Source organism: Variovorax sp. dw_308 (assembly GCF_019207085.1).
Lineage (GTDB): Bacteria > Pseudomonadota > Gammaproteobacteria > Burkholderiales > Burkholderiaceae_C > Variovorax.
This window is the reverse complement of the sequence record NZ_JAATOM010000003.1, coordinates 1-112,258: the sequence shown is the minus strand read 5'-3', so window position 1 is coordinate 112,258 and position 112,258 is coordinate 1. Positions and strand designations below refer to the sequence as shown.

The 112,258-nt window shown below is 66.7% G+C and carries 102 protein-coding genes, 1 tRNA gene and 2 pseudogenes (1 of these 105 cut by a window edge); 52 read left to right on the top strand and 53 right to left on the bottom strand.

All coding sequences use genetic code 11. From position 1 onward, the window contains the following. The 6 genes from pheT to HCU76_RS06880 all read left to right on the top strand — a co-directional run. Window positions 1-278: the end of a phenylalanine--tRNA ligase subunit beta gene (gene pheT / locus HCU76_RS06905; RefSeq protein ID WP_218508871.1), read on the top strand. It extends 2,164 nt beyond the left edge of the window; only the last 278 of its 2,442 coding nucleotides appear in the window; the start codon falls outside the window, past its left edge; its stop codon occupies window positions 276-278. 5 nt (window positions 279-283) lie between these two features. Beyond that, window positions 284-646, top strand: a complete 363-nt coding sequence (locus HCU76_RS06900; RefSeq protein ID WP_371319774.1) for an integration host factor subunit alpha — start codon at window positions 284-286, stop codon at window positions 644-646. 64 nt (window positions 647-710) lie between these two features. Beyond that, window positions 711-1,172 carry a MerR family transcriptional regulator gene (locus HCU76_RS06895; protein ID WP_218508870.1) on the top strand — a complete coding sequence of 154 codons (462 nt, stop codon included), beginning with the start codon at window positions 711-713 and terminating at the stop codon, window positions 1,170-1,172. A gap of 26 nt (window positions 1,173-1,198) precedes the next feature. Next, window positions 1,199-1,275 (top strand) — tRNA-Pro (locus tag HCU76_RS06890). A gap of 145 nt (window positions 1,276-1,420) precedes the next feature. After that, window positions 1,421-2,737: a flavin-dependent oxidoreductase gene (locus HCU76_RS06885; protein ID WP_218508869.1), complete on the top strand. Its 1,317-nt coding sequence runs from the start codon at window positions 1,421-1,423 to the stop codon at window positions 2,735-2,737. A gap of 126 nt (window positions 2,738-2,863) precedes the next feature. Then, a complete protein-coding gene (locus HCU76_RS06880; RefSeq protein ID WP_218508868.1) occupies window positions 2,864-3,442 on the top strand; it encodes an HD domain-containing protein in 579 nt (192 codons plus the stop codon). Window positions 3,443-3,517: 75 nt separating this feature from the next. On the opposite strand, the gene HCU76_RS06875 is transcribed toward HCU76_RS06880, so the two are convergent. Then, a complete protein-coding gene (locus HCU76_RS06875) occupies window positions 3,518-5,077 on the bottom strand; it encodes an arylsulfatase (RefSeq protein ID WP_218508867.1) in 1,560 nt (519 codons plus the stop codon). A 142-nt stretch (window positions 5,078-5,219) separates the two neighbouring features. Further along, on the bottom strand, window positions 5,220-5,987 hold the full coding sequence (locus HCU76_RS06870) for an SDR family oxidoreductase (RefSeq protein ID WP_213957699.1): 768 nt from the start codon (window positions 5,985-5,987) through the stop codon (window positions 5,220-5,222). A gap of 212 nt (window positions 5,988-6,199) precedes the next feature. On the opposite strand from HCU76_RS06870, the gene HCU76_RS06865 reads away from it, so the two are divergent. Then, the gene (locus HCU76_RS06865) at window positions 6,200-9,586 is read left to right on the top strand and encodes an AAA family ATPase (RefSeq protein ID WP_218508866.1); all 3,387 of its coding nucleotides are present in this window, start codon (window positions 6,200-6,202) and stop codon (window positions 9,584-9,586) included. Window positions 9,587-9,675: 89 nt separating this feature from the next. Here the strand turns inward: HCU76_RS06865 and HCU76_RS06860 are convergent, their stop codons facing one another. The 4 genes from HCU76_RS06860 to HCU76_RS06845 all read right to left on the bottom strand — a co-directional run bounded on the left by HCU76_RS06860 (window position 9,676) and on the right by HCU76_RS06845 (window position 13,777). Next, window positions 9,676-11,151: a hypothetical protein gene (locus HCU76_RS06860; RefSeq protein WP_218508865.1), complete on the bottom strand. Its 1,476-nt coding sequence runs from the start codon at window positions 11,149-11,151 to the stop codon at window positions 9,676-9,678. Then, window positions 11,148-11,786, bottom strand: a complete 639-nt coding sequence (locus tag HCU76_RS06855) for a hypothetical protein (RefSeq protein ID WP_213957702.1) — start codon at window positions 11,784-11,786, stop codon at window positions 11,148-11,150. The genes HCU76_RS06860 and HCU76_RS06855 overlap by 4 nt, the downstream gene beginning before the upstream one ends. Then, window positions 11,783-12,862 carry a catalase gene (locus HCU76_RS06850; RefSeq protein WP_218508864.1) on the bottom strand — a complete coding sequence of 360 codons (1,080 nt, stop codon included), beginning with the start codon at window positions 12,860-12,862 and terminating at the stop codon, window positions 11,783-11,785. Before HCU76_RS06850 ends, HCU76_RS06855 begins: the two co-directional genes overlap by 4 nt. A gap of 105 nt (window positions 12,863-12,967) precedes the next feature. Continuing rightward, window positions 12,968-13,777: a hypothetical protein gene (locus tag HCU76_RS06845; protein WP_218508863.1), complete on the bottom strand. Its 810-nt coding sequence runs from the start codon at window positions 13,775-13,777 to the stop codon at window positions 12,968-12,970. A 249-nt stretch (window positions 13,778-14,026) separates the two neighbouring features. On the opposite strand from HCU76_RS06845, the gene HCU76_RS06840 reads away from it, so the two are divergent. From HCU76_RS06840 to cutA, 8 genes and pseudogenes are all read left to right on the top strand, one after another. Next, the gene (locus HCU76_RS06840) at window positions 14,027-14,263 is read left to right on the top strand and encodes a DUF2789 domain-containing protein (protein ID WP_213957705.1); all 237 of its coding nucleotides are present in this window, start codon (window positions 14,027-14,029) and stop codon (window positions 14,261-14,263) included. After that, on the top strand, window positions 14,256-16,304 hold the full coding sequence (locus HCU76_RS06835) for an AsmA family protein (RefSeq protein WP_218508862.1): 2,049 nt from the start codon (window positions 14,256-14,258) through the stop codon (window positions 16,302-16,304). The genes HCU76_RS06840 and HCU76_RS06835 overlap by 8 nt, the downstream gene beginning before the upstream one ends. 89 nt (window positions 16,305-16,393) lie before the next feature. Continuing rightward, window positions 16,394-17,581: an acyl-CoA dehydrogenase family protein gene (locus HCU76_RS06830; protein ID WP_218508861.1), complete on the top strand. Its 1,188-nt coding sequence runs from the start codon at window positions 16,394-16,396 to the stop codon at window positions 17,579-17,581. A 4-nt stretch (window positions 17,582-17,585) separates the two neighbouring features. Next, window positions 17,586-18,737: an acyl-CoA dehydrogenase family protein gene (locus tag HCU76_RS06825; RefSeq protein WP_218508860.1), complete on the top strand. Its 1,152-nt coding sequence runs from the start codon at window positions 17,586-17,588 to the stop codon at window positions 18,735-18,737. Window positions 18,738-18,755: 18 nt separating this feature from the next. After that, complete coding sequence (locus tag HCU76_RS06820) at window positions 18,756-19,841, top strand: CaiB/BaiF CoA-transferase family protein (RefSeq protein WP_218508859.1); 1,086 nt, start codon at window positions 18,756-18,758, stop codon at window positions 19,839-19,841. Window positions 19,842-19,880: 39 nt separating this feature from the next. Continuing rightward, a complete protein-coding gene (locus HCU76_RS06815) occupies window positions 19,881-21,446 on the top strand; it encodes a long-chain-fatty-acid--CoA ligase (protein ID WP_218508858.1) in 1,566 nt (521 codons plus the stop codon). A 23-nt stretch (window positions 21,447-21,469) separates the two neighbouring features. Beyond that, the gene (locus tag HCU76_RS06810) at window positions 21,470-22,618 is read left to right on the top strand and encodes an acyl-CoA dehydrogenase family protein (protein WP_218508857.1); all 1,149 of its coding nucleotides are present in this window, start codon (window positions 21,470-21,472) and stop codon (window positions 22,616-22,618) included. 14 nt (window positions 22,619-22,632) lie between these two features. Next, window positions 22,633-22,809: pseudogene (gene cutA, locus HCU76_RS06805) on the top strand (divalent cation tolerance protein CutA); the annotation flags it as partial. A gap of 24 nt (window positions 22,810-22,833) precedes the next feature. Here cutA and HCU76_RS06800 read toward each other — a convergent pair. Further along, window positions 22,834-23,628: a fumarylacetoacetate hydrolase family protein gene (locus tag HCU76_RS06800; protein ID WP_218508855.1), complete on the bottom strand. Its 795-nt coding sequence runs from the start codon at window positions 23,626-23,628 to the stop codon at window positions 22,834-22,836. 366 nt (window positions 23,629-23,994) lie between these two features. Here HCU76_RS06800 and HCU76_RS06795 point away from each other — a divergent pair, with 366 nt between their 5' ends. Together HCU76_RS06795 and HCU76_RS06790 are read left to right on the top strand one after the other, a co-directional pair. Next, complete coding sequence (locus HCU76_RS06795) at window positions 23,995-25,068, top strand: GNAT family N-acetyltransferase (RefSeq protein WP_218508854.1); 1,074 nt, start codon at window positions 23,995-23,997, stop codon at window positions 25,066-25,068. Between the two features lie 200 nt (window positions 25,069-25,268). Continuing rightward, window positions 25,269-26,246 (top strand): nitronate monooxygenase family protein, encoded by a 978-nt coding sequence (locus HCU76_RS06790; protein WP_218508853.1) that lies wholly within the window; start codon window positions 25,269-25,271, stop codon window positions 26,244-26,246. Window positions 26,247-26,257: 11 nt separating this feature from the next. Here the strand turns inward: HCU76_RS06790 and HCU76_RS06785 are convergent, their stop codons facing one another. Together HCU76_RS06785 and HCU76_RS06780 are read right to left on the bottom strand one after the other, a co-directional pair. After that, window positions 26,258-28,930, bottom strand: coding sequence for a LuxR C-terminal-related transcriptional regulator (locus tag HCU76_RS06785; RefSeq protein WP_218508852.1), 2,673 nt, complete (start codon window positions 28,928-28,930; stop codon window positions 26,258-26,260). A gap of 28 nt (window positions 28,931-28,958) precedes the next feature. Further along, window positions 28,959-29,336 (bottom strand): nuclear transport factor 2 family protein, encoded by a 378-nt coding sequence (locus tag HCU76_RS06780; RefSeq protein ID WP_218508851.1) that lies wholly within the window; start codon window positions 29,334-29,336, stop codon window positions 28,959-28,961. A 240-nt stretch (window positions 29,337-29,576) separates the two neighbouring features. Between HCU76_RS06780 and HCU76_RS06775 the strand changes: the two genes are divergently transcribed. The 5 genes from HCU76_RS06775 (at window position 29,577) to HCU76_RS06755 (ending at window position 34,504) form a co-directional block, all read left to right on the top strand. After that, window positions 29,577-30,359: an SDR family NAD(P)-dependent oxidoreductase gene (locus HCU76_RS06775; RefSeq protein ID WP_218508850.1), complete on the top strand. Its 783-nt coding sequence runs from the start codon at window positions 29,577-29,579 to the stop codon at window positions 30,357-30,359. 164 nt (window positions 30,360-30,523) lie between these two features. After that, window positions 30,524-31,702 (top strand): acetyl-CoA C-acetyltransferase, encoded by a 1,179-nt coding sequence (locus HCU76_RS06770; protein ID WP_218508849.1) that lies wholly within the window; start codon window positions 30,524-30,526, stop codon window positions 31,700-31,702. A gap of 126 nt (window positions 31,703-31,828) precedes the next feature. Continuing rightward, window positions 31,829-32,842 (top strand): phosphotransferase family protein, encoded by a 1,014-nt coding sequence (locus HCU76_RS06765; RefSeq protein ID WP_218508848.1) that lies wholly within the window; start codon window positions 31,829-31,831, stop codon window positions 32,840-32,842. After that, the gene (locus HCU76_RS06760) at window positions 32,842-33,213 is read left to right on the top strand and encodes a DUF6285 domain-containing protein (protein WP_218508847.1); all 372 of its coding nucleotides are present in this window, start codon (window positions 32,842-32,844) and stop codon (window positions 33,211-33,213) included. Before HCU76_RS06765 ends, HCU76_RS06760 begins: the two co-directional genes overlap by 1 nt. Window positions 33,214-33,226: 13 nt before the next feature. Further along, the gene (locus tag HCU76_RS06755; protein ID WP_218508846.1) at window positions 33,227-34,504 is read left to right on the top strand and encodes an acyl-CoA dehydrogenase family protein; all 1,278 of its coding nucleotides are present in this window, start codon (window positions 33,227-33,229) and stop codon (window positions 34,502-34,504) included. 33 nt (window positions 34,505-34,537) lie between these two features. Here HCU76_RS06755 and HCU76_RS06750 read toward each other — a convergent pair whose 3' ends face one another. Beyond that, complete coding sequence (locus HCU76_RS06750) at window positions 34,538-35,359, bottom strand: alpha/beta fold hydrolase (RefSeq protein ID WP_213957723.1); 822 nt, start codon at window positions 35,357-35,359, stop codon at window positions 34,538-34,540. A 213-nt stretch (window positions 35,360-35,572) separates the two neighbouring features. Here HCU76_RS06750 and HCU76_RS06745 point away from each other — a divergent pair, with 213 nt between their 5' ends. The 3 genes from HCU76_RS06745 to HCU76_RS06735 all read left to right on the top strand — a co-directional run bounded on the left by HCU76_RS06745 (window position 35,573) and on the right by HCU76_RS06735 (window position 37,110). After that, a complete protein-coding gene (locus tag HCU76_RS06745; protein ID WP_213957724.1) occupies window positions 35,573-35,974 on the top strand; it encodes a PaaI family thioesterase in 402 nt (133 codons plus the stop codon). 102 nt (window positions 35,975-36,076) lie between these two features. Continuing rightward, window positions 36,077-36,550: a hypothetical protein gene (locus tag HCU76_RS06740; protein ID WP_218508845.1), complete on the top strand. Its 474-nt coding sequence runs from the start codon at window positions 36,077-36,079 to the stop codon at window positions 36,548-36,550. Between the two features lie 38 nt (window positions 36,551-36,588). Further along, window positions 36,589-37,110, top strand: coding sequence for an ankyrin repeat domain-containing protein (locus HCU76_RS06735; RefSeq protein WP_218508844.1), 522 nt, complete (start codon window positions 36,589-36,591; stop codon window positions 37,108-37,110). A gap of 13 nt (window positions 37,111-37,123) precedes the next feature. Here the strand turns inward: HCU76_RS06735 and HCU76_RS06730 are convergent, their stop codons facing one another. From HCU76_RS06730 to HCU76_RS06705, 6 genes are all read right to left on the bottom strand, one after another. Then, window positions 37,124-38,455 (bottom strand): TAXI family TRAP transporter solute-binding subunit, encoded by a 1,332-nt coding sequence (locus tag HCU76_RS06730; RefSeq protein ID WP_218508843.1) that lies wholly within the window; start codon window positions 38,453-38,455, stop codon window positions 37,124-37,126. 101 nt (window positions 38,456-38,556) lie between these two features. Further along, the gene (locus HCU76_RS06725) at window positions 38,557-39,120 is read right to left on the bottom strand and encodes a peptidoglycan DD-metalloendopeptidase family protein (RefSeq protein WP_213957728.1); all 564 of its coding nucleotides are present in this window, start codon (window positions 39,118-39,120) and stop codon (window positions 38,557-38,559) included. Between the two features lie 114 nt (window positions 39,121-39,234). Beyond that, the gene (locus tag HCU76_RS06720; protein ID WP_218508842.1) at window positions 39,235-40,977 is read right to left on the bottom strand and encodes an ABC transporter ATP-binding protein; all 1,743 of its coding nucleotides are present in this window, start codon (window positions 40,975-40,977) and stop codon (window positions 39,235-39,237) included. A 22-nt stretch (window positions 40,978-40,999) separates the two neighbouring features. Further along, window positions 41,000-41,479: a CreA family protein gene (locus HCU76_RS06715; RefSeq protein WP_213957730.1), complete on the bottom strand. Its 480-nt coding sequence runs from the start codon at window positions 41,477-41,479 to the stop codon at window positions 41,000-41,002. Window positions 41,480-41,511: 32 nt separating this feature from the next. Further along, entirely contained in the window at window positions 41,512-42,063 is a 552-nt protein-coding gene (locus tag HCU76_RS06710) for an NUDIX hydrolase (protein ID WP_218508841.1), read from the bottom strand. A gap of 7 nt (window positions 42,064-42,070) precedes the next feature. Beyond that, entirely contained in the window at window positions 42,071-42,772 is a 702-nt protein-coding gene (locus tag HCU76_RS06705) for a fumarylacetoacetate hydrolase family protein (RefSeq protein WP_218508840.1), read from the bottom strand. Window positions 42,773-42,876: 104 nt separating this feature from the next. Between HCU76_RS06705 and maiA the strand changes: the two genes are divergently transcribed. Together maiA and pgeF are read left to right on the top strand one after the other, a co-directional pair. After that, a complete protein-coding gene (maiA, locus tag HCU76_RS06700; protein WP_218509068.1) occupies window positions 42,877-43,518 on the top strand; it encodes a maleylacetoacetate isomerase in 642 nt (213 codons plus the stop codon). Continuing rightward, entirely contained in the window at window positions 43,505-44,251 is a 747-nt protein-coding gene (pgeF, locus tag HCU76_RS06695; RefSeq protein WP_218508839.1) for a peptidoglycan editing factor PgeF, read from the top strand. The genes maiA and pgeF overlap by 14 nt, the downstream gene beginning before the upstream one ends. Here the strand turns inward: pgeF and HCU76_RS06690 are convergent. Then, the gene (locus tag HCU76_RS06690) at window positions 44,183-44,551 is read right to left on the bottom strand and encodes a hypothetical protein (RefSeq protein ID WP_218508838.1); all 369 of its coding nucleotides are present in this window, start codon (window positions 44,549-44,551) and stop codon (window positions 44,183-44,185) included. The genes pgeF and HCU76_RS06690 overlap by 69 nt on opposite strands. 318 nt (window positions 44,552-44,869) lie before the next feature. On the opposite strand from HCU76_RS06690, the gene phaC reads away from it, so the two are divergent. The 4 genes from phaC (at window position 44,870) to HCU76_RS06670 (ending at window position 49,259) form a co-directional block, all read left to right on the top strand. Next, window positions 44,870-46,579 carry a class I poly(R)-hydroxyalkanoic acid synthase gene (gene phaC / locus HCU76_RS06685; protein ID WP_218508837.1) on the top strand — a complete coding sequence of 570 codons (1,710 nt, stop codon included), beginning with the start codon at window positions 44,870-44,872 and terminating at the stop codon, window positions 46,577-46,579. Between the two features lie 71 nt (window positions 46,580-46,650). Next, complete coding sequence (locus HCU76_RS06680; protein WP_213957736.1) at window positions 46,651-47,829, top strand: acetyl-CoA C-acetyltransferase; 1,179 nt, start codon at window positions 46,651-46,653, stop codon at window positions 47,827-47,829. 134 nt (window positions 47,830-47,963) lie between these two features. After that, window positions 47,964-48,578 (top strand): hypothetical protein, encoded by a 615-nt coding sequence (locus HCU76_RS06675; protein ID WP_218508836.1) that lies wholly within the window; start codon window positions 47,964-47,966, stop codon window positions 48,576-48,578. A 93-nt stretch (window positions 48,579-48,671) separates the two neighbouring features. Further along, window positions 48,672-49,259 carry a hypothetical protein gene (locus tag HCU76_RS06670; protein WP_218508835.1) on the top strand — a complete coding sequence of 196 codons (588 nt, stop codon included), beginning with the start codon at window positions 48,672-48,674 and terminating at the stop codon, window positions 49,257-49,259. A gap of 21 nt (window positions 49,260-49,280) precedes the next feature. Here HCU76_RS06670 and HCU76_RS06665 read toward each other — a convergent pair whose 3' ends face one another. Beyond that, on the bottom strand, window positions 49,281-50,531 hold the full coding sequence (locus HCU76_RS06665; RefSeq protein WP_218508834.1) for an MFS transporter: 1,251 nt from the start codon (window positions 50,529-50,531) through the stop codon (window positions 49,281-49,283). Window positions 50,532-50,538: 7 nt separating this feature from the next. Continuing rightward, entirely contained in the window at window positions 50,539-51,399 is an 861-nt protein-coding gene (locus HCU76_RS06660; protein WP_218508833.1) for an endonuclease/exonuclease/phosphatase family protein, read from the bottom strand. Window positions 51,400-51,635: 236 nt separating this feature from the next. On the opposite strand from HCU76_RS06660, the gene phbB reads away from it, so the two are divergent. The 3 genes from phbB (at window position 51,636) to ybaL (ending at window position 55,622) form a co-directional block, all read left to right on the top strand. After that, window positions 51,636-52,373 carry an acetoacetyl-CoA reductase gene (gene phbB, locus HCU76_RS06655; RefSeq protein ID WP_213957741.1) on the top strand — a complete coding sequence of 246 codons (738 nt, stop codon included), beginning with the start codon at window positions 51,636-51,638 and terminating at the stop codon, window positions 52,371-52,373. 138 nt (window positions 52,374-52,511) lie between these two features. Next, window positions 52,512-53,855: a dicarboxylate/amino acid:cation symporter gene (locus HCU76_RS06650; RefSeq protein WP_213957742.1), complete on the top strand. Its 1,344-nt coding sequence runs from the start codon at window positions 52,512-52,514 to the stop codon at window positions 53,853-53,855. A 75-nt stretch (window positions 53,856-53,930) separates the two neighbouring features. After that, window positions 53,931-55,622, top strand: coding sequence for a YbaL family putative K(+) efflux transporter (gene ybaL, locus HCU76_RS06645; protein ID WP_218508832.1), 1,692 nt, complete (start codon window positions 53,931-53,933; stop codon window positions 55,620-55,622). A gap of 6 nt (window positions 55,623-55,628) precedes the next feature. Here ybaL and HCU76_RS06640 read toward each other — a convergent pair whose 3' ends face one another. Further along, the gene (locus HCU76_RS06640; RefSeq protein ID WP_213957744.1) at window positions 55,629-56,033 is read right to left on the bottom strand and encodes a hypothetical protein; all 405 of its coding nucleotides are present in this window, start codon (window positions 56,031-56,033) and stop codon (window positions 55,629-55,631) included. A gap of 252 nt (window positions 56,034-56,285) precedes the next feature. Here HCU76_RS06640 and HCU76_RS06635 point away from each other — a divergent pair, with 252 nt between their 5' ends. The 3 genes from HCU76_RS06635 (at window position 56,286) to HCU76_RS06625 (ending at window position 58,417) form a co-directional block, all read left to right on the top strand. Then, window positions 56,286-56,513, top strand: coding sequence for a hypothetical protein (locus HCU76_RS06635; protein ID WP_213957745.1), 228 nt, complete (start codon window positions 56,286-56,288; stop codon window positions 56,511-56,513). Window positions 56,514-56,565: 52 nt separating this feature from the next. After that, window positions 56,566-57,126 carry a hypothetical protein gene (locus tag HCU76_RS06630; protein ID WP_218508831.1) on the top strand — a complete coding sequence of 187 codons (561 nt, stop codon included), beginning with the start codon at window positions 56,566-56,568 and terminating at the stop codon, window positions 57,124-57,126. Window positions 57,127-57,343: 217 nt separating this feature from the next. Further along, window positions 57,344-58,417, top strand: coding sequence for a glycosyltransferase family 2 protein (locus HCU76_RS06625; RefSeq protein ID WP_218508830.1), 1,074 nt, complete (start codon window positions 57,344-57,346; stop codon window positions 58,415-58,417). A 51-nt stretch (window positions 58,418-58,468) separates the two neighbouring features. Here HCU76_RS06625 and HCU76_RS06620 read toward each other — a convergent pair whose 3' ends face one another. Further along, window positions 58,469-59,038: a DUF2889 domain-containing protein gene (locus HCU76_RS06620; protein ID WP_218508829.1), complete on the bottom strand. Its 570-nt coding sequence runs from the start codon at window positions 59,036-59,038 to the stop codon at window positions 58,469-58,471. Window positions 59,039-59,214: 176 nt separating this feature from the next. Between HCU76_RS06620 and HCU76_RS06615 the strand changes: the two genes are divergently transcribed. The 3 genes from HCU76_RS06615 to HCU76_RS06605 all read left to right on the top strand — a co-directional run bounded on the left by HCU76_RS06615 (window position 59,215) and on the right by HCU76_RS06605 (window position 63,096). Next, the gene (locus tag HCU76_RS06615) at window positions 59,215-60,990 is read left to right on the top strand and encodes a long-chain-fatty-acid--CoA ligase (RefSeq protein WP_218508828.1); all 1,776 of its coding nucleotides are present in this window, start codon (window positions 59,215-59,217) and stop codon (window positions 60,988-60,990) included. Window positions 60,991-61,006: 16 nt separating this feature from the next. Then, a complete protein-coding gene (locus HCU76_RS06610) occupies window positions 61,007-62,560 on the top strand; it encodes a long-chain-fatty-acid--CoA ligase (RefSeq protein ID WP_218509067.1) in 1,554 nt (517 codons plus the stop codon). Window positions 62,561-62,670: 110 nt separating this feature from the next. Then, window positions 62,671-63,096 carry an RcnB family protein gene (locus tag HCU76_RS06605; RefSeq protein WP_213957750.1) on the top strand — a complete coding sequence of 142 codons (426 nt, stop codon included), beginning with the start codon at window positions 62,671-62,673 and terminating at the stop codon, window positions 63,094-63,096. A gap of 86 nt (window positions 63,097-63,182) precedes the next feature. Here the strand turns inward: HCU76_RS06605 and HCU76_RS06600 are convergent, their stop codons facing one another. The 10 genes from HCU76_RS06600 to HCU76_RS06555 form a co-directional block, all read right to left on the bottom strand. Next, window positions 63,183-63,977, bottom strand: a complete 795-nt coding sequence (locus tag HCU76_RS06600) for a crotonase/enoyl-CoA hydratase family protein (protein WP_218508827.1) — start codon at window positions 63,975-63,977, stop codon at window positions 63,183-63,185. Continuing rightward, complete coding sequence (locus HCU76_RS06595; RefSeq protein WP_218508826.1) at window positions 63,978-64,961, bottom strand: acyl-CoA dehydrogenase; 984 nt, start codon at window positions 64,959-64,961, stop codon at window positions 63,978-63,980. It lies immediately after the preceding gene. A gap of 14 nt (window positions 64,962-64,975) precedes the next feature. After that, window positions 64,976-66,136 carry an acyl-CoA dehydrogenase family protein gene (locus tag HCU76_RS06590; protein ID WP_218508825.1) on the bottom strand — a complete coding sequence of 387 codons (1,161 nt, stop codon included), beginning with the start codon at window positions 66,134-66,136 and terminating at the stop codon, window positions 64,976-64,978. A gap of 58 nt (window positions 66,137-66,194) precedes the next feature. Continuing rightward, window positions 66,195-67,145: an SDR family oxidoreductase gene (locus tag HCU76_RS06585; RefSeq protein ID WP_218508824.1), complete on the bottom strand. Its 951-nt coding sequence runs from the start codon at window positions 67,143-67,145 to the stop codon at window positions 66,195-66,197. 14 nt (window positions 67,146-67,159) lie between these two features. Then, window positions 67,160-68,152: a tripartite tricarboxylate transporter substrate binding protein gene (locus HCU76_RS06580; RefSeq protein ID WP_218508823.1), complete on the bottom strand. Its 993-nt coding sequence runs from the start codon at window positions 68,150-68,152 to the stop codon at window positions 67,160-67,162. 23 nt (window positions 68,153-68,175) lie between these two features. Next, entirely contained in the window at window positions 68,176-69,300 is a 1,125-nt protein-coding gene (locus tag HCU76_RS06575) for an acyl-CoA dehydrogenase family protein (protein WP_218508822.1), read from the bottom strand. Window positions 69,301-69,306: 6 nt separating this feature from the next. Beyond that, window positions 69,307-70,479, bottom strand: coding sequence for an acyl-CoA dehydrogenase family protein (locus HCU76_RS06570; protein WP_213957757.1), 1,173 nt, complete (start codon window positions 70,477-70,479; stop codon window positions 69,307-69,309). A gap of 16 nt (window positions 70,480-70,495) precedes the next feature. Next, window positions 70,496-71,683, bottom strand: a complete 1,188-nt coding sequence (locus HCU76_RS06565) for a lipid-transfer protein (protein ID WP_213957758.1) — start codon at window positions 71,681-71,683, stop codon at window positions 70,496-70,498. A 24-nt stretch (window positions 71,684-71,707) separates the two neighbouring features. Continuing rightward, window positions 71,708-72,847, bottom strand: a complete 1,140-nt coding sequence (locus HCU76_RS06560; protein WP_218508821.1) for an acyl-CoA dehydrogenase family protein — start codon at window positions 72,845-72,847, stop codon at window positions 71,708-71,710. Between the two features lie 84 nt (window positions 72,848-72,931). After that, on the bottom strand, window positions 72,932-73,960 hold the full coding sequence (locus tag HCU76_RS06555) for a LacI family DNA-binding transcriptional regulator (protein WP_218508820.1): 1,029 nt from the start codon (window positions 73,958-73,960) through the stop codon (window positions 72,932-72,934). Between the two features lie 149 nt (window positions 73,961-74,109). Here HCU76_RS06555 and HCU76_RS06550 point away from each other — a divergent pair, with 149 nt between their 5' ends. From HCU76_RS06550 to HCU76_RS06540, 3 genes are read left to right on the top strand one after another with little or no spacing between them, the layout of a single operon-like run. Next, complete coding sequence (locus HCU76_RS06550; RefSeq protein ID WP_218508819.1) at window positions 74,110-75,474, top strand: uracil-xanthine permease family protein; 1,365 nt, start codon at window positions 74,110-74,112, stop codon at window positions 75,472-75,474. Continuing rightward, window positions 75,471-76,901, top strand: coding sequence for an amidohydrolase family protein (locus HCU76_RS06545; protein WP_213957762.1), 1,431 nt, complete (start codon window positions 75,471-75,473; stop codon window positions 76,899-76,901). The genes HCU76_RS06550 and HCU76_RS06545 overlap by 4 nt, the downstream gene beginning before the upstream one ends. Next, the gene (locus HCU76_RS06540) at window positions 76,898-77,611 is read left to right on the top strand and encodes a TSUP family transporter (RefSeq protein WP_371319773.1); all 714 of its coding nucleotides are present in this window, start codon (window positions 76,898-76,900) and stop codon (window positions 77,609-77,611) included. The genes HCU76_RS06545 and HCU76_RS06540 overlap by 4 nt, the downstream gene beginning before the upstream one ends. 55 nt (window positions 77,612-77,666) lie before the next feature. On the opposite strand, the gene HCU76_RS06535 is transcribed toward HCU76_RS06540, so the two are convergent. Together HCU76_RS06535 and HCU76_RS06530 are read right to left on the bottom strand one after the other, a co-directional pair. Then, window positions 77,667-77,981 carry a type II toxin-antitoxin system RelE/ParE family toxin gene (locus HCU76_RS06535; RefSeq protein ID WP_213957763.1) on the bottom strand — a complete coding sequence of 105 codons (315 nt, stop codon included), beginning with the start codon at window positions 77,979-77,981 and terminating at the stop codon, window positions 77,667-77,669. Next, window positions 77,978-78,247: a type II toxin-antitoxin system ParD family antitoxin gene (locus HCU76_RS06530; protein ID WP_213957764.1), complete on the bottom strand. Its 270-nt coding sequence runs from the start codon at window positions 78,245-78,247 to the stop codon at window positions 77,978-77,980. The genes HCU76_RS06535 and HCU76_RS06530 overlap by 4 nt, the downstream gene beginning before the upstream one ends. Before the next feature lie 153 nt (window positions 78,248-78,400). On the opposite strand from HCU76_RS06530, the gene HCU76_RS06525 reads away from it, so the two are divergent. Continuing rightward, window positions 78,401-81,232, top strand: coding sequence for a LuxR C-terminal-related transcriptional regulator (locus HCU76_RS06525; protein ID WP_213957765.1), 2,832 nt, complete (start codon window positions 78,401-78,403; stop codon window positions 81,230-81,232). A 577-nt stretch (window positions 81,233-81,809) separates the two neighbouring features. On the opposite strand, the gene HCU76_RS06520 is transcribed toward HCU76_RS06525, so the two are convergent. After that, entirely contained in the window at window positions 81,810-82,676 is an 867-nt protein-coding gene (locus HCU76_RS06520) for a toll/interleukin-1 receptor domain-containing protein (RefSeq protein ID WP_213957766.1), read from the bottom strand. 778 nt (window positions 82,677-83,454) lie between these two features. On the opposite strand from HCU76_RS06520, the gene HCU76_RS06515 reads away from it, so the two are divergent. From HCU76_RS06515 to HCU76_RS06500, 4 genes are all read left to right on the top strand, one after another. Beyond that, window positions 83,455-84,201, top strand: coding sequence for an NADPH-dependent F420 reductase (locus HCU76_RS06515; protein WP_218508818.1), 747 nt, complete (start codon window positions 83,455-83,457; stop codon window positions 84,199-84,201). Beyond that, the gene (locus HCU76_RS06510) at window positions 84,198-85,541 is read left to right on the top strand and encodes an NTP/NDP exchange transporter (RefSeq protein ID WP_218508817.1); all 1,344 of its coding nucleotides are present in this window, start codon (window positions 84,198-84,200) and stop codon (window positions 85,539-85,541) included. Before HCU76_RS06515 ends, HCU76_RS06510 begins: the two co-directional genes overlap by 4 nt. 156 nt (window positions 85,542-85,697) lie before the next feature. After that, a complete protein-coding gene (locus tag HCU76_RS06505; RefSeq protein WP_218508816.1) occupies window positions 85,698-86,672 on the top strand; it encodes a tripartite tricarboxylate transporter substrate binding protein in 975 nt (324 codons plus the stop codon). Window positions 86,673-86,693: 21 nt separating this feature from the next. Next, a complete protein-coding gene (locus HCU76_RS06500) occupies window positions 86,694-88,265 on the top strand; it encodes an AMP-binding protein (RefSeq protein ID WP_218508815.1) in 1,572 nt (523 codons plus the stop codon). A gap of 109 nt (window positions 88,266-88,374) precedes the next feature. Here HCU76_RS06500 and HCU76_RS06495 read toward each other — a convergent pair whose 3' ends face one another. From HCU76_RS06495 to HCU76_RS06475, 5 genes are all read right to left on the bottom strand, one after another. Beyond that, on the bottom strand, window positions 88,375-88,995 hold the full coding sequence (locus HCU76_RS06495) for a M15 family metallopeptidase (protein WP_218508814.1): 621 nt from the start codon (window positions 88,993-88,995) through the stop codon (window positions 88,375-88,377). A gap of 102 nt (window positions 88,996-89,097) precedes the next feature. Continuing rightward, window positions 89,098-90,066, bottom strand: coding sequence for a tripartite tricarboxylate transporter substrate binding protein (locus HCU76_RS06490; RefSeq protein WP_218508813.1), 969 nt, complete (start codon window positions 90,064-90,066; stop codon window positions 89,098-89,100). A gap of 57 nt (window positions 90,067-90,123) precedes the next feature. Further along, window positions 90,124-90,504, bottom strand: coding sequence for a VOC family protein (locus HCU76_RS06485; protein ID WP_218508812.1), 381 nt, complete (start codon window positions 90,502-90,504; stop codon window positions 90,124-90,126). Further along, window positions 90,501-91,496: a hydroxymethylglutaryl-CoA lyase gene (locus HCU76_RS06480; protein ID WP_218508811.1), complete on the bottom strand. Its 996-nt coding sequence runs from the start codon at window positions 91,494-91,496 to the stop codon at window positions 90,501-90,503. The genes HCU76_RS06485 and HCU76_RS06480 overlap by 4 nt, the downstream gene beginning before the upstream one ends. 19 nt (window positions 91,497-91,515) lie before the next feature. Then, window positions 91,516-92,682: a CaiB/BaiF CoA-transferase family protein gene (locus HCU76_RS06475; RefSeq protein WP_218508810.1), complete on the bottom strand. Its 1,167-nt coding sequence runs from the start codon at window positions 92,680-92,682 to the stop codon at window positions 91,516-91,518. 117 nt (window positions 92,683-92,799) lie between these two features. On the opposite strand from HCU76_RS06475, the gene HCU76_RS06470 reads away from it, so the two are divergent. Continuing rightward, window positions 92,800-93,729, top strand: a complete 930-nt coding sequence (locus HCU76_RS06470) for a LysR family transcriptional regulator (RefSeq protein ID WP_218508809.1) — start codon at window positions 92,800-92,802, stop codon at window positions 93,727-93,729. Between the two features lie 18 nt (window positions 93,730-93,747). Here HCU76_RS06470 and HCU76_RS06465 read toward each other — a convergent pair whose 3' ends face one another. From HCU76_RS06465 to HCU76_RS06455, 3 genes are all read right to left on the bottom strand, one after another. Beyond that, on the bottom strand, window positions 93,748-94,152 hold the full coding sequence (locus tag HCU76_RS06465; RefSeq protein ID WP_256354065.1) for a type II toxin-antitoxin system VapC family toxin: 405 nt from the start codon (window positions 94,150-94,152) through the stop codon (window positions 93,748-93,750). A gap of 8 nt (window positions 94,153-94,160) precedes the next feature. Then, complete coding sequence (locus tag HCU76_RS06460; protein WP_218508807.1) at window positions 94,161-94,427, bottom strand: antitoxin; 267 nt, start codon at window positions 94,425-94,427, stop codon at window positions 94,161-94,163. 138 nt (window positions 94,428-94,565) lie between these two features. After that, entirely contained in the window at window positions 94,566-95,531 is a 966-nt protein-coding gene (locus HCU76_RS06455) for a transporter (RefSeq protein WP_371319772.1), read from the bottom strand. Window positions 95,532-95,759: 228 nt separating this feature from the next. Between HCU76_RS06455 and HCU76_RS06450 the strand changes: the two genes are divergently transcribed. Next, window positions 95,760-98,768: a PAS domain S-box protein gene (locus tag HCU76_RS06450; protein WP_256354064.1), complete on the top strand. Its 3,009-nt coding sequence runs from the start codon at window positions 95,760-95,762 to the stop codon at window positions 98,766-98,768. A gap of 295 nt (window positions 98,769-99,063) precedes the next feature. Here HCU76_RS06450 and HCU76_RS06445 read toward each other — a convergent pair whose 3' ends face one another. The 5 genes from HCU76_RS06445 to HCU76_RS06425 all read right to left on the bottom strand — a co-directional run bounded on the left by HCU76_RS06445 (window position 99,064) and on the right by HCU76_RS06425 (window position 104,507). Beyond that, complete coding sequence (locus tag HCU76_RS06445) at window positions 99,064-100,344, bottom strand: porin (protein ID WP_218508806.1); 1,281 nt, start codon at window positions 100,342-100,344, stop codon at window positions 99,064-99,066. A gap of 86 nt (window positions 100,345-100,430) precedes the next feature. After that, a complete protein-coding gene (gene dctA, locus HCU76_RS06440; RefSeq protein WP_218508805.1) occupies window positions 100,431-101,756 on the bottom strand; it encodes a C4-dicarboxylate transporter DctA in 1,326 nt (441 codons plus the stop codon). Window positions 101,757-101,786: 30 nt separating this feature from the next. Next, window positions 101,787-102,725, bottom strand: a complete 939-nt coding sequence (locus tag HCU76_RS06435; protein WP_218508804.1) for an amidohydrolase family protein — start codon at window positions 102,723-102,725, stop codon at window positions 101,787-101,789. 49 nt (window positions 102,726-102,774) lie between these two features. After that, window positions 102,775-103,458, bottom strand: a complete 684-nt coding sequence (gene ligK, locus HCU76_RS06430) for a 4-carboxy-4-hydroxy-2-oxoadipate aldolase/oxaloacetate decarboxylase (protein WP_371319784.1) — start codon at window positions 103,456-103,458, stop codon at window positions 102,775-102,777. Between the two features lie 17 nt (window positions 103,459-103,475). Beyond that, window positions 103,476-104,507: an amidohydrolase family protein gene (locus HCU76_RS06425; protein ID WP_218508802.1), complete on the bottom strand. Its 1,032-nt coding sequence runs from the start codon at window positions 104,505-104,507 to the stop codon at window positions 103,476-103,478. A gap of 175 nt (window positions 104,508-104,682) precedes the next feature. On the opposite strand from HCU76_RS06425, the gene HCU76_RS06420 reads away from it, so the two are divergent. Then, window positions 104,683-105,966 (top strand): LysR family transcriptional regulator, encoded by a 1,284-nt coding sequence (locus HCU76_RS06420; RefSeq protein ID WP_371319771.1) that lies wholly within the window; start codon window positions 104,683-104,685, stop codon window positions 105,964-105,966. A gap of 13 nt (window positions 105,967-105,979) precedes the next feature. Here HCU76_RS06420 and HCU76_RS06415 read toward each other — a convergent pair whose 3' ends face one another. The 6 genes and pseudogenes from HCU76_RS06415 to HCU76_RS06400 all read right to left on the bottom strand — a co-directional run bounded on the left by HCU76_RS06415 (window position 105,980) and on the right by HCU76_RS06400 (window position 110,866). Further along, complete coding sequence (locus tag HCU76_RS06415; protein WP_218508801.1) at window positions 105,980-106,672, bottom strand: substrate-binding domain-containing protein; 693 nt, start codon at window positions 106,670-106,672, stop codon at window positions 105,980-105,982. A 36-nt stretch (window positions 106,673-106,708) separates the two neighbouring features. Then, a complete protein-coding gene (locus tag HCU76_RS36545; RefSeq protein WP_256354104.1) occupies window positions 106,709-106,837 on the bottom strand; it encodes a hypothetical protein in 129 nt (42 codons plus the stop codon). A gap of 69 nt (window positions 106,838-106,906) precedes the next feature. Further along, window positions 106,907-107,123, bottom strand: a pseudogene (locus tag HCU76_RS36540) (IS630 family transposase); the annotation flags it as partial. 418 nt (window positions 107,124-107,541) lie between these two features. Further along, window positions 107,542-108,882, bottom strand: coding sequence for an MFS transporter (locus tag HCU76_RS06410; RefSeq protein ID WP_218508800.1), 1,341 nt, complete (start codon window positions 108,880-108,882; stop codon window positions 107,542-107,544). A 32-nt stretch (window positions 108,883-108,914) separates the two neighbouring features. Further along, window positions 108,915-110,024 carry a M14 family metallopeptidase gene (locus HCU76_RS06405; RefSeq protein WP_218508799.1) on the bottom strand — a complete coding sequence of 370 codons (1,110 nt, stop codon included), beginning with the start codon at window positions 110,022-110,024 and terminating at the stop codon, window positions 108,915-108,917. A gap of 41 nt (window positions 110,025-110,065) precedes the next feature. Next, entirely contained in the window at window positions 110,066-110,866 is an 801-nt protein-coding gene (locus HCU76_RS06400) for a gamma-glutamyl-gamma-aminobutyrate hydrolase family protein (RefSeq protein ID WP_218508798.1), read from the bottom strand. A 100-nt stretch (window positions 110,867-110,966) separates the two neighbouring features. Here HCU76_RS06400 and HCU76_RS06395 point away from each other — a divergent pair, with 100 nt between their 5' ends. Continuing rightward, on the top strand, window positions 110,967-111,932 hold the full coding sequence (locus HCU76_RS06395) for a LysR family transcriptional regulator (protein WP_213957785.1): 966 nt from the start codon (window positions 110,967-110,969) through the stop codon (window positions 111,930-111,932). Window positions 111,933-112,258: the final 326 nt, after the last annotated feature.

The window sequence follows — 112,258 nt, the reverse complement described above, 5'->3', positions numbered from 1 at the left end:
CCGTCACGCACGATGCGCTGATGCAGGCCATCGCATCCGCGTCTGGCGACGAGGGTCTTCTGCAGGGCGCCAATCTGTTCGACATCTACAGGCCACAGGTCGCGCGCGACGGCGCCGCGCCTGCTGCGGGCGGCCTGGCGCAAGGCGAGAAGAGCATGGCCGTGCGCCTGAGCTTCCAGAGCGATGCGGGCACGTTGACCGACGAGCAGATCGAACCGGCGGTTCGCGCCATCATCGATCAACTGGGCGTCAAGCTGGGCGCACGCCTGCGAGGATGATGGACATGGAATTCACGCTCGAGGCCCTCGAAACACCCGCGCTCACCAAGGCGCAGCTGGCCGACCTGCTGTTCGAACAGATCGGCCTGAACAAGCGCGAGTCGAAGGACATGGTCGAGGCTTTCTTCAGCCTGATCGCCGCGAGCCTGATCGAGGGGACCGATGTGAAAATCTCGGGCTTCGGCAACTTTCAGATCCGCACCAAGGCCCCGCGCCCGGGGCGCAATCCGCGCACCGGCGAAGCGATTCCGATCGGCGCGCGCCGCGTTGCCACGTTCCATGCGAGCGCCAAGCTCAAGGAACAGATTCACGGAAATATCACGGAAGAAGGGCCCCAGGAGGTCGAGTGGAGCGTCGGGACCGAATAGTTCTTGGCGCTGTTGAGGCCGGTGGAGTAATCTCTCAGGTTTCGCGCGCACGGCATTGATTTCAATGGAGAAAACCCTCCCCCCGATTCCCGTCAAACGCTACTTCACGATCGGTGAAGTGGGTGAGCTTTGCGGCGTCAAGCCGCATGTGCTGCGCTACTGGGAACAGGAATTCACCCAACTGCGCCCGATGAAGCGGCGCGGCAACCGCCGCTATTACCAGCACCACGAGGTGCTGATGATCCGCCGCATCCGCGACCTGCTGTATGACCAAGGCTTCACCATCAGCGGTGCGCGCAACAAGCTGCAGGAACTGGTGCAACACGAGCGTGACCGGCGCAGGTTGGGCGAGACGCCGCTCGCGGGCGTCGAGGCCATCGAGATCGATCGCGAGGAGTTCGACGCCGCCTTGCAAGACGAGCAGCAAGACGCCGGCGCATCCTCGCAACAGCCCGGGCAGACGCTGATCAGCCAGCTTCGCCGCGAACTCTTCGAAATCCGCGAGCTTCTGGGTGCGGTTCACTGAAATCCGCAGGTTATAATTGAGGGCTTCGGTGTGTGGCGCAGCCTGGTAGCGCACTTGCATGGGGTGCAAGGGGTCGAAGGTTCGAATCCTTTCACACCGACCATATGAACGTCCAAGGGCGTCCGGTTTCATCCACCGGACGCCCTTTTTCGTTGGGTGGCATTTGTAGGTGGGCCCGCCGACGGCCAAGGCTGGAGCGGGGTAAGCCGGGGCGCGAACCGTGCTGCGCGTCCCCGACAATCCGCGCCATGCCTGAATCATCCAATTCCCGCCCCGTCCTGATCGCAGGCGGTGGCATCGGGGGCATCGCCCTCGCGCTCACCCTTCATCAGATCGGCGTGCCGTGTGTCGTGCTCGAGGCCGTCGCCGCGCTGCAGCCGCTCGGCGTCGGCATCAACCTGCAACCCAATGCCGTGCGCGAGCTGTACGACCTTGGCATCGACGACACGCTGCTCGACACGATCGGCATCCAGGCGCGCGAATGGGCGCTCGTCGGGCGCAATGGCAATGACGTCTACGCAGAGCCGCGCGGCCTGCTCGCGGGATATCGCTGGCCTCAATACTCGGTGCATCGCGGGCAGTTGCAGATGCTGCTGTACAAGGTGGCGCTCGAGCGGCTCGGCCCCGACGCGATACGACTTGGCCACCGCGTCACCGGCTACCGCAACCATGCCGACGGCGTGACCGCCCTGGTCGAGACACGCGACGGGCAGCGCCTGGAGGTGGAGGGCCGGTTGCTCATTGCCGCGGATGGCCTGCACTCCGCGGTGCGTGCGCAGATGCATCCGGCGCAGCCGCCGATCCAGTGGGGCGGCGCCATCATGTGGCGCGGCACCGCGCCGGGTGTGCCGATCCGCACCGGCGCGTCCTTCGTGGGCGTCGGTTCGCTCAAGCACCGCGTGGTGCTCTATCCGATCTCGCCGCCCGATCCGGTCACCGGGCTCGCCACCATCAACTGGATCGCCGAGATCACCGTCGACAACGCCGGTGGCTGGACGCAGGGCGACTGGAACCGCCGCGCCGCGCTCGAGGATTTCATCCACCACTTCGAGGGCTGGAACTATGGCTGGCTCGACGTTCCCGCGATGCTGCGCGGCGCCAGGGAGTTCTTCGAGTACCCGATGATCGATCGCGATCCGGTGCCGACCTGGGTCGACGGCCGGGTGGCGCTGCTCGGCGACGCGGCGCACGTGATGTATCCGGTGGGTTCCAACGGTGCGAGCCAGGCCATCGTCGATGCGCGCGTGCTGGGCGCCGCCATGATCGACAAGGGGGTGACTGCCGCGGCGCTGCAGGCCTACGACGACAAGCTGTGTGCAGACATCTCCGCGCTGGTACTGCGCAATCGAGGCGCCGGGCCGTTTGGCATCCTCGGCCTGGTCGACGAACGCTGCGGTGGCGTGTTCGACAACATCGACGACGTGATTCCGGCCGCCGAGCGGGAGGCATTCATGTCGCGCTACAAGGCCGCGGCGGGCTTCGCGATCGATGCGCTGAACAGTGCGCCGCCGACGATTGCACCCGGCGCCCGGGCCTCTGGCTCGGTGCCGCAGGCATCTGCGTGACCGTCTCGCGGAAGGGGACCTTTTAAGATCGTGGTGCGCGCTGCCGCCGCGCCCGCCGCCAGCAAGGGCAGCGGTCATTCGAGCCGGCGCAGCCGCCAGCAAAAAACCAACCCGGAGACCTCACGCATGAACAACCGCGCCACATTCACCCGCATGGAAGACAGTACCGCTGCCGAATGGCGGGTCATCGGCGGCGAGTTCGCCGAATTCACCAAGACGCTGCCCGATCGCGTGATCACCCACCTGCGCCTGCTGGAGAACGACTACGGCGGCTTCCCCGTCGATCGCTACACGCACTGCCTGCAAACGGCCACCTTGTCCGCACGCGACGGACGCGACGAGGAGTACGTGGTGTGCGCCCTGCTGCACGATATCGGCGACACGCTCGGCACCTTCAACCACCCCGACATCGCCGCGGCCATCCTGAAGCCCTTCGTCTCGGAAGAGAACCTCTGGATGGTGCAGAACCACGCCATCTTCCAGGGCTACAACTTCTTCCACCACCTCGGGATGGACCGCAACATGCGTGAGCGGTTCAAGGACAACCCGCACTACACGCGCACCGCGGAGTTCGTCGATCTCTACGACAACCCCGCGTTCGACACCAACGCGAAGTTCATGCCATTGCAGGAATTCGAGCCAATGCTGCGCCGCGTGATGGCGCGACCGCGCCAGTCGCTCTACCTGGCCGCGCTCCAGAAGTAAGGGCCCGCCGCAGCGCGGGCAGGGCGCGGGCACCGGTGTTGCAGCGCCACCAGACGCCCGCGCGCGGCCGGCCGATCAGCCTCCGCCGGACGCCTCCTTCATCTTCTCGATCGCGTCGCCGATCGTGAAGGTGTTGGGCTTCTGGATCGGCGGGAAGTCCTTGAAGGTCGCAGCAAACTGGTCGGCGATGCCCCAGGCGCCGTACAGGATGTACGCGTGGTACAGGAACCATTCGTAGTACGAGTTCGAGGTGGAGTCCGCGCGTTCGAACGGGTCGGTTCGCAGGTTGAAGAGCTTGGGCAGGCGCAGCGTGACGAAGGGTTCGGCCCAGATGCCCATGGTGCCGCGCAGCCGCTGCTCCATGAAGACCACTTTCCAGTTGTCGTAGCGCACGCCGAGGATGTCGCCGTCGTCGCTGATGTAGACGAAGAGCTTGCGCGGGCTTTCCTTTTCCTCGCCGGTGATGTGCTTCAGCAGGCTGAAGCCGTCGATGTGGTTCTTGTAGGTTCGGCCGATCGCCTCCACGCCCTTCTTGCACTTCTCGACGATGTCGGGCTCGCCCGCCATTTCCAGGAAGGTCGGCAGCCAGTCGTGGTGCTGCACGATGCCGTTCGAGACGGTGCCGGCCGGGACCTTGCCGGGCCAGCGCACCACCATCGGGATGCGGAATGCGCCTTCCCAGTTGGTGTTCTTCTCGCTGCGGAACGGCGTCATTGCGCCGTCGGGCCAGCTGTTCATGTGCGGGCCGTTGTCGGTCGAGTACATGACGAAGGTGTCTTCGCTGATGCCCAGTTCGTCGAGATAGTCGAGCAGTTCGCCGACGTTCTTGTCGTGGTCGATCATCGTGTCGTGGTAGGGCGACTGCCAGCGCCCGGCCTGGCCGATGCTCTCGGGCTTGGTGTGCGTGAACAGATGCATGTGGGTGAAGTTGACCCACACGAAAAAGGGCTTGCCGGCATCGTTCTGCGCGCCGATGAACTTCTTGGCTTCGGCGGCGAAATCGTCGTCACAGGTCTCCATGCGCTTCACGGTCAGCGGGCCGGTGTCCTCGATCTTCTGCTTGCCGACGCGGCCCCAGCGCGGCTCCTCGGTCGCGTCGTCGACGTCCGTGGCGTACGAATGGATCACGCCGCGCGGGCCATTGTTCTTCCGGAAGTTGGGAAAGTCCTTCTCAGGGTAGTAGTCCGGCATCTCCGGCTCTTCCTCGGCATTCAGGTGATAGAGGTTGCCGTAGAACTCATCGAAGCCGTGGTTGGTGGGCAGGTGCTCATTGCGGTCGCCCAGGTGGTTCTTGCCGAACTGGCCGGTGGCGTAGCCCTGGTTCTTCAGCAGCGCCGCGATGGTGACGATCCTGGTGTTCATGCCGACCGGCGCGGCTGGCACGCCGACCTTCGACAGGCCGGTGCGCAGCACGCTCTGGCCGGTGATGAACGATGAGCGCCCGGCCGTGCACGACTGCTCGCCGTAGGAATCGGTGAACTTCATGCCTTCCCTGGCCAGGCGATCGATGTTGGGCGTCTGGTAGCCCATCAGGCCGTGGGTGTAGCAGCTGAGGTTGGCGATGCCGATGTCGTCGCCCCAGATCACGAGGATGTTGGGTTGCTTCGATTTGGCCGCACTTTTTGCCTTTGCCATGCGTTCTCCTTTCGGGTAGGGATGAAGCGCTCGCCGCCGCATGAGCCTGCAGGCGCCAGGTCGGGCATCATCCGACAGGGCCGGCGGCGCAGGCAATGTGCGTGCGGGCAATAGCCAATGCCCTTTGGTGCGAGGCCGGAAGTCAGATGGCGGTGAAGCCGCCGTCCACCGCTTGCGCTGTTCCGGTCACGAAGGACGCGGCGTCGGAGCACAGCCACAGCACCGCCGCGGCGACTTCCTCCGGTTCGCCGATGCGCCCGATCGGGTGCATGGCTGCGATGCGCGCCGGCAAGTCCGGATCCAGGTCGGCCCACCGTGCGGCCATCGGGGTGCGGATCACCCCCGGGCACACGGCGTTGATGCGGATGTTCTGCCTGGCGAATTCGGCCGCCGTGGACCGGGTGAGCCCCACCACCGCATGCTTGGAAGCGGCATAGGTGGCCAGCCGCGGCGCGCCCTTCAGGCCGGCGACCGAGGCGGTGTTGACGATGGCGCCGCCGCCCTGCGCCTCCATCTGCCTGAGCTCATGCTTGAGGCAAAGCCAGACGCCCTTGACGTTGACGCCCATGATGCGGTCGAACACCGCTTCGTCGCATTCCGTGATGCGCGAGGTTTCGATCTCGATGCCGGCATTGTTGAAGGCGCAGTCGAGCCGTCCGTAGGCCGCCACCGTGGCCGCGACCATCGCCGCCACCTCGGCTTCACGGCTGACGTCGACCTGCAGGAACATCGCCTCGCCGCCCTCGGCGCGCGCCAGCGATGCCGTCTCCTCGCTCGCGGCAGCGCCGATGTCGGTCAGCATCAGACGCGCGCCCGCCCTGGCGAAGGCCAGTGCGGTGGCGCGGCCGATGCCGCCGCCCGCGCCGGTGATGAGAACGGCCTTGCCGCGGAAGTCATGGGTTGTTGTCATGGTTGTTCGCGCCCATCGGATTGTTCGACGCATTGTGGGCCCATCGGGCGCGGTTCCTGCGTGGCTTTGCCGGGCGGTTGCGGCCGGGGCTGGCAGGGGTTTTCACTTGGGGACGGCGGGCGTTCGCGTTGTTCGCCGGATGAGGCACCGCTTACACTTTGTCCACATTCGATCGACCTTTCGGCCGGTCTCCACCGCAGCGCAAACTCTCCATGAGCAACGTCCGGGATTGGCTCGACAAGCATCGGCTGGCATCCATCGCCGAGACACTGGAACGCGAGCAGATCGACTGGGATGCGTTGCTGGTGCTTTCAGCGGCGGACCTGAAGGACCTGGGCCTGCCGATCGGACTGCGCGCCAAGCTGGCCGCGGCCCTGCGCACGATCCGGAGCGACGCGTCCGCCTCCGAGGCGCTGGCGGACGCGCCGCCCGAAGCCGCCGACGAAGGCGTGGCCGACGAGGGCGAGCGGCGCCAGTTGACTGCCATGTTCTGCGACATGGTCGGCTTCACCGAACTTGCCGGCCGCGTCGACCCGGAGGTGCTGCGGCGCATCGTCCATGCCTACGAGGATGCGTGCGCGGTGTGCATCGCCCGCTACGAGGGCTATGTGTTCCAGCTCCTGGGCGACGGCATCCTGGCCTTCTTCGGGTATCCGCTGGCGCATGAGGGCGAGGCGGAGCGCGCCATTCATGCCGGGCTGGAGATCATCGAGACGCTGTCGCGGCTGGAGATCCCCGACGCCGGGCGGCTTGCGGTTCGCATCGGCATCGCGACCGGTGTGGTCGTGGTGTCCGAGGCGGGGAAGAGTGCGGTCGGCGAGGCGGTGAACCTGGCGGCACGGCTGCAGGCTGCGGCCCAGCCCGGCAGCATCTTGGTGAGCCAGCGGGTGCACCGCCTGGCCGGGGGCGTGTTCTCCTATGAGGACCTGGGCGAGCGTGCGATGAAGGGTATTGCCCAGCCGGTCCGGGTCTACGGCGTGGTTGGCGTGAACGAAGCGGCAAGCCGCTTCCAGGCCGCCACCCAGGAGAGCGGGCTGACGCCGCTGATCGGCCGGGAGCAGGAGATCGGGCTGCTGCTGGAGCGCTGGGCGCTCGCGCGAGGAGGGCAGGGCCAAGTGGTGGTGCTGTCGGGCGAACCGGGCATCGGCAAGAGCCGCATCCTGGACACCTTCCGCGCGCGGGCCGAAAGCGAGGGCGCCAAGGCGCTGCAGTTCCAGTGCTCGCCCTATTACGTCAACAGTGCCTTCTGGCCCAGCACCCACAACTTCGAGCGGGGGCTGAAGTTCGCACGCAACGAGTCGCCCGCGTCCAGGCTCGACAAGCTGGAGAGCCTGATGGTCGGCGCCTATGGGCGGCCGCTGGCCGACGTCGGCTTCATCGCCTCGATGATGTCGATCCCCTGCGACGACCGTTATGGACCCCGGCCCATGACCTCCCAGAAGCGCAAGCAGGAGACGCTGCGCACGCTGGTGGACCTGACCGAGGCGGCCGCGCGCAAGCATCCGAGCGTGTTGCTGTTCGAGGACGTGCACTGGGCCGACCCGACCTCGCTGGAGGTGGTCGACCTGTTGATCGCCCGCCTGCCGTCGATCCCGTTGCTGGTTGTGCTGACCCATCGGCCGGAGTTCAAGTCGCGCTGGCCGGAGCAAGCACACGTGCGGGCGCTGAACCTGTCCCGCCTTACGCAGGCGCAAGGCGCGGCGATGGTGTCCGGGCTGGCGGGCGGCAAGGCGCTGCCGCCGCGGTTGCTGGAGCAGATCCTGGCCAGGACCGACGGCGTGCCGCTGTTCGTGGAGGAACTGACCAAGGCCGTCCTCGAATCCGGCGAGCTGACGGAGGAGGCGGATCACTACGAGTACCGGGGCGCCGGCAACGGCATGGCCATTCCGGCCACGCTGCGGGATTCACTGATGGCGCGGCTGGACCGCTTCAATCCGGTGAAGGTCATCGCGCAGATCGGCGCGGCCATCGGGCGCGTGTTCAGCTACGAGCTGATCGCGGCGGTGGCGCCGATGAACCGGGAGCAACTCGACGCGTCGCTCGCGCGTCTGACCGAGTCGGGCCTGGCCTGGTGCCAGGGTGCGCCGCCGGATGCGACCTACACCTTCAAGCATGCGCTGGTCCAGGACGTGGCCTACGACTCGCTGCTCAAGAGCCGCAGGCAGGAGCTGCATGCCAGCATTGCCCGCGCGATCCAGGAGCGCTTTGCCAACAGCAAGGTCACCGAGCCCGAAGTGTTGGCCCATCACCTCACCGCCGCAGGCCTGGCCACGGCCGCGATTCCGCTCTGGCAGAGCGCGGGCGAACTGGCGCTGAAGCGGATGGCGCTGATCGAGGCCATCTCGCATCTCAACCAGGGCCTGAAGCTGGTGTCCATGCTGCCGGGCTCGGTGGAGAACGTTCGGTGCGAACTCTCGCTGCGGCGCGCCCTTGGCGTTTCCTGGATGGCCGCCAAGGGCTGGGCCGCGCCCGAGGCCCGGGACAGCCTCCTGCCGGCGCTGAAGTTGGTGGACTCCGCCGCATCCGGGCGGGATGTGCTGGCGGTGTACTGGGGCTTGTTCGCGAACACGCTGAGCCAGGGGCGGGTCGCGGAATCCGTGGACTGGGCCGAGCAGCTTCTTGCCATGGGTCGCGAGACGGGCGACAGCGACATGCTGATCACGGCGCACCTGATGATGAGCGTGTCGACCTTCTGGCTCGGCGAACTGCTGACGAGCCGCGCGCACATCGAGGAACTGACGCGGATCTACGACCCGGTCAGGCACCGCCACATCGCCAACGAGATCAACCACGATCCGCTGACCGGCGCCGGCGTCTACCGGGCGCAGGTGAGCTGGATGCTGGGCTACCCGGACCGCGCCGTCGAGGAGTGCGATGCGAAGGATGCGCACGCACGCACGCGCGGCCATGTCTTCGACCGCGGCTTCGCCTTGTCTGCCGGCGCGGACGTGTTCGAGTACCGGGGTGAGCCCGAGGCGCAGCAGGCCCGCATCGAGGAGTCCGAGCGCCTGGGGCGGGAGAACAGCCTCACGGTGCTCTGGCAGTTGATGGCGCCGCTGCGGCGCGGCGCCTCGCTGGTTCGCGCGGGGAAGGCGGCCGAGGGCGTGCGCCTGTTGCAGGCCGGGCTGGCCATGCGCGAAGCCGGCGGCGGCTACGGTGGCAGCAACCCGTATCTCAAGTCGCTGCTCGCCGAAGGCATGGCGATGGAGGGCGATGTCACCGAGGCGTTGCGCATCGTCGAGAGCCAGATCGAGCAGGTGCAGCGGGCCGGTTGGGGCGAGCGCTGCCACTATGCCGAGATTCGCCGCCTGGAGGGGTGGCTGCACGAGCAGCGCGGCGACACGGAAGCCGCCGAGGCGAGCTATCGCCTGTCGCTGGACTGGGCCCGGACCCAGCAGGCGCGGTCATGGGAACTGCGCACCGCGACCAGCCTGGCAGAGATGCTGCACAAGCAGGGCCGGACCAGCGAGGCGCGGGAGCTGCTGGCGCCGGTCTACCAATGGTTCACTGAGGGCTTTGGCACGCGCGACCTCGTGCATGCGCGCGAGGTGCTGAAGGCGCTCGGCATCGACGCCAAAGAAGGCGTGAAGATTTCGTAGCGAGGGCGCCGAGTTCGGGTTGAGGAGCGAACTGCACTCCCGTGCAGTGAGCACCGCAGACCCGAGATCGGTGGCCGCAGTAGAAAGATTCATACCTTCTGCGCGCCGATCCACCGAAGGGCACTGATGCTGGGCAGGAAGGTGTAGGCGCCGCCGCGCGTGCGAACCAAACGTGGCACGCCGCGCAGGCGGATCGTGCCCTTGGCGGTCGGCACGTCGAACCAGCCCGCATCGCCTTCGTTGGCGCCCAGCATCGGATCGTTGGAGCCGGTGATGCGGGGGTCTTGCAGGCCGAGGTTGATCCAGTCGTACTGGATGGCCTCGAACTGTGCGGACAGGTCGGCGCAGATGAAGCTGCCAAGCAGGCCGCGCTCGACGCCGTCGTTGGCATCGGGATTCGCGGGGTCGTAGGGCGGGCCGTAGGGGATGCCGCGACGTATCAGGCGGCGGGTGTGATTGGCCACGCGCTGCACGATCCGGGCGTTGCGCGGATTGACCCGGCGCGTGTGCGAGCCGATCGGGCATCTCAGGCCGGCGGCGTCGTCGATGTAGTCGTAGTCTGTGTCGGAAACCGGCTGGCCTGGGGAGGGGGTGCGCGGCGACAGCGCTAGCGGCGTACCGTTGCGCCAGCGGCCCAGCATCTTGGCGGCGACCACCTCGCGCATGGCCGCCAGCCGCGCGGACGGTGAGCCGTCGCCGTCGTACCCGGCCGGCAGCAACTCGCCGGCCAGCGGACTGTCCAGCAACTGCCCGGCCGCGTCGTCGAGGTACTTCTCGAAGGCGACCACGTCCTGCTCCAGAACGCGGAAGGCGTTGAAGGCGCCATTGCGACCCAGCACGGGCGGATCGGGCAGGGTCCAGGTCAGTTGCTCGAGCGCGGTGGGGTAGCCCAGCAGCACGGTGCCGAGCGGCGCAGTGGGCTGGTCGTCGTACTTGCCGGGCGGGCTGATGTTGGCGAAGCGCGGCTGCGAGATGTTGTCGCGGTAGCCGAAGTGCACCTCGTCGCCGTTGAAGAAGGCGCCATCGTTGCGGCCGCAGACCTTGAAGGCGCGGCCTGCAAGGCCGGCCACCAGGGACTTCTCGAAGTCGTCGAGCAGCGCGGCCGTGTCGGCATGCAGGCTCACGATGAAGTGAACGGCGTCGGCAGACTGGAACCACGGTTGCCAGCAGGCCGGGGCGGAGTTGTCCCAGTCGCCGACCTTGGTGGCGCGCGCGGCCATGCCTTCGCGGTAGGCCTCGGGGAAGGTCGACGTCGTGGCATCGGGCAGGCCCAATGCCTGCAAGCCGGTGAAGGTAATGCCGAGGTTGAAGCACACGTCCGGCGGCTGCTTGCCCCAGTGCGCGGCGTCGGTGATCTCGGGCGCGAGCGCGCGGTCCGGCCCGACGATGGCGGCGATCCAGGCGCGGGCCTCGCGCGCGTCGATGACTTGTGCCGTCAGGTGCCGCACCCGCTTCTTGCGGTAGCCGCGCAGGATGTTGCCCTGAACGTCGGACAGGTCGACGCCGGGGTCGCGTGCCTCGCCCGCATCGCGGGTTGGGGCGTTGCTCGCCAGCACCGCGCTCACCAGCCCACTCCCAGCTTCTGCCGCACCTGCGCGACCGAATAGCCCGGGTAGGCGCGGTAGCTGCCGAGTTGCACGTTGGGGTTCTTGTCGAGCTGCAGCACGAGGTAGCGCGACAGGTCCTGCAGGTTGTCGAGCTTGGGAGCGACGACTTCGACGAGGCGCCCCGGATCGTCGGGCAACTGGAAGGCGTCGCGCTCGTGCACCCATTGGATGAAGGCATCGACGTGCTGCCAGCAGGGCAGCGGCGGCGGGTCCTCGATCAGCGAGACGACCCCGTCGAAGGCATTGCCCAGCGTCATGATGAAGTCCCGGATGTAGGCATGGAAGTCGCCGTCGTAGAAGGAGAACATGAGCAGGTTGTTGTCGACGATGGAGAAGCGCGCCATGTGCACGGTGCCCACGTTGTCCAGGCCGCTGTAGATCTCGTCGAGGCAGGAGCCCACCACCATGGCGGCCTGCGCGCGGCCGATGGCGGTCTTGTTCTTGAGCGGCATCACGAGGTTCATGGTGCGCATCACGTTGTCGGTCGCCTGCCGGCTGTCGCGCGGGCCGCCGGGCGCGACGGCGGTGGGCTGCAGCCAGGACCAGATGCGGATGAGGATGCGTTCGAGCAGCTGCTTGAAGAAGTCGATCATTCGGAAACCTCCGCATTGCGCGCTGTGGTGCGGACGCCGTTCGCGGCGGGGGCCGCATGCAAGGGGCAACCGATGCCGCCGCGCTCCTTGCAGCCGAGCTGGTAGATCTCGCCGCGGGCATGCAGGATCGGGTCGTCCGAGGCTTCGATGCCGGGCGGCAGGCGCATGGGATTGAAGCTGAGGCGGTCCACGTCCACGCCACGGTCCTGCGCGAATTGCTCGATGAACAGCGTGCCCATGCTGACGGTCTGGCGCGTGACCGGCCATGTCATGGAGGGGTCGTCCAGGGCATCACCCGGGTCGCCGATCGCCATCTTGAGCGTGAAGCGGGCGGGGGCCTTCGCGAGCCGCGCGCGCATCTCGGGGGTCAGGAAGTCGGTGGCCTTGCTCGCCTGCTGATCGGCCGGGACCGGGAAGACACCGTCGATCGGCTGCCATGAAAAGCGCACCGGTCGCCGCACGCCGTCGGGGCCGACGGCCATGAAGGTGTGGACCGCGTGGTAGGCCGTGCGGGCCCAACTCACCGGCACCTGCAGCAGGCCGCCCTCGATGGTGAAGGCGCGGGCGAAGTCATGCGAGCCGGCGTACTGCGCCAGGCCCGGGCCGCCGCTGATCGTGACGCCGGGCGGCATCGGCGGCAAGGGATTGCGCAGCATCAGCGGGTCCAGGATGGTCCGGCGGAACCACGATTCCTCCTGCACCGGCTTGGGCACGAAGGCCTTGGAGACGCCGAGGAACTCCTCCCGCGTGCGGGCGCCGAACACGTTCATCGTCATCGACAGCAGGTCGTGGTCGATGCTTTCGGTGACATGGAACTTGACCGCGAGGCCGCGCGTGTCGGGCCGCTCGTCGTGGCGCTGGGGGTCGGAGGAGCCGTTGGAAAAGCGGGCGGTGACCGGAACGGACTGGCCCTGGAAGTGCCCGGCGCTGCAGAAATCCCGGGCGACCTCGGAGGCCACGAAGTGCCCCATGACGCCCAGGCCATGGGTGTGCGCCCAACGGGTGTCCGCGAGATGCCCGGGTGCGTCCTCCTTGAACGCGTCCAACATTTGCGCCGCCGTGATGTCCTGCTGCATGCGTAGCCCTCCGGAGAGAGCCGCAGGCTATCAGGAATGACTAACTTTTGGTTGCAGTTTTCTCCGCGCTGTTCACAACTGTGATGACGATCGGCCTCCGAAGCTTCACCAGAACTTCTCGGGCGTGCCGGCCAGCACCTTGGTGCAACTTGCAACGGCCTTGGCGCGCTCGTCGCGCAGTCGTTGCCAGTGGTCGGCCTGCCATTGCGTCCAGGCGATCGGCTCCGATTGCCAGGCGCAGCCGGAGGGTGGACGCATGAAGCCCGGCCGGCCGAGTTCCGCGCCGAAGCGCAGCCGGAACATCTCGTCCGTGCCGGAGAGGTTTTCGTAGACCAGGTGCCATTGGCCGGGGTACAGGGGCGTGTCGGCCTCTTGCGGCATCCGGCTTGCCTCGGCGATTTCTTCCGGCGTGGAACCGTCCTGCAGCGCGGTGGCGCGCGCGGCCGCCACGCGGCGGCGGTAGATGTCGCTGGCGACATCGCCCAGGGCGTCCCTCAGGTCGCTCGTGGCCGGGTTGGCGAGGACGGGATCGCCCTTGAGATCCTGCAGGGTCTCGCCCGCGAGGTCGTCCTTGGAAAAGCCGCTTCCGGTGACGACGACCGATCGCGTGACCAATGAGAGCGCCACGTTCAGGGCGACCTGGCCCGCGACGTTGTTCATCGTGTGGTCACGGCGGACCACGCGAAGGTTTTCGTAGCCGGGCTTGAGGTAGCCCTTCTCGACGCGCAGGCGGACTTGTTGCGCCCCATTGGCTTCGCCCGGCGTGGGGGTCGCGGCAATGGGCGCGCCCGTGGCGGCAGGGTCGAGCGATGCGAGCCGGCTGGGCGATTCGGTTTCGGCATGGGCCGACAAGGCTGTGATGGCGAGCGCGATGGCGCAAATGCGCGAAACGGCGCGCGGCTTCTTCATGAGCATGGGGAGCTTCTCCTGGGGTTGGCAGGCCGGCGCGTGGGTTGCGGCATCGGTCCTGGACGGGTTCTGGGGATCGTAGAAGTCACTACCCACGGCAACCATCGGACGCTTCCGGGCTGGCGGATGAAATGGCTGGTGGCGATGGCGATGCTTCCCATGCGACGCTGGACGCCGCGTATTCGATCGGCATTGCCTGATGAGGCTTGCCAAAGCCTTTGTCATTTCCAGGTTCCGTGCTTACAGTGCGGGACCATGGACACGACACCTCACAGCCTCGAGACCCTCTTCGCGCAACTCGGCCTGCCCAGCGCCAGCACGGCGGACATCGAGCGATTTGTCGCCGAGCATCGGCCGCTTGCCGCGGAGCTTCGATTGGCCGACGCGCCGTTCTGGTCACCGAGCCAGGCGCAGTTCCTGCGCGAAGAGATCAACGAAGACGCCGAGTGGGCCGAAGTGGTCGACCAGTTGAACGCGATGCTTCGTGCCTAGCTCCACGGCTGCCGCACGGCCGCGTGGCCCGGTGCGGCGCTTCCTGCGCATTGCTGCCATCCTGCTGGTGGTTGCCGCGCTGCTCGTCGCCGGGGCGCTCGTCGCCTTGCGGCAAGCCTTCCCGCCGGCCCGGCTTGCGGCCATGCTCGCGGAGCACGTCAGTGCAGCCACCGGGCGCGCCCTGCGCATCGAAGGCGACCTGAAGTTCCGGCTGTGGCCGACGCTGGCCGTCGAGGCGCGCGACATCTCGCTGGCCAATGCGGAATGGGCCTCCTCGCCGCAGATGGCCCATGCCGGACTTGTCGCCTTCGAGCTGTCGCTGCAGGACTTGCTGCATCGCGAGTTGCGCATCCTGAGCGTGGAGGTGAAGGGGCTGGACCTCGAACTCGAATCCGACGGCGAGGGCCGCTTCAACTGGCAACTACCGCACGCGCCGGCAGCAGCGTCGCCGAAGGGTGGCTCGTCCTTGCTGGCGCTCGACCATGTCACCGTCACCGATGCGCGGCTGCGCTACCCCGGCGGCAAGGGCGGTGCCAAGCGCCAGCTCGACATCGATTCCTTCCGCCTGGCCGCGCAGGGTGATGGAAACGCGCTGGATGCAGCGATCACCAGCGGCAAGCAGGCCTGGAAGATCGAAGGCCGCACCGGGCTGCTCGACAACCTGCTCGACGGCGCGGACGATTGGCCGATCGCGTTGAAGTTCAGCACTGGGGGTGCGTCGCTTTCCGCCGAAGGCAAGCTGGGCCAGGGCGCCAGTGCGGACACGTTCAACGGCAAGCTGGCGTTGCGCGTCACCTCGGGCGCGGCGCTGCCGCATTTCGCGGCGGCCCTCGCGGCCCTGCCGATGCCCGTTGAGGCGAGCGCAACCGCGACCCTCGCACCCAGGCAATGGCAGGCCGAGGTGATGACCTTGTCCATCGCCGGGCAGCAATTCACAGGGAGCGTGAACGCGCAGGCCGAGCCCTTGCGCGTGCAGGCGACGCTTGCGGCAGCGACCATTGATCTTGCGCGGCTGCGTGCGAGCGCCGCGCCGACCCGTGCGCCTTCGACACCCGCGCAGCGACGCGAGCCCTTGTTCGGCGATGCGCCCTTGCCCTTCGACGACCTGCCGTCGATCGATGCGGAGATCGCCCTCAGGATCGAGAGGTTGGAAGTGCCCGGCATGCCGCCCCTCTCCGCGCTCGACGCGCGGCTGGTCAACAGCGCTGGCCTGCTCGACGTGAGCCGGCTGGATTTCACTTTCGCGGACGGGCCAGTCCGCACGCGCCTCAAGGTCTCGCAACGTGACGGCGCGGCGCCGCAGGTGGAGGCGCAGGTCGATGCCCGGTCGGTCTCCATCGACGCGCTCGGAGCCGTGGCCTCCAGCGGCGGCAAGCATTTCAAGGGAGGTCGGGCGAACCTCGATCTCAAGGTCTCGATGGCCGGCCAGACCCCGGCGAAGCTCGCCGCCTCCGCCACCGGCGACGCGCTGCTCACGTTCAGCGGCGTTGCGCTGGTCGGCACCTCGGGCGGCTCGCTCGACCAGAACATCGTCGCGCGCGTCCTCGAAGCGCTGCTGCCCAAATCGGTGCCGCACCGGGACCTGGTGCTCCAGTGCGTGGTGGCGCGGCTTCCGCTGCGCAACGGCGTGGCGAAGATCGATCGTTCGATGGCCATGGAGACTTCGCAGGTCGCGGTCTCGGCCAGCGGCCAGATCAACCTGGCGCGGCAGACCATCGGGCTGGCATTCCAGCCCCAGGCCAAGAAGGGGCTGGACCTGAAGGCGGCCAACATGGTCGAACTGCTGTTGCTCACCGGCCCGCTGCAGGCGCCGGAACTCAGCATCAACCCGCTGGGCGCGGCCAGGCAGGCGGCCGACCTGGGCATTGCCGCGGCGACGGGCGGCTGGTCCTTGCTGGCGCCGGCGCTGCGTACGTGGCGCGGCGCGTCGGTGTGTGACGCTGCGGCGTCGGGCGGTGGCGCGGGCAAGGGCGCCGGCAAGGCTTCCGGCAAGGAGCAGCAACGCCCGTTCCGTCCGGTGCGCAACCTGCTCGGACGTTGAGTACGCACGCAGGTTCGTCCGATCCGACGATGCCGCCGCGCGGCCCCAGCCGGCACACTCGTCCCTTCTGCCCGATGAGAGACAAGACGATGGCATGGAAACTCAGCCCTGCGGAGACAGCGTTCAGGGACGAGGTGCGCGATTTCCTCGCGCGTGAACTGACGCCCGAACTGCGCGTGGCCGGCCGGCGTTGCTCCGGCATCTTCAACGACTACGAAGACGGCATCCGCTGGCACCGCATCCTTGCGCGCCGTGGCTGGAGCACGCCGAAGTGGCCCGTTGAGCATGGCGGCACCGATTGGTCGCCGATGCAGCATTACATCTTTGCGAGCGAGCTGGCCGCGGCCGACGCGCCGCGCGTGGCGCCGATGGGCACCGGCATGGTCGCGCCGGTGATCATCGCCTTCGGCACCGAGGCGCAGAAGCGCGCCTGGCTGCCCGGCATCCGATCGGGCGACGACTACTGGTGCCAGGGCTATTCGGAGCCGCAGTCGGGCTCGGACCTGGCGTCGCTGCAATGCAAGGCGGTGCGCGACGGCGACCACTACGTGATCAACGGCACCAAGATCTGGACCACGCATGCGCAGTACGCCAACAAGATGTTCTGCCTGGTGCGCACCAGCGCCAGCGGCAAGGCGCAGCAGGGCATCAGCTTCCTGTGCTTCGACTTCAAGACGCCGGGCATCACGGTGCGGCCGATCATCAGCATCTCGGGCGACCACGAGTTGAACCAGGTGTTCTTCGATGACGTGCGTGTGCCCGCCGACAGCTTGCTCGGCGAGGAGAACCAGGGCTGGACGGTCGCCAAGTACCTGCTGCAGCACGAGCGCGGCGGCGCCTGGACGCCGATGCTGCGCGAGCGCCTGCGCCGGTTGCGCGCCGCCGCCGTTGCGGCCTTTGCGGGGCACGAGCAGGCCGCGTCCGACATGGCCCTGCGCCTGGCCGGGATCGAGTGCGCGATCGACGCGGTCGAGGCGACGGAACTGCTGCAACTCCGGGCGCAGGCGCGCGGCGAGCCGCCGGGCATCCGGCCATCGATGGGCAAGGTGCTCGGCTCCGAATTGCGCCAGCGCATCACCGAACTGGCGGTCGAGATCGCCGGCCCGCAGGCCGCCATCGACGTGCCGATGGCCGACTGCGAAGCGGGTGAACTGCCGCTGCCCGAAGAGGCTGTATTCGCCATGTCGGCCTACCTCAACGACCGCGCCGCTTCCATCTACGCGGGCACCAACGAAGTCCAGCGCAACATCATTGCCGCCCACCTCCTGGCCCACTGATCGCATGACCACGACCACCGACCAGGAAGACACGCTCGCGATGCTGCGCGACAGCCTCGTGCGCTATCTCGACGACCGTCACAGCCTCCCGCAGCGGCTGCAAGCACTGGCGCAGGCGCATACGGCGCCGCCTCCGTTCTGGCAAGGACTCGCGCATGAGCTTGGCCTGCTCGGCGTGGCGCTGCCGGAGGGGCACGGCGGACTCGGCGGCGGAATGTCTGCGCACGCCGCCATGATGGAAACGCTCGGAGGTGCATTGGCCGCCGAGCCCTATCTCTCGACCATCGTCATCGGCGCCGGCCTGCTGCAACGCAACGCGGGCGCCCGGGCCGATGCACTGCTGGCGCGCGCCGTTGCGGGCGAGGCTGTCATTGCCTTTGGCCACACCGAAGTGCAAGGCTGGCATGACCCTGCCGACGTGCGGACCACGCTGGTGCGCGAGGGCGATGGCTTCCGGCTCGATGGCCGCAAGTCGGTCGTGCATGCGGCGCCGTGGGCCAGCCACTTCATCGTCAGTGCGCGCAGCAGCGGCGGCGCGGGCGAGGCGGGTGGGCTTTCGCTGCTCCTGGTGCCGCGCGAGACCCCCGGCATCAGCATGCGCCCCTATGCCACGCGCGACGGTGACCGCGCCGCCGAGATCGCCTTCGACGGCGTTGCACTGCCGATGGACGCGCTCCTCGGCAGCGAAGGCGGCGCACTGCCGGAGATCGAGCAGGCGCTCGACGAGGCCACGCTGGCCGTCTGCGCCGAGGCCACCGGCGTCATGCGCCGCCTGATGCACGACACGCTCGACTACGTGCGCCAGCGCAAGCAGTTCGGCGTGCCCATCGCGAGCTTCCAGGTGCTGCAGCACCGGTTGGCCGACATGCACATGGCGCTGGAGCAGGCGGCGGCGCTAACGAACAGCGTGGCGGAGGCCCTGGGCAACGACGAACTCGACGTGAGCCAGCGTGCGCGCGCCGTGTCCTCGGCCAAGGTCGCGACAGCCAAGGCCTGCAAGGCGGTGGGGCAGGGCGCGGTGCAACTGCACGGCGGCATGGGCATGACGGAGGAGCTGGCCGTCGGCCACTACGTGCGCCGGGCCACGCTCATCGAAGGATTGTTCGGCCCCGCGTCATGGCACCTGCGGCGTGTCGCGAAGCTGAATTCAAACTGACAACCAAGGGAGACTGACATGGCAGGTCCACTGCAAGGCCTTCGGGTCATCGAGATGGCGGGCCTCGGCCCCGCGCCGTTCTGCGCGATGCTGCTGTCCGACATGGGCGCGGAGGTGATCCGGGTCGAACGGCCGGGCACGCCCGCGAGTCCGCACGACATCCTGGCGCGCGGCCGTAGCACGCTGCAGCTCGACCTGCGCGCGGCCGGCACGACGCAGACGATGCTCGATGCCATCGCGAGCGCGGATGTCTTGATCGAAGGCTTCAGGCCCGGCGTCATGGAGCGCCTGGGCCTCGGCCCCGACGCCTGCCATGCGCGCAACCCGCGCCTGGTCTACGGCCGCATGACCGGCTGGGGCCAGCACGGGCCGCTTTCGCATGCCGCGGGTCACGACATCAACTACATCGCGATCAGCGGTGCGCTGCATGCGATCGGCCGTCCGGGCGAGGCTCCGGTGCCGCCGCTCAACTACGTCGGCGACTTCGGCGGCGGCGCGATGCTGCTGGCAGTGGGCGTGCTGAGCGCGCTGCACGAGGCGCAGCGTTCGGGCAAGGGCCAGGTGGTGGACGCCGCAATGACCGACGGCGCGGCGCTGCTGTCGGCCATGCTGTACGGCTTCAAGTCCGAGGGCCGCTGGAACAACAACCGCGGCGAGAACTTCCTCGATGGCGGCGCGCACTTCTACGACACCTACGCCTGCGCCGACGGCAAGCATGTGTCCATCGGTTCCATCGAGCCCCAGTTCTACGCGCTGCTGCGCGACCGCTGCGGCCTCGCGGACGACCCCGCCTTCGACGCCCAGATGGACAGCGCGCGCTGGCCGCTGCTCAAGCTGCGGCTGGCCGACGTGTTCCGCACCCGCACGCGCGACGAATGGTGCGCACTGCTCGAAGGCACGGATGCCTGCTTCGCGCCGGTGCTCGACTGGGACGAGGCCCCTGCGCATCCGCACAACGTGGCACGCGGCACCTTCGTGAACGTCGGCGGCGTGGTGCAGCCCGCGCCCGCGCCGCGCTTCAGCCGCACTGCGCCCGACCAGCCAGATGGCCAGCCTCGCGAGGACGCCACCGCCGTGCTGCGCCGCTGGGGCGCGGCTGCGTAGCAAGCCGATCGAATCAAGCCACCGAAGGAGACGACCCGCATGTACATGAGCCTCACCTTGCCCCTGCACAAGGGCCGCCGCGAGAAGCCGCGCGACACCGCGGTGGTCTGCGGCAGCCGCCGCCTCGACTTCGGCGAGTTCACCGACCGCGTGGCGCGCCTGGGCACCGCGCTGCAGAAGCTCGGCATGGGCAGCGGCGACCGCGTCGGCATGATGAGCCTCAACTCGCACCGCTTCGTCGAGTACTTCTTCGGCACCTGGTGGGGCGGCGGCGTCATCAACCCGGTCAACATCCGCTGGAACCCGAAGGAGGTCGCCTATTCGCTGGACGACTGCGACACGCGCATCCTGCTGGTCGACGACCTGTTCGCGCCCATGGCGGCCGGACTGCTCAAGCTCTCGACCTCGTTGCACACGGTGATCCATTGCGGCGACGGCCCGGCGCCCGAGGGCATGCTGGGCTACGAGGCGCTGCTGGCCGCTGCCACGCCCATCGACGATGCGCCGCACGATGCCGAGGAACTCGCCGCCGTCATGTACACCGGCGGCACCACCGGCCGGCCCAAGGGCGTGATGCTCACGCACGGCAACATCTACACCAACGGCCTGAGTTCCATCGCCGCGGTGCCGCGCGATGCCCGCGGCGCCGCCACCGTGATCGGCGTGCCGATGTTCCATGTGGCCGGATGCGGCCTGTCGGTGCAGAGCATGCTGCGCCTGGTGCCGCAGCATGTGCTGCCGATGTTCGACGAGGTCGCGATCCTGCAGGCCATCCAGACCGCGCGCGCCACCGAGCTGTTCCTGGTGCCGACGATGATCAAGCGCGTGATCGAGCATCCGCGCTTTGCCGAGTTCGACTTGTCGAGCCTGAAGATGATGTTCTACGGCGCGGCGCCGATCGACGTCGCGCTCCTCGAACAGGCCATGCGCGCCCTGCCGCAGAGCTCCTTCGCCCAGGCCTACGGCATGACCGAGCTGTCGCCCACCGTGGCCATCCTGATGCCGCACAGCCACCTGCCCGGGCCGGACCGCAACCGCCTCCTGCGCTCGGCCGGCACGCCCGTGCCCGCGGCGGAGATCCGCATCGTCGACGACAACGACAACGAAGTGCCGCTGGGCCAGGTCGGCGAAATCTGCGCGCGCGGGCCGACCGTGATGAAGGGCTACTGGAACAAGCCGCAGGAGACCGAGGCCGCGCTGCGCGGCGGCTGGATGCACACCGGCGACGGCGGCTACATGGACGAACACGGCTTCCTGTTCGTGGTCGACCGCATGAAGGACATGATCGTGAGCGGCGGCGAGAACGTCTATTCGGCCGAGGTCGAGAACGCGATCGCGCAGATGCCGCAGGTGCTGATGTCCGCGGTGATCGGCGTGCCGGACGACAAGTGGGGCGAGCGCGTGCATGCGGTGATCGTCAGGCGCGAGGGCGCGGAGATCGACGCCGATGCCATCATTGCGCACTGCCGCGACCAGATCGCCAGCTACAAGTGCCCGCGCAGCGTGGAGTTCCGCGATGCGTTGCCGTTGTCTGCGGCGGGCAAGCTGCAGAAGTTCCAGTTGCGCGAACCGTTCTGGGCCGGACGCGAAAGACGCGTCGGCTGAAGAGCAATTACAGGAGACACCAAATGCCCATCGATTTCCACCGCTCCTGGAGCGATGAAGACCTGGAGCTCTACCGCGACAACGTGGTGCGCTTCATCGAGACCGAGATGCTCCCGCACGACGAGGAGGCGCGCAAGAACGGCCATGTGGGCCATGCCATCTGGCGCAAGGCCGGCGAACTCGGCCTGATCTGCGCCGACATCCCCGAGGAATACGGCGGCGGTGGCGGTGACTTCCGCCATGAGGCCGTGTTCTACGAGGAATCGGCGCGGCGCGGGCTCAATGGCATGTCCACGTCGGTCCATGCCATCGTCGCGCACTACTTCCTCAACCACGGCACCGACGCGCAGAAGCGCGAGTACCTGCCGCGCATGGCGCGCGGCGAGTTGGTCGGTGCCATCGCCATGACCGAGCCGGGCGCGGGCTCCGACCTGCAGGGCGTGCGCACTCGCGCCGAGCGGGACGGCGACGACTACGTCATCAACGGCTCCAAGACTTTCATCACCAACGGCTTCCTGGCCGGCGTGGTGCTGGTGGTCGTCAAGACCGATCCGAAGCAGGGCGCCAAGGGCACTTCGATCCTCATCGTCGAGACCGAAGGCTGCAAGGGCTTCCGCGTCGGCCGCGTGCTCGACAAGATCGGCATGAAGGCGCAGGACACCTCGGAGCTCTTCTTCGACGGCGTGCGCGTGCCGGCGGCCAACCTGCTCGGCGCGCAGGAAGGGCAGGGCTTCTTCCAGCTGATGTCCGACCTGCCCTATGAGCGCACCATCATCGGCGTGAGCGCGCTGGCCACGATGGAAGGCGCCTACGAGGCCACGCTCGGCTACGTGCGGGACCGCAAGGCGTTCGGCAAGCCGATTGCGGACTTCCAGAACACCAAGTTCAAGCTGGCGGAGATCGCCACGCAGATCAAGGTGGGCCGCGCCTTCATCGACCGCTGCGTGGAAGACCTGGTGGCCGGCAAGCTCGACACCGCCACCGCATCCATGGCCAAGCTCTGGGGCTCGGAGACGCAAGGCCGCGTGGTCGACGAATGCCTGCAACTGTTCGGCGGCTACGGCTTCATGAGCGAGTACATGGTGGCGCGCATGTACGCCGACGCGCGCGTGCAGCGCATCTATGGCGGCACGAACGAGATCATGAAAGAGGTGATCTCGCGGGCGCTGTAAGCACCTGGAGTGGCGCGGTGCAGAACGAGTCCCGCGTCCTCTTCAAGACTACGAGCGAGCGCTATGCCGCCGTCGAAGCCGCGATCAGGGCATTGCACGGCTACGAACTGCCAGCCATTCACGCGATCCCGTTCGAGCACGTTTACGTGCCTTACGGGGAATGGATCGCGGCCAATTCGACGGGCGAGTAGCGCGCACCTGACCCGGGAGTCGGATCACACGACCCGGACGTTGATGTCGTACAGCCCATCGATGTGCCCCGTCATCACATCGCCCTTCACCACCGGCCCGACGTTCTCCGGCGTCCCCGAATAGATGATGTCCCCCGGGAACAGTTCGCTCGACTCCGACAGCTTGGCGATCTGCTCCGCCACGTTCCAGATCATCTTCGACAGGTCGCTCGCCTGCTTCACCTGCCCGTTGACCTTGAGCCAGATCGCGCCCTTGTCGAAGTGCCCGGTGCGGCTTGCGGGATGCAGGTGGCTGACCACCGCCGAATGGTCGAAGGACTTGCCGATCTCCCAGGGCTTCTTCTCGTTGGCCATGGCGTTCTGCAGGTCGCGGCGGGTCATGTCGAGGCCGACGGCATAGGCATAGACGCAATCGAGCGCCTTCTCGGGCGGGATGTTTCGCCCGCCCTTGTTCAGCGCGGCGACGAGCTCGACCTCGTAGTGGTAGTTCTTCGTCAGCGGCGGATACGGATGGTCGATGGTCGCGCCCTGCGGCACGAGCTGCACCGCATCGTTCGGCTTCTGGAAGAAGAAGGGCGGCTCGCGGTTCGGATCGGAGCCGCGCTCGATTGCATGCGCGGCGTAGTTGCGGCCGATGCAGTACACGCGCCGGACCGGGAAGACCTGGTCGCTGCCGACCACCGGAATGGTCGCGCCGGCCACCGCGAACATCGGCTTGCCTGCAGCACCGCCGCCCGAGCCTGTGGCGCAGCCTGATAGCGCGCCGACTGCGGCGGCGGTGGTGACCTGCAGCATGGACCTGCGATTGCGGGCTGTCATTCGATATCTCCTTCTTGATCGGCAAGATGCGAGAGGCGCCACCTGAATGTCGTGACGTTTCGGCGCGCAGTATCGGCCGCGGGATGACTTCACGGGTCGAGGACAAACCCGGCGTGGCGCACGCACTCGCAAGCATGCAATGCGCCGCCTTTGATAGCATCCACCTCCCCTCGATCCACCGCACGGAGGTATCCCATGGCATACGCACATCACCCCAACCTCCGCGCTCATCCGGTGGATCGCGAGCATCTGAATTGACCACTGCGCCCTTGCGCCTGGCCTGACGCTCCCCTACCGCCTGAGTCGCCCTCCAAGTCGTCGCGGCATTGCCCGCGACGTTTTCGGCATCGAACACTCAAGGCACTCATGTCTTATTTTTCCGGCCATTCGGCCAAGGCAGAACTTCGTCCCTTCGAACCACGAGAGGCCAGCGCATCGCAGTGGCAGGCGCTGCATGCATTCCGTCGCCTGCGCAGCCAGGAGGACTTCCCCGGCGAGCCCGTGATGTCCGATGCGGATTTCGAATCCGAGCTTCGTGTCATCCGCCCGCTCGTGGAGACACGACGCGTGCTCGCCGTGCACGACGACGCGATCGCGGGAATCATGGTGCTGAACTATCGTCGCGCCGGTTCCCCCGGCAGCGAGGACCATGCCGGCTACGTGGACGTTGCCGGCGGGGTCGCGCAGGCGCTGCGCCGGCGCGGCGTGGGCCGGGCGCTGCTGGCGGGCCTGGTCGATTTCATGGAAGTCCATGGCAAGCACACGGCCACCGCCAAGGCCCACCTGCCTGATTCGCATGTGTGGATGGCAGGCATCGGCGCCATCTGCAAGTTGCGCATGTTCGAGAACCGCTCGCCCTTCGATCGGCTGGACTGGGAGATGCTGACGCGCTGGGCCCGGCCGGCCGGGCTTGCCGCTGCGGGCCTGCATTGGGAAGTGCACGGCGGACGCGTGCCGATGCAAACCCTGGCCCCGCTGATGGACCCCTTCACCGAGCTGATCAACGACCAGCCGCTCGGCAGGCTGGACATCCCCCGCATACGCTACGAGATGAAGGACTACGAAAGCTGGTACGCGGACCTCGACCGCCGCGGCGGCGACCACTTCCTCGTGCTGCTGCGCGATGGGGAGCAGAGGGTCGCCGCCATGTGCGACGCGACCTGGGACGCGCGCTTCCCGGATCGCCTGTACCAGCAGCTCACCGCGGTAGCGCGGCCATGGCGCGGCCACGGACTGGCCAAGGCCGTCAAGGCACGCATGCTGGAACTCGTGCGCGCGAGCGACCCGGGCGTGAGGACGGTGCTCACGCACAACGCCGTGGTCAACGCGGCCATGCTGTCGATCAACAACCGCCTCGGGTTCGCCGTGCACAAGGAGGACGTCACCTACCAGATCGACCTCGCCACGTTGCGGGCGCATCTGGCGCGGCGATTGGCGTGACGCCGATGCGGTATCGATCCTGCGAGGCGTAGCGCGACCTTCTGCCGCGCAGGGCCTCGGTTTCTCAATGTGCTGCCGTCGCGTCACATCGGAGACCCCGATTCCGGATTTCGCGGCGCTACGCTCGTGGGTCGCGCGTCCGTCGCGCCGCCCATCTCACACATCCACACATTCACACATCCCAGCGAGACACGACCTTCATGAAGACCCGCATCACTGAACTCTTCGGCATCGAGCATCCCATCATCCAGGGCGGCATGCACTACGTCGGCTTTGCCGAACTCGCGGCGGCCGTGTCCAACGCCGGCGGCCTCGGCATCATCACCGGCCTGACGCAGCGCACGCCGGAGTTGCTCGCGCAGGAAATCGCGCGCTGCCGCGAGATGACGGACAAGCCCTTCGGCGTGAATCTCACCTTCCTTCCGACCGTGACGTCGCCCGATTACCCCGGCTACATCCGCGCCATCATCGACGGCGGCATCAAGGCCGTCGAGACGGCTGGCAACAATCCACAGAAGTGGCTGCCTGCGCTGCACGAGGCGGGCATCAAGGTGATCCACAAGTGCACATCGGTGCGCCACTCGTTGAAGGCCGAGTCGATCGGCTGCGATGCCGTCAGCGTCGACGGCTTCGAATGCGGCGGCCATCCGGGCGAGGACGACGTGCCCAACTTCATCCTGTTGCCGCGCGCGGCCGAGGCATTGAAGATCCCGTTCGTCGCCTCGGGTGGCATGGCGGATGGCCGCTCGCTGGTCGCCGCGCTCGCGCTGGGCGCCGAGGGCATGAACATGGGCACGCGCTTCATCGCGACGCAGGAGGCGCCCGTGCACGAGAACGTCAAGCAGGCCATCGTGGCCGCAAGCGAACTCGACACCCGACTCGTGATGCGCTCGCTGCGCAACACCGAGCGCGTGCTCCGCAACGACGCGGTCGATCGCCTGATCGAGAAGGAAAAGACGCTGGGTGCCGCGCTGAAGTTCGAGGACATCATCGACGAGGTCGCCGGTGTCTATCCGAAGATCATGAAGGACGGCGCGATGGATGCCGGCGCATGGTCGTGCGGCATGGTGGCCGGCCTGATCAGCGATGTGCCGACCGTCAAGCAGTTGATCGACCGCATCATGCGCGAGGCCGAGGAGATCATCGGCGGGCGCCTGGCGCGCTTCGCCGCGGGCTGAGCGCGCCCTCGTTACCGGATCACGCCCACCTTCCGCGCAATCGCCACCGCCTGCGTCCGGCTCTTCGCGTCCAGCTTCATGTTGATGTTGCGCAGGTGCGTGCGCACGGTGCTGTCGGAGACGAAGAGCTTCTCCGCCATCGCGCCGTTCGAATAGCCTTCTGCCAGCAGTTGCAGCACGTGGATTTCCTTGCGGGTGAGCGGTTCGGCGAGTTCGGCGCCGGGCGCGGGCGCTTCGATGTCGGGCGGCGCCATCGGGCCCATGGCCTGAAGCAGGCGCTGGAGGTAGTCCGCGAGGATCGGATCGCCGTGCGCGGCCTGCGCCCGCGTTGCAGCGGCATGGCTCTGGATCAGCGCGCCGACGGCCGGACCTTCGTCCAGGATCAGGCGCATGAAGCCCTCCTGGCTCGCGGCCTGCAGCGCGGCGCCCATCTCGTCGACAGCCGCCGTCACGTCGCCTGCGCGATGCAAGGCCAGCGCCCGCAGAACACGCAGCTTGAGCGCGCGGCGATGGCGGCCGGATTCATTCGCCGAACGGATCTCCTCATCCAGCGTGGACAGCGCGGCACGCGCATCGCCGAACGCGATCTGCCAGCGCGCCTGCGCCAGCGCAAGGTAGTCGAGGTCGTGCGCCGGCAGGCGCTGGCGGCGTTCGCGTGCCCACAACGCGGGGTCGTCCGCGCGCGCGAGTTCGTCGCGCGCGGCCGGCCCGTTGCCCTGCAGCAGCAGGATGCGCGAACGCTCCAGCTTGGCCCCCGCCACCACGCGCGGCAACTGGCGCTCATGGCCGAGGTATTCGAGTTCGGTCAGCGCGAGGAAGGCCGCGTCGATGTCGCCCGCATGGAACGCGATGCGCGATCGCATGACATGGCTCAGGATCATATGGTCGGGCAGGCCCACGTCGCGCGCCAGCGGCAGGTAGGTGTTGAGCAGGTGATCGGCCTGCGTCAACTGGTTGGCCTCGTAGACCACGCCCGCATACAGCACGCCGGCCCAGGCATTGCCGTGGCTGTGGTTGTAGGTGACCGCATGCGTGGAATCGACCGCCATCCGGAAGCGCGCCGTGGCCTGCCGCAGCCGTCCGCCCTGCAGGTCGAGCAGGCCTTCCAGGGACTCGGAATACATGCGGTTGAAATGGCTGTGGCCCTGCCGGCTGCGCGCCGCGTCGAGCATGCGCTGTGACTCGTGCTGGTCGCCCATCACCGCCAGCACGTTGGCCATGGCGTTGAGCAGTGCGCTGTCGGCGAAGGGGATGCCGGTCGGCAGGCGGGCCAGGGCATCGCGGCCGGCTGCGTAGGCCTCGTCGTAGCGGTCCTGCATCGCCAGCAGCAGCGGATAGAGCGTGTGCGCGCCGGCGCGCACCTCGGCGATGGTGCTGTCGGTGCAGCCCGATTGCTCGAGCTTGCGCATCGCGTCCCACGGGCCGCGGGTGAAGCATGCGGCCCACAGCGCGATCAGTTGCAGCATCGGCTGCGCGCGCAACTGGCGCGCGGGAATGGCCGCGAACCAGCGCGACAGCATGCGCATGCGGCCCTGCTCCAGGAACTGCCCGGCCCAGGTCGCGAGCAGCGTCAGCGCATGCGGATGGTCGCCGCCTTCGATCGCATGGTCGATGGCCGGCACCGGACGGCCCTGCGATTCGTACCAGGCCGATGCGGCCAGGTGCAACCGTGCCATCTCGTCGGGCATCTCCGCCGCCAGCCGGGCACGCAGGAAGTCGCCGAACAGGCTGTGATAGCGCCAGGCGCGGCCCTCGCCCGTGACCGGCGTGATGAACAGGTTGGACGCGGCCAGGCGCTCCAGGAGGGCGGCGCTGTCGGCGCGCGGATTGAGCGCCTGGCAGACCGACGCGTCGAGCTGCCGCAGGATGCTGGTGCGCAGCAGGAAGTCGCGGATCTCCGGCGGCTGGTGCGCCAGCACGTCTTCCGCGAGGTAGTCGGCCACGGCGCGGTCCGAGCCCGAGAAGCGCTCGACGAAGCCGGTCTCCACCCCATGCCGCTCCAGCGCCATCGAAGCCAGCCAGATCGCCGCGACCCAGCCCTCGGTCTTGCGGTGCAGTTGCGAGAGCATGTCGGGCGGCAGTGCGTCGAGCGCGCGCTGGCCGAAGAAGGCGTTGGTTTCCTCGAGCGTGAAGCGCAGCCGGTCGGTGTCGATCTCCAGCAATTGGCCGCGTGCGCGCAGACGCCCGAGCCCCAGGTCGGGCAGGCCGCGCGAGCCGATGACCACGTGTCCGCGACGCGGCAGCTGCTCGATGAGTTCACGCACAAACCCCAGCACCGCGGGTTCCTGCACCACCTCGAAGTCATCGAGGAAGAGGGCGAAGGGCGCATCGATCGAAGCCAGCGCGGCCACCGCATCGAAGGGGCCGCTGTCGTCATCGGCTTCATCGGCGCCCAGGCGCTGCACGGCCTCGGCCAGGCACGCCAGGAAGCGCGAGACGTCGTTGTCGGCGCGGTCCAGTGTGAGCCAGGCGCACGCCAGGCCTTGTGCTTCCATGCGCGCCCGCATCTGCGCCATCGCCGTGGTCTTGCCGAAGCCGGCCGGCGCGCGCACCAGCACCAGCTTGACCGCGGACGCGGCGACCTCGTCGCTGATCGCGCGGCGCGCCACTTGTGTGACGGCGAACGCCGGCGGGTTCAGCTTTGTTTCGAGGATCCGGGGGGAAGTGGGGTGGGGAGGCAGCATGCGCGGGGTTGAATTTACCCGCAAGCGCCTACTGCTCGACCCACTGCGCGCGCCAGGCGGGAGCGTCGAAGGGATCGGCGAAGTACTGCGTCTCGTGCGACACCTTTCCGTCACGGAATTCCATGAGGCTCACGGTGTAAGCCCTTTTGCCCCCGTAGGTGATCACGTACTCGGTCACCCACAAATTGCCCTGTCCTACGATCCTGCGGACTTCGAATCCCGATGGTCTTCCAGGGTGATGGCTGCGAAGCGCTTGCAGGTTGTGTCGGCCACGGATGACCTCGCCGGATTGCGGGTACTCGCACACGGCATCGTCGTGATAGATCTCGTGCTCGGCAACCTGGTCGCCCGCAGCGGATGCAGCCCAATGTCGATCAATGGCTGCTTGAATGTCGTGCTCTTCCATCGTCGGCCTCCTTCTGGGTCCGTTCGCGCGCGTCAGCGACGCATGGTACGCATCTTGGCGCGTGAATCCGGCCGGCGCCGGAACGGGAACTGCCGATTGTCGCGAGCGGCCCGACGCTTCGCGCACCGGCTTCGCCTGACCGGATTCGTCGATTCGGACGATGCCGGTTCCCCCTCGTCTCACTAGACTGGGAGACCATGCCGGCGCACCCGGCCACGCAGAGACAACCAAGGACAACTGATGCAACTCGACTCCACCATTGCAGCCATCGTCACCGGCGGCGCTTCCGGCCTGGGCGCCACCACCGCGCGGCGCCTCGCCAAGCGCGGCGTGAAGGTTGCGCTGTTCGACTTCAACGAAGCCCAGGGCGAGGCCGTGGCCGCCGAGATCGGCGGCGTGTTCTGCAAGGTCGACGTGACTTCCGACGAGCAGGTCGACGCCGCCTTCGTCAAGGCGCGCGCGGCCCATGGCCAGGAGCGCGTGCTGGTCAACTGCGCCGGCACCGGCAACGCGGTGAAGACGGCGAGCCGCGACAAGACCACGGGCGAGATCAAGCACTTTCCGCTGGCCAACTTCGACCGCATCATCCAGATCAACCTGGTCGGCACGTTTCGCTGCATCGCCAAGTCGGCCGCCGGCATGCTCACGCTCGACATGCTGGAAGACGGCGAACGCGGCGCCATCGTCAACACCGCCTCGGTGGCGGCGCAGGACGGGCAGATGGGGCAGGCGGCCTACACCGCTTCGAAAGCAGGGATCGTGGGCATGACGCTGCCGATCGCGCGCGACCTGATGGGTGAAGGCATCCGGGTCAACACGATCCTGCCGGGCATCTTCGACACGCCGCTGCTGCAAGGCGCGCCGGACAACGTGAAGGCGGCGCTGGCCGCGTCGGTGCCGTTTCCGAAGCGGCTGGGCCGGCCGGAGGAATATGCGACGCTGGCGGAGTTCATGATCACCACCGGGTACATGAATGGCGAGAGCGTCCGGCTGGACGGCGCGATCCGTATGGCACCCCGCTAGAAAGCGGACAGCCGAACGCAGAGGACGCGAAGGTTACGCAAAGGACGCAAAAGGAAATCCAAGAAAAAGTTTGGGAAGTCCTTTTGCGACTTCTGCGAAACCTTTGCGACTTCTGCGTTCTGAATTTTGTCTTTTGACCCCTTGAATCAATCTGGAGAAACAACATGCCTGAAGCCTATATCGTCGAAGCCGTCCGCACCGCAGGCGGGCGCCGCAACGGCCGCCTGTCCGGCTGGCATCCGGTCGACCTGGCCGCACAGGTGATCGACGCGCTGGTCGCGCGCACGGGAGCCGACCCCGCGCTCGTGGAAGACGTCATCATGGGTTGCGTGATGCAGGGCGGCGAGCAGGCGGTGAACGTCGCGCGCAACGCCGTGCTGGCCTCGCGCCTGCCCGAGTCGGTGCCGGGCACCTCGGTCGATCGCCAATGCGGCTCGTCGCAGCAAGCGCTGCAATTCGCGGCGCAGGCCGTGATGTCGGGAACCCAGGACGTGGTGATCGCCGCCGGCGTGGAAAGCATGACGCGCGTGCCCATGGGCATGACCGTTGCGCTGGCAGCGAAGGCCGGGCTGGGCAACTATATGAGCCCCGCCATGAAGGCGCGCTATGGCAACGTCGAGTTCAGCCAGTTCACCGGCGCCGAGATGATCGCCAGGAACTACGGCCTGGAGAAGGAAGCGCTTGACCGCTATGCGCTGCAGAGCCATCAACGCGCCATTGCGGCGACCCGCGCGGGCGCCTTCGAGCGAGAGATCCTGCCTGTGTCCGTTCGCATGGCCGATGGCACCGAGCCCGGCGAGATGCACACGGCGGACGAAGGCATCCGCTATGAGGCGACGCTGGAGAGCATTGCCAGCGTCAAGCTTATCGCCGAAGGCGGCCGCTGCACGGCCGCGACGGCCAGCCAGATCTGCGATGGCGCCAGCGGCGTGATGGTGGTCAACGAACGCGGCCTCAAGGCGCTGGGCGTGAAGCCGCTGGCACGCATCCACCACCTGAGCGTGATGGGGCATGACCCGGTGATCATGCTGGAGGCGCCGATTCCCGCCACGCAGCGCGCGTTGCAGAAGGCCGGCCTGAAGATCGATGACATCGACCTGTTCGAGGTCAACGAAGCCTTTGCGCCGGTGCCGCTCGCATGGCTGCAGGTCACGGGCGCCGACCCGGAGCGGCTCAACGTGAACGGCGGCGCGATTGCGCTGGGGCACCCGCTCGGCGCGTCCGGCACCAAGCTCATGACGACGCTGGTGCATGCGCTCGGCCAGCGCGGCAAGCGCTACGGCTTGCAGACCATGTGCGAGGGCGGCGGCATGGCCAACGTCACCATCATCGAACGCCTCTGAAATCTGTCGAGAATCGACGCGATGCGGCGTTGCAAATGCTCGCCATACTGCCTGTATGGCTGTGCTTTGCGCCTTGCCTCGCGCCGATTTCGACAGATTTGACTTGCGCGTGGTTTGAAGAGGGAGATGCTTGTGCGCGATGAGTCGAAGCGGGTCGTGGATGGGCTGCAAGCGTTCGCGGCCACGCTGGTGCCTGGCGGCGCGGCGGTGCGTGACGTGCGCCGCTTGTCCGGCGGGGCAAGCCAACAGACCTGGGCTTTTGAAGTCGATGCGGGCGCGCAGACTTGGCCTCTCATCTTGCGCCGCGCAGCCGACGCCACGGGCGAACGCGCCATGGGGTCGGCGGGCCTCGCGGCCGAGGCGCAGCTCATCGAGGTCGCACGTGCTGGCGGCGTGCCGGTTCCCGGCGTGCGCCACGTCCTGCGCGCGTCCGATGGCCTGGGCGATGGCTTCATCATGGATCGCATCGAAGGCGAGACGCTGGGCCGTCGCATCGTGCGCGAGGCCCGCCTCACCGACGCGCGCCACGTGCTGGCTTACCAATGCGGCGCGGCGCTGGCGCGCATCCATCGACTGCCCGTCAATGGTCTCCCGCCGTTGCGACGCGCCGACGCATGCGCCGAACTGGACTTTCAGATCGAGATCCACCGAGGCCATGGCACGCCGCGCCCGGTGTTCGAGATCGCCTTCCAGTGGCTGCGCGCGCATGCACCGGCGGACATGGACATGCCGGCGCTCGTGCACGGCGACTACCGCAACGGCAACCTCATCGTCGGCGAAGAGGGACTGCGCGCCGTGCTCGATTGGGAACTGGCGCACCTCGGCGATCCGATGGAAGACCTGGGCTGGATGTGCGTGCGCTCCTGGCGCTTCGGCAACGGCCAGCTTCCGGTGGGCGGATTCGGCACGCGCGAGCAACTATTGGAAGGCTATGCCAGCGAAGGCGGCGTCGTCGATGTCGACCGCGTGCGCTGGTGGGAAGTCATGGGCTCGCTGAAGTGGGGCGTCATCTGCGGGACGATGCTGCAGGCCTGGCGCAGCGGACGCGAGCGCGACGTCGAGAAGGCCGTGATCGGCCGGCGCGCATCGGAGGCTGAATCGGACCTGCTGGCGCTGCTGGCGCCGGAAGGAGAAGCGTGATGCAAGACCCACCCGCCGCCGCCGAATTGATCGAGGCCGTCGCCGCCTTCCTGCGCGAGCAGGTAGTGACGTCCACAGGTGGCGCCGCCGTGCCCTTCCATGCGCGCGTGGCCGCCAACGCACTCGACATCGTGCAGCGCGAACTGAGTCTGGCGCCCGAGGCCAACGCACGCGAGAGGGTCCGCCTGCGCGCCTTGCTCGGCGCGGACATGCCCGCGGATTTGGCCGAGGCCAACCGCCTGCTCTGCGCGCGAATTGCATCGGGCGCCATGACCCTGGCCACGCCCGGCCTCGCCGAGCACCTGCGCCAGACCGCACGCGACAAGCTGGCCATCGACCAGCCCGGCTACGACAACAACGACAAACGCTGAGAAGAGACAAAAGATGGACTTCGACCTGCCCCCCGACCTCGTCGCGTACTTGGCCGAGCTCGACGACTTCATCGACCGCGAGATCGCACCGCTGCAGGCGCAGGACGACAACGAGCGCTTCTTCGACCATCGCCGCGAATGGGCCCGCACCGACTTTGACAACGGCGGCCTGCCGCGCCCCGAATGGGAGGCGCTGCTGGCCGAGGCACGCCGGCGCGCCGACCGGGCCGGCCACCTGCGCTTCGGCCTGCCGGCGGAATTCGGCGGGCGCAATGGCAGCAATCTGTGGATGGCCGTCATCCGCGAGCACTTTGCCGCGCGCGGGCTGGGCCTGCACAACGACCTGCAGAACGAGCATTCCATCGTCGCCAACAACCCCTTCGTGCTGGCCATCCGCGACCTCTGCTCGCCAGCGCATCGCGACGAACTGATCCCGGGCATGCTGGAGGAGCGCGTGCGCCTGACCTTCGGCCTGACCGAGCCGCAGCATGGATCGGATGCCACGCACATGGAGACGCGCGCCGTGCCCGAGGTGCGCAACGGCCAGCCCGGCTTTCGCATCGACGGCGAGAAGATGTGGACCACCGGCATGCACACCGCCACGCACTGCGTGCTGTTCGCGCGCACCAGCGGTCGCGACGGCGAGGCCCGCGGCATCAGCGCATTCCTGGTGCCGGCGCATGCCGAAGGCGTGAAGATCGAGGAGTACCTCTGGACCTTCAACATGCCGACCGATCATCCGCGCGTGAGCTTCACCAAGGTGTGGGTTCCGGATTCGGCGGTGCTCGGCAAGCTCGACGGCGGCCTGGCGCTGGCCCAGCATTTCGTGCACGAGAACCGCATCCGGCAGGCCGCATCGAGCCTTGGCGCGGCCGACTACTGCGTGCGCGAAAGCGTCAAGTACGCGCGCGAGCGCAAGCCCTTCGGCGAGCAACTGGCGCGCAACCAGGGCATCCAGTTCCCGCTGGTCGAACTGGCCACGCAGATCGAGATGCTGCGCCTCCTGATCCGCAAGACCGCCTGGCAGATGGACCAGATGCCCAAGCCCGAGGTGGAGAAACGGCTGTCCGACAAGGTCTCGATGTGCAACTACCAGGCCAACCGCCTGTGTTGCGAGGCGGCGGACCGGGCGATGCAGGTGCACGGCGGGCTCGGCTATTCCCGCCACAAGCCATTCGAGCACATCTACCGCCACCACCGTCGCTACCGCATCACCGAGGGGTCGGAAGAGATCCAGATGCGCAAGGTAGCCGGGCACCTGTTCGGCTACATGGGGGCCGGCAAGCATTGAACCCGGCCCCGATGCACCTCCGGGGAAGCAATCCTATGACTTGAAGAACGCCAGCAAGTCCGGATTGATGATCTCCGGATGCGTCGCGCACATCCCGTGCGGCAGGCCGGGGTAGATCTTCAGCGTGGCGTTCTTCAGCAGTTTGGCCGACAACAGCGCGGCATCCTCGTACGGCACGATCTGGTCGTCGTCGCCGTGCATGACCAGCATCGGCACGTCGATCTTCTTCAGGTCCTCGGTGAAGTCGGTCTCCGAGAAGGCCTTCACGCATTCGTAGTGGGCCAGGATCGATCCCATCATTCCCTGGAACCACCAATGGTCGCGGATGCCTTGGGAGATCTTCGCGCCGGGCCGGTTGTAGCCATAGAAGGGCAGCGTGAAGTCGCGATAGATCTCGGCGCGGTTGGCCGCGACGCCGGCACGGATGCCATCGAACACCTCGATCGGCAGGCCACCGGGGTTGGAGGCGGTCTTGAGCATGAGCGGCGGCACCGCGCCGATCAGCACGCCCTTGGCCACGCGCTTGGTGCCATGCCGGCCGAGGTAGCGCGCCACCTCGCCACCGCCCGTCGAATGGCCGACGTGGATCGCGTCCTTGAGGTTCAGTGCCTCCGTCAGTGCGGCCAGGTCGTCTGCATAGGTGTCCATCTCGTTGCCGCCCGATGTCTGGCTGGACCGCCCGTGGCCGCGCCGGTCGTGCGCGATCACGCGATAGCCTTGCTGGAGGAAATACAGCATCTGCCCGTCCCAGTCGTCTGCCGACAACGGCCAGCCATGCGAGAAGACGATGGGCTGCCCGGTGCCCCAATCCTTGTAGTAGATCTGGGTCCCGTCCTCGGTCGTGATCGTGCTCATCTGTGCGTCCTTGGGAAATGGTTGAGTTTTGGAAACTGGCATGTGCCGTTGCGGCACGCCGAGCTTGAAGCAAAACGCGTTCCCGTGCAGGTGTCACGGTTCCGGCGCAGTCGACCGCCGCCAATGCGATGTCTCCGCAGTCGCCATCGTGTCCGTCGCCGCCCGGCCTGCCGCGTAGCATGGCCGCTCTCAGTCGGCGCCAACCACCCCATCATGGACAAGCAAAAATTTCCCACCGGCCTGATGCACGCCATCGGCTTTACCGAACTCCTTCACAGCAATGCCGAAGTCGGCATGGCCCGCGTGCGCTTCAACGCCCGACCCGAGTTCGCCCACACCAACGGCACCGTGGTTCAGGGCGGCATCATCACCGCCTGGCTCGACTGCTCGATGGCCTTTGCGGTGATGTCGCGCGAACCCGATGCCGGGCTCGCAAGCCTGGAACTCAAGGTGACCTTCCTCGAACGCGTCGACGTGTCGACCTTCGAGGTCGAGGCGCGCGTCCTGCGCTGGGGCCGCAGCGTGGTGTTCCTCGAGGCCGACCTGTTCGCGCAAGACGGCCGGCTGTGCGCGCGGGCGTCTTCGACGGGGAAACTGGTGCGGGCCAAGGGTTGAGGCGTGTCGAGAACGTCGTCATTGCCCTGATAGCATTCCGTCGCGCCGACGAGCGCACCCCGCTTTCAAGGGCACGGGTCCATCACACAGGGAGAGTACTCAATGGTTTCGACAGTTCTGGTCAGTCCGCCAGATTTCGCGGATGCAGATATCGTCCTGGACGAGAGTGACACACGAGATGTCCTGGCCTTTTTCTGGCCGTCACGCGCTGATTCAATCGCCAGGCTCGCCGCCAACACTGAAGCCCGGCGCTTCGCTCAACGTATCCTGGTCGCGGCAATCGACGCCTCCTATGCCATGGGGTACATGGAGTCGTTGCTGCAAACCGTAGCCATGCCAAGCAAGGGCTTGGCCAAGACAGGTCGAAAACTCGCGCAGAGGTTCGCCAGGCAGTGGTTCAAGCACGCAACAAGGAAAGACCTGGAGCAGGTCAGGATCTACGAGTCCGTGTGTGTCGAAGTGGCCCGGCAATACCGTACCCAGTTTGAGTTGCTCGGCGATGGCCTGGTCAGCGGACGCAAGCTTCCCCCGTTCTACCTTGCGCGAGGAACGGTTGGCGTCATGGTGCGGGCTTGAGCCGTCGAATTGCCGTCCGATGGAGCATCGCCGTGGCGTTGCTCGCTGGCGGCGCAGCGTTGGGTCTGTTCGCTCATTCCGTTTTGAAGCGAGACGCCATGCAGTTGCAGATCTGCCTGGAGGTGGAGCGCCCAATCCTCGCGTGGCCCTGCAGGCAGGCGCTCTACCGCCTTCACCCGACGGTCGCCGAGGTCCGCAAAATGAACCATTCGGCCGGTGCCCAATTCGTGGCGTTCATGGAGGACAAGGCCGAGGCGCAACGCCTCTTGAGCCACTACCTGAAGGCCGGGCTGGACATCGATGCGCAAGACCATCGCGACTCGAATGCTGCTGGTGAAAGCCGAAGCAATCCGCATTGGACCGCCTTGCACCTTGCCGCCATCGCGCTGGATGAAGACGCCGTTCGCCTGCTGCTCGACAACAAGGCGAATCCGGCCGTGAAGGATGACGCTGGCCGGACGCCGCTGGATCTCGCAAGGGCGGCAGAAGCGAAGCAGCAGACCGACAAGCGAAAGACAGCGGTCCTCGAACTGCTGGAGTCGGCCGAGTCCAGGCGCTGATACGGGGCCGCCGCTACCCCGGCCCCTCCGATTGCCGCGCCAGTTGCGCCCGCACATAGTCCACATGCTGCCGCAGCGTGTAGACCTTGTCCGAGAAGTCCAGCGGAAACTTGGACTGGACGATTTCCTTCTCGATATGGTCCAGCTGCGCCCGCGCATTGCGTCGTTCCTGGTCATCGAGCTGGCGTGACGCCAGGTCCGCCTCCAGGAACTTCAGCTCGCCATAGCGCCGGTAGATCTTGCTCTGCCGCCGCCACGAGACCATCGCAGGCAGCACGCGCGCCAGGGGCACCAGGATCGCGGCCAGCGGAACGAGCAACAACAGCAGCCGCTGCACATAGTTCGCCGCCCAGAAGGGCAGGTAGCTCTGCAGGAACGGGCGGCCGTTCTTGAAGTAGCGCTCCGCCTCGATCGACAGCGGAAAGTCGGTGCCCTCGGGGCTCGGGAAATCGTTGGGCCGATTGATCAAGGTGGGCAGCTTGTGCACCTGCTGCGCGGCCTCCAGCAACAGGTAGCTGAGGGCCGGATGCAACTCGTCGCGCACGACCAGGTTGGCAGTCGTCGCCAGCAGGTCGACGTCGTGCGGCGGCAGGTTGCGCCCGGGGTCGACCGAGCCGCGCTTGAGCACGACCGGGCGAAAGTAAGGGAAGCGACGCGCCAGCCCCTGCACATGCTCCAGCGAAGCCAGATGCATCGAACTGTCGGCCAGCAGCTTTTGCACGGCGGGCGCCTGCGGGGCGGAGATGATGATGGCAGCGTCGATCTGGTGGCGTGCGAGCATGTCGACCACGGCCAGGCCGCCGTCCTGGATGAAGGTCGTGCCGTCGGCCGTGGGCTGCGTTCCATCGGCGACCACGCCGTAGACCGACAGCAATTGCAGCGCCACCTTGTTGTTGCCGCTGCCGGGTACGCCGATGGCCGTGCGCTTGCCGGCCAGCGCGCCCAGGCCCTTGGACAGGTCCAGCGAGTGCGTGAATATCCAGACCGGCTCGTAGGCCACGGTGGCCAGTGATCGCAACGGCGTGGCGCTGGGCAACGCGTCGTAGTCGAGCGCCAGCAGCCCGGTGCCGCCCTGCACGAAACCGACCTGCACCTCGCCGTCGTTCAGCCGCTGCAGGTTCTCGACACCACCGCTGGACGTGCGCAATTCGAGTGCGATCCCGTTGGCCCGCAGGATCTCCTTGTAGTGCTCGCCGAAGTGGTGATAGGCACCGTCGGACACACCCGTGCTCATGACGAGCGTGCGCGGCGGCGCGGGGCTCACGAAGCGCACCACCGCCCAGATCAGGGCTGTCAGCACCGCAACCAGCACACCCCAGAACAGCAGGCGGTGGCGAATCGACATGGCTCGCATTCGAGACTCCTTCGGCGCGTAGTCTCCGCGAAGGCGAATGCAGTGTCGAGGCCTGCGAGCGGCCGGGCGTCGCTGCGGCCTGCCGTCGGCAGCTATCGCAGCTTGCCGTCCAGGTACGGCTGCGGATTCACCGCCACGCCCTGCTTGCGGATCTCGAAGTGCAGCTTCACGCGGTCCGTGCCGCTCTTGCCCATCTCGGCGATCTGCTGGCCCTGCCGCACTACCTGGTTCTCCTTCACCAGGGCCTTGTCGATGTGCGCGTAGGCGGAGATGTAGGTCTCGTTGTGCTTGATGATGATCATCGTGCCGTAGCCGCGAAGTGCGTTGCTGACGATCACGATGCGGCCATCGGCCGTGGCCAGGACCGGGTCGCCGAGTGCGCCGGCAATGTCGATGCCCTTGTTCTGCTTGCCGTTGAACTTGGCAATCGTCTCGCCCGCAGCGGGGCGGACGAAGGCCGGCTTGGCCGCTGGCGCTGCGGGGGCTGGAGGCGGGGGCGCGGCGGGGCCGCTCGTCCCGGGCGCGGGAGGGCTGCCCTTGGCGGGCGGCGGCGGGGTGGAGGAACAAGCGGCGAGGGCGGTGATTGTGAGGACGAGGAGCCCGCGTCGAAGCGATGGGAAAAGCGATGAGAAGGTCAGGAGGGCTGGAAAAGACATGGCTTGTTTGTATGTTGTTCGTCGCGCGACGTTCCCTGGAAAGTGGCATTCGCGCTGCTGCGAGCAGCGAAATATAGTGGTTCGCGTCCACCCGCCCGGCGCGACTACCTCTTCTTACCTGTTCGATCCGTGCCGCAGTTGGGGCTGGCGCTGCAACACTTCGGCCCGCGGCCCGGCATCGGCGATGCGGCCGGCCTCCATCAGCACCACGGTGTCGAAGTGGTCCAGCACGCTGAGCCGGTGGATCGACGCGATGAGGCATGCGTCGGGGAAAGCCGCACCGATCCGCTCCAGCACACGGGCCTCGGTGGCGGCGTCGAGCGCACTGGTGGGTTCGTCGAGCAGCAGCAGCGAACTGCCTTCAGCCGCGAGCACGCCGCGCGCCAGGCACAGGCGCTGCCGCTGCCCGCCGGAGAGGTTGAAGCCGCGCTCGGTCAGCGGCGTGTCGAGCGAGCCCTTCATCGCGACCAGCACCTCGTCGAAGGCGCTGGCATGCAAGGCGGCCTGCAACGCGGCCTCTTCGCAGGGCTCGCCGAAGGTGAGGTTCTCGCGCACGCTGGCCTCGAACACCTCGATCTCCTGCGGGATCAGCGTGGCCAGGCGGCGCAGCGCGGCCCAGTCCTGCACGTGGCCGTCGAGCCGCAGGCTGCCGTGCTGCGGCACGTAGAGTCCGGCCAGCACGCGCAGCAGCGTGCTCTTGCCGCCGCCGCTCGGGCCGACCAGCGCGATGCGCTCGCCGCGGTGCAGGGCCAGCGCCATGTCGCGCAAGCCGCCGCCGCGCGCGGCATCGGCATAGCCCCAGGCCAGGTTGTGGATGGCGATGCGCTGCCATGCGGCGCCACGCTCGATGGGGGTGTCGCTGCGGCCATCCGACGGGTCGCCCGGCGCGGCCCAGAGCGGGTCGGCGCTCAGGTAGTCGGTGTGCATGCGCGCGAAGTTCTGGAAGTTGGCCGCCATCGAGCCCACCACGGCCGCGGCCTGCTGGGCGTACTGGTAGATCATGAACACATTGCCCAGCTGCACCGCCTCGCCCGGTGCGCGCTCGTGCCATACGTAGATCAGCACCAGCGCCCAGGTCAGGCCGAGCCCCAGCAGTTCCACCGCGGCCCACTTGCCTTCGTTGAGCATCGCCGCGCGCTTGAGCGGCACCGACACCGCCGCCATGCGACGACGCAGCAACACGCGCGAAGCTGCCTGCAGCCGTAGGCCGATCACCGTCGACGCATTGCCGATGAAGTCGAGCAGCGCAGCGACATAGCGACGGTCCGCATCGTTCTCGGTGCGGGCCAGCTTCATCAAGGCGCGGTCGAAGCGCAGGATCACCAGCCCGATGAGCACATAGCCCACCAGCGCCAGCATGCCGCTGGCGCGCGACAGCAGCATCAGCGCCACCAGCGGCCCGACAAAGGTCACCGCGCTCGCGAGGTAGACGAACTGGTTCTGCGCGAAGTCGGACAGCGCGCGGCCGGCCTGGTGCACGCGGTGCTGCAACTCGCCGGAGTGGTGCGCGTCGTGCCAGGTCAGCGGCGCGGCGGCGATGCGGGCATAGAGCGTGTCGGCCAGCGTCTCGCGCACGCGCACGGCCACGTCGCGCTCCAGCACCCGGCCCGGCCCGTGCAGGCCCCACGAGACGAGGTAGACAAACACCAGCAGCAGGATCCAGCGCGTGGCCGTGCCGATCTCGCCTTGCTGCAAGGCATTGATGGCCTTGCCCGCCAGCCAGGGCATGGCCAGCCGGATCAGTTGCGATCCGCCGAGCAGCGACAGCGCGCCCACCAGCCGCCCACGGACGCCGGCTGCAAAGCGCCACAGGGCGCCATAGAGGACACGCAGAGGGTGTTGGCCGGGCGCAGGCATGGAGTGCTGCGCCGGTCGCGCGTTATTTCACCGGGATCGCCGTGCCGCGATCGACGGCGACGGCAGTGATGGCGTTCTTCGGCGAACCATCGATCAACAGGTCGGAGTAGGTGAGGTAGACCAACGCATTGCGCTTGGCATCCACCATGCGCACCACGCGCAGCCGCTTGAACATGATGGACAAGCGCTCGCTGTAGACCTCCTCGCGCTTGGGCAGCGCCTCCTTGAAGCTGATCGGCCCGACCTGGCGACAGGCGATCGAGGCCTCCGCCTTGTCCTCGGCCAGGCCCAGCGCGCCTGACACGCCGCCGGTCTTGGCGCGTGAGACATAGCAGGTGACGCCGTTGACCTTCGGGTCGTCATAGGCCTCGACCACGATCTTGTGGTCGGGGCCGATGAGCTTGAAGGCCGTATCGACATCGCCCACGGTCTCGGCGTGCGCGCCCGCGGCCACGCCCAGCAGCGAAGCGAGCGCCAGCGAAATCAGGGAAAGGGTTTTCATGTGTGTGACAGGCTTCGAACTCAAACTCAAACTCAAACGATATCGACGGTGTGCACCCGGTCGAAGTTGCCCTTGCGGCGATCCTCGAAGAAATGCTGCAGCGCCTCGCGTACGGTGCGAAAGGCGATTTCGTCCCAGGGGATTTCTTCTTCGGTGAACAACCTGGCCTCGATGGTCTCGTGACCCGGATTGAACTTGTCGCTCAGCAGCCTGGCGCGATAGAACAGGTGCACCTGCCCCACGCGCACCACGCTCATCACGGCGAACAGGCCCTGCATCTCGTACTCCGCGCCGGCTTCCTCGTCCGTTTCGCGGGCCGCGCCCTGGGCGGTGGTTTCGTCGAGTTCCATGAACCCGGCCGGCAAGGTCCACTTGCCCCAGCGCGGCTCGATGTTGCGTTTGCACAGCAACACCCGGTCCCCCAGCACCGGGATCGTGCCCACCACGTTCAGCGGGTTCTCGTAGTGGACGGTATTGCAGGCGGGGCACACCGCGCGCGGCTTGGTGTCGCCGTCATCCGGCAGGCGGTAGACGACGGCGGTGCCGCAGTTCTTGCAGTGTTTGATGGGGATGCGCGGGAACATGGATCGGCTAGTCGATCTTGACGGTGAGGGATGGCAGGCCGCCGATAGACCCGACCAGCGTGTCCCCGCTCACCACCGCGGCCACGCCTTCCGGCGTGCCCGAGAAGATCAGGTCGCCGGGCGCCAGTTCCCAGGCGGCCGACAGTTGCTCGATGGTCTCGGCAATGTTCCAGATCAACTTGCTCACATTGCTGCGCTGCCGGTCCGCGCCATTCACCTGCAGCGAGATCTCGGCGTTCTGCACGTCGCCGGCATCGGCCACCGGCACGATCGGGCCGATCGGCGCGCTTTGCTCGAAGGCCTTGCCGATCTCCCAGGGGCGGCCCTGCTTCTTCATCTCGCCTTGCAGGTCGCGCCGCGTCATGTCCAGGCCCACCGCATAGCCGTAGATGTGCTTCATCGCGTCGGCGGCGGGGATGTTCTTGCCGCCCGTGCCGATGGCCACGACCAGTTCGATCTCATGGTGCAGGCTCTTGGTCAAGGTCGGGTAGGCCGCGCTGCCCGTCTGGCCGCCTTCCACCACGACGATCGCATCGGCCGGCTTCATGAAGAAGAACGGCGGCTCGCGGCCGGTGAAGCCCATTTCCTTTGCATGCTCTTCGTAGTTGCGGCCCACGCAATAGATACGGTGCACCGGAAAACGCGCACCGCTGCCGACCACCGGGATCGACACGACAGGCGCAGGGGGGAATACGTACTCGGAAGCCATGGAATTTCGTCCTTCAACGCTGCAGGTTCAACAGGAAGCGGCAGTGTGCCAGAGGGCGCGGCCACTCGCCTCCCGATGGCCTTGGGCGCTATGCTCGGCCGATGATGAAGCTCTACAACTACTTCCGTTCATCGGCGTCGTATCGCGTGCGCATCGCGCTCAACCTCAAGGGCCTGCCCTACGACTACATCCCCGTGCATATCGCGCGCGGCGACCATCTCACCGGCCCCTTCGCCGCCATCTCGGCCGACATGCTGGTGCCGATGCTGGAGGACGACGGCGAGCGCTTCTCGCAGTCGATGGCGATCATGGAATACCTCGACGAGACCCAGCCCGAGCCGCCGCTGCTGCCGCGCGACCCGGTCGGTCGTGCGCGGGTGAGGGCGCTTTCGGAGTCGATCGCCTGCGAGATCCATCCGGTCAACAACCTGCGCGTGCTCAAGTACCTGGTGCGCGAGCTCAAGCTGGACGACCTGGCCAAGAACGCCTGGTACCGGCATTGGGTCCGCGTCGGCCTGGAGGCCTTCGAGCGCCAACTGGCCCAGTCGCCGGCCGGCAGCAGCTATTGCTACGGCGACACGCCGACCATGGCCGACTGCTGCCTGGTGCCGCAGATCTTCAATGCGCAGCGCTTCGATTGCGACCTGAACGGCCTGCCGCGCACCATGGCCGCCTACGAGACCTGCATGCAACTCGACGCCTTCCGCCGCGCCCAGCCGTCGAGTTGCCCTGATGCCGAAGCTTGACCTGCTGGCGCCGCAGTGGCCCGCGCCTGCCGGCGTACGGGCCGCCTGCACGACACGGGTCGGCGGCGTATCGCAGGGGCGCTTCGAGAGCCTGAATTTGGGCGACCACGTGGGCGACGATGCCGTGGCGGTCGCGGAGAACCGGCGTCGGCTGCAGGGCGCGATTGGCGTTCGTCCGGTGTTCCTGCAGCAGGTGCATGGCGTGGCGGTGCGCCGGCTCGATGCAGCCGACGCCGACGGGGAGACCGCCGACGGCTGCGTCACTGCCGAGCCCGGGCTGGCTTGCACCGTCATGGTGGCCGACTGCCTGCCCGTGCTGTTCACCGACGCCGAAGGCCGCCAGGTCGCCGCCGCGCACGCGGGCTGGCGCGGCCTGGCCGCCGGCGTGCTGGAGGCGACGCTTGCGACTTACGGAAAAGGGGAGCAGGTCATGGCGTGGCTCGGCCCGTGCATCGGGCCGACGGCTTTCGAGGTCGGCCCCGAGGTCAAGGCCGTCTTCGAGGCGCATGACCCGGCCAGCACCGCATGCTTCAGGCCCGCGGGCAGCGAGGGCAAGTGGCTGGCCGACCTGTCGGGCCTCGCGCGCCAGCGGCTGCTGGCCGCGGGCGCGCTGTCCATTCATGGCAACGACGGCACCGACGCGTGGTGCACCGTCAGCCAGCCGCTACGGTTCTTTTCGCACCGGCGGGACGGCAGCAGCGGACGCTTCGCCGCCTGCATCTGGCGAAGCTGAACTTGCGCGCTCGCTGCCGCCGGGCGCTGGCTTCCCCACGGTAGCGCCCGCCGGTTCGCCTCCCTCCATCGCCGCCGCCGCATGGCGCGCGGCTTCCTGCTCTGCAAGCTCACGCGCCCTGATGGCCTTGCGCCGGCCCGGTGCGCCCAGCAGGTACACGACCAGTGCGACCGGCCCCAGGCCGTACAGCAGAAAAGTAACGATAGCGCCCAGCACCGTGCCATTGGTATTGGTCGCTTCCGCAACGGCCATCATCACGACGACGTAGAGCCAGCCGATGACGATCAGGTGCACGAACATGAGTGTCGGAAATCCAGGTTGGGGCCCACCGGCCCATCTTGTGAGGCGAGCAATGCGGCGCTTTTTGGGGGAGGCGCCCGCGGCGCCAGCGGGGCCGGGCCGCCGGGGGCACACCCTTCAGGTGGCGCGCTGCAAGCGCATTCGGAGGTGCGAGTCAATGTAGTCAAAATGGAGACAGCAGTCGGCGAAGGCATGTAGGATGACCGCGCTAAGACCCCGCGTTGTTCTGCGGCATCGAACCGGTCGAACCAGGGCCCGCCAACGATTGCAGGATACTCAAAAAACCGTCTGGGCCACCGCGCAGATCAAGGAGACTTCATGACACAAGAGGCCGCCACCGCAGACGCGTTCGCGTCGATGCAGAAGGCGCTGACACAGGGATGGAACAAGGCGCTGGAGTCCTTCCAGGCGACCGGCAGCGGCGGCATGTCGATGCCCGGCATGCCTGCGTTGCCCAAGTTCAATCTCTCGCCGGGCAAGCTGCAGGAATTGCAGCAGCAGTATGTGACGGAGGCCTCGGAGCTCTGGAGCAAGGGCCTCACCAGCCCGCCGAGCGGCGACCGGCGCTTTGCCGGCGAGGCCTGGGGCAGCAACCCGCTTTCCGGCTTCGCCGCCGCGGTGTACCTGCTCAACGCACGCACGCTGATGAGCATGGCCGAAGCCGTCGAAGGCGATGCCAAGACCCGCGCGCGCCTGCGCTTCGCGGTCGAGCAGTGGGCCGCCGCCTCCGCGCCGAGCAACTACATCGCGCTCAATGCCGAAGCCATCAAGCGTGCCATCGACACCAACGGCGAGAGCATTGGCAAGGGTCTGCAGAACCTGCTGGGCGACGTCAAGCGCGGGCATCTCAGCATGACCGACGAGAGCGCCTTTGAGGTCGGCCGCAACGTGGCCACCACCGAGGGCGCGGTGGTGTTCGAGAATGAGATGTTCCAGCTGCTCGAATACAAGCCGCTCAATGCCAAGGTCTACGAGAAGCCCTTCCTGCTGGTCCCGCCGTGCATCAACAAGTTCTACATCCTCGACCTGCAGCCGGAGAACTCGCTGATCCGCTATGCGAACGAGCAGGGCCACCGCGTGTTCGTGGTGAGCTGGCGCAACCCTGACGAGTCGTTGCGCACCGCCACCTGGGACAAGTACATCGAGGACGCCGTGATCAAGGCGATCCATCTCGCCCAGGAGATCGGCGGCAGCGAGAAGATCAACACGCTCGGCTTCTGCGTGGGCGGCACGCTCCTGAGCACCGCGCTGGCCGTGCTGGCCGCGCGCGGCGAGCAGCCCGCCGCCTCGGTCACGCTGCTGACCACGCTGCTCGACTTCACCGACACCGGCATCCTCGACATCTTCATCGACGAGCAGATGGTGCAGTACCGCGAGATGCAGATGGGCAGCGGCGGCCTGCTGGCCGGCGGCGATCTGGCCTCCACCTTCAGCTTCCTGCGGCCCAACGACCTGGTCTGGAACTACGTCGTGGGCAACTACCTGAAGGGCGAGACGCCGCCGCCGTTCGACCTGCTCTACTGGAACAGCGACGCGACCAACCTGCCCGGGCCGTTCTATGCCTGGTACCTGCGCAACACCTATCTTGAAAACAAGCTCAAGGTGCCGGGCGCGCTCACCGTGTGCGGCGAGAAGGTCGACCTGGGCGCCATCCAGGCGCCGGTCTACATCTACGGCTCGCGCGAAGACCACATCGTGCCCATCGGCGGCGCCTATGCCTCGACGCAGATCCTCAAGGGCAAGAAGCGCTTCGTCATGGGTGCGTCAGGCCATATCGCCGGCGTGATCAACCCGCCGGCCAAGAAGAAGCGCAGCCACTGGATCCGCGACGACGGCAAGCTGCCCGCCACGCAGCCCGAATGGCTGGAAGGCGCCACCGAGCATCCCGGCAGCTGGTGGACCGACTGGTCGGCCTGGCTCAAGGGCCATGCCGGCAAGCAGATTCCCGCGCCCAAGTCCTACGGCAAGGGCAAGACCTACCAGGCCACCGAGCCGGCGCCCGGGCGCTACGTCAAGGCCAAGGCGTGAGGCTTTGACGCGCCCAGCGTACAGCCCACCGTTCAACCGTCCAGTCAGTCATCATCATCGGAGTACATAGCATGGAAGACATCGTCATCGTTTCGGCCGCTCGCACCGCTGTCGGCAAGTTCGGCGGCTCGCTCGCGGGCATTGCGGCTACTGAGCTGGGCGCCATCGTCATCAAGGAAGTGCTGGCGCGCGCCAACCTCACGGCGGACCAGGTCGGCGAAGCCATCATGGGCCAGGTGCTCGCAGCAGGCGCCGGCCAGAACCCGGCGCGCCAGGCCTGGCTCAAGAGCGGTGGCGCCAAGGAAACGCCGGCGCTCACGATCAACGCCGTGTGCGGCTCCGGCCTCAAGGCCGTGATGCTGGCGGCGCAGGCCATCGGCGCGGGCGACAGCGAGATCGTCATCGCCGGCGGCCAGGAGAACATGAGCCTGGCGCCGCACGTGCTGCCGAACTCGCGCAACGGCCAGCGCATGGGCGACTGGAAGCTGGTCGACACCATGATCGTCGACGGCCTGTGGGACGTCTACAACCAGTACCACATGGGCATCACCGCCGAGAACGTGGCCAAGAAGTACAACATCGACCGCGCTTCGCAGGACGAACTGGCGCTGGGCAGCCAGACCAAGGCCGCTGCCGCGCAGGACGCCGGCAAGTTCAAGGAAGAAATCGTCGGCGTGAACATTCCGCAGAAGAAGGGCGATCCGGTCGTCTTCGACAAGGACGAGTTCATCAACCGCAAGACCAATGCCGAAGGGCTGGCCGGCTTGCGCCCCGCCTTCGACAAGGCCGGCGGCGTGACGGCCGGCAACGCCTCGGGTCTCAACGACGGTGCTGCCGCCGTGATGGTGATGACGGCCAAGAAGGCTGCCTCGCTCGGCCTGACGCCGCTGGGCCGCATTGCCAGCTATGCCACCGCGGGCCTCGACCCGGCCATCATGGGCATGGGCCCTGTGCCGGCGTCGACCAAGGCGTTGCAGCGCGCCGGCTGGAAGGCCGCCGACCTCGACGTGCTCGAAATCAACGAAGCCTTCGCTGCCCAGGCCTGCGCGGTGAACCGCGAAATGGGATGGGACGTGAGCAAGGTCAACGTGAACGGCGGCGCCATTGCCATCGGCCACCCGATCGGCGCGTCCGGCTGCCGCATCCTGGTCACCCTGCTGCATGAAATGAAGCGCCAGAACGCCAAGAAGGGCATTGCCTCGCTGTGCATCGGCGGCGGCATGGGCGTGGCGCTGACCATCGAGCGCTGATCTCCGGGAACCCCGCGCCGGCGGAATTGGCGGCGGTGTTTCCGGACGTTTCCGCAGGCCGGCTCAGCCCGGCCTGACTTCGCCAGCGCCACTGGATCCGGACAATCGGGCCTCTATCCAAAAGAGGTTCCTGAATGTCCACGTACGAACGCGCCCTGACCGCAGGGGAGCAACGCGAATTCAACCGATATGCCGCCGCCGGCAACCAGATGATCGGTGGCGAACGCGATGCTCCGCCCACGCGAATCGTCGCGGCCATCCACGCATCCGTCGATAGACACCAGCGCAAGCACGCCGGCCAGTGGGCGCCGCGCCGGGAAGGCGAGGAAAGGCGAAGCAACGCCGAGGCCGCCCGCGCGCTGGCCACCGTGTGGGGTGACCAGCTCGTCCGGGTTTTCGGATGGGAATGGGTCTGTGTGATGTTCGAGGGTGAGGAGCACTACGTCGTGGTGCAGCCCAGCCGCTCGCTTGCCATCTTCGCGACGGAATACATCGAGGCGTGCCTGGACCTGGAGACGATGGATTGCGCGATCAAGGCAGCCTTCGATCAACTGCGCTCCGACGTGATTCCCCCGCAAGCGGCATGGAGCTACACGAGCGCCATGCAACTGGTCAGCCTGGCTGCCAGCGAGCCCGCGCGGGCCGTGCCTGCCCACGCAAAGCGCTGGGCCGCCGACCGTCTTGGAACCATCATCCGCAAATCCGGCGCATTGGCGGATCCGTCCCGCGCGTCGACTCCGGTGGCTTGAAATCGGAAGTTTCCGATGCGTCAAGCAGCCGCAGCCTGCTGAGTAAAAACCCTTGGCTTGGGACAATTTGGGCATCAACCAACAAGGTTCCAAATGCCCACCTCTGAACGCTCTCTCACTCTCCAGGAACACGCGCTGTTCAAGAACTACGCTGCGACCGGATTCGACATGATCTCGGACGTCCCATGCAGCCGGATGGACGTCATCGTCGCCGGGATCGACGCATACATCCAGAAGAGGCAGGGTCCGCTGCTGTTCGCGTCGACGAAGGGTTTCGATGGCGACGACGCCGATGCGGGCCGCGCGCTCGGAACGGTGTGGGGCAACCAGGTGGTGCGCGAGTTCGGCTGGGAATGGATCTGCATGACGCTCGGTGAAGCAGAGCATTTCGTCGTCGCGTCACCCGACCGCGCACTGGTTGTCTTCGCACACGAATATGTCTGGAAGTGCCTGGAGTCGAACGACATCGAATGCAGCGTCGCCTTGTCGTTCGACCTGATGCGGGCCGGCGCGATCAAGGCCCCGCCGGCACTGACCTACACAAGCATGATGTCGAAGGTGAAGCGCGAGGAACCGCGCCAGCGCCAGCCCAATCGCCTGCTGGGATTCATCAAGAAGGCCGGTTCAAGGGCACCGCACAAGCAGTGGAACGAGTCTTGCCGCGACTGCGCGCACGTTTGACGCTGGCTGGCGCGTGAGGATTCAAGCGGTCCCAAGGGCAAGCGCGTGCATCCGCCGCACCCGCAGCAGCAGCGTCACCGCGATCGACATGTTCAGCAGGTTCCACGCGATGCCGTTGATGAACGCCGCGTGATAGCTCCCGGTCAGGTCGAACACCTCGCCTGACATCCAGCCACCCAGGGCCATGCCGAGCAGCGTGCACATGATGACCGTGCCCACGCGCGCGCCGGCCTCGGCCGGTGGAAAGTACTCGCGCACGATGATCGCGTAGGAGGGCACGATGCCGCCCTGGAACAGGCCGAACAGGGCCGACACCACGAACAGCGGCACCAGGCCATCGAAGGGCAGGAACAGGATCAGCGCGATGCACTGCAGCACCGAGCCGAGCAGCAAGGTGCGCAAGCCGCCGATGCGGTCGCAGACAAACCCTGAAACCAGCCGGCTGACGATGCCGAATGCCAGCATCACCGACAGCATCTGCGCGCCGCGTGCCGCGCCGTAGCCGAGGTCGCTGCAGTAGGCCACGATGTGCACTTGCGGCATCGCCATCGCCACGCAGCAGGCGGTACCGGCCAGGCAGAGCAGCCCTTGCGCCATGCCGAGGCTGAGGCCGAAAGGCTGCAGCGAAGGGCCAAGCTGCGCGCGACCGGGCGCCGTGCTTGCCGCGGGCGCCGGGCTCTCCAAGGGCGGCCGCGCCCGCATGAACAGCGCGAGCCCGGCCATGGCGAGCCCGCAGAACACGCCCATGCCGAAGTAGGTGGGGCGCCAGCCGACCGTCTCGATGAAGTGCTGCACGATGGGCGGCCAGATCGCGCCGGCGATGTAGTTGCCGCTGGCGCACACCGCCACGGCGGTGCCGCGCCGCTTCACGAACCAGAGCGACGTGTCGGCCACCAGCGGCGCGAATACCGCGGCGCTGCCCAGCAAGCCGACCAGCAACCCCTGCGCAATGGCAAAGGACACGATGCCATCGGCCATGCTGCAGGCGATGTAGCCCAGCCCGAGTGCCACCGCACCCAGCATCAAAGGCCACATCACGCCGAAGCGGTCGGCCAGTTTTCCCATCAGCACGCCGCCCACGCCGAAGCCGATCATCAGCAGCGTGTAGGGCAGCGATGCGTCCGCGCGCGCGACGCCGAAGTCGGCCTGCACGGCCGGCAGCACCACCGACACCACATACATGCCGCTGCTGCCCACGGTCATGAGCAGCATGGTGACGATCAGGCGCATGACCGCATAGCGTGAATCGGGCAGGTGTGGGCTGGCTTGCATGAGGACCTTATAGCTCGACCAGCACCGGCTGGTGGTCGGAGGCACGCGTCAGGATATCGACCTCCATGCGCCGCACGTGCGCCGAAAGGTCGTCGGTCACGAAGACGAAGTCGAAGGTCGCCGGGGTCGGGCCATAGCGCCGGTCGAACAGGCGGAAGGTCGGCGCGTGGGGTGCGGCGCCGTGCACCAGGGGCCAGGCGTCCTGCAGGCGTCCATGGGGATGGGGTTGGTGAAGGGCCTGGTACTCGGGTTCGGTGACCGGGTGCCCGGGCTGCGTGACCACGAGGTTGAAGTCGCCGCAGAGGATCGCGCGAGGCGTGTGCGCCTTGGCCTGGAACGGCGAAATCTCAAGCTCGGACTTCGGCGGCGCGGCGGCCTGGGCGCAGGCTTGCGCGTTCAGCTCGCGCACCGCGTCCACCTGCGCCATGCGCTGCGCCTGGCTGTAGTACTCGAGGTGCGTGGTCATCACGCGGACCGGACCCAGCACGGGGTCGCGCACGGTGACGACCGTGCACATCCGCGGCATGCTGCTCACGCTGGGGTCGGCCGGCCAGGGCAGGGGGTGGTGCTGGACGTTCTCCACCGGCAGGCGGGTGGCGACCAGGTTGCCGAAGCGCTGCCGCTTTCCGGCGGCATCGAACTCGTCGACCGCCGCGCCAAAGAAGAGCTGGAAGCAGGGCAACAGCGCAGCCAGCTCGGCGGGCTGGTCTCCGGGCGCGCCCGGCATGCCGTCGAAGCCTTGCGCGATCTCCTGCAGGCACAGCACGTCGAAGTCGGCCATCGCGCGGGCGCCTTCGACGATGCGCCGCGGACTCACGTCGCCGTCGAGGCCGCGGCACCATTGGGTGTTCCAGGTGATGAGTTTCATGGCGGGGTCCGTGTCCGCTTCGAGCGCTGGACAAAGGGCCTTTCCAGCGAGGGGAAGGCATGGAGCGTGGCGCAAAGGTCCTGGCAATGATGACCGACCTTCCCACAGCGCCCGGCAAGTATAGGAAGCGGTTGTGACATGTGGTTGCACACTGGTGTCGGTGTTTTCCTGAGCCGGTTAAGTCCTAAGTTCGTTAAAGTCCGAGGGCCTTAAATAGACATCACCAAGGAAGATTCATGAGCAAAAAAGTCGCATATGTCACTGGAGGAATGGGTGGCATCGGCACCGCTATTTGTCAGCGGCTCCACAAGGACGGGTTCACGGTCATCGCCGGCTGCGGTCCGACGCGAGACCACGCGAAATGGCTGGGTGAACAGAAGGCCGAGGGCTACGAGTTCTACGCCTCCGTGGGCAACGTCGGCGACTGGCAATCCACTGTCGACGCCTTCGCCAAAGCCAAGGGCGAGCACGGCAGCATCGACGTGCTGGTCAACAACGCCGGCATCACGCGCGATCGCATGTTCGTGAAGATGTCGCCCGAGGACTGGAGCGCCGTCATCGAGACCAACCTCAACAGCATGTTCAACGTGACCAAGCAGGTGGTTGGCGACATGGTCGAAAAGGGCTGGGGCCGCATCATCAACATCAGCTCGGTCAACGGCGCCAAGGGCCAGGCCGGGCAGACCAACTACTCGGCGGCCAAGGCCGGCATGCACGGCTTCTCGATGGCGCTGGCGCAGGAACTGGCTGGCAAGGGCGTGACGGTCAACACCGTGAGCCCTGGCTACATCGGCACCGACATGGTCAACGCCATCCGCCAGGAAGTGCTCGACAAGATCATCTCGACGATCCCGGTCAAGCGCCTGGGCAAGCCGAGCGAAATCGCCTCGATCATCGCGTGGCTGGCCACCGACGAAGGCGGCTACTCGACCGGCGCCGACTTCTCGATCAACGGCGGCCTGCACATGCACTGAGCGGCGTCAGCCAATAGTCAGTGAAACCCGCCTCGGCGGGTTTTTTTATTGCACGCGGGGTGCAACACGGCGCTACAGTGGAACGGTTGCACGCCGGCCCCATCGGCAGGCGCGACGTTCCCAGCAGGAGACAACGCGATGGCAGGCCCTTCCACGCCTACGAAAACAAAGCAGCCGCTCTACAAGTCGCTCTACCTGCAGGTCATCACGGCGGTGATCCTCGGGGTGCTGCTGGGCTACTTCTTCCCCGAGACCGGCGAGAAGATGAAGCCGCTGGGCGACGGCTTCATCAAGCTCATCAAGATGATCATCGCGCCGATCATCTTTTGCACGGTGGTGGTCGGCATCGCCGGCATGGAAGACATGAAGAAGGTCGGCAAGACCGGCGGGCTGGCGCTGCTGTACTTCGAGATCGTGAGTTCCATCGCGCTGGTGGTCGGGCTGTGCCTGGTCAACCTGCTGAAGCCCGGCGCGGGCATGAACATCGATGCCTCGACCATCGACACCAAGTCCATCGCCGCCTATACCGGCCCGGGCAAGATGGAGGGCACGGTCGACTTCCTGCTGCACGTCATTCCCAACACGATCGTGGATGCCTTCGCCAAGGGCGAGATCCTGCAGGTGCTCCTGATCGCGGTGCTGTTCGGCTTTGCGCTGCACCGCTTCGGTGGCCGCGGCACGTTGATATTCGACATCATCGAGAAGGGCTCGCATGTGCTCTTCACCATCGTCAACTACATCATGAAGGTGGCGCCGATCGGCGCGTTCGGCGCGATGGCGTTCACCATCGGCAAGTATGGCGTGGGCTCGCTGTTCTCGCTGGGCAAGCTGATGGGCGTGTTCTACCTGACCTGCCTGCTGTTCATCTTCGTGGTGCTGGGCGCCATCGCGCGCTTCCACGGCTTCAGCATCTGGAAGTTCATCAAGTACATCAAGGAGGAGCTGCTGATCGTGCTGGGTACCTCGTCGTCGGAGTCGGTGCTGCCGCGCATGATGGAGAAGATGGAAAACCTCGGCGCGAAGAAGACTTGCGTCGGGCTGGTGATCCCCACCGGTTATTCGTTCAACCTGGACGGCACCTCGATCTACCTCACCATGGCGGCGGTGTTCATCGCGCAGGCCACCAACACCGACATGACCTTCACGCAGGAGATCACGTTGCTGGCTGTGCTTCTGCTCACCTCCAAGGGCGCGGCGGGCGTCACCGGCAGCGGCTTCATCGTGCTGGCAGCCACCTTGTCGGCGGTCGGGCATGTGCCGGTGGCGGGGCTGGCGCTGATCCTCGGCATCGACCGCTTCATGTCGGAAGCGCGCGCGCTGACCAACCTGATCGGCAACGGCGTGGCCACGCTGGTCGTGGCCAAGTGGACCGATGAACTGGACATGGACCGGCTGCACGCCGCCCTCAACAACGAGAGCTGGGTCGAGGCCAACGAGCCCGAGATCCTGCTGGACGCCAAGAACGAAAAGATGGCGGCCTGAAGGGGAGGACAAGTCCTTCGGACGCTCCGGAGAATTATTCGGCGTTGACCTGCATCGATCTTGCAGAATGGGTCGATGCCCCACAGCGTTTCCCTGATCAATACCATCGCGGCCGGCCTCGGCCTGGCATTGGTCCTCGGTTTCATCGCGGTGCGCGTGCGCCTGCCGGCGCTGGTGGGCTACCTGCTCGCCGGCGTCATCATCGGCCCGTTCACGCCGGGCTTCGTGGCCGATGCGGGCATTGCCGCGCAACTGGCCGAGATCGGCGTCATGCTGCTGATGTTCGGCGTCGGCCTGCACTTCTCGCTCGACGACTTGCTGACGGTGCGCAAGATCGCCGTGCCCGGGGCACTGGTGCAGATTGCGGTGGCCACGCTGCTGGGCGCGGGCCTGGCCACCTGGTGGGGCTGGTCGGCCGGTGCGGCGCTGGTCTTCGGCCTGGCGCTGTCGGTGGCCAGTACCGTGGTCTTGCTGCGTGCGCTGGAGACGCTTGGCATCCTCGACACCTACACGGGCCGCATCGCGGTCGGCTGGCTGGTGGTGGAGGACCTGGCGATGGTGCTCGTGCTGGTGCTGCTGCCGCCGCTGGCGGGTGCGCTGGGTGGCGGCGGGGCGGTGGCGAGCACCGAGCCGGTGTGGCAGACGCTGGGCCTGACGCTGCTGCAGGTGGGCGGCTTCGTCGCGCTGATGCTGGTGGTCGGGCGGCGGCTGTTTCCCTGGGTGCTGTGGCAGGTCACGCGCACAGGGTCGCGCGAGCTGTTCACGCTGTGCGTGGTGGCGGCGGCGGTCAGCATCGCGTTTGCATCGGCGGCGCTGTTCGGCGTGTCGTTCGCGCTCGGCGCCTTCTTTGCCGGCATGGTGATGCGCGAGTCGGAGTTTGCCCATCGGGCGGCGCAGGAGTCGCTGCCCTTGCGCGATGCGTTCGCGGTGCTGTTCTTCGTGTCGGTCGGCATGCTGTTCGATCCGATGGTGCTGGTCGAGCGTCCGCTCCAGGTGCTGGCGGTGGTGGGCGTGATCGTGGTGGGCAAGTCGATGGCGGCCTGCCTGCTGGTGCTGTTGCTGCGGTACCCGCTGCACACGGCGTTGACGGTGAGCGCGAGCCTGGCCCAGATCGGCGAGTTCTCGTTCATCCTGGCCAGCTTGGGCATGTCGCTGGGCCTGCTGTCGGCCGAGGGGCAGAGCCTGATCCTCGCGGGGGCGCTGATTTCCATTGCGACCAATCCGTTGTGGTTCGGTGCCATCGCGCCCATGCAGAGGTGGCTGCGTGCGCGTTCATCGCTGGCGCGCGAACTCGATGCGCGCTCGGACCCGCTCGCCGAACTGCCGATGACGACGGATGCACGCTATCTTTCAAGGCAGGTCGTGCTGGTGGGCTATGGGCGCGTCGGTCGTCGCATCGCGGCGGCATTGACGGCGCATGACCTGCCCTTCGTCGTGGCCGAGCAGAACCGGGAACTGGTCGAGAAACTGCGCGAAGGCGGCATGGCCGCGGTGTGGGGCGACGCGGCCGACCCGGCCGTGCTGATCCAGGCGCATGTGGCGCGCGCCCGGGTGCTGGTCATCGCGACGCCCGACACGCTCCATGTGCGCCAGATGATCGAGGCGGCGCGAACGCTCAACCCCGGCATCCAGACCGTGGTGCGCAGCCACAACGAGGAAGAGGCGGCACTGCTGTCCCGCGAGGACAGCGCCATCGTCTTCCTCGGCGAGCATGAACTGGCGCAGGCCATGTCGCGCGAGGTCGTCCGGCGCGCAGCTCCGGCTTGAGAAGGCTCAAAGGTCCTCGATCACCAGCGTCCGATAGCGCTGGGCCATCGAGTACGGTACCGTCCGCACGATCTCCATCATCCGCTCCGCGGCCTTGGCGTCCGGCGTCTTGACCAGCAGGCCGGTGTGCCCGTCGAGCGCCAGCTTGGTGTAGGCGCGCACCGTGGCGCCGTCCGTGCCGGCGGAGGGAAGGGGGTTGTCGCCGTCGTGCACGGTCGGCGCGATCTGCGAAAGGATCTCCTCCGGAGGCACCAGGTACACGTCGTCGCCGCTCACGTCGTTGTCGATCAGGCGCTTTCCGACCCGCCGGGCGGTCTCCCCATCCGGGAACATGAGCATCGAATACCCGGTGGGATAGAACGCGCCGCCCACGGACGACAGCATGTGCGAGTTGACGACGAGATGTTTCATGGGGCTTCCTTGAGGCGAAGAACGACCACCCCAGCGTAGGCTTTCAGCCACGAAATGGTTGTAGGAAAAGAAACAAAAAGCACTCACTTTTCCCGTGGGTGCGGCCAATCGTGTGTAATAGCGATGCTGATCTACTTACTCTTTGTCACATTTCGAAGTAACCGTGAAATTGTGGTTAGGCGTGTTGCGGCGGTCCTGAATAGGATGGGACCGCGCTCTTAATCCACGGTACTGTCATTTTTCCATCCTCTGATGTCCCAACTCCGAAACATTGCGTTGACTGTGCATGAACTAGAAGAAGGCGAGTTCTATTGGGTGTTGATGGAAGGCGCCGACAGCGGGGAAAACGCTGCAGCGGACTCGCTGTCCTATTTGCCGCTGGAGGCGTCCGCCGATCCGCATGCAAGCTATTCCAACGCATTGGTGGCTGGCGTCGCGGCGATCCGCCGCATGTTTGGCAGCGATGGTCCGAGGGGATGAGCCCATCCCCGAATGGTGAGATGACTTCGCCGCAAGGTCCGGAGGTTTAGCAATGCAAAGAATCTGGTTGCCGGTGGCGATTGCGTTCAGTCTTCTGGGGGTGGCCTGGGTGTTCCGGCCCAACTCGGCGAGCGAATGGGCCGCCTGGGTGCAGGCCTTCGGTGTGCTGCTGGCCGTGGGCTGGAGCGTGCGGCTGCAAGGGCTGGCCGCGAGCCAGGGCGAACGGCAGGCGGCGCAGGTCGCGGCCGCCTTCGCGTCGAACATGCACTGGGCATTCCGCGAGCTCAGCGACGCCTGCGCCAAGCGCAGTTGGGCCGACTACAAGGTGCATCGACGCATCCTCGAGGAGATCCTGGCGCAGGGCCGTGAAGTGACCTTGCAACTGCTGGACGGCCGCTCGCTGGCGATGGTGACGAGCCTGCGCTCGATCGGCGTGGAGGCGCTCGAAGTCACCGAATCGCACGATGCAGATGGCCATTGGCCGCCGCTGCAGAGCTACTTCGAAAAACGTGTGCCGGGCATCGCGGCATGGCTTTCGGCGACGGGCAATCCGTCGGAAAGCAATGGGCCGACCGACTACGCGGGCTTGCGTACGTCGCTCGGAAACCTCTAGCGGAAACCGTTGGGTATCCGCGCCAGACGGCGTGGGCCGGGACGTGGCGCAGGGCCCGGCCTGGATGAGGTCAGGCGGCTGCCGTTTCCCTATGACTTTCGGTTTGTCAGACAGGCCCCCGAGGAGAGTCGAAATCCCGCGCCGCCGACGGGCAGTTTGGTTGCAATTGATTCACCTGCATGGCCAAATGTGATCTATTGTTTCCATTGAACCGGACATGCTGATATCCATCCTCGTCCCCACTTTTCGGCGACCGCATCACCTTGCCGAGGCATTGGAAAGCCTGGCGCAGCAGGACCGGTCGCTGATTGGCGAGATCATCGTGGGCGACGACAGTCCGGTGGAATTCCGCGCCGGGAACCGCGCCACGATTGCCGCGAGCGGGCTCGAACCGCTGGTGCGCCATGTCATCAACGACCCGCCGCTGGGCAACTATCCGAACCAGTGCGCGCTCGGGAGCGCGGCGCGCTTCGACCACATCCTCATCCTGCATGACGACGACCACCTCTGCCCTGGTGCGCTGGCCACGCTGGCCCAGGCCTGCGCGAAAGAGACGGACGAGCGCGTGAAGATCTGGTTCGGCCGCAACGAAATCATGGACGAGAAGGGTCGGGTCGATCCGGTGCGAACCGCAACCAACCACAGGGACTACGGCAAGGAGGGGCCGGGCGCGGTGAAAACCGTGCGCGAATGGAGCCTCCAGCACGCGATCCCGCCGAACAGTTTCCTGATGCCCCGGACCACCTATCTCGCGCACATGTTCGGCGCCCGTGACGGCAACATCGGCGACTGGGGCCTGTCCATCAGGCTCGCGAATTCCGGCGCCTACGGGCGTTTCATTGCCCAGGACCTGGCGCGCTACCGTGTCCATGCCGAGTCGCTGACCAACTCGGGGCGGGGCGTGGATGCGCATCTCATGTACGAACTCGCGCAGCAGTTGAAGGTCTCCTCGCCGGAGCAGATCGAGGGCAGGAAGCGGCTGCTGCGCCAGTTCGCGGTCGTGGCGACCACCCGCTACCTCCGCGATGGCGAGCGTGCGGCGGCCTGGAAGTGCTTCCTGTCGCCTGATTGGCAATGGAAGCGGCGCCTTTCACCGCGTGGCGTCGTGACGCTCGGCATGTTGATGACGCCAGCCTTCGCCTGGCAATGGGCGATGGGCTATCGCGGTCCAGGCATTGCGCAGGTTCCGGTGGGGCCGGGTCGTCCTGCGATGGCGGTGGCGCAACCTTCATTCGGAGTCGCTGGTTTCGCCGGTCATGACGAGGTCGACGATCGGTCACCCAGGACCTGATACGACTTCGCAAGCAAAGGCAGTGCGCTGTGCCGGGCTGCCTGGAATCGACTACGCGCCCCTTCGATGCAGGGGCCAGATGGCCTTGAGTGCCTCGCCATCGCTGCGATAGGCCTGGCAGGTGTCGGCGAGGCCGGGCTTGGGCAGCGGACCGGCCCCGGCGTGCAGCCTGCGCAGGTTGCCCCGCTCGCGGCCGAGCGCAAAGTAGCTCTGGATGGCCGTCGTCGCGGCGGGGCCGATCAGTTCGGTGAGATGGGTGCAGCCCCGATGGGCGCCGACCAGGCTGCGCACCCGCTTCGTGAAGCCGGGACCGATCTTCAGGCCGACGAGCACGTCGTAGATCGCGTTGCCTTCGGCGCAGTAAGGCGTGGGCGCGGCCTGTGTCTGCACTTGCAGGGTGCGGATCACCATGTCGCTGTCGACCGTCATGATGATGCGCATGCGATGCAGGTCTTCGCCCGGGCCAAGGGGCTTGAAGAAGAGATCCGAGCCATTGGGTGAGATGTCGCGCATCGTGCTCTCCACGTCGACCAGGCCGTCGTCGCGAAGGTAGGCGTTGCAGACGATCTCGCGCGTGTGGAGCAGGCGGCGGGCGGGCCCGGAAGGGGAATGGGGTTGCATGCTTCGTGTTCCTTGGGTTGCCTGTCGATGGTCGACGCGGCGGGTGGCATGGGCACTACCCCGGGCGGGTGGTCTGCGGCGGGTCCGGCGTCACGGTGCCACCCGATCGGGGTGGCTGGAGCCAAGGGGTGCGCTGGTTTACTGGGCCGATTCCAGAGACAAAGCGGACGGCACCCATGCAAGAACCCAGCACCACCACGAGATCGTTTCATCCTTGCCCGACGCCCGCCGACGTGGTCGAGCGACCCACCGGCGCGCTGGCCATCGATGCGGAACGGGCCCGCCAGGGGCTGCCGTGCGAAGCCCACATTCCAGAGACCAGCCTGTTCCGCAACCTGGAGGTCTCGGCGCAGCGCTATCCAGACAAGACGGCCATCCATTTCCAGGGCAGCGCCGTCAGCTACGGTCAACTGCTGGGCGAGGTCGAGGCGATGGCGGGCTATCTGCAGAACGCCTGCGGCGTGGCGCCCGGCGAGCGCGTGATCGTCTTCAGCCAGAACTGCCCGCAGTTCATCGCGGCGTACTTCGCGGTCCTGCGTGCCGATGCGGTCTTCGTGCCGGTCAATGCGATGCTGCTGCGCGACGAGCTCGAACACATCGTTCGCGACAGCGGCGCGGTGGCGGCTTTCGTGGCCAGCGAGTTGCTCGAGCGCATCGAGCCCCTGCTTGGCAGCACCTCGCTGCGAAAGCTCATCGTGCATGCCTACGGCGATGCGCTGGGCGAGGAGGATGCCAGCCTGCCGACGCCGCAATGGCTGCGCACGCGCATGGCAGATGTCCGCCTGCCGCAGGACGCCGTTGCCTGGAACGCCGCGCTGGCGCAGGCCTGCATGCCGGCGCCGCACGGCGCGGGGCCTGACGACCTCTGCATGCTGCCCTACACCTCGGGCACCACGGGCAAGCCGAAGGCCTGCGTGCACACGCATCGCACGGTGATGACATCGTGCGTCGGCTCCTCGCTCTGGCGCGGCACGAATCCATCGTCGGTCTACCTTGCGGTGGCGCCGCTGTTCCATCTGCTGGGGCTCCAGAACAACGTCAATTCGGCGATCTTCTGGGGCGGCACCATCGTGCTGATGCCGCGCTGGGACCGCGAGGCCGCGGCGGTGCTGATCGAGCGCCATCGGGTGACCTTCTGGGCGGCGCTGCCGGCGATGCTGGTCGACTTCTTCGCACAGCCCGGCATCGAGCAGCGCAACCTCTGCAGCCTGTCGGTGGTCACCGGCGGCGGCGCGGCAACGCCGCAGCATGTCAACGACACGCTGAAGCAGCGCTACGGGCTCGACTACATCGAGGGCTACGGCCTCACCGAAAGCGCCAACTTCCTGTGCGCGAATCCGCTCTACCAGCCGAAGAAGGGATGCCTCGGCATCGCGACCTTCGGGGTGGACCTGCGCATCGTCGACCCGGAGACGCTGGAGCCCGTGCCGCAGGGCGAGGCCGGCGAGATCGTCGTGCATGCCGCGCAGATCATGCTCGGCTACTGGAACCATGCGGAGGCCAACGCGCAGGGCTTTGTCGTGATCGATGGCAAGCGCTACTTCCGCACCGGCGACCTGGCCAGCATGGACGCCGAGGGCTACGTCTTCATGCGCGATCGGCTCAAGCGGATGATCAACGCGTCGGGCTTCAAGGTCTGGCCAGCGGAGGTGGAGGCGGCGCTGCATGCGCACCCGGCCGTGCTGGAGGCCTGCGTGATCGCCTCGCCCGATCCGAAGCGCGGCGAGACGGTCAAGGCCGTGGTGACGCTGCGTGCCGGCAGCACCGAGGACAGCGCGAGCCTGCTGGCCTGGTGCCGGGAACACATGGCGGCCTACAAGGCGCCGCGCATCGTGCAAGTGGTCGATGCGCTGCCGAAGAATGCCACCGGAAAGATCGCCTGGCGCGAACTGCAGGAGCAGGAGGCGCGCGCCGTCTCCGCCCTGCGTGACGAAACCGTGCCCGCCCTCTGAAGGATCGACCATGACCATGTCCATGACGCTCGCGCTGCAGCGCTCGATGCAGGCCACGCCCGACCGCATCGCCACCGTGTTCCACGGCCGGCGCCAGACTTTCAGCGAATACGGTGAACGGGTGGCGCGCCTGGCCGGCGCCCTTCAATCCATCGGCATGAAGGGTGGCGACCGTGTCGGCATGCTGGGCGTCAACTCCGACCGCTGGCTCGAATGCCTGATGGGCGTGTGGTGGGGCGGCGGCGTGCTCAACCCAATCAACACGCGCTGGAGCGTGCCGGAGATCGTCTATTCGCTCGACGACAGCGACACGACGATCCTGATCGTCGACGATCACTTCCTGAACCGCGTCGAGGGCATACGCGCGACGGCCAAACGCGTGCCCATCTTCATCTATGCCGGCGACTGGCCGACGCCCGAAGGCATGCTCTCTTTCGAAGCCCTGATAGCCGACGCCAGGCCTGTAGCAGATGCGAACCGCGCCGGTGCCGACCTGGCCTGCATCCTCTACACCGGCGGCACCACGGGCTTCCCCAAGGGCGTGATGCACAGCCACTGGACGCTGTGGTCCATCGGCATACAGCGCCTGGCGCAGACGCCGATGCCGGGCGAAAGCGTTGCGTTGCACGTGGCGCCCTTGTTCCACATGGGCGGCATCGGCCGCGCGCTGGTGCAGTTCATCGCGGGTGAGACGCATGTGCTGGCCCCGGCCTTCGACGCGCGCGAGGTCATGGCGACCATCGAGCGCGAACGCGTGACCGACCTGTTGCTGGTGCCGACGATGCTGCAGGCGCTCATCACGCACCCGGAGTTCGACTGCTTCGACCTGAGCAGCCTGAAGCGCATGGTCTATGGCGCATCGCCCATTGCCGAATCGGTGCTGGAGCGCGCGCTGGCCTTGCTGCCGGGCGTGGAGTTCACGCATTCGTACGGCATGACCGAATGCGGCGGCGTGACCTCCAACCCGCCGGAGAACCACGGGCCGGAAGGCCGCGCCTCGGGCCTCTCGCGTTCGGCCGGACGCGCCGGCTACGGCATTGCGGTGAAGCTGGTCGATGACCGCGGCAACGAAGTGCCGCGCGGCGAGGTCGGTGAACTCATCATGCGCGGGCCCAACGTGATGCTCGGCTACTGGAACAAGCCGGAGGAGACGGCTCGCGCGCTGCGCGATGGCTGGCTCTACACCGGCGACGGCGCACGCATGGACGAGGGCGGCCATGTGTTCATCGTGGACCGCTTGAAGGACATGATCGTGAGCGGTGGCGAGAACGTGTACTCGGCGGAAGTCGAGAACGTGATCGCGCGGCATCCTTCGGTGCAGGCCTGCGCCGTGATCGCGGTGCCGCATGCGCAGTGGGGCGAGGCGGTGCATGCGGTGGTGGTGCGCAAGCCGGGCATGGAACTCGACGACACCGACCTCCACGTGCATTGCAAGTCCTTCATCGCGGGCTACAAGTGCCCCAAGAGCATCGAGTTCCGCGAGGCGCTGCCCTTGTCCGCGGCGGGAAAGGTGCTCAAGCGCGAACTGCGCGAGTCGCACTGGGCGGGGCGGGCGCGGCAGGTGAGCTGATGGCGGCGCTGTAGCCGTGCCTTGAGTCTTTACATTGCTGCACGCGCGCCGCACCCGCGCGACACATGGGGGCCCGACACTGAACTCGTCATCCCAACAAGGAGTTCAGAATGACCATCCGTTCCAAGACCATCGCCGTGATCGCCGCCACCCTGGCATTTTCGAGCGTCGGCAGCGCATTTGCGCAAGACCGCAACCACGGCCCGGACCGCGATGGACGCGACGGCCGGTACGAGCAACGCGACCCGCGCCAAGACGGCCGCCATGACAACAACGGCCAGTGGAGCAACGACCGCAACGATTACCGCGATGGCCGTCACGCCGACCGCCGCGCTTATCCGCAGCCGCATGCCGAATGGAAGCGCGGCGGCCGCGTGCCGAACGAATACCGCGGCGGCAACTACGTCGTGAATGACTACCGTGCCTACCACCTGAACTCGCCGCCGCGCGGCTACCAGTGGGTCGGTGTCGGCGGGGACTACGTGCTGGCTGCGATCGCCACCGGACTCATCGCGCAGATCATCGTCGGACAGTGACGTCAGGGCGGCTGGCATCGCCAGCCTCTAGAAGGCAGAACGCCGGCGGATGCCGGCGTTTTTATTGATGGGTGCGCAGTGGGCGCTCAGCCCTTGAATTCCGGCTTGCGCTTCTCGATGAAGGCCGAGACGGCTTCGTGATGATCGGCCGTCTGGTGCGACATCACCTGGAACGCCGCGGACATTTCCAGCAGCGTGTCGAGCCGGCTGTGCAATGCCTCGCGCAGCAGGCGCTTGGCCAGGCGCACGGCGTGCGGCGGGTTGGCAGCGATCTGCTCGGCCAGCGCGCGCGCCGTCGGCATCAACTGATCGCGAGACACCACGCGTGAGACCAGGTTCCATTCGGCGGCCTGCTTCGCATCGATCATCTGCCCGGTCAGCGTGAGCTCGGTCGCGCGCGAGAGGCCGATGATGCGCGGCAGCAGCCATGCACCGCCGTCGCCGGGGATGATGCCGAGCTTGACGAAGCTCTCTGCGAACTTGGCTTCTTCCGCAGCGACACGGATGTCGCACATGCAGGCGAGGTCGAGGCCGGCGCCGATCGCGTGGCCGTTGACGGCGGCGATCACCGGCACTTCGAGGTTGAAGAGGGCCAGCGGCAGCTTCTGGATGCCGAGGCGGTATTCGCGGCGCAGCTCCATCGGCGCCATCTCGCTGTAGCGGCCCATGTCCTTGACGTTGCCGCCGGACGAGAAGGCCGTGTCGGCGCCCGTCAGGATCACGGCGCGCACGGAATGGTCGGCGTGGATGCGGTCGATGGCCGCGAGGAACTCGGGCACGGCGCTGTTGCCGGTGAGGGCGTTGCGGGCCTCGGGGTCGTTCATCGTCAGGGTGACGATGTGGCCCTCTTGTTCGTAGTTCAGGAATTTCTTGTCGCTCATTTAAAGGATCTCCTCCATTGCGAATTGCAGTACCGACGAGGCAGTGTGCCCCAGCAGCGCCTCGCCGACGATGCGGTTCCAGTAGACCTCGCTGCCATCGGCCATGCGCCATTCGTGCAGGCGGCGGCTGTAGAGCTGGAGGTCGTATTCCTCGGTGACGCCGATGGCGCCGTGCAGGGCATGGGCCGTCGATGCGACCAAAGGCACCGATGTGCTGGTGCGTGACTTGGCGGTGGCTGTTGCGAGCAGGGCGGGGATGGTCGAGCCGGCCTTGAAGGCCAGTTCTGCCGCGACGCCGGCGCAGGCCACGTGTTCGGCCATCACGCTGAGCTGATGCTGGATCGCCTGGAACTTGCCGATGGCCTTGCCGAACTGAACGCGGTCGTTGCAGTAGCCGAGCGTCATCGAGAACATGCGCTCCATCGCGCCCGCCATGGCGGCGGCGTGCAGGGCGGCGCTGAACACCGCGACCTCGTTGCCGTTGCCGACGATGGGTGTGCCTGCCGCCTCTTGGGTCCAGCGAAGCGACGCGACAAGGCTTCCGCGCACGCCGGTCGCAATGCGCTCGGCCTTCCTGCAGTCGAGCAGCACGAGTTGCCCGTCGATGTTGGCGAGCGCGAAGTCCGCGATGCTGCCGAACGCGACGTTGGCCGCGCTGATCGATCCGTCCGCCTTGCGGATTGCATGGCCCACGAGCGTGACCATGCCTTCGGGCGCTGCCACGTCACGCAGCAACGCACGCGCTGCGATGCTCTGCGCCGCAGGGACGGGCGCGGCGTGCCGGCCGAAGGCCACGAAGATCGGGAAGATCGCTTCGAGGTCGAGCCCTGCGCCGCCGGCGTCTTCGCTGGCCATGAGTTCGAGGAACCCGTTCTCGGCCAGCGACTTCCACAGCTCTGCCGGCGAGCCGCCGCTCTCGATCGCACGGATCGCAGCGGGCGTGCACTGGTCCGCGAGGATGGCCTCGATGGCTTCTGTAAACATGTTCTTGTCTCCTTTCAGCGCAATCCGAGGCCGCGCGCGATCATGCCGCGCAGGATCTCGCGCGTGCCGCCACGCAGCGAGAAGGTCGGCGAGATCTGGCTCAGGTAGGTGAGGGTGCGGTACAGGTCGGCGTCGACTTCGCGCGTCGGGTCGGCGGCGACGGCGGCCTCGATGGCGGCTGGAATCGTCTGCTCGAACTCGGTGCCGATGTCTTTCACCAGCGCCGCTTCGACCACGGGGCTTTCTCCGCGCGCCAGCTTGGTGGTCACGGCGACAGACAGGCTGCGCAACGTCGCGAGCTGTGTCGTGAAGCCGCCGATCAAGGCCGCGTCGGATGGCGAGAAGCCTGTCTTGCGCAGTGAAGCCAGCCACGTGTCGAGCAGCACGATGCTGGAATACAAGCGCTCCGGCCCGCTGCGCTCGAAAGCCAGCTCGGCGTTCACCTGCATCCAGCCGCTGCCTTCGTCGCCGATGAGCGCGTCGTCCTTGAGGAACACGTCGTCGAAGGTCACTTCCGAGAAGTGCGCATCGCCCGTCAGGTCGACGATCGGGCGGATGTCGATGCCCGGCAGCGAGAGGTCGACGATGAGTTGCGACAAGCCGCCTTGCCGATCCTCCGGCGCACCCGAGGTGCGAACCAGCGCGATCATGTAGTGCGAGCGGTGCGCATTGGTCGTCCAGATCTTTCGGCCGGTCAGGCGCCAGCCGCCTTCGACCTTGGTCGCGCGCGTGCGCACGCTGGCGAGGTCGGAGCCCGAGTTGGGCTCGCTCATGCCGATGCAGAAGAAGGCCTCGCCGCGGCAGATGCGCGGCAGGTAGAAGTCCTTCTGCGCCTCGGTGCCGAACTTGTTGATCAGCGGACCGCTCTGGCGGTCAGCAATCCAATGGGCGGCGACCGGCGCGCCGGCTGCGAGCATCTCCTCGACGAGCACGAAGCGGCGAAAGGCATCGAGCCCCGCGCCACCGTATTGGGCGGGCAGCGTGATGCCGACCCAGCCGCGCTCGGCCAGTCGCCGGCTGAACGCCGCGTCGAAGCCCATCCACGTGCGTGCCCGCACTTCAGGTGCGGCGGGGTCCATCTGTTTTGCGAGGAACTCGCGCACTTCCGCGCGAAAAGCCTGCGCCTCCTTGGGCAACTGCGCAAGGCGAAATGCTTCGAGCAACTGGGTCGTCATTCCAAAATCTCCGTGCAATGCGGGGTGTGCTTGAAGCAGTCTCGCATGGCGATGGCGCTCACGCCGTCACTCCATCGACCTGTGGAATCTCGCCCGTCGTCAACGCGTTCGGCGCAGCCTTGTTGACCAGGTCCGGGATCAGGTCACCCAGCTCTTCTACCGTCCAGCGTCCGGTCTTCTCGATGCGCGGACCGGCATGCCAGCCCTCGGCCACCGTGATGCGCCCACCACGCGCGCCAAACACGCGGCCGGTGATGCCGCTCGATGCCTCGCTGCCCAGCCACGCCACCAGCGGCGCGACGTTCGACGGGTCGAGCGGGTCGAAGCCGGGCGCTTCATTGCGGATCGCCTGCCACTTGGGGCTGGCAAAAATGTCTTCGGTCAGGCGGCTCATCGCAGTCGGGTAGATGGCATTCACCGTGACGCCGTAGCGGTCCAGTTCGCGCGATGCGATCACCGACAGCGCGGCGATGCCGGCCTTGGCTGCGCCGTAGTTCGATTGACCTGCGTTGCAATACAGGCCCGACGAGGAACTCGTGTTGATGATGCGCGTGACGCGCTGGCGTCCGGCCTTCGACTCTTCGCGCCAGTACGCAGCGGCGTGGCGCGAGGGCGCGAAGGTGCCGCGCATGTGCACGCGGATCACGGCGTCCCAGTCTTCCTCTTCCATGTTGACCAGCGTGCGGTCGCGCAGGATGCCGGCGTTGTTCACCAGCACGTCGAGGCCGCCGAAGGCTTCGATGGCGCAGTCGATCATGCGCTTGGCACCTTTCCAGTCGGCCACGTCGTCGGCGTTGGCGATGGCCTGTCCGCCCATGGCCTCGATCTCGGCCACGACTTCCAGTGCCGGGCCGGTGGCCGAGCCGGGGCCGCCGTCACCGCGGCCGCCCAGATCGTTCACGACCACCTTGGCGCCCTGGCGCGCGAATTCGAGTGCGTACTCGCGGCCGATGCCGCGGCCAGCGCCGGTGATGACGACCACGCGGTCCTTGCAAAGTTGCTTGCTCATGTCTTGCTCCTGAATCATTTCTGCGAGATGTCGACCTGCTTCGACAGGGCGCGGTAGCGCGCGGTTTCGGAGGCGATCAACTCTTCCATTTCCTTGCTGCCGACGGTGTAGACCTCGGCGCCTGCCGTCTCGGTGACGTAGGTCTTGAACTCGGGTTGCGCCATGGCCTTGAGCAGCGCGGCCTCTAGCGTCTTCACCACCGGCTCGGGCGTCCTGGCGGCGACGCCAAGGCCGATCCACACGTACAGGTCGTAGTTGGGCTGGCCGCTCTCACGCACCGTCGGCACGTTGGCGAGCTTGGGGTGGCGCTCCTTGCCGGTCACCGCCAACGCGCGCACCTTGCCCGAGGCGATGAGCGGCAGCGCGCCGCCGACGTCCAGCAGCGCGAGGTCCACCTGGCCGCCCATCAGGTCGGACTGGACCTGGCCGGGCGTCTTGTAGGGGATGTAGTTGAACTCCACGCCCGCGCCTTGCTGCAACATCAGCGCGCCGATGCGGTAGTGGTTGCTGTAGCTGGCCATGCTCACGGTCCGGGGCGACTTCTTCGCGGCGGCCATCGCTTCGGCGTAGGTCTTGTAGGGCGACGAGGCGCCGGTCACGAGCACCGCGGCGCTGCGCAGCATGGTCGCGACGGGGCGCAGGTCTTTCTGCGCGTCATAAGGCAGGCTGTCGTTGATGAGCGGGTTGATCACCATCGACGAGGGCGAGAGCATCAGCACGCTGTATCCGTCGGCGGGCGATGCCAGCAGGGCCTGCACGGCGAGCACGGCGTCGGCGCCTGGCTTGTTGTCGATGAAGGTGGACTGGCCCTGGAGTTCCGGCGTCACCAGCTTGGCGACCAGGCGCGTGATGGTGTCCGAACCGCTGCCCGGGCCCAGCGGCACGATGAAGCGCACGGGGTGCGAAGGGAAGGGGTCGGCGGCCTGCGCTTGTTGCAAGGGCAGGGCGAAGGTTGCCAGCGCGGTCAGCGCGGCGCCCAGCAGGTTCAAGGGCTTCAGGTAATTCATGCTTTGTCTCCGTGATTGATGGGTTACATGCGGGCGAGGCGCGCGGCCTGCGCGTCGACGTCGCCGAACAACTGGTCGAGCACGTGGATGCGGCGCAGGCAATGGCCGACCGCGTACTCCTCGGTCATGCCGATGCCGCCGTGCGACTGGATCGCCTGCTGGCACAGGGCGCGGGCGTAGCGGCCGATGGCGAGCTTGGCGCGGGGCAGGTCGGTGGCCGAGTTGCTTGCGTCTGCGTTGTCCACTGCGACGGCAGCGGCGATGGCCATGCTGCGTGCCAGCTCCAGCGCCACAGCCATCTCGGAGATGCGATGGCGCAGGGCCTGGTATTCGCCGATGAGGCGACCGAACTGCTTGCGGGTGTTGACGTAGGCGGTCGTGAGCGAGAACGCGGCTTCCATCGTGCCGACCATGTCGGCGCAGACGGCTGCGGTTCCGGCGGCGAGGGTGGCGCGGATGGCCGAGGCGGCGCTTGCGTGATCTGTTGTGTTGCCGAGCGGCTCCGCTGCGGTGCCGTTCAAAGCAAGTTCGCCTGCCGGCGTGTCATCGATGAGGCGGAAGGTGCGCAGCTTGGCGTTGGGCGCGTCGACGAGGAAGAGGGCGAGGCCGTCTTCGTCGCCGGGCTGGCCGCTCACGCGGGCGCTCACCACGAAGCGGCTGGCCGCACCGGCGTGCAGCACGAGCGACTTGGCGCCGTCGAGGCGCCATTGGTCACCGTCGCGGCGGGCACGCGTTTCAACCCACAGCGATTCATGGCGCCCGGCCGCTTCGTCATGCGCCCATGCCATGCGCAGTTCACCGTGGGCGAGTGCTGGCAGCAGTGCGTGCTTCTGCGCTTCTCTGCCTGCAGACAGCACGGCCGTCGAAGCCAGCACGCTCGACGACAGATAGGGCTCCAGCAAGAGCGCGCGGCCAAAGGCTTGCATGACAGGGAGCCGATCGCTCGCGCCACCGTCGAGGCCGCCGAATGCTTCGGGAATGCCCAGGGCCGTCACGCCGAGTTCGGCGAGCTTGTCCCACGCCGCTTCGCTCCATCCCGTCTGGGATCCGGCAATCACACGGCGCTGCTCGAAGCCGTAGTGGTCTTCCAGCAGGCGCGACAGGCTTTCCGCCAGCGCCTGCTGTTCGTCGTTCAATTCAAATTGCATGGCGCTTCATCCCAGGAGTGTCTTGGCCAGAATGTCCTTCTGCACTTCGCTGGAGCCGCCGTAGATGGTGGCTGCACGGAAGAAGAAGTAGCGGGGTGAGGCGGCAGCGAGCGGGTGCAGGGCATCCGGGCCTTCGCCATCGCGGCGCTCCAGGCCAGCGGGGCCGGCGAGGCGTGCGATCAGCGAGCTCAGCTCCTGCATCGTCTCCGAGCCCTTCACCTTCAGCACCGAGGCGAAGCCCGGGTTCTTGCGGCCGATCTCCGGGTCGAGCAGGAAGCGCCAGTTGGTCAGTTCCAGCGCGCGCACTTCGGCGCCGAGCATGGCCAGTTCGGTGCGCACCTTGGCGTCGTCGATCAAGCGCTTGCCGCCTTGCTGGATGTTCTCTGCCAGTTCATGCGCATAGCCCAGACGCTCCCAGCACAAGCCGATGCTCGCGATGTTGGTGCGCTCGCTGGCCAGCAGGTACTTGGCGCAGTCCCAGCCACGGCCTTCCTCGCCCACGAGGTTCTTCACCGGCACGCGCACCTTGTCGAAGAACACTTCGTTGAGGTGGTGCTGCCCGTCGATGGAAACGATGGGCCGCACGGACACACCCGGCGTCTTCATGTCGATCAGCAGGAACGAGATGCCGTCCTGCTTGCGCGCGCACTGCCCGGTGCGAACAAGCGCGAAGATCCAGTCCGCGTGATGGGCCGAGGTGGTCCAGATCTTCTGGCCGTCGACCACGTATTCGTCGCCATCGCGAACTGCCTTGGTCCGCAGCGAGGCGAGGTCCGAGCCAGAGTCCGGCTCGGAGAAGCCCTGGCAGAACCAGAGGTCGAGGCGCGCCAGCTTTGGCAGGAAGAACTTCTTCTGCTCCTCGGTGCCGAAGCGCAGCAACACCGGCCCCAGCATCGCGACGTTGAAGGGCAGCGGTTGCGGCGCGGCGGCGCGTTGCAACTCTTCGACGAGGATCAAGCGCTCGGCCGTACCGAGTCCCGCGCCGCCGTATTCCTGCGGCCAATGCGGCGCAGCCCAACCACGCTCATGCAGGATGCGCTGCCACGCCACGACGTCCTGCTTGCGGGCCGCGTGGCCCTTGCCCAGGCGCTCGCGGATCTCGGCCGGCAGGCGGTCGCGGATGAAGCAGCGCACCTCTTCGCGAAAGGCCGATTCGCTCGGGCTCAGTGTGAGGTCCATGTCGTTGGCCGCGTGCTCAGTTCTTGCCGTACAGCGTGACGACGCAGGCGCCGCCCAGGCCGACGTTGTGCTGCAAGCCGAGGCGCGCGCCTCCGACCTGGCGTTGGTCGGCGCTGCCACGCAGTTGATGCGTGAGTTCATAGCACTGGGCCAGGCCCGTCGCTCCCAGCGGATGGCCCTTCGACAGCAGGCCGCCCGAGGGGTTGATGACGACCTTGCCGCCATAGGTGTTGTCGCCGTCGTTCACGAACTTCTCGGCGCCGCCTTCGGGGCAGAAACCCAGCGTCTCGTAGGTGATGACTTCGTTCTGTGCGAAGCAGTCGTGCAGCTCGCACACGTCGATGTCATCCGGGCCGACGCCGGCCGCTTCATACACGCGCCTGACGGCCTTGCTCGTCATGTGCGTGCCGATCCAGCTCAGCATCGATGGTGGCTCGAAGGACTGCACCGGGTCGGTGACCATCGATTGCGCGAGGATCTGCACGTCGCTGCGCAGGCCGTGCTTCTTCGCGAAGCGTTCCGACACCAACAGCGCCGCTGCGCCGCCGCACGTTGGCGGGCAGGCCATCAGGCGAGTCATCACGCCGGGCAGGATCACTGCGTCGTTCATGACTTCTTCGGTCGTCACGATCTTGCGAAAGAGGGCGAGCGGATTGTTGGCCGCATGGCGGCTGGCCTTGGCGCGCACGGCCGCGAAGGTCTCCATGCTGCAACCGTACTTCTCCATGTATTCGCGGCCCGCGCCGCCGAAGGTGCGGATGGCTTGCGGCATGCCGTCCATGTCGGCCGTGAGGCCGCGCAGCACCGGCAGGAAGCGCTCGCGCGTCGGCGGGCGGTCGTCCCAGTGCGACTTGAGCGCGCCGGCCTGCATCTGCTCGAAGCCCAGTGCCAGCACGCAGTCCGCATCGCCGGAGGCAATCGCCTTGCGGGCGAGGTACAGCGCGGTCGAGCCGGTCGAGCAGTTGTTGTTCACGTTGACGACCGGAATGCCGGTCATGCCCACTTCGTACAGTGCGGTCTGGCCGCAGGTCGAGTCGCCGTACACGTAGCCCACGTAGGCTTCCTGCACTACGTCGTAGCTCACGCCCGCATCGGCGAGCGCGCCGCGGGTGGCCTCGGCGCCCATCTCGGTGTAGCTCAGGCTCTTGCCCGGCTTGGCGAACGGGATCATGCCGACGCCGGCGACGATTACTTTTTCAGTCATGTGATGGTCCTGGGGGATTAGGGGTCAGAGCTTGCGGCTGATGAGGTCGCGCTGGACTTCACTCGTGCCGCCGAACACCCGCGTGATGCGGTAGTCGGTGAAGGCCCGTGCAATCGGGTACTCCAGCATGTAGCCGTAGCCGCCGTGCAACTGCACCATCTCGTCGATGCACTTCCACAGTGTCTCGGTCGCGAAGAGCTTGGCGATCGCGGCTTCCTGCACGCTGATGCGGCGTGTCATGTGCTCACCGATGTAGTAGTCAACGAGCGTGCGCGCGGCGACCGTCTGCGCCTTGATGTCGGCCAGCTTGAACCTGGTGTTCTGGAAGTCCCACACCGTGCCGTCAAAGGCCTTGCGCTCCTTCACGTATTCGAGGGTCTGCTCCAGCAGGCGCTCCAACTTGGCCACGGAGTAGGCGGCGATGATCAGGCGCTCCTGCGCCAGTTCCTGCATCAGGCAGACGAAGCCCTTGTTCTCTTCGCCCAGCAGGTTGTCGACCGGCACGCGCACGTTGTCGAAGAAGAGCTCGGTGGTGTCGGCGGCGGGCTGGCCCACCTTGTCGAGCTTGCGGCCACGGCGGAAGCCGGCGCGGTCGGCCTCGACCATGATCAGGCTCACGCCCTTGGAGCCGGCCTTCGGGTCGGTCTTGCAGGCCACCAGGATCATGTCGGCGTTCAGGCCGTTGCTGATGAAGGTCTTGCTGCCGTTGATGACGTATTCGTCGCCGTCGCGCACGGCGGTGGTGCGGATCGACTTCAGGTCGGACCCGGTGCCGGGCTCGGTCATGGCGATGGCCATGATCGTCTCGCCGCGGCAGATCTTCGGTAGCCAGCGCTGCTTCTGTTCCTCGGTGCCGAAGCGCACGATGTACGGCGCGGTGATGTCCGAGTGCACCGACAGGCTGAAGCCCGAGACGCCCGAGCGATGCAACTCTTCGGCCAGCACGCAGGAGTGGCCGAAGTCGCCGCCACCGCCGCCGTATTCGGTCGGCACGGTCACGCACAACAGGCCTTCGCGGCCGGCCTTGAGCCAGGTCTCGCGGTCGGTGCGGCCGGCCTTGTCCCATTCGGCCTGGCGCGGCAGGCATTCACGCTCGAAGAACCGGCGCGCGGTGTCGCGCAGCATTTCGTGGTCTTCGCGGTAGACGGTACGGTTGATGTTCACAGGGTCTCCTTGTCTTGCAAGGATTCTGTGAGGCGGCACCCGTGGGGCAACTACCCCGATCGGGTGGCGGGGCGGGGTGGCCGTTCAGCCGCGCCGCACCGACGACTGCCGCGCCACCAACTGCGCCATCGGGCCCGACGCCGAGCGGCGCGAGGTGTCGCCGCGCAGGTGGTCGAACAGCAGGTCGATCGCCTGGTGCGCGACTTCGTCGAGGTGCAGGTCCACGGCCGTGAGCGGCGGATCGCAGGTGCGGGCGCGCAGGCCGTCGTAGCGCGTGGCGACCATCACGTCATCCGGAATGTGCCTGCCTGCGGCGCGGATGGCGCGGACCGCGCCCACCGCAAAGGCGTCGACCGGCACGCAGAAGGCGTCGATGTCAGGGTGCGTCGCCAGGAACGCCGCGGCAGCCTCTTCGCCGCCGCCTTCACCCTGGGCTTCGTCGGCGGTGGCGAGCAGAACCTGCTGCCCATGCTCGCCCGCGAACTCTTCATACGCCGCCCGTGCCTGCACATAGGAATTGCGCTGCGCCGAGCCCAGGATCATCGCGACCTTGCGCGCGCCCTGCGCGTGGAAGTGGTCGAGCAGGAGCCGTGTGGTCTCGCGCGAATGGATGTCCACGTGCGGCACGGCCTCGCGGGCGCCGTAGGGCTTGCCGATGGCGACCACCGGCAGGCCGCGGCGCTTCAGGTACTCCAGATTGGCGTCGCCCGCCGAGGGCTCGATGACCAGCGCGCCGTCCACCTCCAGCAATTCGAGCGGCACCTTGCCGTTTTCCATCGGCGGGGCGAGCACGAGGGCGAGGCTGCGGTCCAGCGCCGCAGCGGCCGCGACCGCGGCAATCTCCATCATGAAACCCAGCCGCGACGGCCCGCCCGCTACCGCGAACGGCATCGAGGACAGCAGCACGATCATGTGCGCCTCGCCGGTGCGCAGGCGCTGCGCATGCCGGTTGGGCCGGTAGCCGAGTTTCAGCGCGGCCTTCTCGACCCGCGCCCGCGTCTGGGCGTCGACCTGCCCGCGCGCGTTGAGCGCATGCGACACGGTGGTGGGGGACACGCCAGCCTCCCGGGCCACGTCCTTGATGTTGACCCGCCGGGCCCCGCCTGAAAGCATTCTTGTTGACCTTTTTCTGAAACGGTGATTCAATCCCCAAATCGTTTTGGGCCGCGCCCTGAAATGTACCCCACCCCGCCACTGGCGGATTTTTTTGAACCGGTACCCAAATCGATTTGGGCGCCGGTCCGGTCAGAAGGAAATCGATCATGTCCCGTGCTTCCGATACGCCTCCCGTGGATGCCGTCCTGCCCTGGTCGCAGATGCTGCTGTTCGGCTTGCAGCACGTGCTGGTGATGGCGGCCGTACCGATCACCTCGGTCTTCCTGGTGGCCAAGGCACTGGCGTTGTCGCCCGCGCTGACCGTGAACCTCATCAGCGCCACCTTCCTGCTGTGCGGCATCGGCACGCTGCTCCAGTCCTTCGGGCCGGGCAAGTTCGGCGCCAAGCTGCCCTTCGTCATGGTGCCCGGCGGCGCGCCGATCGTGATGTTCCTGACCATCGCGCAGCAACGCGATCTGCAGACCGCATCGGGCGCGGTCATCCTCACGGCGCTGTTCTACTTCCTCGTGCTGCCGGTGTTCTCGCGTTGCATCCGCTTCTTTCCGAAGATCGTCATCGGCACGCTGCTGATGCTGGTGGCGATCAACCTGGTCAAGGTATACGGCGGCATCATCGCGGGCAAGGCCGGGACGCCCGGCTTTGCGGACCCGGCCCACATCGGACTGGCGCTGGCAACCATTGCCTTCACGCTGCTGTTTGCGCGGATCTTCAAGGGCATGCTCGGTCAACTCGCGGTGTTGCTGGGCTTGGTGGCGGGCACGGTCCTCGCGGCGGTGTGCGGCATGATGGATTTCAGCGGCGTCGCAGCCGGGCCGGTGTGGAGCGCGCCGAGCCTGCTGCCTTTCGGCATGCCGCACTTCGACGTGGTGGCGGCCTTGCCGCTGCTGATCTTCAGCGTGATCTCGATGGTCGAAGCCACCGGCCAGACCATCGCCGTCGCGGAAGTCGTCGGCAAGAAGATCGAACCGCGCGACGTGGTGCCGCGCACCATCCGTGGCGATGCGCTGATGTCGCTGGTGGGCGGGTTCTTCGGCACCTCGATGATCATCACCAGCGGCGAGAACATCGGCATCGTGCGCGCGACCAACGTGCGTTCGCGCTACGTGACGGCCACCGCGGGCGCCATCCTCGTGTTCATCTCGCTGACGGCGCCGCTGGGCCGGCTGGCCAGTGCCATTCCGGAGGCGGTGGTCGGCGGCACGGCCATGGTGGTGTTCGCGATCATCGGCACCATCGGCATCGACATCCTGCGCAGGGTCGACCTGCATGAGCGCAGCAACATGTTCGTGCTGGCCGGCGCGCTGACGATGGGCTTGCTGCCGATCCTCGTGCCAGGCCTCTACAGCAAGTTCCCGGCGACCCTGCAACTGGTGCTGGGCAACGGCCTGGCCATGGGCGCGATCACCGCGATCGTGCTCAACATCGTATTCAATCACCTCGCCGTGGCGCGCCGCGACGACAACCCCAACAACGATACGGCGGCGCCCGAGCAGGTGCCGGCAGCCCAATGACCACTTTCCCTCAACATGACGCGCTGTGCCACGGCGCATTCGCGGCCGATACCTTGCTGCTTGCCCCCGATCACCTGATGCTGCGCGAAGGACTCGTGCGCGACCATGCGGTCCTGGTGCAGGACGGCCAGTTCCGCGACATCGGCCCGGAGGCGGAGATCGCCGCGCGCCATCCGCAACTCACACCCATCCACTTGCCGGGCAAGGTGCTGATGCCCGGCATGATCGACGCGCACCATCACCTGACGCAGTCCTTCGGCAAGTCGCTGGCCTACGGCGAGCCATCCGAAATCTTTCGCCGCGTGTGGGTGCCACTGGAAGCGAGCCTGGACGATGAGTTCGTCCACGGCGTGTCCAAGCTGGCCGCGCTCGAGTCGCTGCGCGGCGGCTTCACGACCGTGTGCGACGCCGGCACGCGCGCCAAAGGCGACATCGCCGCGCTGGCCGCCGCCACGCAGGAGGCGGGGTTGCGCTGCGTGCTGGGCCTGATCTGCAACGACGGCGGCAACGACAGCGCGCCGGAGGTGCGCCGCGCCCTCAAGGCACGCGCAACGCAGTTCATGCAGGAGTGGTCGGGCGCGCGGCTGGTTCATCCTTCGCTGGCGATATCGGTGCCGGAAGCGGCTTCGGACGAGATGCTGGTGGCCGTCTCCGCGCTGTGTGCCGAAGCCGGCGCGATCTTCCAGACGCACGTCAACGAGCACCTGGCCTCGGTCGAACGCTCGGTCGTGCAGCGCGGCATGCGGCCGCTGGAACTGCTGGCGCACCTGGGCGCGCTCGGACCGCAGGTGCTCATCGCGCACGGCACGCTGGTCACGCCGTCGGAGCTCAACCTGCTGCGCCAGACCGACACCGCCGTCAGCTACAACCCGGTTGCCAGCCAGTGGAAGGGTAACGCGGTGGCGCCGGCCAACCTGATGGCCGCGCTGGGCATCCGCTTCGGGCTGGGCACGGACGCGACACGCAGCGACGCGTTTCGCCTCATGGACGCCGCCGAGGCCGCGCAGAAGCTGGCCTTCGGGCTGGCCACCGGCGATGCATCGTGCGGCGGCGGCTGGACCTGGCTCGACCATGCCACGCATGAAGGCGCACGGGCCATCGGCCTGGGGCACCTCATCGGCGAGATCGCGGTTGGCAAGGAGGCAGACTTCCTGCTGGTCGATGTCGATACGCCGGAGCTGTGCACCTCGGTCGACCTGATCTGGGACCTGGTGCGGCTGGGCAATCGGGACCAGATCGACGCGGTCTTCGTCGCGGGCAAGCTGCGCTTGTGGAAGGGCTGGCCGACGGATTGGGACGCGCGCGCGCTGATGCGGCAGGTCTCCCGCATGGCCGGTGACGCGATTGCTCGCGCGCCGATCCAGCGCCTGCATCCGACGGCGCAGAAGCATCGGGAACGGGTGATGGCCGGGGAGGCCGTCCAGTGAGCGTGCAACAGTTGCTCCTCATCTCGATGGTCGTGGTATTTGCGGCATTCGTGCAGGGCGCGACCGGCGTGGGCTTCGCGCTGATCGTCGCGCCGGTGATCGGCATCCTGAAGCCTGAGTTGTTGCCGGTGTGCGTGCTGGTGTTGATGCTGCCGCTGAACCTCTATGTGCTGTGGCGCGAGCGTGGGGCGATCGACCGCATCGGCGCCAGCTGGATCACCGGCGGGCGCATCGTCGGAACGGCCGGCGGGCTGTGGGTGCTGGCGGTGCTGACTGCCAGCCAACTCGCCTTGTTCGTGGGACTGTCGACGGTTGCGGCCGCGGTCGTCACGCTGATGATGCCGGCCTTCTCCCCCAACCGGCCGGCCTTCATCGGGGCAGGGCTGGTCACCGGCATCACGGAGACCGCCACCGGCATCGGCGGGCCGCCGCTGGCCTTGGTCTACCAGCACCATGCGCCGGCGATCATGCGGTCGACGATTGCGCTGTGCTTTCTGGTGGGCGAGCTGGTGTCGCTGGCCACCTTGATGGCGACGGGGCGTATCGAGGCGCCGCAACTCAGCGCGGCGGCGAGCCTGCTGCCGGCACTGCTGATCGGCGCGGGGCTCAGCCGGGTGGTGCATCACCGGGTCAACGGGCGGTTCCTGCGGGCCTTTGTGCAGGTGTTCGCGATCGTGTCGGGGGTGGTGTTGTTGGTGCGGGCGGCGTGAGGGCGGTCGGCTGAATCCATGTCGCGCCAGCAGTGCTCAGGGCCGCTCCAGCGATTCAGTGATCGAGGTCGTCCTGAAGAACCGATTCGTAGTCCTGGCTGCCGTAGAACACACCGATGATGGACACCTGCTCGCCATCCACGCCAAATGCGATCACAGCGCGCTTCCTGTAATTGGTCATGCGAAGACCGGGCCGGACATCGTCACGCCGGGTGCCGCGATGCGGGAAGGTGGAGAGACCCTCGCAGTAGCTCACGATGGCTTCGGTGTACTGCATTGCAATGTCGGGCGAGGCCGCGTCTGCGATGTAGTGATGCAGAGCCACAAGCTGGTCTTCGGCCTCGGGTGAGAAGACGACGCGATATCTCATCGCGCCTTGTTGTGTTCGGCCGCAAGGCGGGCGCGCACCTTGTCGATGGTGACAGCCCGCGAGGGATCGGCTTTCAGCGCGTCGTAGGCGGGGCCCACTTGCTGGTGAAGCCAGCTTTCGACGGCTCGATCACGTGCAAGAAGAGCACGCAGTCCGTCGCGGATTACCTCGCTCTCAGTGGCGTACTCACCGGTTTTCACCTTGGACTTCACGACTTCGGCCATGTCGTTCGGCAGGGTGATGCTCAGTTGCTGGGTTGTTCGCATGGCGGGCCTCCGGATGCGGGAATGGGATTTAATCCTACTTGAATCGGTCATCCGGCGTCCAGTCCACGGCGCATGCAGGAAGGTGATCAAGGAAACCGTCAAGGTTCCCGTATGGCGTGAACACGCAAGCGCGCGCCACAATCCTTCCCGCCCATGCCCACCAAGCCCCAGCCCCGCAAGTCCGAACGACCGCCCGAAGCCTCCACGCTGAAGCCACTGGTCACCACCAAGATGGTCCCCCCGCGCAGCGCCGGCCGCATCGTCGCGCGCGAGTCGCTGCTCACCCGCCTGATGGAAGCTCGCCGCCGCCGCTGCCTCGTGCTGCAAGGCCCGGCTGGCGCCGGCAAGACCACCACGCTGGTCGCCTGGCGCCAGGCGCTGCTGCCGCTGGGCTTCGACGTCGCCTGGCTCACGCTGACCCCCGAGGACAACGAACTCACCCGCCTGCTCGACTACCTGCTGGCCAGCCTTGCGCAGGCCGCGCCCGGCGTCACGCAGGAGGCGGCAGACTTCGCCGGCCGCGGCGTCGACAGCGAGGCCGTCGAGCGCACGCTGATCGCGCTGGTGCGCTCCATCGCCGCGCACCCGCGCGACCTGGTGCTGGTGCTCGACGACCTGCACCACCTGACCGACCCGCGCATCCACGAGGCCTTGCAATGGATGCTCGACTACGCCCCCGCCAACCTGCACCTGATGCTGGCTTCGCGTAGCGCCGCGCCCGTGTCGCTGGAGCGCCTGCGCGCCGAAGGCCAGGTGCTGGAACTCGACGTGCGCGACCTGCGCTTTTCACCCGCGGAATCGGAGCGCTTCCTGCAATCGCAGCTCGGCAGCATCGAGCACCGCGACGCGATGCTGCTGCACGAACTCTCCGACGGCTGGGCCGCCGGCTTGCAACTGTTGGCCATCAACTGGAAGAAGCGCCGGCAGGAGCTGGCCGCAGGCGCGTCGTCAGCGGACGCCAAGGCTCCCGGCGACTTCGTGCGCACGCATGTGCAAGACCCGCAAGCCTTCGCCGCGTACTTTGAAAAGGAAGTGCTGTCGCGCCTCTCGCCGCTGGAACTGGACCTGCTCATCAGCGTGTCGGCATGCAGCCGATTTTGCGCGCCGCTGTGCGCCGTGCTGCTTGGCCGTTCCGAAGGCGATCCCGCCATGGCGCCCTTGCTCGCGCGGCTCGAAGCCGAGAACCTCTTCATCGTGCCCGTGGAAAGCGGCGCCGAGCGCGAGACCTGGTACCGCCTTCACCCGCTGCTGCGCGAAACCCTGCGCGAGCGCCTCGGCGCGCGCAGCGGGGCCGACCGGCAACAGGTGCACCGCATCGCCTGGCAATGGTTTCGCGACCACGGCCACATCGACGAAGCCGTGCGACAGGCCGTCGCGGCGGGCGAGGGCGCGGCCGCCGCGGCGCTGGTTGAAAAGTCCGCCAACGGCCTGGCCGTACGCGGCGAACTGCGCAAGCTCATCGGCGTGGTGCGCCAGTTGCCCCCCGCGCAGGTGCAGGCGCGCGTCGGCCTGCGGCTGTGGATGATCCGGGTGGAACTGTTCGCGCGCGAGTTCGCCGCCTTTGCCGACAACGTCGAGCGCCTTCGCAAGGACATCCCGCCCGACGACGCCGTCAGCCACTTCTCGCTCACGCTGGTGCAGGCCACGCTGGCCGTGCAACGGGACGACACCGACGCCGCCATGGCCCTGCTGCCGCGCCTGCTCGCAGCGCCCGAAGGCGCGGACGCCATGGCTATCGGCGGGCGCGACAACATCCTGTCGTGGCTCTGCATGCACCGCGGCGAATACGACCGCGCGCGGCGCATCCAGCAGGACAACCCCATCCGCCTGATCAACGGCGTGCCCTTGCGCGGCACGGCGTCGGGCACGCTGCAAGGCCGCGCCCTGGTCGGCCTGAGCTACGCCATGGAAGGCCGCATGACGCAGGCCGAGCGCATCTACCGCGACGTGCTGCGCGAAGCCAACGAAGGCGGCAGCGCGTGCGTCGATCCGGCCTACCTCGCCACCGCGCTGCTGGGCGAAGTGCTCTACGAACACGACGAAGCCGACGCCGCCTTGCAACTGCTGGAAGACCGCGTCGATGCGCTGGAGCGCGTGTCGATTCCCGACTCCGTGCTGCGCGTGCACCGCACGCTGGCCGCATCGCACTGGGTGGCGGGGCGCAGGATGGAAGCGATGGCGTGGCTGGAGCGGCTGGAGGACTACAGCGCTGGGCTGGGCCTGGACCGCCTGTTGGTGTACAGCCTGGTACTGCAGATGCAGTATCGCTTGCAGATGGGCGAGGTGGCGGAGGCTGAAATTGCACTGACGCGCGCCAACGAGATCGATGCGCGGCATGCGAATGCGGCGCAAAGCGCGCTGGGCGAGATCGCCGTCGTGACCGAGCGGGCGCGCATCAAGTGGGCGATGGCGCGCGGGGATCTGGATGACGCGGCAAGGCGCATCGAGCCGCTGATTGCGAACATCGAGCTGCGCGGGCGGCAGCGGTTGATTGCGCAGTTGAAGTTGATGCAGGCGACCATCGAGCGGCGCCGCGGGCGGATGGATGCGGCGAGGGAGTGCACGGTGGCTGCGCTGAGGCGCGGGCATCGGCTGGGGTTGGTGAGGAGCTTGCTGGATGCGGATCCGGGGGTGTTGGGGCTGGTGGCTGAAGTCGCCAAGGATGCGCGGTTGGATCCGGTGTTGGGGTTTTATGCTGAGAGGTTGGGGAGTGCGGGCAGGTCGGCGTCGGCGGGCGAGGGGACGGTCGGTAAAGGCGGAGCAGCGGATGCGTCAAGGCGACCCGTCGAACCATTGAGCGAGCGCGAGCGGGATGTGTTGGGCCTGCTCGCCCAGGCAATGCCCAACAAGAAGATTGCCCTGGCACTCGGGCTGTCGATCGATACCGTGAAGTGGCATCTGAAGAACATCTACGGGAAGCTCGGCGTTGCGGGGAGGGATGAGGCGGTGGCTTGGATGCGGGTCTCCGGGCTTGGGGGAGCCTGAAGTGCGACCGCTCGTTCTGACTGAATGCAGGCGGTGGGTTCGGACAGTCGTGCGGCTGAGTGGGGCCCATCTCAGACCGTCAGCATCGACCACTGTCCGGCGGGTCCGCAGCGTCAGCCGTCGACGATGACCGAACTGAGATCTCGGCACTCGGCCATGAGCGAGTATCCAGCCGGCCGCCGCGAACTGGCGCCTCAGACTGGTTGCAGACCTCTATGTCAAGAAAATGCATGCCCGCTTCTGCGCGAAGCGGATATTCGCCGCGGAGTCACTACGGCCAAACACCGAATCTCGCCCATGACTGAGGTGCAGTCGACCTTACAACGGTTAGGGCCGTCGTCTGATTGGTCCAGCACATCCCCCGGCATCGAGACCGCCAACTACCCCGACTTGGCGCGCGTGCGGCCACGAAAGTGTTTTAGATGAACTCAAGCAGCATGGACAATTCCGTCCGAGCGAGCGAACCGCGCTTCATCTGCACTGTGGGCTTCGTCACTCCCAAGCGTGCGCGCGGCGTACACCCGACATGTGCAGGGCTTCGCACCGGAAGGGAACTGTCGTCCTGTGGACTCGGCACTCAGGAGTTTGCTCGGAGGGAAACAGCGAGTCGCCGGGCGACCTCAGGGATACCAAGCTGAGCGGACACTCCCAACTTGTCGGCGAGGCTTGGGCTGTATTCGTAGACTTCCTTGGCGCCCACGTTGAGCCATACGGGCAAGAAGACGCTTTGCTTCTCAAGAATCTCGCGGGTGAAAACCGAATTGAATTCGACCTTCCCCCAGCCTGAGTTGCTCAGGAAGTTAGGGGAGAGGATCACGATGCACTTCTTGGTTTCTCGGAGACCACGTTCGATGGTTTCGCGCAGGCTGTCGCCGACCTTCAAGGTGAATTCGTCGTACCACACCATGCAACCGTTCTGAATCAGCTCGTGCGCGAGTTCTCGCACGAACGCATCTTTGTCTCTCGAATCATGCGAGATGAAGGCCATGGGCTTCTCCATCTCGGATCGCCGTCTCGCATACTCCAAGTCTCGTACGGACACATGAAAACCCATCGCCAGCGTCTGATTCACAATCGACTGCCTGTCCTCGGGAGTCATCTCTGCTTCCAAGTACAGGTGCACGCGCCTCGTGAACATCAGCGGCTCGGTCGTTTGACGCTCCGTGTAGCCGGTGAAACCGGCTTCTACACGCACCCCATCGCCGTCAGGGCCGAGTCGGCAAGCCGCAACTTCGGGTGATGCAAAGAGACCAGCAAGTGCGGCGCTAAGGTCATTCCTTCGCGAAACGTAGAAGTACCAGTACTTCGCGTTCGCCTCGAAGTCGTAGGCCACCTTGGCGATCACCTCGCCAGCGGGCGCGCCGTCCGCCGTCGTCATGCCCCATGGCGCATGCATGGTCATGGCGTGGGCTTGCGTATCAAACAGTTCGCGGATCGTCGCCATGTGCAGAAGCCCTGTAGAACGCGCACGTACCGCGCAAGGCGATGATCATAGGTGCGACGCGCAATGGGAGGCGAGGCCGGCGCTTGCTTCCTGCCGCCTGCGGCTGCCTGATTGGGGCTCGGACTTCCACTTGGCTGGTCAAGATGGCGGTCGTTCTATGCCGCAATTTCCAATCGCCCGAAAGCATTTAGCCGAACTACGACCTCATTGCCTTGTGTCTAGCAGTGGACGTCGAGATCGTCTTCACACTGGGACGGCCGCAAGCTGGCTCACAGCGTGCGCTGGCCCCGCGCCCGTGAACAGCCGCAACAGCTGTGAACCCGCCGGACAGTGGTCGATCCTGACGGACTGAGATGGGCCCGGCCCAGCCGCACAGACTGCTGAACCCAACGACTCCAACCAGTCTTCAGCGCCAGTTCGCGGCGGCTGCACGAATACCCGCTCATGGCCGATCTGAGCCGGTTGGCGGGCCGGAGTCTACGACCGCTCCCGCGGAGCATCCGTAGCAATGTCCCCGGCCCACCCAACGAGGTTGGTCGCGCAAAAGCGCTTGCGCTGCCTGATCGCGTTTGCTTGCTAAAAGAACGACAGCACATGTGAGAACGAAAAGTCCGGCAGCCATGCACCCCAGCCCCAATTGCCTTCATCAAGGCTCGACCCCGGCGTTTCTTGGGGCCGGTTAAGCACCCTCGTCTGTGGACTTGCGCGGCCGACTCCCGCGGAACATGATGCTTCGCGAGCCGTCGTTTCAAGGCTTCGCCAACGCAAGAGGTTTTCAATGCCCCCACATCAACCCTTCGACGCCACTCGCCGCGCCTTCGTGGCTGCGGCGAGCGCCTGGACCGCGCTCACGGCGCTGAAGCCAAGGCCCGCACGGGCACAGGCGCCCGCGCGTGGCATGTCGATCGGCATCATCGGCTCCGGGCGCATTGGCGGCACCATCGGCGGCCTCTGGGTCAAGTCCGGCCACCCGGTCCTCTTCTCCTCCCGCCACCCCGAGGAACTCAAGGACCTTGTCGCCGGCCTCGGCCCGCTCGCCAAGGCAGGCACTGTCGAGCAAGCCATCGCCTTCGGCGAAGCCCTCTTCATCGCCGTCCCCTACGGCGCACTGCCGCAGATCGGCAAGGACTACGGCAGCACGCTCAACCGCAAGGTCATGCTCGACGCCTGCAACGCCGTCGCCTCGCGTGATGGCTCCGTGGCCGACGAGGTGGAGCAGGAGGGCATCGGCGTCGTCTCGCAGAAGTACCTCTCGGGCGCGCGGCTGGTGCGGGCGTTCAACACCATGTCGTACACGATCTTCGCGCGCGAGGCCAACCGGCCCGACCCCAAGCTGGCGGTCCCGATCGCCGGGGACGACCCAGACGCCGTGAAAGTGGCGTCGCAACTGGTGCGTGACGCCGGCTTCGACCCGGTGGTGGTCGGCAAGCTGGCCGACGCCAAGCGCTTCCAGCGCGGCGGGCCGGGCTATGGCCAGTCGGTGAGTGCGGCGGAACTGAAGCAGAAGCTGTCGCTGGCGCCATGACGCCGGCGCCTCAGCGCGGGCTGCCGGGCACGTTGCAAGGCTGGTTGCGAAAGGCCGTCCCCGCGACGCCGCAGGAACTGGCGGCTGCGCTGTGGTCCTTCGGCTATTTCTTCGCGCTGCTGGCGGGCTACTACGTGCTGCGCCCGCTGCGCGACCAGATGGGTATCGCCGGCGGCACGCGAGCATTGCCTTGGCTGTTCACCGCGACCTTCCTGACGCTGCTGGCGGCGCAGCCGCTCTACGGCGCGCTGGTGGCAAGGCTGCCGCGTGCGCGCTTCATCCCGATCGTCTATCACTTCTTCGTGCTCAACCTGGCACTGTTCTGGCTGCTGCTGGCGCTGGACGTCGCGCCGGTGATCGTGGCGCGCGTGTTCTTCGTGTGGGTGAGCGTGTTCAACCTGTTCGCGGTGGCGGTGTTCTGGTCATTCATGGCGGATCTGTTCACAAGCGAGCAGGGCAAGCGGCTGTTCGGCTTCATCGGTGCGGGCGGCACGGCGGGCGCGCTGCTGGGGCCGGTGATCACCATCGCGCTGGCGGTGCCGCTGGGGCCGCACAACCTGCTGATCGCGGCCATCGTGTTCCTGGAGATCGCGGTGTTCTGCGCGGCACGGCTGGAGCGCAGCGCGGGTGTATCGCAAGGAGCGGGGCAGCAGCGGCGCGATGACGACGCGACGCAGCGCGTGGGCGGCAGTGCCTTCGCGGCCCTGACGGGGCTGGTGCGCTCGCCGTATCTGCTGGGCGTGGCGGCGTGGGTCAGCCTGCTGTCTTTCGGCGCGACGATCCTCTACCTGGTGCAGGCCAACATGGTGGCCGAGCACGTGCAGGGCGCCGGCGCGCAGACGCGGATCTTCGCGAGCATCGACCTGATCGTGGGGCTGCTGACGCTGGCCACGCAGGTCTTCGCGACGGGGCATTTCCTCAAGCGCTTCGGCACCGGCATTGCGGCGGCTGCGCTGCCCGCGGTGTACGTGGTCGGCTTCGTGCTGCTGTGGTGGAGCCCGGGGCTCATGGTGGTGCTGGTGTTCCAGGTGGTGCAGCGGTGGATGAACTTTGCCATTGCCAACCCGGCGCGGCAGGTGTTCTTCACGGTGGTCGGGCGCGAGGAGAAGTACAAGGCGAAGAACATGATCGACGTGGTGGTCTATCGCGGCTCCGACGCGCTCTATGGCTGGGTGTTCAGCAGCCTGCAGGCGATGGGGCTGAAGATCGGCGCGATCGCGTTGTGTGCGTTGCCGGTCGCGTTGCTGTGGACGGTGCTGTCGACGGCGCTGGGGCGCCATCAGGAACGACGCGCGGCCTTGCACGACAGCGGCGACGCGCAAGGCGATCCCGCTCGCTGACCCGCCACCCATTCGGGGTGGTCACCCTTTGCCGGGTCGTCTGTCTACTAGTCCTCGTCTCGCAACTATCACACGCCGCTCTGCCGCATGAGGCTGTAGCGCCCCCTTGTCCGGGGCGCTGCATTCGCACGGGCCATCACGACCGGAACCCACGCCATGCCGATCTATCGCTCCTTCCTTCCAGCCCTTTGGCTTGCTCTGTGCGCGGCAATCAGCGCTCCGACCGCCAACGCAGGCGACTTCCCCACGCAACCCGTCAAGCTGGTCGTCGTCTACCAAGCCGGCGGTGCCAACGACATCGTGGCGCGCGTGCTCGGCGATCGCATGGCGGTCACCCTCGGCCAGCCGGTCATCGTGGTGAACAAGCCTGGCGCGAACGGCGCGATGGGTGCGCAGTTCGTCGCGTCCAGCCTGGCCGACGGGCACACGGTCCTCATGGGCGGCATGCCGCTGGTGGTGGCGCGTGCGATGTACAAGACGCCGCCGGTCGACTTCGAGAAGAGCCTCGCGCCGGTGGGCAAGGCTGTCAACCTCAGCATGGTGCTGGTGGCGCGCCAGGAGTTCCCGGCACAGACCTTCGGCGAGACGATGGCGATCGAGCGCAAGAAGCCCGGCAGCGTGTCGATGGCGGTGACGGCATCGACCTACGAGTTCTACTACGCGCGCATCAACAAGCTCGCGAACGTCGACATCCTCAAGGTGCCTTACTCGGGCGTGCCCGCGGCAATGCAGGACCTGGGCGGTAACCGGGTCGACCTGTTGATCGACACCCTGGCCGCGCAGAAGCCCTTCATCGAAAGCGGCGCGACCAAGCCACTGGCGGTGTTCGGCGACAAGCGCCTGCCCGACCTGCCGAATGTGCCGACGCTCGCCGAGCTTGGCCTCAAGGGCTTCAACGATCAGCCGTACGTCGGCATGCTGGTGCCCAAGGGCACGCCGCAGAACGCGGTGCAACGGCTGAACGTTGCATTGAATGAAGCGCTGGGACGGCCCGAGGTCAAGGACCGCCTGCAGCAGCTGGGCCTCACCGCGGCGCCCGGCACGCCGGAAGCGCTCTTCAAGGAGATGAAGGCGGATTCCGACCGTTTCGTGGAAGTCGGCATCCAGGCCGGCATCGAGAAGCAGCAGTAGCCATCACGACGAGGCAAGCACGTGCAGCATCAATCATCCGAACTTCACCAGGGCTCGACCTTCGCCGAGCTGTACCGCTCCGCCTTCAAGGGCTTCGCCACGCGAGAGGCGCTGGTCGGTGGCGGTGTGCGCATGACCTATCGCGAACTCGAGCAGGCCTGCCATCGCATGGTGCGTTGCTTCGAGTCGATGGGGCTGAAGCGGCAGGACGGCATCGCGGTGCTCGCGACCAACCGGCCCGAGTCGTTGGCGACCATCATCGCGGCACACCTGATGGGCCTGAGCTACACGCCGCTGCATCCGATGGGCTCGGAAGAGGACCAGGCATTCATCCTGGTCGATGCGAACGTGAAGGCGCTGGTGGTCGATGTTCCCCGCCATGCCGATCGCGGGCTGGCGCTGGCGCAGCGTGGAATCGCCCTGCATGTGCTGACGCTGGGCCCCGCCAGCTACGGCATCGACCTGCTGGCCGCGTCCGCCGGGTTCGACGGCAGCGACATCGAATTGCAGGTGCGCCCCGACGACGTCCTCAAGATCGCCTACAGCGGTGGCACGACCGGCAAGTCGAAGGGCATCGTGCATCACCAGCGCACGGTGGTGACTTCAGCGTTGCAGCAGCTCGCGGGCTGGGAGTGGCCGCAGGAGGTTCGCTTCCTGGCGGCCACGCCGGTGTCGCATGCGGCGGGAGCGATGATCCTCACGACCTTCCTGCAGGGCGGCACGGTGCATCTGCTGGACCGCTTCACGCCGGGTGGCTTCTTGAAGATGGTGCAGGCCGAGCGCATCACCACGACCTTCCTGGTGCCCACGCAGATCTATGGACTGCTCGATTCGCCGGACCTGGGCGCGCACGACATCGCGAGCCTGGAGCTGGTGCTCTACGGCGCCGCGCCGATGGCGCCGGCGCGGCTGCGACAGGCCTTGGGGCGCATGGGCCCGGTGTTCGCGCAGGTCTACGGCCAGGCCGAGGCGCCCATGACCATCAGCTACCTGCGCCGGGACGAGCACGACCTGGACCGCCCGCATCTGCTGGGCAGCTGCGGGCGCAGCCTGCCGGGCAACCAGGTGCGCCTGCTCGACGCGGACCACAACGAGGTGCCTGTCGGCGAGATCGGCGAGCTGTGCGTGCGCGGTCCGTTGCTGATGTCGGGCTACCTCAACCGCCCCGATGAAACGGCCAAGGCTTTCGCCGGCAACTGGCTGCACACCGGCGACATGGCGCGCCGCGATGCCGATGGCTACCTGTACCTCGTCGACCGTGCCAAGGACATGATCATCTCGGGCGGCTTCAACGTGTATTCGAGCGAGGTGGAGAACTGCCTTGCACTGCACCCGGCCGTGGCGCTGTCGGCCGTCATCGGCGTGCCGCATGAGAAGTGGGGGGAGGCCGTGATGGCGGTGGTGGTGGTGAAGGAGGGCGCGTGCGTGGAAGCCGATGAACTGGTCGCGTTCGTCACCGCGCGCAAGGGCGTGGTGCAGGCGCCGAAGGTGGTGGAGTTCGTGGAGGCGCTGCCGTTGACCGCGTTGGACAAGGTGGACAAGAAGGCGCTGCGGGCGCGGTATTGGGAGGGGCGGGACCGGGCAGTGGCGTAGCAAAACCTGGCCAGCTGCCAGTCCTGGCTCCGTGTCAGGAGCACCCCTGTCCGTGGCCGTCACGAGATCCGCCAGATCCTTCATGAAAAGAGTCCTTGCGGCGGAGGGCTCAGAAGGGGGTGAGGTCCAGCGTTCCAGCCTCGAAGCGTTGGCGCAGTTGACTCACCGAAAGGCCGAGCGCCAGCTGGTAGTGCGGACGGTCCACGAAGGTGGTCCAGTTTCCTCCCCATTCGACGTTTCCTCCGCCCGCGGGCAAGCCCAACGCTGCGGCCTTGTCGTATCCCGGCCCGTCGTCCAGATAGCCTCCCGCCGTTGTGAAGATCCCGATGTCCCACGCCACGCCAAAGTTGTGATTGCTCTGTCCGCCGCGCGCATTGGTCACTCGAGGCCCCGGATTGCCGAAGCGGCCCTTGCGGAACAGCGCATCCTGCTCGGCATAGGTGCGTGTGCCGGAAATGATGCGTGCGATGACGCCGCCATCAAGCACCTTTGTGAGGAACTCGCGGGCACGTCGCTGTGCAGCAATGGAGAGCGTCAGGATGCAACCTTCGCTGCGCGCATCGAAGGTGCGCGTCTGCGAGCGGATCTGCTGGGCTGCAGCGTCGTAGTCCCTTGCAGCCTTTTCGGTGTTCGGCCCCCAGTCGCCATCGAGGTCGTCGTGGTAGAAGCCGTCGGCACGCAAGAGTCGCTGGAAGAACAGGACATCACCTGCGAAGAGAGGAGCACTCATGGAAACACCTTTCACCCGAGGCCGGCACCGTGGCGGCACTTCGGAAGTGCAGTCATTGTCCTGACATCACTTCGCCTCCTGCATCCTCAGTCCGGAGGAGCTTCAATCCGCCCTGATGTTCCCGTCCTTGATCACCTTTGCCCACAGCGCCGTCTCCTGCTCGACGAACTTGCCGAGCGCCGGCGGGTCCATGTAGACCGCGAAGGCGCCTTGCTCTTCCACCTTCTTCCTGAAGGCTTCGCTCTCGACGATGGTCTTGACCTGGGCGCTCAGGCGCGCGACAAGTTCTGGAGGCGTCTTCGCCGGTGCGAACAGGGCAAACCACGACTCGACTTCATACCCGGGCAGGCCGGCCTCGGCCGCGGTCGGCACCGTCGGCATCGAGGGATGCCGCCTGGCGCCGGCATAGGCCAGCGCCTTGAGCTTGCCGGCCTGCACCTGCCCGATGACGGAGGGCGGCGTGGTGATGAACATGTCGACCTGGCCGCTGATCAGGTCGGCGACGACCGGGCCGGAGCCCTTGTACGGGACATGCGTGGCCTGCACCTTGGCCTGCTTCGCGAACATCTCGCCGGCAATGTGCTGGATCGAGCCGTTGCCCGACGATGCGTAGAACAGTCCCTTGCCGTTCTTCTGCCCATAGCCGATGAAGTCCTTGAGGTTGGTGACCGGCAGGGTGCCGCTCACGGCGATGACGTGCGGCGCGCGCATGACCAGCGCGATGGGCGCGAAGTCGCTCGTCTTCCACCGGATCTGCGGGAACAGCGCCGGGTTGCCGACGTGGTAGCCGGAGTACTGCATCAGCAGCGTGTAGCCGTCCGGCGCGGCGCGCGCGACCGCCTCGGTGCCGATATTGCCGCTGGCGCCGGGCTTGTTGTCGACGATGACAGGTTGGCCCAGCGCCTTGGCCAACTGATCGCCCACCATGCGGGCCATGATGTCGGTCGAGCCGGCCGCGGCGGTGGGCACGACGATGGTGATGGGTTTGGAGGGATAGCTGTCGGCCTGCGCGGCAAAGGCGCAGAGCGAAGTGGCGATGGCGGCAAGGGAGCCGAGGCAGGCTTGTTTCATGGTTTGTCTCCGAAGGGTGTTGTTGGATTCAGGAAGGCTGGGCTTGTTGGGTGCGCTTCACGGCGCCAGCTCGGAAATCTCGATGAGGTTCAGGTCCGGGTCGCGCAGGTACACGGAGCGGATGCGCGAGGTGGCGCCGGTGCGCATCACGGGGCCTTCGATGATGGCGAGGCCCTCGCGTTGCAGCGTGGCGATCACATCGGCCAGCGGCACGCTGGCGATGAAGCACAGGTCCAGCGCACCCGGCACCGGCAGGTGCGCCTTGGGCTCGAACTCCCGGCCCTTCACATGCAGGTTGATCTTCTGGTTGCCGAAGCGGAAGGCCTTGCGTCCCTCGCCAAAAGATTCAAGCGTCATGCCCAGCCCTTCGATGTAGAAGGCGAGGCAGGCCCGCTCGTCGGTGGTGGTGAGCACCAGGTGGTCGAGATGGTCGATCACGACAGCGTCTCCGTCGTGTCGCGCTTCGCATCCCTCGCGGCGGCGCGGGCGACGATCTCGGGGAAGTCGGCGGGCGGCTGGTGCCGGGTGAGGCGGTGGCCGGCCCGGGGCAACTGGCTCGGCAGGTCGTGCTGCACGAGCCGGCCAACCTGGGCCGCGGCGGCGAGGAGGCCATCGAGGTCCATGCCAGTGTCGTAGCCCATGCATTGCAGCATGTGCACCACGTCCTCGGTCGCGACGTTGCCCGTGGCGCCCGGCGCGTAGGGGCATCCGCCGATGCCGCCCAGCGACATGTCGATGCGCCGGATGCCGGCCTCCACCGCGGCCACGGTGTTGACCAGGCCCATCGCGCGGGTGTTGTGGAAGTGCGCCGTGAATTCCAGCCCGGGGTGTCGCGCCATCGCTGCGCCGCACAGCGTTTGCACCTGCGTGGGATAGGCCATGCCAGTGGTGTCGCACAGGGTGATGCCCTTGACGCCCAGCGCGGCGAAGCGGTCGATCCAGCCCATCACCGTCTCTTGCGGCACCTCGCCCTCCGTCGGGCAGCCGAACACGCAGGACAGCGACACGTTGACCGGCACATTCGCGCCACGCGCCAATCCGATGACTTCGGCCAGTTGGGCGAAGGACTGCTCGCGCGTCATCCGCAGGTTGCTGAGGTTGTGCGTCTCGCTGGTCGACATGACCACGTTGAACTCGTCGATGTGGACATCGAGCGCACGTTCCGCACCGCGCAGGTTGGGCACCAGCGCGGTGTAGACCACGCCGGGCTGGCGGGCGATGCGCGCCATGACTTCCTCACCGTCGCGCAGCGCCGGAATGGCCTTGGGCGAGGTGAAGGAGGTCACTTCGATTTTGGCGTAGCCCAGCGTGCCGAGCTGGTCGATGAGGGCGATCTTGTCGTCGGTGGGGATGAAGTGGCCCTCCATCTGGAAGCCGTCGCGCGTGGCGACTTCGTTGATGTAGAGGCGCTGGTTGTTGCCGGGGTTCATGGTGCTTGTTCCTTGCGTTTCAGGCCGTGCAGGCCGTGCGCGTGGGCCAGCCGCCGCGCTGCAGGTCTGCGGTGTGCTGCCCCAGGCGAGGCGCCGCATGCGCGATGGCACCCGGCGTGGCGCTGAGCTTCGGCACGACGCCCGGCACCCTGAGCGTGCGGCCATCGGAGGTCGGCGACTCGACGATCATTTCGCGGGCCAGGTACTGCGGGTCGGTCGCGATGTCGGCGACTGAGTAGACGCGGCCGACCGGCACGCCCGCGCGGTCGAGCACGGCCAGCACCTCGTCGCGGTTGCGCGTCTTCGTCCATGCCTCGATGGCGGCATCGATCTCCTCGACGCGGCGCACGCGGCCGTCGTTGTGGGTCAGGTCGGGATCGGTCTCCAGGTCTTCCCGGTCGATGGCGCGCATCAGGCGGCGGAAGATGCTGTCGCCATTGCCGGCCACCAGCACGTACTGGCCGTCGTTGCAGCGGTAGGCGTTGGTCGGCGCGATGCCGGGCAATGCGCTGCCGGCGCGTTCACGCACTGCGCCGAAGGCGTCGTGCTCGGGCACCAGGCTTTCCATGATGTTGAACACCGATTCGTAGAGCGCCACGTCGATGAACTGGCCCTCGCCGCCGTGGGCCGTGCGGTGGTGCAGGGCGGTCAGCACACCGATCACGCCATGCAGCGCCGCCAGCGTGTCGCCGATGGACACGCCCACCCGCACCGGCACGCGGCCCGACTCGCCGGTGAGGTGCCGCAGGCCGCCCATCGCTTCGCCGAGCACGCCGAAGCCGGGCTTGTCGCGGTACGGGCCGGTCTGGCCGTAGCCGGAGATGCGCAGCATGATCAGTCGTGGGTTGAGCGCATGAAGCTGCTCCCAGCCCAGGCCCCAGCCTTCCAGCGTGCCGGGCTTGAAGTTCTCGATGAGCACGTCGGCTTCCAGCGCCAGTGCGCGCACGGCGTCCTGGCCTTCGGCGCTTCGCAAGTCGAGGCATACCGAGCGCTTGTTGCGCGACTGCACCTCCCACCACACGGAGGTGCCGTCGCGCAGCAGCCGCCACTTGCGCAGCGGATCGCCGACGCCGTGGGGCTCGACCTTGATCACGTCGGCGCCGAACTCGGCCAGCGTCTTGCCGGCGAACGGGCCGGCGATGAGTTGGCCCAGTTCCAGGACCTTGAGGCCTTCCAGTGCTTTCATGTCTCTTTGCTTTCGTGTGCTGCGGAGACGTGAATCTAGGGGTCAAGGCCGCGCAGGAGGAATTGCCATGTCGGCATGTATCCTTCGCGTTTTGAGAAGCCCCAAGGAGGCCGTTCGATGGCGAAGAGCCCGATGAACCCGGCGCGGGTCGACTTCGTGACGCTGCGGCTGTTCTGCGCCGTGGTCCAGACCGGCAGCATCACCAAGGGCGCGGCACAGTGCCACCTGGCGTTGTCGGCCGCGAGCCGGCGCTTGAGCGACTTCGAGGCGGCCACGGGCATGCAGCTACTGGAGCGCAGCGTGCAGGGCGTGAGCGTGACGGCAGCGGGCCATGCGGCCGCGCAGCATGCCTTGCGGCTGTTCCAGGGCTTCGAACTGTTCAGCAGCGAGCTGGCGGACTACTCCGAAGGCTATCGCGGCCATGTGCGGCTGTGGGCGAACATGTCCGCGCTGACCGAATTCCTGCCGAAGGCGCTGGCGGACTTCATGGCGCAGCAGCCGGGGATTCGCGTGGACATCGAAGAGCAGTTGAGCGCGGACATCGTGCGCGCGCTGCTCGACGGCCTGGCCGACGTCGGTGTGTTCGCCGAAGGCACGCCGGCCGAGGGCCTCACGCTCGCGCCGTTTCGCAACGACGAGCTGGTCCTGTTGTGTCCCCGCACGCATCCACTGGCCAAGCTCAGGAAGGTGGCCTTCGCCGATTGCCTCGACCACGATTTCGTCGGCCTGAACCGGGGGAGTTCTCTGCTGGAACTGACATCCCGCGCCGCCGCGGACGCGGGGCGCACGCTGCGCATGCGGGTGCAGGTGCGCAGCTTCGACGCGATGTGCCAGATGATCGCGGCCCGACTCGGGGTCGGCGTGCTTCCCTTGGCCGCGTGCAAGGAAACGCAGGGGCCGCAGGGACTCAAGGCTGTGCGCCTGACCGATGCCTGGGCGCAGCGGCAGTTGATGCTGGGCTACAGCGCGAGCAGGCCGCTGTCGGCTGCGGCGCGGGTCATGGTCGATCAGCTCTTGCCGCCGCCTGGTCGTGACCGGGCGACGTGAACGGCGCAGTGAATTCGATCAGTGACCCGTTGCCGCCCGCAACCAGTTTTCAATCACGAGGCCAGGCACCCGTGCAAAGTGCTTCGTGTTGTCGGTGACGACCACCGCACCGGTCGCCAATGCATGCGCCGCAATCATCTCGTCGACGTCACCGATGGGTTTTCCGCGCGCCTTGAGATCGGCTCGCAGCACGCCGTGCCTTGTTGCGGCTTCGGCGTCCCATGGAAGGATGGGGACGATGCGCAAGAACTCGCTCACGATCTGATGGAGGCGCACTGCCTCGGGGCGTCGTGCCAGGCCGTAGCGGAGTTCGGAGCAGGTGATCGCCGAGACGCACCATTGACCGGGCGCAAGTGCCTGCAATCGTGCGTCGATCGCGGCATGGCCTCGCATGGCTTCGCTCGCTGCGTTGGTGTCGAGCATGTAGAGCGTCATTCCTTCCAGTCCTTGAAAGGATCGCGTTGCTCCTGCCCTTGTTCGCGGTCGGCGAGGAAGTCCTTGGGTATGGGGCCGAGTTGCTGGCGCAATTGCATGAATGCACGCCAGTCCACCGGAGAGCGTGTGGACAGGATGACGTCGCCAGTGCTTTCGTCCCTTCGGATGTAAACCTCGGTGCTGCCCTCGAAGCGAAATTCAGCCGGCAACCGGACGGCTTGGCTACCCCCCGTTGCAAAGAGCTTGGCAATTGACCGATGCATGACCGCCTCCGTGATGTATCTATTAATGTAGATACAAAAACAGGACATGTCAAATGCCGCCCGGTCATGCAACGCCCCTGCCGAGCTGCAAGCAAGATCTCGCGCGCAAGTCGATATGGCCCAGCCGGCCCGACTTGCTCAGAAGATCAGCGTCGCCGTTGCCATCACCGTCTTGCGGCTGTCGATGCGGTTCTTGCTGCTGACGGTCGGAACCCAGCGCAGGCTCATCGACAGCGGCGCCTTGCCGCCGAGCTTGGTGTCGTAGCTCACCACCGGGCCGAGCGCCCAGTCGTGGCCCTTGAAGCCGTTGAGCCGGTCGGCGGTGGGGCCGCTGTCGCCGCCGATCTGCTGCACGGTGCCGACGATCAGGCCGGCGCCGACTCCGTTGCTGAACTTCTTCACGCCCATCACGTCCATCGCGAACAGCGGCGCGTTCTTGTAGTCGGTGTCCTTGTTGCGCGTGTAGAACTGCAGGTTGGCGACCGCGTCGAGTTGCCAGCCGCTCTCCGGAAAGATCCGCGTGTAGGCGATCTGCGGTACGAAGGTCCAGTTGTTGAGGCTGGGGTTGGCCAGGTTCGCGGGGTCGTACTTGCCGGTGGGCGCCCAGAAGTTGAAGCTGAGCGCCATGTGCTCGGTCTGCGAGAAGTGGTAGCCCGCGATGATCGGCGAGAAGTAGAGGTCGAAGGCGTTGGACGCCACGTCCTGTGCGTTGCCCTGGCGCGCGCCGGTCGTCAGGTTGGCATTGATCTTTTCGTAGACGTACGGCACGGTGATGCTCGAGGCGAAGTTCCATTGGCCGGGCCCGGTGTCCCACACCTTCATGACCGTCGCCAGGGTGAACGAGATCTTGGCGTCGATGCCGATCGAGGTCTGGCCGACCAGCGGCACCAGCCTGCTGCCGCCGATGGAACCGTCCAGGTAGATCTCGCTGAAGTTGACGGCCCACACCGGTTCAGGCGGGACGATGCCGCCGCTGGCCTGCACGGTCGTGCCGCTGACCGGGCGACCCAGGCCGCCCTCGGTGGCGTTGGCGGCCATGCCGCAGAGGCCCATCGCGAGGCCCGACGCAAGGCGCAAGCTCAGTCGCATACCCCGGATATTCATGTGGCTCTCCTGACAGGACATCACCGGAGTTTGCGGTGCGGGGGTGCGGGCCTGCAAGGGTGTCGGACCGGTCCGGGCGCAGATCAGCACCAAGGTGCAATTGGCTGCGCCAGCGGCTGGGCGCGGGCGCATGCCGCGCAAGGTTTGTCCGGCACCGCGGCGCGGCCCCGGCTGACGCAAAAGCAGGCCGAATCCGACTGAAAATCGCTCACCCCCTGCTCCGCAAACATGGCAATTCACCCAGTCGAAAGTACCTGGCCCTTCCTGACCGGAGGCGGGCAACTCGCCGGATTGATCGCCAGCAGGGACTGGAGCCGCACGCCCGTCGGCCCGCTCGGCCACTGGCCGCCCCACATGAAGGCCGCCACCGCGCTCATGCTGCGTTCGGTCGTGCCCATCGTCATGCTCTGGGGCGACGACGGCGTCATGGTCTACAACGATGCCTACTCCGTCTTTGCCGGCAAGCGGCATCCGCAGTTGCTCGGCTCCAACGTCCGCGAGGGCTGGGACGAGGTGGCGGACTTCAACGACAACGTCATGAAAGTCGGCCTGGCGGGCGGCACGCTGAGCTACAGCGACCAGGAACTCACGCTGCATCGAAACGGCAGGGCCGAACAGGTGTGGATGAACCTCGACTATTCGCCCCTGCTCGACGGGGACGGCGTGCCCGTCGGCGTCATGGCCATCGTCGTGGAAACGACCGAAAAAGTGATGGCCGAGCGGCACCTGCAACGCGAGAGCGAGCGCTTCGAGCAGCTCTTCGAGCAGGCGCCCGGCTTCATGGCGATGCTCTCGGGGCCGCAGCACCGCTTCGTGCTCGCCAATCCCGCGTACCGGCGCCTTACTGGGGATCGCGAGTTGCTTGGGCGCACGGTGGCGCAGGCGCTGCCCGACGCGGCCGCGCAAGGCTATGTCGATCTGCTCGACAAGGTCTACGCCACCGGCGAGGCCTTTACCGCCCACGGCTCCCGCTACGCCATGCAGGTGCACGAAGGCGGGCCGGTGCAGGACCGCTATGTCGACTTCGTGTTCCAGCCGATCCGCGACGCCGCCGACGCCATCACCGGCATCTTCGTCGAGGGAGTGGACGTCACCGGGCGCATGGCCTCCGAGGCGGCGCGCCGCGAGACCGACGCCCGCCTGGCGCTGGTCATCGAAGGCGCGAAGGACCACGCGGTCCTGGCGACCGATGCGCTGGGCTTCGTCACCGACTGGTCCGCCGGCGCCGAGGCCATCTTCGGCTGGCGTGCGCAGGAGATCGTCGGGCGCACCGCCTCCACGCTGTTCACGCCCGAAGATCGCGCCAGGCGCGTGGACGTGATGGAGCTGGAGACGGCGGCGCGCGAGGGCTGCGCCACCGACGAACGCTGGCACCTGCGCAAGGACGGCACGCGCGTGTACATGAACGGCTCCGTGCGGCCCCTGCCCAATGACGTGCACGGACGGCCGCGGGGCTTCCTGAAGATTGCGCGGGACGAAACGGCGCGCAAGCGCGCCCTGGCATTCACGGACGCGCTGGCTTCCCTGCCTGCGTGCCTGCGTGACCTGGACGACCCTGCGGACATCACCTTTGCCGCGCTGCAACTGCTGGGCGAGACCCTGGGCGCGAGCCGCGTCGGCTTCGGCACCATCGACGCCGTGGCCGACACGCTGCATGTCGAGCGCGACTGGACCGCACCCCGCGTTCAAAGCCTCGCGGGGGTCACGCCGCTGCGCGATTACGGATCCTTCATCGACAGCCTCAAGCGGAACGAGTTCATCAGCATCGCCGACGTGCGCGAAGACGCACGGACTTCATCCGCCGCGCCCGCGCTGGAAGCACTCGACAGCCGGGCCTTCGTGAACGTGCCCGTGGTGGAGCAGGGCGTGCTGGTGGCGGTGCTCTATGTCAACAACACGAGCGTGCGCCAATGGTCCCCCGAAGAGCTGACCTTTGTGCGCGAGATGGCCGAGCGCACCCGTTCGGCCGCCGAGCGCGCGCGCGGCGTGGTCGCGCTGCGCCTGAGCGAAGCGCAGTTGCGCGAGGCCAATGAAACGCTCGAGGCCAACGTGCGTGCGCGCACAAGGGAACTGATGGCCGCCGAAGAAGCGCTTCGACAGTCGCAGAAGATGGAAGCCATCGGCCAGTTGACCGGCGGCATCGCCCACGACTTCAACAACCTGCTGGGCGGCATGAGCACCAGCCTGCAGGTGCTCGAGCGCCGCATGGCGGCCGGCAAGCTCGACAACGCCGCACGCTACCTTGGCATGGCGCAGGATTCGGTGAAGCGCGCGGCCGCGCTCACGCACCGCCTGCTGGCGTTTTCTCGCCGCCAGACGCTGGACCCGCGGGCGGTCGACGCCAACCGGCTGATCGGCGGCATGGAAGACCTCATCCGCCGCACCATGGGCCCCAGCGTGGAGGTCGAGGTGGTCGGCGCGGGTGGCCTGTGGGCCATCAAGGTCGACCCCTCGCAACTGGAAAACACGCTGCTCAACCTGTGCATCAACGCGCGCGACGCGATGGCGCCCAACGGCGGCAGGCTCACCATCGAGACCGCCAACAAGTGGCTCGACCAGCGCGCGGCCTCGGAGCGCGACTTGGCCTCCGGGCAGTACATCTCCATCTGCGTGACCGACACAGGCGCCGGCATGTCGGCCGACACGATTGCCCGCGCCTTCGACCCGTTCTTCACGACCAAGCCGATGGGGCAGGGCACCGGCCTGGGCCTGTCGATGGTCTATGGCTTCGTGAGGCAGTCGGGCGGGCAGGTGCGGGTGTATTCGGAGCTGGGCAAGGGCACGACCATGTGCCTCTACCTGCCGCGCCACCTGGGCAACGCGGAGGCTGAACCCGAACAGCCTCTGGCCGAAGCGGCGGAGCCGGGCGACGGCGAAACCGTGCTGGTGATCGAGGACGAAGCCACCATCCGCATGCTGATCGTCGAGGAACTGGAGGGCGCCGGCTACCGCGTGCTGTCGGCCGAAGATGCGCCCGGCGGGCTGCGCCTGCTGCAGTCCGACGCGCGCATCGACCTGCTGCTCACCGACGTGGGCCTGCCGGGTGGCCTGAATGGCCGCCAGGTCGCCGACGCCGGCCGCGTGGCGCGGCCGCAGCTCAAGGTGCTGTTCATCACCGGCTATGCCGAGAACGCCGCCGTCGGCAACGGCCTGCTGGAGCCCGGCATGGAAGTGATCACCAAGCCTTTCGACATTGCGGCGCTGGCGCGCAAGGTGCGGGACATGGTCGAGCGGTAGTTGGCTGTTGAAGCACGCTTGGAGTCCGAAGGATCGACGTTGGGGAGGTGGCTCGGATGTGTTGACAGGGGCTCCGATTCGCAGCGCTTCAAGGCGACTTGGCCGGTGGTGCCGAGCGTCGCGCCTGTTGCTGGGTGGCGATTCGGGCTTTAGAGACCGGCGCGCGCAAGGCGGCTGGATTCGGCATGGAAAAGCGGCAGCCGGTCATGACCAGTCAGTCGCGCGCCCGCGCGTTGCGACTGGTCTGACCCGCATTGCTGACATCGCAACCGAAAAGCGAAGCCTGGCCTTGACGCTAGAACGTGTGCCTGATGCCCAAGTCGTATCCTTTCGAACTGCTCGGAGCATAGCCCGAGACGCCGTTGCCAGTGGAAAGATAACCAGCGGTCCCGCCGGTCGCGGCTCCCATGATGGCCGGGTTGTTCTGCCCGTCCTTCACGCGGATGTATGCAGCGGTCGCGTAGAGCGCGGTGCGCTTCGACAGGTTGTAGTCATAGCCAATTGAGACCTTTTGCGTGGAGGCGTCCCGCTGCGGTGCAAAGGGCGCGCTCGTGCCGGGATCGTTGTCAAACTTCACACGCGCGTACGAGGCCTTGATCAAGCCCGCGCCGACGGGGATGGTCATGCCGACAAGTGCGCCGTTGTATTTGTCGTTCTCTCGCGTGGTGAGCGAGTTGGCCTGAACGACCGATCGCGACTGATCACGCAGTTGCGATACCTCGCCGAAAAGCTTGACGACATTGAAGTTGTAGGAGGCACCGATGCTGAAAGTCTTGATCTTCTCGTCGAGCTTGGTCCCGGTTGGAGCGCCGGCTGCGTTCACCGTGATGCCGTCGGCTGCGGTGCTTTCGCCATAGGCTATGGCGACATCCAAAGCCCCTGACGCGTAGCCGAAGCGACCGCCGGCGAACCGGCCCTTCGCCGAAGGGGTCTCGGGCACATTGCTTTGCTTGATGTTCTCGGGCAGCGCATATTGGAGCTGGCCATAGAAGCCTCCCAGATCGGCCGGGAGGATGTAGCCGATGCTGTTGCTGGTTTGCAGGTAGTTGTCCGTCGCCGCCACCGCGGACCCCGGCCCCTTCGTGATCTGCAGATTGCGGCCAACCGTGGACAACAGGCTCGCGCCTGAGCCAAGGGTGCCGAAGGCACTGAAGATGAGATCGTTCCAGTAGGTGGGCGTGAAATCCCGACCCAGGCGTATCTCTCCGAAAGGTCCAGACAAACTCACGGTGGACCTGCGATTGAACGCGATGGTGCTCCCAGGGCCCTGGCCGAGGCCGGTGTCGTTATTGAGGCCAGCTTCGAGCCAGAAGCCGGCTGCCAGCCCTCCCCCGAGGTCTTCAGTGCCACGAAACCCAAGCCGGCTGGGTGTGGTGTTGCTGGACGACTGCGCTGTCTGGCTGCGGGATGCGCTCGGCAATGGCGCGACCGGGCGTGCTGTGTTGTTGTAGAAGGTGCTTGCGTTGCTGTAGTAACTGACGCCGGCGTCCAGCGCGCCAAACAAGGTGACGGAAGACTGCGCTGATGCAGTGCCGGCACATGCCAGCATTGCTGCCGCGGCGATGGTTTTGTTCATGGGAGCTCCTCGGTTGATGTGAATTGGGGCGTGTAAAGGCGACACGCGCGGCGAGCGCCACGCGCGTGCTCCTGTTTCCGGACGGCTCAGTGCGCGCCGGCGGGGAGTGGGGCTGGCGTGCGTTCCGCCAGCACGGCATCGAGCCTGGGTTTGTCGAGTGCGCCTTCCCATTTCGAGATGACGATCGTGGCCACGGCGTTGCCGAGCAGGTTGGTCGGCACCATCCCTTCAGCAAGCAAGCGGTGAATGCCGAGGATCAGTGCCACGCTGGTCACTGGAATCGATCCGACCGTCGAGAGCGTGGCGGCGAGCACCACGAATGCCGCGCCAGCGACGCCCGCCGCGCCCTTGGACGTTAGCAACAACACCCCCAGCAGAAGCAGTTGCTGATAGATGTCCAGCGGTGTGTTCGTTGCTTGTGCAAGGAAGAGCGCCACCGAGGCCAGGTAGAGACATGTCCCGTCGAGGTTGAACGAATAGCCGGTCGGAATCACGAGGCCGACGACGCTGGCCTTGCAACCGAGGTTCTCCATCTTGATCAGCATGCGCGGCAGCACAGCCTCGGAGGATGTCGTTGCCAGGCAGATCAACAGCTCCTCGCGAAGGTACCGGATCAATTGGAACAGGCTGAAGCCGAACAGCTTGCACATTGGCCCCAGGACGAAGAACACGAATACAAAGCAGACGAAGTAGAAGCAGGCCAGCAAGTTCCCAAGGGAAGCGAGTGCGCCCGCGCCGTAGCGGCCGACGGTGAACGCGATCGCTCCGAATGCGCCGATGGGTGCCGCATACATCACGATGGCCACAGCGCGGAACAGCATCTCCGAGCCGATGTCGAGCAGGTCGATCACAGGCTTCGCGCGCTTGCCAATAGCGACCAGCGTGCTGCCCAAGATCACCGAGATCAGGAGGACTTGCAGGACATTGCCTTCGGCGAAGGCGCCAACCATCGCGTTCGGAATGATGTCCAGAAGGAAATTGACCGTTCCGTGCGACTTGGTCTGGTCAACGTACATCTTGACCGAGCCTGCATCCAGTGAGGCGGTGTTGACGTTCATGCCCGCACCCGGATGCCACAGGTTGACGATGACCATTGCGATGGCCAAGGCCACGGTGGTCATGACCTCGAAGTAGATCAATGCCTTGATGGCGACCCTGCCCACCTTCGACATGTCGCCCATCTTGGCAATGCCCAGCACGACCGTACAAAAGACGATGGGCGCAATCAGCATCCGGATAAGCTTGATGAAGCCATCGCCGAGCGGCTGCATGAGCTGGCCCGCAGTGGGATAGAAGTGCCCGAGGATGACGCCGACGGCCATCGCGACGAGCACCTGGACCCACAACTGCTTGTACCAGGCCTTGGGCGATCTTGGCTGCGGCGGCGCCACAGCAACGCTTTCTGAAATCATTTGCTTGTCTCCTTGGCTTTGCCTGGTTGTCTAGGACTTGCTGCCGGGAGCCGTGGTGCGCTCCTCCGGCCAGTACAAGCGCATCGGGTTGTCGACGAGCAATTTGCGTTGCAGCTCGGGCGTCGTCGCGATGTGCGGGATGAAGTCGACCAGCAGGCCGTCATCGGGCATGTGGTTCTTCAGGTTGGGATGGGGCCAGTCGGTGCCCCACAGCACGCGATCCGGAAACTCCTCGACCACGCGACGTGCAAACGGGACGACATCGCGATAGGCATCGCGCTCTCCGTCGAGTGCGGGCGGGCCACCCACCGAGAGCCGCTCCGGGCAGCTCACCTTGCTCCACACGTTGGGGTGCTCCCGCATGAACTTCAGCAGCAGGGCGAACTCGGGGCCGTCGATTGGCTTGGTCACGTCGGGGCGCCCCATGTGGTCGATCACCACATCGGTGGGAAGTGCGGTGAAGAAGTCCAGCAGTTCCGGCAGGTCCTGCGCCTCGAAGTAGATGACCACATGCCAGCCAAGCCGTGCGATGCGGCCCGCGATTTCCAACAGCTCGTCCTTCGGCGTGAAGTCGACCAAGCGCTTGACGAAGTTGAAGCGGACGCCGCGCACGCCGGCCTCATGCATCCGTTGCAGCTCGTCGTCCGTGACGCTGCGACGCACTGTCGCCACGCCGCGCGCCATGCCGTTCGAGTGCGCAAGGGCATCGACCATTGCGCTGTTGTCGGCGCCGTGGCAGGTCGCCTGCACGACGACATTGCGCGCGAAGCCGAGGTGGTCGCGCAATGCGAACAGTTGATCCTTGCTGGCATCGCACGGCGTGTACTTGCGCTCCGGCGCGAAGGGGAATTGCGCGCCCGGGCCGAACACGTGGCAATGGGCATCCACCGCACCGCGCGGGAGCTGGAATCGGGGCTTGCTGGGGTTGGCATACCAGTCGAGCCAATCGGGGGTCTTGGTGAATTGCATGTTCGGTCCTTGGAGTTGATTCGCTGAGGGGTGTGTCGTGCTGCCAGCATCAATCGATGTAGCGCAGGCCCGCCTTGGCCAGCGGCTCGCGCATCTGGTACATGTCGAGACCGAGCACGCCGGCCGCCAGCTTCTCGCGCTTTTCCCCCTCCAGGTTCTCGCGCTTCTTCGCGGCGTCTGCCACCTGCTGCGCGATGGACGCTGGCACCACGACGACGCCATCGTCATCGGCGACCACGACATCGCCCGGATTGACGAGTGCTCCCGCGCAGATCACCGGGATGTTCACCGAGCCGAGCGTCGCCTTGATCGTGCCCTTCGAGCTGATCGCCTTGCTCCAGACCGGAAAGCCCATCGCGCTGAGGTCCTTGACGTCGCGGACCCCGCCGTCGATCACGAGCCCCTGGGCGCCGCGTGCCATGAAACTGGTCGCCAGCAGGTCGCCGAAGAAGCCGTCGGTGCAATCCGCCGTCACGGCGGCCACCACGATGTCGCCGGGTTGAATCTGTTCCGCGGCGACGTGCATCATCCAGTTGTCGCCGGGTTGCAGGAGCACTGTGACGGCCGTCCCGCAAGCACGCGCGCCTGGATAGATCGGCCGCATGATCGGCTTCATGAGGCCCACGCGCCCCATCGCTTCGTGGATGGTGGCCGTGCCGAACTGACCCAACTGATCGCGCGCTGCAGCGTTGGCGCGGTCGATGTTTCGCTTGACGACGCCAAGCTGGTTGATGAGAGGCGCTTGGGTGGTCATGCTGTGGCTTTCTGCTTGAGTTGTGCGTCGAGACGCGGGAATACGCGGCGTGCGTTGCCTTCGAAGACGAGGTGGCGTTCTTCAGCGCTGAGGTTCGCGGTCGAATCGACATAGCGGCGCGTGTCGTCGAAGTAGTGGCCCGTCTCCGGGTCGATGCCGCGCACCGCGCCGATCATTTCGCTGGCGAAGAGGATGTTCTTGACGGGGATCACCTTGGTCAGCAGGTCGATGCCGGGCTGGTGATACACGCAGGTGTCGAAGAAGATGTTGTTGAGCAGGTGATCGTTCAGCAGCGGCTTCTTCATTTCCTGGGCGAGGCCACGGAACCGGCCCCAGTGATAGGGGACCGCGCCGCCCCCGTGCGGGATCACGAAGCGCAGCGTCGGGAAGTCCTTGAACAGGTCCGAGGTCAGGCACTGCATGAAGGCCGTGGTGTCGGCATTCAGGTAGTGCGCGCCGGTGGTGTGGAAGCAGGCGTTGCAGCTCGTGCTCACGTGAACCATGGCCGGGATGTCGAGCTCCACCATCTTTTCGTAGATCGGGTACCAGTGACGGTCCGACAGCGGGGGCGAAGTCCAGTGCCCGCCCGACGGATCGGGGTTTAGGTTGATGCCGACGAATCCGTAGTCCTTCACGCAGCGTTCCAGCTCCGGGATGCAGGTGCGCGGGTCCACGCCCGGCGACTGCGGCAGCATCGCGGCACCGATGAAGTGGTCGGGGAAGAGTCGCGCGACGCGATGGCACAGCTCGTTGCAGATCGCAGCCCAGGTCGACGACACCTCGAAGTCGCCGATGTGGTGTGCCATGAAGCTGGCGCGCGGGCTGAAGATCGTCAGGTCGCTGCCGCGCTCTTTCATGAGGCGCAGCTGGTTGCCTTCGATCGACTCGCGCAACTCGTCGTCGCTGATCTTCAGGTCGGAGACACGTGGCTTGAGCGCGGAATCCTGGATGCCCGCGATCTGCCGGTTGCGCCAGTTCTCCAGCGCCTTGGGCGCGGTCGTGTAGTGGCCGTGGCAATCAATGATCATTGGAATGAAGTGGTTGGTGGATTGGAGGTGGGGGCCTTCTGAAGGCGTGGCGCCAGTGTGTTTTCAAGCGGTCGCGCGTGGGGTGAGTTCGCGTTGCGCTGCCATCAGACTTTTTTATTTAATAGGGTTAACCCTAGATGCACTGAGATCGTGCTCACGAGGATGATTTGCCACCGTGCAGCAAGACAGCCATCCACACAAAGTTATCGAGCCGAGGCACACCGACGCGCTGGAGATCAACCTTCGGCACCTGCGTTCGTTCTCGGCCGTTGCCGCGGCCGGCAGCGTTTCCGGCGCTGCGGAGGCCCTGTACCGCGTTCCTTCAGGCGTGACGCGATCCATCTCCGAACTCGAGGGGGCACTGGGCAGGCCGCTCTTCGATCGGCAGGCTCGCGGGATGGCGATCAATTCGTATGGCGAGCTGGTGCTGGTTCGCGCACGACGGATCGAACGGGAGTTCGAGGACGCCCGCGCCCAGCTTGTCGCGCGCGGAGGCACGGGTGCGTCGACCGACGTTCACTCGCTCTTCGGCTCGATCCTGAATGGCCGGCGCCTGGCGGTCATCGCGAGTCTCGCGGAGAAGCGCAACATGCCCGCGGTCGCGCGCGAGTTCGGCATCACGCAGCCGGGCATCAGCGCCGCCCTGAAGGCGCTCGAGGACGGGCTCGGGGTCGCTCTCTTCGATCGCTCGGCACGCGGACTCGCGCCGACGCAGGCCGGCGAGATCGCCGCGTTCTACTTTAAGCGGGTGCTTGCGGAACTGCGCCATATCGGCCCCGACATCGCGGCCAGCGAAGGCACGCTGCAAGGCACCGTGCACGTCGGGGCGCTGCCGCTGGGTCGCACACGCATCCTTCCGCTGGCCGTTGCGTCGCTGCTCGCGCGCCACCCGCTGCTGCACGTCACGACCGTAGAGAGCCCTTACGACGCGCTCGCAGCTTCCTTGCGCAGTGGCGACATCGACTTCATCCTCGGCGCGCTCCGCCATGCCGACGAGGCCAGGGACCTGCAACAGCAAGCGCTCTTCGAGGACCGCATCTCGGTCATTGCCCGTGCGGGCCATCCGCTCGCACTGGAGCCGCGCATCGACTTCGACACCCTCCGCCGTGCCACGTGGGCGCTCTCGCGGCGCGGCTCGCCTTCGCGCGAACTCATCGAGCGATTCTTCTCGCAGGCAAATCAGTCGCTGCCCGAGCCCGCTGTAGAAACTGGCGACCTGGCGGTACTGCGCGGCTTGCTGCTCGAGAGCGACATGCTGACCGCAATCTCCGCGCATCAGCTGCACTACGAGATTCGCGACGGCAGCCTTGTCGTGCTGGACTTTCCTCTCGAACAGACAAAGCGCCAGATCGGCCTCACTCAGCGCCCCGGCGCATTCCCTTCGCCGGGAGCGCGGGCATTGATGCAGGAGATCGGCGGTGTGGTGGCAAGTCTTCCTGACTTCCACACCCAGACGTAGACCTTCGAAGAATTCAGGCGGGTTCCATGCCGTGACGCCGCTTCGTGGCAGCCGCGTCGGCGGAGATCATGAAGGCCAGCAGTTGCCGTACCGCATCGACTTGCGTCGATCCGGTCACCATGGCCGCCGAGAACGTGGTCGTGATCTGGATGGCATCTGGCAGCGGACCGACGATGTCGATCCCGTCCAGACGCATCAATTCGCCAAGCTGCTGGAAGCCCAGTGCGACCGCCCCATTCGCGATCAGGGTTCCGACCGGTACACCCGCCGGTGCCTGCACGAGGCGCTGCTGCAACGCCTCTGCAATGCCCCACCGCTCGAACAGCGCAATCAAGGCCACGCCGCTCGGCCCGGTCGAATAGCCGATGTTCGGCGACGCCAGCACGGCATTGCGCAAGGCAGCTTCGGAAGTGATGTCCGGCGCCGGCACACCCGCGCGGACAGCGACCGCCACGCCGGAATGCGCCAGCGCCACTTCGCTGCCGGCGACCAGCTTGCCGGCAGCGACAAGCTTGCCGATCGCGTCCGAAGCCAACACTGCGATGTCGAATGCCTCTCCGATCTGGACGCGCTTCGCGGCGTCGACACCGCCCACAGATTCCACGCGCACGCTGTCGTGCGTGCGCCGCTGCCATGCATCGGCCAATTCACCGAGCACCTGGCGCGTGGCCATCGACGAAATGATGTGGATCGTTGCGCTGTTCATGAGGTGTGCTCCCGCGAGGGCCGAAGTTTGGATGATTCAGGATTTTCGGGCCGACGTGCGAATCTGCTCCATGAGGGAGAGCGCGGCAGCCGAAAGGCTTGCGCCTGTTCTTGTGGTCAGTCCGATTTCGCGTTGCATGCCTTCCATTGGCAGCGCCAGCGTCATGCCCGAAGGCGTGCGCGTTCTGGAAGCCGCCGCCCGTCGATTCGGATTTGGCGCAGAAACGGCAATCACTCGATGTGGGTGAGGCTGCTGGCACTGTCCGATGACTTGGCCGACCAACACGTTTAGCGCGGCAAACAAGTTGGTCGTGCCATTGCGCTTGTGATCGTACGTCGTGGTGGCCGCACGCCCCTTCTTTAGCGGGCAGCCCGGGCAGCGCGTGGTACAGCGCCCGCACCTGGCTCTTTTCGCCGCAGCACAGCATCAACGCATCCTCGGGCGGCGACATTTACAGCCCCAGGATTCCAGTTACTGTAGTTGGCGGAGAAAGTTCAAGTCATCCGGCGCAACGGGCGCTTTCGGCTGCATAGCTGGCGTTCAGAACTCATTCCCGACCGTCGACAACGGGCCCATCAGCGACACCCACGATCCACGCAATCGCCAAGGTCCGGCCTCGTCGCTGAGCGGCGCTTTTGCGACGAGCTTGGCGCCGGGTTCCTTGCAGGCCTCCTCGTTGCGGGGCAGGCATGCGCTCAGGCAACTCAATCGACCGTCGCGCCCGACACCTGCACCAGCTCTGGATGATCGGCCCGCTGGCCTCCAGGTTCTTGCGGACCTCGGGCGAACTGTTGCCCATGGCCACGAGCGCGCGCGGTCAGCATGCGGTAGCTGGCGGTCTTTCGCAGGCGTAACGGCCAGGCTGCAGTTCAGCGACTCACGTCGACGTTGCGCGACTCCGGCAACATCCACATCGCAACAAGGCTCACGGCGCTCATCGCGACGACGTACCAGGCCGGCGCCATCGGGTTGTGCGTGACGGCCAGCAGCCAGGTGACGACGAACTGCGTGGTGCCGCCGAACAGCGAAGTGCCGATGGCATAGACGAGCGAGAGACCCGTGCTGCGCACGGCGATGGGCAACAGTTCGGGTACCTGTACCAGACCTGCCGTTCCGAACACGGCCGTGAGCGCCGCCAGGAGTGCGGACACGGTGAGCAGGGTGGCCGCACCAGGCGCTCCCGAGAGCCACATGAAGAGCGGAACGATCGACAGCATCAGCGCCAGCCTCGGCAGCATGTTGACGACGCGCCGGCCGTAGCGATCACACAAGAGGCCGCCAACAAGCGCAAAAGCGAATGTCGTGGCGCCGCCCACCAGCACACTGCCTTGCGCCAGCGCGGCGGGCAGCTTGAGAACCTGCACCGCATAGGTCACCATGTAGTTGCCGACTTGCGAGGCCACGGCGGTGGAGGCCGTCGCAAAGACCCCCAGCCACAGGATGCGGCCGTGCTTGCGAAACACGGCGCCGACGATCGAGGCGCCACTGCGCTCGGTGTCGCCGCCGTGGGTCTCGGGGAGGCTGCGCCGGATGTAGATAGCGATGGGCACCAGCACCAGGCTGAAAAGGAACGGAATGCGCCAGCCCCAGGTTGCGAGCTGCTCCTGCGAAAGCACCAGCGACAGCGTGACACCGAAGATGCCGCCCACCGTCACTGCCAATCCCTGGCTGGCGATCTGCCAGCTCGAATAGAAGGCGCGCTTGCCGGGCGGTGCCGCCTCGATTAGCAGTGACGTGGCCGGACCCACCTCGCCGCCCAGGGCAAGCCCTTGCAGCAGGCGGCAGAAGACCACGATGATGGGCGCGGCGATACCGATGCTGGCGTAGCTGGGCGTGGCCGCCAGGCCCAGGGTGCCCACGGTGATGAGGGTCACGGTCAGGATCATCGCGGGCTTGCGGCCCACCTTGTCTGCAAAAGCGCCGATCAGCACGCCGCCGAGCGGGCGGGTAAAGAAGCCCACGCCGAAGGTCGCCACCGCGACCATGAGGCTCCCGAATTCGCCGGCGACCGGAAAGAAGGTCTTGCCGATGTAGACAGCGAAGTAGGCGTAGATCACGAAGTCGTAGAACTCCAGCGCATTGCCGGCCACGGCCGCCGCCACCGCCTTGCGGCTGATGGACGGGCCGGCCGACGGCGCGCTGCTGGCGGCCTCGATGGAGGGGGGGAATTCGCGCATGCTTTCGCTGCGCGCCAGTGTCGTTGCACTCATGGGGATGTCTCCGTGTAGTAGGTCTTGTGGGGTCAGGTGGCAAGCGATGGCAGGGCCGCGTCTTCCTGCAGGCCGCGCAAGGCCTGCAGGCAGACTTGCGAGCCTTGCTGCCATACCGTGTGCTTCCAGTCGGGCTCATCGGGATAGAAGGCATCCTTCATTTCCTGCTGGATGCCGGTAGCTTGTGCCGTGTCGCCGCTGCCATGGCGATGCAGCCAGTGCTCGGCACGCATGGCGGCGCTGACGCGCTCCATCGGGTACGTGCCGTATTCCAGGCAGATGCCCACGTGGCGGGCCTGCGGGCACTCGTCGGTGAGCGCGCACTGGATCGGGCCGGTCAGCGGGATGCTGGTCGAGGTGCCGGTGGTGACCGATGTCAGCTCACCCCACCAGCGCCTGCCGCTTGCGAGCACCGCCGGGTCTTCATCCATGCTGGCAAAGATGCGCTCGCCCACGCCGTAGGGGCCGAGGCCGGTATGGATGTCGATGGAGGCCAGCTGTCGTACTTGCGTGGCGTAGCGGCGCAGGATGCTCCGAAAGGTCTTGTTGCTCCACGCCGGTTCCAGCCCGCCATAGTGCAGGCCGTCAGCATGGCTGTGCTGGCCGAGCGATATCGCCCGCTGCAGGCCGCGGACGCCGTGGCGTTCGCGGTATTCGGCAATGCGGGCCTCGTTGTCGGGCAGCGGTGGCCATTGCGTGGGCAACAGCGAGTCGTGGATCTCGCCATAGCCGGAGTTGATCGGCAGCGGCTTCGTGAAGTCGACGAAGTTGCGATTGAGGTCGATGTTTTCCTGCGTCGCGCGGCGCAGGTGCGAAAAGCCGTAGGGATTGACCGCGTGCACGTACAGCACCGACGTGTCGCTCGGAAGCACGGCGCCTCCCATGCGCAACATGCCGGTCTGGATGGCCGAGCCGCAGAAACCTTCCACCCCATGGACGCCACTGATGACGATGAGCATCCTGGATGCATCGGCCGGGCCGTCCAGCACCACGTCGGTGGCGAGAACTTCGCCCTGCGCGCCGGGCAAGGGCAGCATGTGGCTGTCCACGGACAGGCCACGCGCCTGCGCGGCCTGCATGAATTTGCGGCGGGCCTGGGCGTAGTCGGGGCTGAACAGGTCGATGACCTGGGTGTCGTTCATGTTTCGATGTCTCCGTAGTCGTTGTGTGGTAGTCGTGGGGATCAGGCGGTGGCCGTGGCGCCGAGGCGCTGCTGCTGGCGCGTCCGGCAGGCCTCGCCGAAGGCGGCGAAGATGGCGTGCGCAAACGGGCTGTCGTCGATGCGCATCTCGGGGTGCCACTGCACCGCCAGCGTGAACTGGGGCGCGGCCTCGATGGAGAACGCCTCGACAAGGCCGTCCGGGGCCCTGGCCTCGACGCGCAGGCCCTGACCCAGACGCTCGATGCCTTGGTGATGCAGGGAGTTGACGAGGGCATGCGTACCACCGGCAAGGGTCGCCAAGCGGGTGCCCGGGACGATGTGCAGCGCGTGGCTGTCGTCGTACCAGCGTTCGATGGGCCGCCCGTGATCGCCTTCGCGGTGATCGAGCGCGCCGGGCAATTCGTGGACGGCGGGATTCAAGGTGCCGCCGAAGACGACGTTGAGTTCCTGGAAGCCTCGACAGATCCCCAACACCGGAACGCCGGCATCGATGAGCCGCGGCAGCAGCGGAAGGATGGCGGCATCGCGGTCGCGGTCCAGCAGCATGGGCGCATGCGGCTTGGGTGCACCGTAGCGCGCCGGGTCCACGTTCGAGGGGCTGCCTGTGAGAAGGATGCCGTCGATCGAGGCGATGAGCGTGTCCGCATCCAGCGCGTCGCCGAGCGCGGGCAAGACCAGGGGCATGGCCTGCGCCGCCTTGGCCACGGCCCGCAAGTAACCGTGCGTCGCCGCGTGCGAGGGATGACCATGACGCTCGATACGGTCGGATGCGACGGCGACCATGGGTCGCAAGACAGGGAAATCAGGGGTGAAGGGCTTCATCGAAGTGCGCTTTCCGGCTTGGGAATCGCAGTCTAGAAATCCTTTCGATTTGCGTAAATCGCAATATAGTTTCGTATGACTTGCAAGACATGCAACTGACATGAACACCCGGCAGCTGCGGCACTTCCTGGCCGTCATGGACCTCGGCTCGCTCAGTGCTGCTGCCAATAGCGTGCACCTGAGCCTGCCAGCCCTGTCGCGCAGCCTGCAGGCGCTGGAGGATGAACTGCGTGTGCCGCTGTTCGATCGGCAGGACCGCCGACTTCGCCCCACCGCTTATGCGCTGGAATACGTCCAGCGGGCGAGGAGCATCGTGTTCGACGAGAAGGAAGGCGCCCGCTCGCTGGCGCTCATGCGCGCGGGGGAACACGGTCCTCTCTCGTTCGGCATGGGTTCTTCCATCGCACTGAACCTGCTTGGGCCCATGTTGTTGCGGTTGCTGGCCGATGCGCCAGGGCTGTATGTCACGACGCTGGTGCAGAGCACCGACGTGCTCGCCGCGGCGCTGCGCCGGGAGGAACTGGATTTCTTCGTCGGCGACGTTCGCGTCGCCGCGCACGATCGTGACTTGATCGCCGAGCCCTTGTATCCCTGCACCTTCGGATGGTTCGCCCGCAAGCGGCACCCCCTGGCCGGGCGCGCGCGCGTCACCGTCGAACACCTCGCCGAGTACCCGTTGATCATGTCGGGCTACGCCGACGACGCCGTGATGCGGCGCATGGCGGAGCTCTACGGCTTCACGCTACCGCTCCAGCAGCACTTCGCGGCCAGCACGAACGACGTCGCCACCGTTCACACCCTCATCACCGCCAGCGACGCCATTGCGCCATCGACGGACATCGCGGTGATCTCTGCCGTGCGAGCCGGCACCGTGGTCCAGCTCGACGTGGCGCCAGCCCTCGACCTCGAACTCACCCTCGGAATCGTCGAGCGGGGCGGCCGAACACGTGTGCCTGCTGCAGAGCGTGCGTTTGCCCTGGTGCGGGCATTCTTTGCTTCAGCGGCGCAAGAGGTCGCGGTGCACCTGCCGCCCAGGAAAACGGTGCGACGGGCAAAGGCGCGCTGAGGGCGTCCGGGAGATCCAGGGCCTGACACCGGGCGCAAGCGGCCCGGCCTCCTTGTCGAAGTTCGTTGCGGGGGCGCCGCTGCAGGCAACGGCCTGCTGGAGCGCGGCATGGAGGTGATCGCCAAGCCTTTGAACCTTGCCGCGCTGGCGCGCAAGTGCGGGACATGATCGAGCAGTAGCGGGGTGTCGAGGAACGCTTCTGGCCCGAAGGGGCGGCCGCTGGGGGGGCGCGGATGTGTCGACGGGGGTTCCGATGGCGGTGCTTCAGTATTCGGGCTTGAGAGACGGACCCGTGCAAAGCGAGTGGATCCGGAAAAGACGGCAGC

Excerpts from the sequence above, each read along its gene's own strand:
- HCU76_RS06900 (WP_371319774.1), top strand. The coding sequence starts at position 284 with ATGGAATTCACGCTCGAGGCCCTCGAAACACCCGCGCTCACCAAGGCG.
- HCU76_RS06895 (WP_218508870.1), top strand. The coding sequence starts at position 711 with ATGGAGAAAACCCTCCCCCCGATTCCCGTCAAACGCTACTTCACGATC.
- HCU76_RS06885 (WP_218508869.1), top strand. The coding sequence starts at position 1,421 with ATGCCTGAATCATCCAATTCCCGCCCCGTCCTGATCGCAGGCGGTGGC.
- HCU76_RS06880 (WP_218508868.1), top strand. The coding sequence starts at position 2,864 with ATGAACAACCGCGCCACATTCACCCGCATGGAAGACAGTACCGCTGCC.
- HCU76_RS06875 (WP_218508867.1), bottom strand. The coding sequence starts at position 5,077 with ATGGCAAAGGCAAAAAGTGCGGCCAAATCGAAGCAACCCAACATCCTC.
- HCU76_RS06870 (WP_213957699.1), bottom strand. The coding sequence starts at position 5,987 with ATGACAACAACCCATGACTTCCGCGGCAAGGCCGTTCTCATCACCGGC.
- HCU76_RS06865 (WP_218508866.1), top strand. The coding sequence starts at position 6,200 with ATGAGCAACGTCCGGGATTGGCTCGACAAGCATCGGCTGGCATCCATC.
- HCU76_RS06855 (WP_213957702.1), bottom strand. The coding sequence starts at position 11,786 with ATGATCGACTTCTTCAAGCAGCTGCTCGAACGCATCCTCATCCGCATC.
- HCU76_RS06850 (WP_218508864.1), bottom strand. The coding sequence starts at position 12,862 with ATGCAGCAGGACATCACGGCGGCGCAAATGTTGGACGCGTTCAAGGAG.
- HCU76_RS06845 (WP_218508863.1), bottom strand. The coding sequence starts at position 13,777 with ATGCTCATGAAGAAGCCGCGCGCCGTTTCGCGCATTTGCGCCATCGCG.
- HCU76_RS06840 (WP_213957705.1), top strand. The coding sequence starts at position 14,027 with ATGGACACGACACCTCACAGCCTCGAGACCCTCTTCGCGCAACTCGGC.
- HCU76_RS06830 (WP_218508861.1), top strand. The coding sequence starts at position 16,394 with ATGGCATGGAAACTCAGCCCTGCGGAGACAGCGTTCAGGGACGAGGTG.
- HCU76_RS06825 (WP_218508860.1), top strand. The coding sequence starts at position 17,586 with ATGACCACGACCACCGACCAGGAAGACACGCTCGCGATGCTGCGCGAC.
- HCU76_RS06820 (WP_218508859.1), top strand. The coding sequence starts at position 18,756 with ATGGCAGGTCCACTGCAAGGCCTTCGGGTCATCGAGATGGCGGGCCTC.
- HCU76_RS06815 (WP_218508858.1), top strand. The coding sequence starts at position 19,881 with ATGTACATGAGCCTCACCTTGCCCCTGCACAAGGGCCGCCGCGAGAAG.
- HCU76_RS06810 (WP_218508857.1), top strand. The coding sequence starts at position 21,470 with ATGCCCATCGATTTCCACCGCTCCTGGAGCGATGAAGACCTGGAGCTC.
- HCU76_RS06800 (WP_218508855.1), bottom strand. The coding sequence starts at position 23,628 with ATGACAGCCCGCAATCGCAGGTCCATGCTGCAGGTCACCACCGCCGCC.
- HCU76_RS06795 (WP_218508854.1), top strand. The coding sequence starts at position 23,995 with ATGTCTTATTTTTCCGGCCATTCGGCCAAGGCAGAACTTCGTCCCTTC.
- HCU76_RS06790 (WP_218508853.1), top strand. The coding sequence starts at position 25,269 with ATGAAGACCCGCATCACTGAACTCTTCGGCATCGAGCATCCCATCATC.
- HCU76_RS06785 (WP_218508852.1), bottom strand. The coding sequence starts at position 28,930 with ATGCTGCCTCCCCACCCCACTTCCCCCCGGATCCTCGAAACAAAGCTG.
- HCU76_RS06780 (WP_218508851.1), bottom strand. The coding sequence starts at position 29,336 with ATGGAAGAGCACGACATTCAAGCAGCCATTGATCGACATTGGGCTGCA.
- HCU76_RS06775 (WP_218508850.1), top strand. The coding sequence starts at position 29,577 with ATGCAACTCGACTCCACCATTGCAGCCATCGTCACCGGCGGCGCTTCC.
- HCU76_RS06770 (WP_218508849.1), top strand. The coding sequence starts at position 30,524 with ATGCCTGAAGCCTATATCGTCGAAGCCGTCCGCACCGCAGGCGGGCGC.
- HCU76_RS06765 (WP_218508848.1), top strand. The coding sequence starts at position 31,829 with ATGCTTGTGCGCGATGAGTCGAAGCGGGTCGTGGATGGGCTGCAAGCG.
- HCU76_RS06760 (WP_218508847.1), top strand. The coding sequence starts at position 32,842 with ATGCAAGACCCACCCGCCGCCGCCGAATTGATCGAGGCCGTCGCCGCC.
- HCU76_RS06755 (WP_218508846.1), top strand. The coding sequence starts at position 33,227 with ATGGACTTCGACCTGCCCCCCGACCTCGTCGCGTACTTGGCCGAGCTC.
- HCU76_RS06750 (WP_213957723.1), bottom strand. The coding sequence starts at position 35,359 with ATGAGCACGATCACGACCGAGGACGGGACCCAGATCTACTACAAGGAT.
- HCU76_RS06745 (WP_213957724.1), top strand. The coding sequence starts at position 35,573 with ATGGACAAGCAAAAATTTCCCACCGGCCTGATGCACGCCATCGGCTTT.
- HCU76_RS06740 (WP_218508845.1), top strand. The coding sequence starts at position 36,077 with ATGGTTTCGACAGTTCTGGTCAGTCCGCCAGATTTCGCGGATGCAGAT.
- HCU76_RS06730 (WP_218508843.1), bottom strand. The coding sequence starts at position 38,455 with ATGTCGATTCGCCACCGCCTGCTGTTCTGGGGTGTGCTGGTTGCGGTG.
- HCU76_RS06725 (WP_213957728.1), bottom strand. The coding sequence starts at position 39,120 with ATGTCTTTTCCAGCCCTCCTGACCTTCTCATCGCTTTTCCCATCGCTT.
- HCU76_RS06720 (WP_218508842.1), bottom strand. The coding sequence starts at position 40,977 with ATGCCTGCGCCCGGCCAACACCCTCTGCGTGTCCTCTATGGCGCCCTG.
- HCU76_RS06715 (WP_213957730.1), bottom strand. The coding sequence starts at position 41,479 with ATGAAAACCCTTTCCCTGATTTCGCTGGCGCTCGCTTCGCTGCTGGGC.
- HCU76_RS06710 (WP_218508841.1), bottom strand. The coding sequence starts at position 42,063 with ATGTTCCCGCGCATCCCCATCAAACACTGCAAGAACTGCGGCACCGCC.
- HCU76_RS06705 (WP_218508840.1), bottom strand. The coding sequence starts at position 42,772 with ATGGCTTCCGAGTACGTATTCCCCCCTGCGCCTGTCGTGTCGATCCCG.
- maiA (WP_218509068.1), top strand. The coding sequence starts at position 42,877 with ATGAAGCTCTACAACTACTTCCGTTCATCGGCGTCGTATCGCGTGCGC.
- pgeF (WP_218508839.1), top strand. The coding sequence starts at position 43,505 with ATGCCGAAGCTTGACCTGCTGGCGCCGCAGTGGCCCGCGCCTGCCGGC.
- HCU76_RS06690 (WP_218508838.1), bottom strand. The coding sequence starts at position 44,551 with ATGTTCGTGCACCTGATCGTCATCGGCTGGCTCTACGTCGTCGTGATG.
- phaC (WP_218508837.1), top strand. The coding sequence starts at position 44,870 with ATGACACAAGAGGCCGCCACCGCAGACGCGTTCGCGTCGATGCAGAAG.
- HCU76_RS06680 (WP_213957736.1), top strand. The coding sequence starts at position 46,651 with ATGGAAGACATCGTCATCGTTTCGGCCGCTCGCACCGCTGTCGGCAAG.
- HCU76_RS06675 (WP_218508836.1), top strand. The coding sequence starts at position 47,964 with ATGTCCACGTACGAACGCGCCCTGACCGCAGGGGAGCAACGCGAATTC.
- HCU76_RS06670 (WP_218508835.1), top strand. The coding sequence starts at position 48,672 with ATGCCCACCTCTGAACGCTCTCTCACTCTCCAGGAACACGCGCTGTTC.
- HCU76_RS06665 (WP_218508834.1), bottom strand. The coding sequence starts at position 50,531 with ATGCAAGCCAGCCCACACCTGCCCGATTCACGCTATGCGGTCATGCGC.
- HCU76_RS06660 (WP_218508833.1), bottom strand. The coding sequence starts at position 51,399 with ATGAAACTCATCACCTGGAACACCCAATGGTGCCGCGGCCTCGACGGC.
- phbB (WP_213957741.1), top strand. The coding sequence starts at position 51,636 with ATGAGCAAAAAAGTCGCATATGTCACTGGAGGAATGGGTGGCATCGGC.
- HCU76_RS06650 (WP_213957742.1), top strand. The coding sequence starts at position 52,512 with ATGGCAGGCCCTTCCACGCCTACGAAAACAAAGCAGCCGCTCTACAAG.
- ybaL (WP_218508832.1), top strand. The coding sequence starts at position 53,931 with ATGCCCCACAGCGTTTCCCTGATCAATACCATCGCGGCCGGCCTCGGC.
- HCU76_RS06640 (WP_213957744.1), bottom strand. The coding sequence starts at position 56,033 with ATGAAACATCTCGTCGTCAACTCGCACATGCTGTCGTCCGTGGGCGGC.
- HCU76_RS06635 (WP_213957745.1), top strand. The coding sequence starts at position 56,286 with ATGTCCCAACTCCGAAACATTGCGTTGACTGTGCATGAACTAGAAGAA.
- HCU76_RS06630 (WP_218508831.1), top strand. The coding sequence starts at position 56,566 with ATGCAAAGAATCTGGTTGCCGGTGGCGATTGCGTTCAGTCTTCTGGGG.
- HCU76_RS06625 (WP_218508830.1), top strand. The coding sequence starts at position 57,344 with ATGCTGATATCCATCCTCGTCCCCACTTTTCGGCGACCGCATCACCTT.
- HCU76_RS06620 (WP_218508829.1), bottom strand. The coding sequence starts at position 59,038 with ATGCAACCCCATTCCCCTTCCGGGCCCGCCCGCCGCCTGCTCCACACG.
- HCU76_RS06615 (WP_218508828.1), top strand. The coding sequence starts at position 59,215 with ATGCAAGAACCCAGCACCACCACGAGATCGTTTCATCCTTGCCCGACG.
- HCU76_RS06610 (WP_218509067.1), top strand. The coding sequence starts at position 61,007 with ATGTCCATGACGCTCGCGCTGCAGCGCTCGATGCAGGCCACGCCCGAC.
- HCU76_RS06605 (WP_213957750.1), top strand. The coding sequence starts at position 62,671 with ATGACCATCCGTTCCAAGACCATCGCCGTGATCGCCGCCACCCTGGCA.
- HCU76_RS06600 (WP_218508827.1), bottom strand. The coding sequence starts at position 63,977 with ATGAGCGACAAGAAATTCCTGAACTACGAACAAGAGGGCCACATCGTC.
- HCU76_RS06595 (WP_218508826.1), bottom strand. The coding sequence starts at position 64,961 with ATGTTTACAGAAGCCATCGAGGCCATCCTCGCGGACCAGTGCACGCCC.
- HCU76_RS06590 (WP_218508825.1), bottom strand. The coding sequence starts at position 66,136 with ATGACGACCCAGTTGCTCGAAGCATTTCGCCTTGCGCAGTTGCCCAAG.
- HCU76_RS06585 (WP_218508824.1), bottom strand. The coding sequence starts at position 67,145 with ATGAGCAAGCAACTTTGCAAGGACCGCGTGGTCGTCATCACCGGCGCT.
- HCU76_RS06580 (WP_218508823.1), bottom strand. The coding sequence starts at position 68,152 with ATGAATTACCTGAAGCCCTTGAACCTGCTGGGCGCCGCGCTGACCGCG.
- HCU76_RS06575 (WP_218508822.1), bottom strand. The coding sequence starts at position 69,300 with ATGCAATTTGAATTGAACGACGAACAGCAGGCGCTGGCGGAAAGCCTG.
- HCU76_RS06570 (WP_213957757.1), bottom strand. The coding sequence starts at position 70,479 with ATGGACCTCACACTGAGCCCGAGCGAATCGGCCTTTCGCGAAGAGGTG.
- HCU76_RS06565 (WP_213957758.1), bottom strand. The coding sequence starts at position 71,683 with ATGACTGAAAAAGTAATCGTCGCCGGCGTCGGCATGATCCCGTTCGCC.
- HCU76_RS06555 (WP_218508820.1), bottom strand. The coding sequence starts at position 73,960 with ATGCTTTCAGGCGGGGCCCGGCGGGTCAACATCAAGGACGTGGCCCGG.
- HCU76_RS06550 (WP_218508819.1), top strand. The coding sequence starts at position 74,110 with ATGTCCCGTGCTTCCGATACGCCTCCCGTGGATGCCGTCCTGCCCTGG.
- HCU76_RS06545 (WP_213957762.1), top strand. The coding sequence starts at position 75,471 with ATGACCACTTTCCCTCAACATGACGCGCTGTGCCACGGCGCATTCGCG.
- HCU76_RS06535 (WP_213957763.1), bottom strand. The coding sequence starts at position 77,981 with ATGAGATATCGCGTCGTCTTCTCACCCGAGGCCGAAGACCAGCTTGTG.
- HCU76_RS06530 (WP_213957764.1), bottom strand. The coding sequence starts at position 78,247 with ATGCGAACAACCCAGCAACTGAGCATCACCCTGCCGAACGACATGGCC.
- HCU76_RS06525 (WP_213957765.1), top strand. The coding sequence starts at position 78,401 with ATGCCCACCAAGCCCCAGCCCCGCAAGTCCGAACGACCGCCCGAAGCC.
- HCU76_RS06520 (WP_213957766.1), bottom strand. The coding sequence starts at position 82,676 with ATGGCGACGATCCGCGAACTGTTTGATACGCAAGCCCACGCCATGACC.
- HCU76_RS06515 (WP_218508818.1), top strand. The coding sequence starts at position 83,455 with ATGCCCCCACATCAACCCTTCGACGCCACTCGCCGCGCCTTCGTGGCT.
- HCU76_RS06510 (WP_218508817.1), top strand. The coding sequence starts at position 84,198 with ATGACGCCGGCGCCTCAGCGCGGGCTGCCGGGCACGTTGCAAGGCTGG.
- HCU76_RS06505 (WP_218508816.1), top strand. The coding sequence starts at position 85,698 with ATGCCGATCTATCGCTCCTTCCTTCCAGCCCTTTGGCTTGCTCTGTGC.
- HCU76_RS06495 (WP_218508814.1), bottom strand. The coding sequence starts at position 88,995 with ATGAGTGCTCCTCTCTTCGCAGGTGATGTCCTGTTCTTCCAGCGACTC.
- HCU76_RS06490 (WP_218508813.1), bottom strand. The coding sequence starts at position 90,066 with ATGAAACAAGCCTGCCTCGGCTCCCTTGCCGCCATCGCCACTTCGCTC.
- HCU76_RS06480 (WP_218508811.1), bottom strand. The coding sequence starts at position 91,496 with ATGAACCCCGGCAACAACCAGCGCCTCTACATCAACGAAGTCGCCACG.
- HCU76_RS06475 (WP_218508810.1), bottom strand. The coding sequence starts at position 92,682 with ATGAAAGCACTGGAAGGCCTCAAGGTCCTGGAACTGGGCCAACTCATC.
- HCU76_RS06470 (WP_218508809.1), top strand. The coding sequence starts at position 92,800 with ATGGCGAAGAGCCCGATGAACCCGGCGCGGGTCGACTTCGTGACGCTG.
- HCU76_RS06465 (WP_256354065.1), bottom strand. The coding sequence starts at position 94,152 with ATGCTCGACACCAACGCAGCGAGCGAAGCCATGCGAGGCCATGCCGCG.
- HCU76_RS06460 (WP_218508807.1), bottom strand. The coding sequence starts at position 94,427 with ATGCATCGGTCAATTGCCAAGCTCTTTGCAACGGGGGGTAGCCAAGCC.
- HCU76_RS06455 (WP_371319772.1), bottom strand. The coding sequence starts at position 95,531 with ATGAATATCCGGGGTATGCGACTGAGCTTGCGCCTTGCGTCGGGCCTC.
- HCU76_RS06450 (WP_256354064.1), top strand. The coding sequence starts at position 95,760 with ATGGCAATTCACCCAGTCGAAAGTACCTGGCCCTTCCTGACCGGAGGC.
- HCU76_RS06445 (WP_218508806.1), bottom strand. The coding sequence starts at position 100,344 with ATGAACAAAACCATCGCCGCGGCAGCAATGCTGGCATGTGCCGGCACT.
- dctA (WP_218508805.1), bottom strand. The coding sequence starts at position 101,756 with ATGATTTCAGAAAGCGTTGCTGTGGCGCCGCCGCAGCCAAGATCGCCC.
- HCU76_RS06435 (WP_218508804.1), bottom strand. The coding sequence starts at position 102,725 with ATGCAATTCACCAAGACCCCCGATTGGCTCGACTGGTATGCCAACCCC.
- HCU76_RS06425 (WP_218508802.1), bottom strand. The coding sequence starts at position 104,507 with ATGATCATTGATTGCCACGGCCACTACACGACCGCGCCCAAGGCGCTG.
- HCU76_RS06415 (WP_218508801.1), bottom strand. The coding sequence starts at position 106,672 with ATGAACAGCGCAACGATCCACATCATTTCGTCGATGGCCACGCGCCAG.
- HCU76_RS36545 (WP_256354104.1), bottom strand. The coding sequence starts at position 106,837 with ATGACGCTGGCGCTGCCAATGGAAGGCATGCAACGCGAAATCGGACTG.
- HCU76_RS06410 (WP_218508800.1), bottom strand. The coding sequence starts at position 108,882 with ATGAGTGCAACGACACTGGCGCGCAGCGAAAGCATGCGCGAATTCCCC.
- HCU76_RS06405 (WP_218508799.1), bottom strand. The coding sequence starts at position 110,024 with ATGAACGACACCCAGGTCATCGACCTGTTCAGCCCCGACTACGCCCAG.
- HCU76_RS06400 (WP_218508798.1), bottom strand. The coding sequence starts at position 110,866 with ATGAAGCCCTTCACCCCTGATTTCCCTGTCTTGCGACCCATGGTCGCC.
- HCU76_RS06395 (WP_213957785.1), top strand. The coding sequence starts at position 110,967 with ATGAACACCCGGCAGCTGCGGCACTTCCTGGCCGTCATGGACCTCGGC.